This window comes from Paracoccus sp. MA (genome assembly GCF_020990385.1).
In the GTDB taxonomy this organism is placed as follows: domain Bacteria; phylum Pseudomonadota; class Alphaproteobacteria; order Rhodobacterales; family Rhodobacteraceae; genus Paracoccus.
This window is the reverse complement of sequence record NZ_CP087598.1, coordinates 729,300-839,575: the sequence shown is the minus strand read 5'-3', so window position 1 is coordinate 839,575 and position 110,276 is coordinate 729,300. Positions and strand designations below refer to the sequence as shown.

The 110,276-nt window shown below is 68.3% G+C and carries 114 protein-coding genes (2 of these 114 cut by a window edge); 30 read left to right on the top strand and 84 right to left on the bottom strand.

Annotation, left to right across the window (positions count from 1 at the left end; genetic code table 11):
- The 5 genes in view from tmk to LOS78_RS11240 are tightly spaced (at most 13 nt apart) and all read left to right on the top strand, a layout consistent with a single transcriptional unit that may run on beyond the window.
- Nucleotides 1–428: the 3' portion of a dTMP kinase gene (gene tmk, locus LOS78_RS11260; protein WP_230378276.1), read on the top strand. 187 nt of this gene lie to the left of the window's left edge; the window shows 428 of its 615 coding nt (coding positions 188–615); its start codon lies off the left edge, out of view; the stop codon is at nt 426–428.
- Complete coding sequence (locus LOS78_RS11255; RefSeq protein ID WP_230378275.1) at nt 425–1,507, top strand: DNA polymerase III subunit delta'; 1,083 nt, start codon at nt 425–427, stop codon at nt 1,505–1,507. The genes tmk and LOS78_RS11255 overlap by 4 nt, the downstream gene beginning before the upstream one ends.
- A gap of 13 nt (nt 1,508–1,520) precedes the next feature.
- A complete protein-coding gene (locus LOS78_RS11250; protein WP_230378274.1) occupies nt 1,521–2,318 on the top strand; it encodes a TatD family hydrolase in 798 nt (265 codons plus the stop codon).
- Entirely contained in the window at nt 2,315–3,115 is an 801-nt protein-coding gene (locus LOS78_RS11245) for an MBL fold metallo-hydrolase (protein WP_028712034.1), read from the top strand. Before LOS78_RS11250 ends, LOS78_RS11245 begins: the two co-directional genes overlap by 4 nt.
- Nucleotides 3,112–4,056: an AEC family transporter gene (locus tag LOS78_RS11240; protein WP_230378273.1), complete on the top strand. Its 945-nt coding sequence runs from the start codon at nt 3,112–3,114 to the stop codon at nt 4,054–4,056. Before LOS78_RS11245 ends, LOS78_RS11240 begins: the two co-directional genes overlap by 4 nt.
- A gap of 35 nt (nt 4,057–4,091) precedes the next feature.
- Here LOS78_RS11240 and LOS78_RS11235 read toward each other — a convergent pair whose 3' ends face one another.
- The 18 genes from LOS78_RS11235 to LOS78_RS11150 form a co-directional block, all read right to left on the bottom strand.
- On the bottom strand, nt 4,092–5,045 hold the full coding sequence (locus LOS78_RS11235; protein WP_230378272.1) for an ABC transporter permease: 954 nt from the start codon (nt 5,043–5,045) through the stop codon (nt 4,092–4,094).
- A 5-nt stretch (nt 5,046–5,050) separates the two neighbouring features.
- A complete protein-coding gene (locus LOS78_RS11230; RefSeq protein ID WP_036698793.1) occupies nt 5,051–6,352 on the bottom strand; it encodes an ABC transporter permease in 1,302 nt (433 codons plus the stop codon).
- Between the two features lie 73 nt (nt 6,353–6,425).
- Nucleotides 6,426–7,505 (bottom strand): ABC transporter substrate-binding protein, encoded by a 1,080-nt coding sequence (locus LOS78_RS11225; protein WP_028712030.1) that lies wholly within the window; start codon nt 7,503–7,505, stop codon nt 6,426–6,428.
- Nucleotides 7,506–7,603: 98 nt separating this feature from the next.
- Nucleotides 7,604–8,686 carry an ABC transporter substrate-binding protein gene (locus LOS78_RS11220; protein WP_230378271.1) on the bottom strand — a complete coding sequence of 361 codons (1,083 nt, stop codon included), beginning with the start codon at nt 8,684–8,686 and terminating at the stop codon, nt 7,604–7,606.
- Nucleotides 8,687–8,718: 32 nt separating this feature from the next.
- Nucleotides 8,719–9,822, bottom strand: a complete 1,104-nt coding sequence (locus tag LOS78_RS11215; RefSeq protein ID WP_028712028.1) for an ABC transporter ATP-binding protein — start codon at nt 9,820–9,822, stop codon at nt 8,719–8,721.
- Between the two features lie 155 nt (nt 9,823–9,977).
- Nucleotides 9,978–10,367: an acyl-CoA thioesterase gene (locus LOS78_RS11210; RefSeq protein WP_028712027.1), complete on the bottom strand. Its 390-nt coding sequence runs from the start codon at nt 10,365–10,367 to the stop codon at nt 9,978–9,980.
- A 100-nt stretch (nt 10,368–10,467) separates the two neighbouring features.
- Nucleotides 10,468–11,694, bottom strand: a complete 1,227-nt coding sequence (locus LOS78_RS11205) for an FAD-binding oxidoreductase (protein WP_230378270.1) — start codon at nt 11,692–11,694, stop codon at nt 10,468–10,470.
- Entirely contained in the window at nt 11,691–12,257 is a 567-nt protein-coding gene (locus LOS78_RS11200) for a DUF421 domain-containing protein (RefSeq protein WP_230378269.1), read from the bottom strand. The genes LOS78_RS11205 and LOS78_RS11200 overlap by 4 nt, the downstream gene beginning before the upstream one ends.
- A gap of 85 nt (nt 12,258–12,342) precedes the next feature.
- Nucleotides 12,343–13,068, bottom strand: coding sequence for an SDR family oxidoreductase (locus LOS78_RS11195; RefSeq protein ID WP_230378511.1), 726 nt, complete (start codon nt 13,066–13,068; stop codon nt 12,343–12,345).
- A 40-nt stretch (nt 13,069–13,108) separates the two neighbouring features.
- The gene (locus LOS78_RS11190; protein WP_230378268.1) at nt 13,109–14,731 is read right to left on the bottom strand and encodes an FGGY-family carbohydrate kinase; all 1,623 of its coding nucleotides are present in this window, start codon (nt 14,729–14,731) and stop codon (nt 13,109–13,111) included.
- A gap of 28 nt (nt 14,732–14,759) precedes the next feature.
- Nucleotides 14,760–15,491: an SDR family oxidoreductase gene (locus tag LOS78_RS11185; protein ID WP_230378267.1), complete on the bottom strand. Its 732-nt coding sequence runs from the start codon at nt 15,489–15,491 to the stop codon at nt 14,760–14,762.
- 36 nt (nt 15,492–15,527) lie between these two features.
- Nucleotides 15,528–16,505, bottom strand: a complete 978-nt coding sequence (locus tag LOS78_RS11180) for an ABC transporter permease (protein WP_028717295.1) — start codon at nt 16,503–16,505, stop codon at nt 15,528–15,530.
- Nucleotides 16,495–17,997, bottom strand: coding sequence for a sugar ABC transporter ATP-binding protein (locus LOS78_RS11175; RefSeq protein ID WP_230378266.1), 1,503 nt, complete (start codon nt 17,995–17,997; stop codon nt 16,495–16,497). Before LOS78_RS11175 ends, LOS78_RS11180 begins: the two co-directional genes overlap by 11 nt.
- Before the next feature lie 70 nt (nt 17,998–18,067).
- A complete protein-coding gene (locus tag LOS78_RS11170) occupies nt 18,068–18,973 on the bottom strand; it encodes an ABC transporter substrate-binding protein (RefSeq protein WP_230378265.1) in 906 nt (301 codons plus the stop codon).
- A gap of 99 nt (nt 18,974–19,072) precedes the next feature.
- Nucleotides 19,073–19,957 (bottom strand): AraC family transcriptional regulator, encoded by an 885-nt coding sequence (locus tag LOS78_RS11165; protein ID WP_028712019.1) that lies wholly within the window; start codon nt 19,955–19,957, stop codon nt 19,073–19,075.
- 247 nt (nt 19,958–20,204) lie between these two features.
- Nucleotides 20,205–21,665: a xylulokinase gene (xylB, locus tag LOS78_RS11160; protein WP_230378264.1), complete on the bottom strand. Its 1,461-nt coding sequence runs from the start codon at nt 21,663–21,665 to the stop codon at nt 20,205–20,207.
- Between the two features lie 5 nt (nt 21,666–21,670).
- Nucleotides 21,671–22,708, bottom strand: coding sequence for an NAD(P)-dependent alcohol dehydrogenase (locus tag LOS78_RS11155; protein ID WP_230378263.1), 1,038 nt, complete (start codon nt 22,706–22,708; stop codon nt 21,671–21,673).
- Nucleotides 22,709–22,910: 202 nt separating this feature from the next.
- The gene (locus LOS78_RS11150; protein ID WP_230378262.1) at nt 22,911–23,375 is read right to left on the bottom strand and encodes a GatB/YqeY domain-containing protein; all 465 of its coding nucleotides are present in this window, start codon (nt 23,373–23,375) and stop codon (nt 22,911–22,913) included.
- A gap of 168 nt (nt 23,376–23,543) precedes the next feature.
- Between LOS78_RS11150 and carA the strand changes: the two genes are divergently transcribed.
- Nucleotides 23,544–24,692 carry a glutamine-hydrolyzing carbamoyl-phosphate synthase small subunit gene (gene carA, locus LOS78_RS11145; protein WP_028712015.1) on the top strand — a complete coding sequence of 383 codons (1,149 nt, stop codon included), beginning with the start codon at nt 23,544–23,546 and terminating at the stop codon, nt 24,690–24,692.
- An 88-nt stretch (nt 24,693–24,780) separates the two neighbouring features.
- On the top strand, nt 24,781–26,859 hold the full coding sequence (locus LOS78_RS11140; RefSeq protein WP_230378261.1) for a glycosyltransferase family 2 protein: 2,079 nt from the start codon (nt 24,781–24,783) through the stop codon (nt 26,857–26,859).
- Between the two features lie 135 nt (nt 26,860–26,994).
- Here LOS78_RS11140 and LOS78_RS11135 read toward each other — a convergent pair whose 3' ends face one another.
- On the bottom strand, nt 26,995–29,802 hold the full coding sequence (locus tag LOS78_RS11135) for a glutamine-synthetase adenylyltransferase (protein ID WP_230378260.1): 2,808 nt from the start codon (nt 29,800–29,802) through the stop codon (nt 26,995–26,997).
- Nucleotides 29,803–30,030: 228 nt separating this feature from the next.
- Here LOS78_RS11135 and LOS78_RS11130 point away from each other — a divergent pair, with 228 nt between their 5' ends.
- From LOS78_RS11130 to ilvN, 3 genes are all read left to right on the top strand, one after another.
- On the top strand, nt 30,031–30,876 hold the full coding sequence (locus tag LOS78_RS11130) for an arginyltransferase (protein WP_028712012.1): 846 nt from the start codon (nt 30,031–30,033) through the stop codon (nt 30,874–30,876).
- 170 nt (nt 30,877–31,046) lie between these two features.
- Nucleotides 31,047–32,801: an acetolactate synthase 3 large subunit gene (locus LOS78_RS11125; RefSeq protein ID WP_230378259.1), complete on the top strand. Its 1,755-nt coding sequence runs from the start codon at nt 31,047–31,049 to the stop codon at nt 32,799–32,801.
- A gap of 15 nt (nt 32,802–32,816) precedes the next feature.
- A complete protein-coding gene (gene ilvN, locus LOS78_RS11120; protein ID WP_028712010.1) occupies nt 32,817–33,377 on the top strand; it encodes an acetolactate synthase small subunit in 561 nt (186 codons plus the stop codon).
- 6 nt (nt 33,378–33,383) lie between these two features.
- On the opposite strand, the gene LOS78_RS11115 is transcribed toward ilvN, so the two are convergent.
- Both LOS78_RS11115 and LOS78_RS11110 read right to left on the bottom strand, forming a co-directional pair.
- Nucleotides 33,384–33,725, bottom strand: a complete 342-nt coding sequence (locus LOS78_RS11115; RefSeq protein WP_230378258.1) for a hypothetical protein — start codon at nt 33,723–33,725, stop codon at nt 33,384–33,386.
- Between the two features lie 252 nt (nt 33,726–33,977).
- Nucleotides 33,978–34,727 carry a M48 family metalloprotease gene (locus tag LOS78_RS11110; protein ID WP_028712008.1) on the bottom strand — a complete coding sequence of 250 codons (750 nt, stop codon included), beginning with the start codon at nt 34,725–34,727 and terminating at the stop codon, nt 33,978–33,980.
- Between the two features lie 124 nt (nt 34,728–34,851).
- On the opposite strand from LOS78_RS11110, the gene LOS78_RS11105 reads away from it, so the two are divergent.
- Nucleotides 34,852–35,103 (top strand): hypothetical protein, encoded by a 252-nt coding sequence (locus LOS78_RS11105; RefSeq protein WP_028712007.1) that lies wholly within the window; start codon nt 34,852–34,854, stop codon nt 35,101–35,103.
- Here LOS78_RS11105 and LOS78_RS11100 read toward each other — a convergent pair.
- Complete coding sequence (locus tag LOS78_RS11100; protein WP_028712006.1) at nt 35,082–35,348, bottom strand: DUF167 domain-containing protein; 267 nt, start codon at nt 35,346–35,348, stop codon at nt 35,082–35,084. The genes LOS78_RS11105 and LOS78_RS11100 overlap by 22 nt on opposite strands.
- A gap of 104 nt (nt 35,349–35,452) precedes the next feature.
- On the opposite strand from LOS78_RS11100, the gene LOS78_RS11095 reads away from it, so the two are divergent.
- Both LOS78_RS11095 and LOS78_RS11090 read left to right on the top strand, forming a co-directional pair.
- Complete coding sequence (locus LOS78_RS11095; RefSeq protein ID WP_028712005.1) at nt 35,453–36,019, top strand: nitroreductase; 567 nt, start codon at nt 35,453–35,455, stop codon at nt 36,017–36,019.
- On the top strand, nt 36,020–36,721 hold the full coding sequence (locus tag LOS78_RS11090; protein ID WP_028712004.1) for an EI24 domain-containing protein: 702 nt from the start codon (nt 36,020–36,022) through the stop codon (nt 36,719–36,721).
- On the opposite strand, the gene LOS78_RS11085 is transcribed toward LOS78_RS11090, so the two are convergent.
- Together LOS78_RS11085 and mce are read right to left on the bottom strand one after the other, a co-directional pair.
- Nucleotides 36,687–36,947 carry a DUF1467 family protein gene (locus LOS78_RS11085; RefSeq protein WP_028712003.1) on the bottom strand — a complete coding sequence of 87 codons (261 nt, stop codon included), beginning with the start codon at nt 36,945–36,947 and terminating at the stop codon, nt 36,687–36,689. The genes LOS78_RS11090 and LOS78_RS11085 overlap by 35 nt on opposite strands.
- A complete protein-coding gene (mce, locus tag LOS78_RS11080; RefSeq protein WP_028712002.1) occupies nt 36,947–37,351 on the bottom strand; it encodes a methylmalonyl-CoA epimerase in 405 nt (134 codons plus the stop codon). The genes LOS78_RS11085 and mce overlap by 1 nt, the downstream gene beginning before the upstream one ends.
- A 137-nt stretch (nt 37,352–37,488) precedes the next feature.
- On the opposite strand from mce, the gene LOS78_RS11075 reads away from it, so the two are divergent.
- A complete protein-coding gene (locus LOS78_RS11075) occupies nt 37,489–38,217 on the top strand; it encodes a response regulator (RefSeq protein ID WP_028712001.1) in 729 nt (242 codons plus the stop codon).
- Nucleotides 38,218–38,221: 4 nt separating this feature from the next.
- Here LOS78_RS11075 and LOS78_RS11070 read toward each other — a convergent pair whose 3' ends face one another.
- From LOS78_RS11070 to LOS78_RS11035, 8 genes are all read right to left on the bottom strand, one after another.
- Nucleotides 38,222–39,049 carry a GNAT family N-acetyltransferase gene (locus LOS78_RS11070; RefSeq protein ID WP_230378257.1) on the bottom strand — a complete coding sequence of 276 codons (828 nt, stop codon included), beginning with the start codon at nt 39,047–39,049 and terminating at the stop codon, nt 38,222–38,224.
- Nucleotides 39,050–39,637: 588 nt separating this feature from the next.
- Nucleotides 39,638–40,822 carry a DUF1501 domain-containing protein gene (locus tag LOS78_RS11065; protein WP_230378256.1) on the bottom strand — a complete coding sequence of 395 codons (1,185 nt, stop codon included), beginning with the start codon at nt 40,820–40,822 and terminating at the stop codon, nt 39,638–39,640.
- A gap of 9 nt (nt 40,823–40,831) precedes the next feature.
- Complete coding sequence (locus tag LOS78_RS11060; protein WP_230378255.1) at nt 40,832–42,199, bottom strand: DUF1800 family protein; 1,368 nt, start codon at nt 42,197–42,199, stop codon at nt 40,832–40,834.
- A 128-nt stretch (nt 42,200–42,327) separates the two neighbouring features.
- Nucleotides 42,328–44,103, bottom strand: coding sequence for an aspartate--tRNA ligase (gene aspS / locus LOS78_RS11055; RefSeq protein WP_028711998.1), 1,776 nt, complete (start codon nt 44,101–44,103; stop codon nt 42,328–42,330).
- Between the two features lie 60 nt (nt 44,104–44,163).
- Nucleotides 44,164–44,820 carry a type II CAAX prenyl endopeptidase Rce1 family protein gene (locus LOS78_RS11050; RefSeq protein WP_230378254.1) on the bottom strand — a complete coding sequence of 219 codons (657 nt, stop codon included), beginning with the start codon at nt 44,818–44,820 and terminating at the stop codon, nt 44,164–44,166.
- A complete protein-coding gene (locus tag LOS78_RS11045; RefSeq protein WP_036696951.1) occupies nt 44,796–45,581 on the bottom strand; it encodes a GH25 family lysozyme in 786 nt (261 codons plus the stop codon). The genes LOS78_RS11050 and LOS78_RS11045 overlap by 25 nt, the downstream gene beginning before the upstream one ends.
- A 143-nt stretch (nt 45,582–45,724) precedes the next feature.
- Nucleotides 45,725–46,072, bottom strand: coding sequence for a hypothetical protein (locus tag LOS78_RS11040; protein ID WP_230378253.1), 348 nt, complete (start codon nt 46,070–46,072; stop codon nt 45,725–45,727).
- Nucleotides 46,069–46,671, bottom strand: a complete 603-nt coding sequence (locus tag LOS78_RS11035) for a hypothetical protein (RefSeq protein ID WP_230378252.1) — start codon at nt 46,669–46,671, stop codon at nt 46,069–46,071. The genes LOS78_RS11040 and LOS78_RS11035 overlap by 4 nt, the downstream gene beginning before the upstream one ends.
- A 110-nt stretch (nt 46,672–46,781) precedes the next feature.
- Here LOS78_RS11035 and LOS78_RS11030 point away from each other — a divergent pair, with 110 nt between their 5' ends.
- A complete protein-coding gene (locus LOS78_RS11030; protein WP_230378251.1) occupies nt 46,782–47,654 on the top strand; it encodes a calcium-binding protein in 873 nt (290 codons plus the stop codon).
- 163 nt (nt 47,655–47,817) lie between these two features.
- Here the strand turns inward: LOS78_RS11030 and LOS78_RS11025 are convergent, their stop codons facing one another.
- On the bottom strand, nt 47,818–49,197 hold the full coding sequence (locus tag LOS78_RS11025) for an FAD-binding oxidoreductase (protein WP_230378250.1): 1,380 nt from the start codon (nt 49,195–49,197) through the stop codon (nt 47,818–47,820).
- A 66-nt stretch (nt 49,198–49,263) separates the two neighbouring features.
- Nucleotides 49,264–50,232, bottom strand: a complete 969-nt coding sequence (locus LOS78_RS11020; RefSeq protein ID WP_230378249.1) for a DUF808 domain-containing protein — start codon at nt 50,230–50,232, stop codon at nt 49,264–49,266.
- A 156-nt stretch (nt 50,233–50,388) separates the two neighbouring features.
- Between LOS78_RS11020 and cobS the strand changes: the two genes are divergently transcribed.
- From cobS to LOS78_RS10995, 5 genes are all read left to right on the top strand, one after another.
- Nucleotides 50,389–51,363 (top strand): cobaltochelatase subunit CobS, encoded by a 975-nt coding sequence (gene cobS / locus LOS78_RS11015; protein WP_028711993.1) that lies wholly within the window; start codon nt 50,389–50,391, stop codon nt 51,361–51,363.
- On the top strand, nt 51,363–51,905 hold the full coding sequence (locus LOS78_RS11010; protein ID WP_230378248.1) for a hypothetical protein: 543 nt from the start codon (nt 51,363–51,365) through the stop codon (nt 51,903–51,905). The genes cobS and LOS78_RS11010 overlap by 1 nt, the downstream gene beginning before the upstream one ends.
- A complete protein-coding gene (gene cobT, locus LOS78_RS11005; protein ID WP_230378247.1) occupies nt 51,902–53,764 on the top strand; it encodes a cobaltochelatase subunit CobT in 1,863 nt (620 codons plus the stop codon). The genes LOS78_RS11010 and cobT overlap by 4 nt, the downstream gene beginning before the upstream one ends.
- Nucleotides 53,765–53,861: 97 nt before the next feature.
- Nucleotides 53,862–55,115: an exopolysaccharide biosynthesis GT4 family glycosyltransferase EpsE gene (epsE, locus tag LOS78_RS11000; protein ID WP_230378246.1), complete on the top strand. Its 1,254-nt coding sequence runs from the start codon at nt 53,862–53,864 to the stop codon at nt 55,113–55,115.
- Nucleotides 55,116–55,142: 27 nt separating this feature from the next.
- A complete protein-coding gene (locus LOS78_RS10995) occupies nt 55,143–56,960 on the top strand; it encodes an aminopeptidase P family protein (protein ID WP_230378245.1) in 1,818 nt (605 codons plus the stop codon).
- Nucleotides 56,961–57,150: 190 nt separating this feature from the next.
- On the opposite strand, the gene LOS78_RS10990 is transcribed toward LOS78_RS10995, so the two are convergent.
- The 6 genes from LOS78_RS10990 to LOS78_RS10965 all read right to left on the bottom strand — a co-directional run bounded on the left by LOS78_RS10990 (nt 57,151) and on the right by LOS78_RS10965 (nt 62,167).
- Entirely contained in the window at nt 57,151–58,197 is a 1,047-nt protein-coding gene (locus LOS78_RS10990; RefSeq protein ID WP_028711987.1) for a DUF475 domain-containing protein, read from the bottom strand.
- A gap of 112 nt (nt 58,198–58,309) precedes the next feature.
- Nucleotides 58,310–59,536, bottom strand: a complete 1,227-nt coding sequence (locus tag LOS78_RS10985) for a glycerate kinase (RefSeq protein ID WP_230378244.1) — start codon at nt 59,534–59,536, stop codon at nt 58,310–58,312.
- A complete protein-coding gene (locus LOS78_RS10980; RefSeq protein ID WP_230378243.1) occupies nt 59,536–60,486 on the bottom strand; it encodes a D-glycerate dehydrogenase in 951 nt (316 codons plus the stop codon). Before LOS78_RS10980 ends, LOS78_RS10985 begins: the two co-directional genes overlap by 1 nt.
- The gene (locus LOS78_RS10975; RefSeq protein ID WP_230378242.1) at nt 60,486–60,827 is read right to left on the bottom strand and encodes a tRNA-binding protein; all 342 of its coding nucleotides are present in this window, start codon (nt 60,825–60,827) and stop codon (nt 60,486–60,488) included. The genes LOS78_RS10980 and LOS78_RS10975 overlap by 1 nt, the downstream gene beginning before the upstream one ends.
- A complete protein-coding gene (gene proC / locus LOS78_RS10970; RefSeq protein ID WP_230378241.1) occupies nt 60,824–61,627 on the bottom strand; it encodes a pyrroline-5-carboxylate reductase in 804 nt (267 codons plus the stop codon). Before proC ends, LOS78_RS10975 begins: the two co-directional genes overlap by 4 nt.
- A gap of 39 nt (nt 61,628–61,666) precedes the next feature.
- Nucleotides 61,667–62,167: a YbjN domain-containing protein gene (locus tag LOS78_RS10965; RefSeq protein WP_028711982.1), complete on the bottom strand. Its 501-nt coding sequence runs from the start codon at nt 62,165–62,167 to the stop codon at nt 61,667–61,669.
- A gap of 237 nt (nt 62,168–62,404) precedes the next feature.
- Between LOS78_RS10965 and cobD the strand changes: the two genes are divergently transcribed.
- Nucleotides 62,405–63,367, top strand: a complete 963-nt coding sequence (cobD, locus tag LOS78_RS10960) for a threonine-phosphate decarboxylase CobD (protein ID WP_230378240.1) — start codon at nt 62,405–62,407, stop codon at nt 63,365–63,367.
- On the opposite strand, the gene LOS78_RS10955 is transcribed toward cobD, so the two are convergent.
- Genes LOS78_RS10955 through LOS78_RS10945 form a run of 3 tightly spaced genes read right to left on the bottom strand, consistent with a single transcriptional unit; the run spans nt 63,351 to nt 65,167 of the window.
- Complete coding sequence (locus tag LOS78_RS10955; protein WP_230378239.1) at nt 63,351–64,394, bottom strand: 5-(carboxyamino)imidazole ribonucleotide synthase; 1,044 nt, start codon at nt 64,392–64,394, stop codon at nt 63,351–63,353. The genes cobD and LOS78_RS10955 overlap by 17 nt on opposite strands.
- A complete protein-coding gene (purE, locus tag LOS78_RS10950; RefSeq protein ID WP_230378238.1) occupies nt 64,387–64,896 on the bottom strand; it encodes a 5-(carboxyamino)imidazole ribonucleotide mutase in 510 nt (169 codons plus the stop codon). Before purE ends, LOS78_RS10955 begins: the two co-directional genes overlap by 8 nt.
- A gap of 52 nt (nt 64,897–64,948) precedes the next feature.
- Nucleotides 64,949–65,167: a YdcH family protein gene (locus LOS78_RS10945; protein WP_028711978.1), complete on the bottom strand. Its 219-nt coding sequence runs from the start codon at nt 65,165–65,167 to the stop codon at nt 64,949–64,951.
- A gap of 185 nt (nt 65,168–65,352) precedes the next feature.
- On the opposite strand from LOS78_RS10945, the gene LOS78_RS10940 reads away from it, so the two are divergent.
- Complete coding sequence (locus LOS78_RS10940; RefSeq protein ID WP_028711977.1) at nt 65,353–65,763, top strand: Hsp20 family protein; 411 nt, start codon at nt 65,353–65,355, stop codon at nt 65,761–65,763.
- 13 nt (nt 65,764–65,776) lie between these two features.
- Nucleotides 65,777–66,004, top strand: coding sequence for a DUF1150 domain-containing protein (locus tag LOS78_RS10935; RefSeq protein ID WP_028711976.1), 228 nt, complete (start codon nt 65,777–65,779; stop codon nt 66,002–66,004).
- A 258-nt stretch (nt 66,005–66,262) separates the two neighbouring features.
- Here LOS78_RS10935 and LOS78_RS10930 read toward each other — a convergent pair whose 3' ends face one another.
- Entirely contained in the window at nt 66,263–67,081 is an 819-nt protein-coding gene (locus LOS78_RS10930; RefSeq protein WP_230378237.1) for a transcription antiterminator BlgG, read from the bottom strand.
- A 36-nt stretch (nt 67,082–67,117) separates the two neighbouring features.
- Entirely contained in the window at nt 67,118–68,134 is a 1,017-nt protein-coding gene (gene trxB / locus LOS78_RS10925) for a thioredoxin-disulfide reductase (protein WP_230378236.1), read from the bottom strand.
- Nucleotides 68,135–68,296: 162 nt separating this feature from the next.
- Here trxB and LOS78_RS10920 point away from each other — a divergent pair, with 162 nt between their 5' ends.
- The gene (locus LOS78_RS10920; RefSeq protein ID WP_028711973.1) at nt 68,297–68,797 is read left to right on the top strand and encodes an Lrp/AsnC family transcriptional regulator; all 501 of its coding nucleotides are present in this window, start codon (nt 68,297–68,299) and stop codon (nt 68,795–68,797) included.
- Between the two features lie 40 nt (nt 68,798–68,837).
- Here the strand turns inward: LOS78_RS10920 and LOS78_RS10915 are convergent, their stop codons facing one another.
- The 4 genes from LOS78_RS10915 to lgt form a co-directional block, all read right to left on the bottom strand.
- Nucleotides 68,838–69,203, bottom strand: coding sequence for a DUF6331 family protein (locus tag LOS78_RS10915; protein ID WP_230378235.1), 366 nt, complete (start codon nt 69,201–69,203; stop codon nt 68,838–68,840).
- Between the two features lie 120 nt (nt 69,204–69,323).
- Nucleotides 69,324–70,088 carry a peptidoglycan editing factor PgeF gene (gene pgeF, locus LOS78_RS10910; RefSeq protein WP_230378234.1) on the bottom strand — a complete coding sequence of 255 codons (765 nt, stop codon included), beginning with the start codon at nt 70,086–70,088 and terminating at the stop codon, nt 69,324–69,326.
- The gene (locus LOS78_RS10905; protein ID WP_230378233.1) at nt 70,072–71,154 is read right to left on the bottom strand and encodes a class I SAM-dependent methyltransferase; all 1,083 of its coding nucleotides are present in this window, start codon (nt 71,152–71,154) and stop codon (nt 70,072–70,074) included. Before LOS78_RS10905 ends, pgeF begins: the two co-directional genes overlap by 17 nt.
- On the bottom strand, nt 71,151–72,041 hold the full coding sequence (gene lgt, locus LOS78_RS10900; RefSeq protein ID WP_230378232.1) for a prolipoprotein diacylglyceryl transferase: 891 nt from the start codon (nt 72,039–72,041) through the stop codon (nt 71,151–71,153). Before lgt ends, LOS78_RS10905 begins: the two co-directional genes overlap by 4 nt.
- Nucleotides 72,042–72,167: 126 nt before the next feature.
- On the opposite strand from lgt, the gene LOS78_RS10895 reads away from it, so the two are divergent.
- Nucleotides 72,168–72,476: an accessory factor UbiK family protein gene (locus LOS78_RS10895; protein WP_230378231.1), complete on the top strand. Its 309-nt coding sequence runs from the start codon at nt 72,168–72,170 to the stop codon at nt 72,474–72,476.
- Here the strand turns inward: LOS78_RS10895 and LOS78_RS10890 are convergent.
- Nucleotides 72,467–72,772 (bottom strand): DUF6476 family protein, encoded by a 306-nt coding sequence (locus LOS78_RS10890; protein ID WP_230378230.1) that lies wholly within the window; start codon nt 72,770–72,772, stop codon nt 72,467–72,469. The two genes, LOS78_RS10895 and LOS78_RS10890, sit on opposite strands and share 10 nt — an antisense overlap.
- On the opposite strand from LOS78_RS10890, the gene LOS78_RS10885 reads away from it, so the two are divergent.
- The 3 genes from LOS78_RS10885 to LOS78_RS10875 all read left to right on the top strand — a co-directional run bounded on the left by LOS78_RS10885 (nt 72,771) and on the right by LOS78_RS10875 (nt 76,166).
- Nucleotides 72,771–73,796, top strand: coding sequence for a pseudouridine synthase (locus LOS78_RS10885; RefSeq protein ID WP_230378229.1), 1,026 nt, complete (start codon nt 72,771–72,773; stop codon nt 73,794–73,796). The two genes, LOS78_RS10890 and LOS78_RS10885, sit on opposite strands and share 2 nt — an antisense overlap.
- 66 nt (nt 73,797–73,862) lie before the next feature.
- On the top strand, nt 73,863–74,768 hold the full coding sequence (gene rpoH / locus LOS78_RS10880; RefSeq protein WP_028711965.1) for an RNA polymerase sigma factor RpoH: 906 nt from the start codon (nt 73,863–73,865) through the stop codon (nt 74,766–74,768).
- Nucleotides 74,769–75,146: 378 nt separating this feature from the next.
- Nucleotides 75,147–76,166 carry a hypothetical protein gene (locus LOS78_RS10875; RefSeq protein ID WP_028711964.1) on the top strand — a complete coding sequence of 340 codons (1,020 nt, stop codon included), beginning with the start codon at nt 75,147–75,149 and terminating at the stop codon, nt 76,164–76,166.
- A gap of 7 nt (nt 76,167–76,173) precedes the next feature.
- Here the strand turns inward: LOS78_RS10875 and LOS78_RS10870 are convergent, their stop codons facing one another.
- The 6 genes from LOS78_RS10870 to LOS78_RS10845 form a co-directional block, all read right to left on the bottom strand.
- Nucleotides 76,174–77,265, bottom strand: coding sequence for an SPOR domain-containing protein (locus tag LOS78_RS10870; RefSeq protein WP_230378228.1), 1,092 nt, complete (start codon nt 77,263–77,265; stop codon nt 76,174–76,176).
- A 71-nt stretch (nt 77,266–77,336) separates the two neighbouring features.
- Entirely contained in the window at nt 77,337–77,972 is a 636-nt protein-coding gene (gene upp, locus LOS78_RS10865; protein ID WP_028711962.1) for a uracil phosphoribosyltransferase, read from the bottom strand.
- Complete coding sequence (locus tag LOS78_RS10860) at nt 77,969–78,937, bottom strand: adenosine deaminase (RefSeq protein WP_230378227.1); 969 nt, start codon at nt 78,935–78,937, stop codon at nt 77,969–77,971. The genes upp and LOS78_RS10860 overlap by 4 nt, the downstream gene beginning before the upstream one ends.
- Nucleotides 78,934–80,118 (bottom strand): phosphopentomutase, encoded by a 1,185-nt coding sequence (locus LOS78_RS10855; protein ID WP_230378226.1) that lies wholly within the window; start codon nt 80,116–80,118, stop codon nt 78,934–78,936. The genes LOS78_RS10860 and LOS78_RS10855 overlap by 4 nt, the downstream gene beginning before the upstream one ends.
- Nucleotides 80,115–81,395, bottom strand: a complete 1,281-nt coding sequence (locus LOS78_RS10850) for a thymidine phosphorylase (RefSeq protein WP_230378225.1) — start codon at nt 81,393–81,395, stop codon at nt 80,115–80,117. The genes LOS78_RS10855 and LOS78_RS10850 overlap by 4 nt, the downstream gene beginning before the upstream one ends.
- On the bottom strand, nt 81,392–81,787 hold the full coding sequence (locus LOS78_RS10845; RefSeq protein ID WP_011748510.1) for a cytidine deaminase: 396 nt from the start codon (nt 81,785–81,787) through the stop codon (nt 81,392–81,394). The genes LOS78_RS10850 and LOS78_RS10845 overlap by 4 nt, the downstream gene beginning before the upstream one ends.
- Before the next feature lie 160 nt (nt 81,788–81,947).
- On the opposite strand from LOS78_RS10845, the gene LOS78_RS10840 reads away from it, so the two are divergent.
- Both LOS78_RS10840 and LOS78_RS10835 read left to right on the top strand, forming a co-directional pair.
- Entirely contained in the window at nt 81,948–84,227 is a 2,280-nt protein-coding gene (locus LOS78_RS10840) for an NADP-dependent malic enzyme (protein WP_230378224.1), read from the top strand.
- A gap of 252 nt (nt 84,228–84,479) precedes the next feature.
- Complete coding sequence (locus LOS78_RS10835; protein ID WP_230378223.1) at nt 84,480–86,384, top strand: propionyl-CoA synthetase; 1,905 nt, start codon at nt 84,480–84,482, stop codon at nt 86,382–86,384.
- 185 nt (nt 86,385–86,569) lie between these two features.
- Here the strand turns inward: LOS78_RS10835 and aroA are convergent, their stop codons facing one another.
- From aroA to LOS78_RS10695, 28 genes are all read right to left on the bottom strand, one after another.
- Entirely contained in the window at nt 86,570–87,901 is a 1,332-nt protein-coding gene (gene aroA / locus LOS78_RS10830; protein ID WP_230378222.1) for a 3-phosphoshikimate 1-carboxyvinyltransferase, read from the bottom strand.
- A 78-nt stretch (nt 87,902–87,979) separates the two neighbouring features.
- A complete protein-coding gene (trmB, locus tag LOS78_RS10825) occupies nt 87,980–88,681 on the bottom strand; it encodes a tRNA (guanosine(46)-N7)-methyltransferase TrmB (protein WP_230378221.1) in 702 nt (233 codons plus the stop codon).
- A gap of 37 nt (nt 88,682–88,718) precedes the next feature.
- The gene (locus LOS78_RS10820) at nt 88,719–90,395 is read right to left on the bottom strand and encodes a ribonuclease J (protein WP_028711954.1); all 1,677 of its coding nucleotides are present in this window, start codon (nt 90,393–90,395) and stop codon (nt 88,719–88,721) included.
- On the bottom strand, nt 90,388–91,167 hold the full coding sequence (locus tag LOS78_RS10815; protein WP_028711953.1) for a type III pantothenate kinase: 780 nt from the start codon (nt 91,165–91,167) through the stop codon (nt 90,388–90,390). The genes LOS78_RS10820 and LOS78_RS10815 overlap by 8 nt, the downstream gene beginning before the upstream one ends.
- Before the next feature lie 3 nt (nt 91,168–91,170).
- On the bottom strand, nt 91,171–91,929 hold the full coding sequence (locus LOS78_RS10810; protein ID WP_028716145.1) for a biotin--[acetyl-CoA-carboxylase] ligase: 759 nt from the start codon (nt 91,927–91,929) through the stop codon (nt 91,171–91,173).
- On the bottom strand, nt 91,922–93,421 hold the full coding sequence (gene nuoN / locus LOS78_RS10805; protein ID WP_028711951.1) for an NADH-quinone oxidoreductase subunit NuoN: 1,500 nt from the start codon (nt 93,419–93,421) through the stop codon (nt 91,922–91,924). The genes LOS78_RS10810 and nuoN overlap by 8 nt, the downstream gene beginning before the upstream one ends.
- Nucleotides 93,422–93,430: 9 nt before the next feature.
- On the bottom strand, nt 93,431–94,972 hold the full coding sequence (locus tag LOS78_RS10800; RefSeq protein ID WP_028716144.1) for an NADH-quinone oxidoreductase subunit M: 1,542 nt from the start codon (nt 94,970–94,972) through the stop codon (nt 93,431–93,433).
- A gap of 1 nt (nt 94,973) precedes the next feature.
- Nucleotides 94,974–97,079 carry an NADH-quinone oxidoreductase subunit L gene (gene nuoL, locus LOS78_RS10795; protein WP_230378220.1) on the bottom strand — a complete coding sequence of 702 codons (2,106 nt, stop codon included), beginning with the start codon at nt 97,077–97,079 and terminating at the stop codon, nt 94,974–94,976.
- 6 nt (nt 97,080–97,085) lie between these two features.
- The gene (nuoK, locus tag LOS78_RS10790; protein ID WP_010392916.1) at nt 97,086–97,391 is read right to left on the bottom strand and encodes an NADH-quinone oxidoreductase subunit NuoK; all 306 of its coding nucleotides are present in this window, start codon (nt 97,389–97,391) and stop codon (nt 97,086–97,088) included.
- Between the two features lie 99 nt (nt 97,392–97,490).
- Nucleotides 97,491–98,093 (bottom strand): NADH-quinone oxidoreductase subunit J, encoded by a 603-nt coding sequence (locus LOS78_RS10785; RefSeq protein ID WP_028711948.1) that lies wholly within the window; start codon nt 98,091–98,093, stop codon nt 97,491–97,493.
- On the bottom strand, nt 98,090–98,494 hold the full coding sequence (locus LOS78_RS10780) for a carboxymuconolactone decarboxylase family protein (RefSeq protein WP_028711947.1): 405 nt from the start codon (nt 98,492–98,494) through the stop codon (nt 98,090–98,092). Before LOS78_RS10780 ends, LOS78_RS10785 begins: the two co-directional genes overlap by 4 nt.
- Complete coding sequence (locus LOS78_RS10775) at nt 98,491–98,883, bottom strand: carboxymuconolactone decarboxylase family protein (protein WP_028711946.1); 393 nt, start codon at nt 98,881–98,883, stop codon at nt 98,491–98,493. The genes LOS78_RS10780 and LOS78_RS10775 overlap by 4 nt, the downstream gene beginning before the upstream one ends.
- Nucleotides 98,880–99,371, bottom strand: a complete 492-nt coding sequence (nuoI, locus tag LOS78_RS10770) for an NADH-quinone oxidoreductase subunit NuoI (protein ID WP_028711945.1) — start codon at nt 99,369–99,371, stop codon at nt 98,880–98,882. The genes LOS78_RS10775 and nuoI overlap by 4 nt, the downstream gene beginning before the upstream one ends.
- On the bottom strand, nt 99,371–99,553 hold the full coding sequence (locus LOS78_RS10765) for a hypothetical protein (protein WP_028711944.1): 183 nt from the start codon (nt 99,551–99,553) through the stop codon (nt 99,371–99,373). The genes nuoI and LOS78_RS10765 overlap by 1 nt, the downstream gene beginning before the upstream one ends.
- Before the next feature lie 3 nt (nt 99,554–99,556).
- On the bottom strand, nt 99,557–100,594 hold the full coding sequence (nuoH, locus tag LOS78_RS10760; RefSeq protein WP_028711943.1) for an NADH-quinone oxidoreductase subunit NuoH: 1,038 nt from the start codon (nt 100,592–100,594) through the stop codon (nt 99,557–99,559).
- A gap of 18 nt (nt 100,595–100,612) precedes the next feature.
- Nucleotides 100,613–101,380 carry a hypothetical protein gene (locus LOS78_RS10755; RefSeq protein ID WP_028711942.1) on the bottom strand — a complete coding sequence of 256 codons (768 nt, stop codon included), beginning with the start codon at nt 101,378–101,380 and terminating at the stop codon, nt 100,613–100,615.
- A gap of 5 nt (nt 101,381–101,385) precedes the next feature.
- Entirely contained in the window at nt 101,386–103,401 is a 2,016-nt protein-coding gene (gene nuoG, locus LOS78_RS10750) for an NADH-quinone oxidoreductase subunit NuoG (RefSeq protein WP_230378219.1), read from the bottom strand.
- 109 nt (nt 103,402–103,510) lie between these two features.
- Complete coding sequence (locus LOS78_RS10745; protein ID WP_028711940.1) at nt 103,511–103,972, bottom strand: hypothetical protein; 462 nt, start codon at nt 103,970–103,972, stop codon at nt 103,511–103,513.
- Nucleotides 103,969–104,370, bottom strand: a complete 402-nt coding sequence (locus tag LOS78_RS10740; RefSeq protein ID WP_028711939.1) for a DUF5333 domain-containing protein — start codon at nt 104,368–104,370, stop codon at nt 103,969–103,971. Before LOS78_RS10740 ends, LOS78_RS10745 begins: the two co-directional genes overlap by 4 nt.
- Nucleotides 104,371–104,564: 194 nt before the next feature.
- Nucleotides 104,565–104,975 (bottom strand): hypothetical protein, encoded by a 411-nt coding sequence (locus tag LOS78_RS10735; RefSeq protein ID WP_028711938.1) that lies wholly within the window; start codon nt 104,973–104,975, stop codon nt 104,565–104,567.
- A 17-nt stretch (nt 104,976–104,992) separates the two neighbouring features.
- Complete coding sequence (nuoF, locus tag LOS78_RS10730; RefSeq protein ID WP_028711937.1) at nt 104,993–106,288, bottom strand: NADH-quinone oxidoreductase subunit NuoF; 1,296 nt, start codon at nt 106,286–106,288, stop codon at nt 104,993–104,995.
- Nucleotides 106,289–106,292: 4 nt separating this feature from the next.
- The gene (locus LOS78_RS10725) at nt 106,293–106,490 is read right to left on the bottom strand and encodes a DUF5337 domain-containing protein (protein WP_371824721.1); all 198 of its coding nucleotides are present in this window, start codon (nt 106,488–106,490) and stop codon (nt 106,293–106,295) included.
- A gap of 65 nt (nt 106,491–106,555) precedes the next feature.
- Nucleotides 106,556–107,215, bottom strand: coding sequence for a hypothetical protein (locus LOS78_RS10720; RefSeq protein ID WP_230378217.1), 660 nt, complete (start codon nt 107,213–107,215; stop codon nt 106,556–106,558).
- A gap of 30 nt (nt 107,216–107,245) precedes the next feature.
- Nucleotides 107,246–107,965 carry an NADH-quinone oxidoreductase subunit NuoE gene (nuoE, locus tag LOS78_RS10715; protein ID WP_230378216.1) on the bottom strand — a complete coding sequence of 240 codons (720 nt, stop codon included), beginning with the start codon at nt 107,963–107,965 and terminating at the stop codon, nt 107,246–107,248.
- A complete protein-coding gene (locus LOS78_RS10710) occupies nt 107,965–109,203 on the bottom strand; it encodes an NADH-quinone oxidoreductase subunit D (protein WP_230378215.1) in 1,239 nt (412 codons plus the stop codon). The genes nuoE and LOS78_RS10710 overlap by 1 nt, the downstream gene beginning before the upstream one ends.
- A gap of 2 nt (nt 109,204–109,205) precedes the next feature.
- Entirely contained in the window at nt 109,206–109,637 is a 432-nt protein-coding gene (locus tag LOS78_RS10705; RefSeq protein ID WP_230378214.1) for a thioesterase family protein, read from the bottom strand.
- On the bottom strand, nt 109,634–110,257 hold the full coding sequence (locus tag LOS78_RS10700) for an NADH-quinone oxidoreductase subunit C (protein ID WP_230378213.1): 624 nt from the start codon (nt 110,255–110,257) through the stop codon (nt 109,634–109,636). Before LOS78_RS10700 ends, LOS78_RS10705 begins: the two co-directional genes overlap by 4 nt.
- A gap of 3 nt (nt 110,258–110,260) precedes the next feature.
- Nucleotides 110,261–110,276, bottom strand: the end of a protein-coding gene (locus LOS78_RS10695; RefSeq protein ID WP_028711930.1) for an NADH-quinone oxidoreductase subunit B family protein. It continues 509 nt past the right edge of the window; only the last 16 of its 525 coding nucleotides appear in the window; the start codon falls outside the window, past its right edge; it ends in the stop codon at nt 110,261–110,263.

The window sequence follows — 110,276 nt, the reverse complement described above, 5'->3', positions numbered from 1 at the left end:
AACTGCTGCTGTTCACCGCCGCCCGCCGCGACCATGTCGAGCGGCTGATCCGACCGGCCCTTGCGCGCGGCGCCTGGATCGTCACCGACCGCTTCGCCGATTCCAGCCGCGTCTATCAGGGCCTTGCCCGGGCCGACCTGCGCCATCTGGTCGAGGAGCTGCACCGCCTGACCATCGGCATCGAGCCGGACCGGACCTTCATCATCGACATCGACCCGGAGGTCGCCCTCGCCCGCGGCCAGGCGCGCGGCGGCATCGAGGATCGGTTCGAGACGTTGGGCCTCGCCTTCCAGCGCCGGCTGCGCGAGGGGTTCCTGGCGCTCGCCGCCGAGGCCCCGGGGCGCATTCATGTGATCGATGGCAGCGGCAGCGAGGATGAGGTCGCCGCCCGCGTGCTTGCCGCCCTGTCCGTCGATGGCCCGGCATGACCGACGAGCCGCTTCCCGAACCCGACCGGGTGCCCGGCGCGCCGCACCCGCGCGAGGCGGCGCGGGTCGTCGGCCAGGACGCGGCGGTGGCGGATTTCCTCGCCGCCGCCCGGGCGCACCGGCTGCACCACGCCTGGCTGATCTCGGGCCCGCGCGGCACCGGCAAGGCCACGCTGGCCTGGGGCATCGCGAAATGGCTGCTGAGCGGGGCCGCGTCGCCCGATCTGACCGCCTCGTCCGACGATCCGGCGGTGCGCCGCATCCGCGCGCTTTCCGAGCCGCGGCTGCACCTGGTCCGGCGCCCGGTCGATGAAAAGACCCTGCGCCTGCGGGCCGAGATCACCGTGGACGAGATTCGCCGCCTTCAGGGGTTCTTCCACATGAGCGCTGCCGAGGGCGGGCGCCGCATCGCCATCATCGACGCCGCCGACGAGATGAACCAGGCCGCCGCCAATGCGCTGCTGAAACTGCTGGAGGAGCCGCCCCATGAGGCCACGATCCTGCTGGTCGCGCACCAGCCTGCCCGGCTGTTGCCGACCATCCGCTCGCGCTGCCGCGAATTGCGGCTGCATCCGCTGGGTCCCGCAGACATGGCCCGGGTGCTGCAGGATCTGGGGCTCGATCACGATGCGGCGCGGCTCTCCGCGCTGTCCGGCGGCTCGATCGGCGAGGCGCTGCGGCTGGCCGGCCAGGACGGGCTGGCGGTCTATCAGCGCATCACCGGCCTTTTCGCCGATCATCCGCGCATGGATCGCCGCGCCGCCGCCGCCCTGGCCGAGCTCGCCGCCGGGCGCGCGGGCGCCGAGGACGATCCCTTCGACCTGGTCGTCACCCTGCTCGACCGTTTCCTGACCCGCGCCGCGCGCACCGGGCTGCTGGGCGCGCCCCTGCCCGAGGCGGCAGAAGGCGAGGCCGAGGTGCTTGGCCGCATCGCCCCCGACCCGGCCGCGGCCCGGCTTTGGGCCGGCGCCCAGGCCGAGCTTTCCGCGCGGGCCCGCGCCGGGCGGGCGGTCAACCTTGACCCTTCCGCGCTGGTGATGGATATGCTGATCGGGCTTGCGAACCAGCCCGCCGTCTGACGGAACCCTGCCGATGTCCGAACCCGACCTTCCCCTCCTGGTGGACAGCCATTGCCACCTGGACTTCCCCGATTTCGAGGGCGAGCAGGCCGAGCTGGTCGCGCGCGCCCGCGCCGCGGGCGTCACCCGCATGGTCACGATCTGCACCCGGTTGCGCAACGAACCGGCCGTGCGCGCCATCGCCGAAGCCCATCCCGGCGTGTTCTATGCCGCAGGCACCCATCCGATGTATGCCGCCGAGGAGCCGCTGGCTACGGTCGAGGAACTGGTCCTCCTGTCGCGCCATCCGCGTTTCGTCGGCATCGGCGAGACCGGGCTCGACTACCACTACACCGCCGACAGCGCCGCCATGCAGGCCGAAAGCCTGCGCATCCATATCGAGGCGGCGCGCCGCACCGGCCTGCCGCTGATCGTCCATTCCCGCGATGCGGACGAGGACATGGCCCGCATCCTGACCGAGGAGCATCGCGCCGGCGCCTTCACCGGGGTCATGCATTGCTATACCAGCGGGCGGGACCTCGCGCGGGCGGCGCTGGACCTGGGTTTCTACCTGTCCATGTCCGGCATCGCCGCCTTCCCGCGCTCGACCGAGATCCGCGAGATCTTTGCCGCCGCGCCGGCCGACCGCATCCTGGTCGAGACCGACGCCCCCTATCTTGCCCCGCCGCCCCATCGCGGCAAGCGCAACGAGCCGGCCTATGTCGCCCATACCGCCCGGGTCGGCGCCGGGCTGCTGGGCATGACAGAAGACGCGTTCGCCAGCCTCACCACGCAGAATTTCGAACGGCTGTTTCGCAAGGCCGCGGCATGATCCGGGCCACCATCCTGGGCTGTGGCTCTTCGGGCGGCGTGCCCCGGCTGGGCAACCGCTGGGGCGAATGCGATCCGGCGAACCCGCGCAACCGCCGCCGGCGCTGCTCGCTTCTGGTCGAGCGCCACGGCCATGACGGGGTGACGCGGCTGCTGATCGACACCGGGCCCGACCTGGTGCCGCAGCTGCTGGATGCCGAGGTCGGTGAGCTGGACGCGGTCGTCTATACGCATGCCCATGCCGACCATATCCACGGCATCGACGACCTGCGGCAGATCGTCTTCAACATGCGCCGCCGGATGCCGGTCTGGGCCGACCTGCCGACCGCGGCGGCGCTGAAGACCCGCTTCGGCTATATCTTCGAGACGCCGCCCGGTTCGTCCTATCCGCCGATCTGCGACCTGCAGCCGATCCGCGGCCCTTTCGCCATCGACGGCGCGGGCGGCAGCATCGAGCTGGCGCCTTTCGAGGTCAACCACGGCGACATGAATGCGCTCGGCTTCCGCATCGGCGGGATCGAGCAGAGCCTGGTCTACCTGCCCGACGTGCTGGCGATCCCCGAGGAAGCCTGGAGCACGATCACGGGCTGCGAGGTGTTCATCTGCGACGCGCTGCGCCGCATCCCGCATCCCAGCCATGCCCATCTGGCGCTGACGCTGGAATGGATCGCGCGTTCGGGCTGCGCGCGGGGCGTGATCACCAACATGCATGTGGACCTGGATTACGACGCCGTCATGCGCGAGACGCCCGAGAATGTCGTTCCCGCCCATGACGGCATGCGGATCGAACTGATATGACCGCGCTTTTCGACGTCATCCTGCCGGTCTTTCTGGTGGTTGGCTTCGGTTATCTGGTCTGCTGGCGCAGATGGCTGACCGAGCTGGCGGTCGACGGCGTCATGCGCTTTGCGCAGAACTTCGCCCTGCCGGTGCTGCTGTTCGGCGCCATTGCCCGGCTGGACCTGGGGGCGAACTACAACCCGCTGCTGCTCTTGGCCTTCTACAGCGGCGCGCTTCTGTCCTTTGCGCTGGGGACCGGCCTGTCGGTCTATTGGCTGAAGCGGCCCGCCGAGGACGCCATCGCCATCGGCTTCGTCTGCCTGTTCTCGAACTCGCTGCTTCTGGGGGTGCCGATCACCGAGCGCGCCTATGGGCCCGAGGCGGTGCTGGGCAACTTCACCATCATCTCGGTGCATTCGCCGCTGCTTTACACCTTCGGCATCACCGCGATGGAATTCGCCCGGGCCCGGGGCCAGAACCTGTCCGTGGGCGGGGTGGCGCTGCGGGCGCTGTCGGGCGTGCTGCACACGCCGCTGGTCATCGGCATCCTCGGCGGCTTTGCCATGAACCTGCTGACCCAGGCCGGGCTGGTCATGCCCGAGGGCTTCTGGGCGGCGGTCAGGATGATGTCCAGCGCCGCGCTGCCGGCGGCGCTGTTCGGGCTGGGCGGCGTGCTCTATCGCTACCGCCCCGAGGGCGAGGCGCGGGCCATCGCGATGTGCTGCTGCATCTCGCTGCTGCTGCATCCGGCCGTGACCTTCGGGCTGGGCCGGATCTTCGCGCTGAGCATGGCCGAGATGCGCTCGGCCGTGGTGACGGCCGCCATGCCGCCGGGGGTCAACGCCTATCTCTTCGCCGCGCTTTACGGGGTGGCCAAGCGCGTCTCGGCCTCGGCGGTGCTGGTGGCGACGGGCCTGTCGATGCTGACGGTCTGGTTCTGGCTGGCCGCCCTGCCCTGATGCGCAAACGCCGCCCCGAAGGGCGGCGTCCGGCATCACCTCGGCGTCACGCCGCGCAGCCGTTCGGATCTTCGCCGCAGCAGCTCGACGGTGGTGAGCAGCGCGATGGAGAAGATCACCAGCAGCGTCGCCACGGCGAGGATGGCGGGCGAGATCTGCTCGCGGATGCCGTTCCACATCTGGCGCGGGATGGTCTGCTGGTCCGGCCCGGCGATGAACAGCACCGCCACCACCTCGTCGAAGGAGGTCACGAAGGCGAACAGCGCCCCCGAGATCACCCCCGGCAGGATCAGCGGCATGGTGATGCGGAAGAAGGTGGTGCGCGGATTCGCCCCCAGGCTGGCCGCCGCACGGTTCAGCGACTGGTCGAAGCCGATCAGCGTCGCCGTCACCGTGATGATGACGAAGGGGATGCCCAGCGTGGCATGGGCCAGGATCACGCCCAGATAGGTGCCGGCCAGCTTGCCGCAGCCGGGGTTCAGCCCGATCCAGGTCAGCGGCTCGCAGGGGTTCGAGTAGAAGAAGAACATCCCCGTCGCGGTGATGATGATCGGCACGATCATGGGCGAGATCAGCATCGCCATGATCGCGCGGCGATAGGGCATCTCGGGCCGCGACAGCCCCAGCGCCGCCAGCGTGCCCAGCACGGTGGCGAGGATGGTCGAGAAGAAGCCGATGATGATCGAGCTTTTCGCCGCGTTCACCCATTTCGCGTTCCGCCAGGCATCCGCCCACCAGTTCAGGTCGCGCGGCGCGTCCGGCCGCGCCATGCCGAAGGTCAGCAGGCTGTCATACCAGCGCAGCGAATAGCCGTCGGGGTCGAAGGACAGCATCCGGTCGGTGAAGGTGAAATAGGGCTCGGCGTTGAAGCTTAGCGGGATGATCACCACGATGGGCGCGATCAGGAAGAAGAAGATCGCGCCGCAGATCACCAGATAGGTGTAGTGCCAGACCTTTTCCAGCGGCGATGCGTAGGTTGGAAGCGCCATGGCCGTTATCCCAGTTTCAGGTTGTCGATGCCGACGAGCCGGTCATAGACCCAGTAGAGGATCAGAACCCCGCCCAGAAGCAGCGCCGCCAGCGCGGCCGCCATGGACCAGTTCAGCGTCTGCGTCATGTGCATCGCGATCATGTTGGAGATCAGCTGGCCCGACGAGCCGCCGACCAGCGCGGGGGTGATGTAATAGCCCACCGCCAGGATGAAGACCAGAAGCGCCCCCGCCCCCAGCCCCGGCAGGGTCTGCGGGAAATAGATGCGGCGGAAGGCGGTCCAGCTGGTCGCGCCCAGGCTGCGCGCGGCGCGCACGTAGCTGGGATTGATGGTGCGCATCACCGAATAGAGCGGCAGGATCATGAAGGGCAGCAGGATATGGGTCATGGCGATGATCGTGCCGGTCTGGTTGAAGATCATCTGCAACCGCTGGTTGTTGCCGATCACCCCCAGCCAGACCAGCACGTCGTTGACCACGCCCTGCTGCTGCAACAGCACGATCCAGGCCGTGGTCCTGACGAGAAGCGAGGTCCAGAACGGCAGCAGCACCAGGATCATCAGCAGGTTCGACTGCCGCATCGGCAGGGTGGCCAGCAGATGCGCGATCGGAAAGCCCAGCAGGAAGGTGGTGAAGGTGATGACCAGAGACAGCCAGAAGGTGCGCAGGAACAGCTTGCCGTAGATCTGCTGCTGCGCCGGGGCGGCGGTGATGTTGCCCTGCTCGTCCCGGGTGCGGTCCACCGCCGCGAGGTAGAAGTTGGTGGTATAGGGCGAGGAAGCCTCGCGCATCACCGACCACAGCCGCGGGTTGCCCCATCTGGCGTCCATGTCCAGGATCGCCTCGCGATAGGGCGGCTCGATGCCGCCGCGCGCCTGCCGCCCGGCCGAAGTGAACAACGAACGCGTGCCCGGCATGTCGTAATTGATGCGAGTGCCGACCACGCCCACGGTGCGCGCCTGGGCGGCGGCGGTCAGGTCGGCGGCCAGCGCCGCCCAGGCGGCATCGTCGGGCTCGGTGCCGCGCGGGTTGTCGTGGAACCAGGCGGTCAGCTGCGGCATGTTGGCCGAAAAGCCTTCGTTCTTGACCGACCGCTGCAGCATCTGCCCGATCGGCATCACGAAGGTGATCAGGACGAACAGCAAAAGCGGCAGCACCAGCAGGAAGGCGCGCCGCCGCGCCCGGCGCGAGCTGCGCGCAAGCGCAGACTTCAGCGGACGGCCGTCGGCGGTTCTCAGCGTTCCGCCTTCGTCGAGGCCGCCGGCCTCGGTCACGATCGCGGCATGGGGGTCAAGGGCTTTGGCCATCTGGGTCCTTCGTCAGGCAATCCTTGGTCGGAAGCCGCGGCCCGAACCAGCGGGCCGCGGCACGATTCAGAGGTCAGTTGGCGAGCCAGCCGTTGAAACGCTCGGCCAGCTCGGCCGAGTGGTCGGCCCAGAATTCCGGGTCGTCCATGACCGCGGTCTGCATGTATTCGGGATTGGTCGGCATATGCGGCCCCATCTCGGTCTTGCCGTCCTGATACAGCCCGACCAGCGCCGCCGAGCTTTGCCGCGACGGGCCATAGGCGATGTATTTCGCCTGATTGGCCAGCTGTTCGGTGGCGGTGGCGAATTTCAGGTATTCCAGCGCCGCCTCGGGATTGGGCGAGCCCTTGGGAATGACGAACATGTCCATGTCCATGTATTGCCCGTCCCAGATGATCTCGAAGGGCTTGCCCTCGCCGACCATGGCGTCGAAGAAGCGGCCGTTATAGCCGGTCGCCATCACCACCTCGCCATCGGCCAGCAGCTGCACCGGCTGGGCGCCGGCCTCCCACCAGACCACGTCGCGCTTGATGGTGTCGAGCTTGGCGAAGGCGCGGTCGACGCCTTCGGGCGTGCCCAGCACCTCATAGATCTGGTCGGGCGCCACGCCGTCGGCGATCAGCGCCAGATACAGGGTGCGCTTGGGGTTCTTGGGCAGGCCGCGCTTGCCCGGGAACTTGGCGGTGTCGAAGAAATCCGCCGCGGTGGAGGGTTTCTCGCCTTCGAATTTCGTGGTGTCGAAGGCGATGACCGTGCCCCAGAAGATGTTGGCCACGGCGCATTCCTGCAATGCGCCGGGGATGAAGTCCTCGGTGGCGGGCGTGCCGTCCGGCGCGGCCGGCAGGATGGCGGGGTCGATCTCGACCAGCGCGCCCTCGTCGCAAAGCCGGATCGCGTCCGAGACCTCGATATCGAAGACGTCGCCGGTGACGTTGCCCGCCTCGACCTGCGCCTTCAGCGGCGTGGCCGGGTTGTCGGCGGCCAGCATGTTCACCTTGATGCCGGTCTGTTCGGCGAACGGAATGTTATAGGCCTCGACCTGCGATCTTTCATAGGCGCCGCCCCAGGAGACGACGTTGACCTCCTTGTTCTGGGCATGGGCCGCCAGACCGAGGCTGCACAGCGCCGAGGTCAGGATCAGAGTGGTTTTCATGATTTACTCCCGTTGGTGTTTCGGCTCTCTGGCCGTTCTTTGGCCCGTTCGGGCTTTCGGCGGGCCGCGGCGGGACGATGCCCGCCGCGGCAATCGCATCAGTTCGACGCCAGCCAGGCGTTGAACCGCTCTTGCAGCTCGGCGTCGTGATCGACCCAGAAGTCGAGATTCGAGGCCAGCGCGTTTTCGAGGTTCTCGGCATAGGTGGGCAGGTTCGGCCCCATCGGCACCTCGGTGCCCTCGATATTGCCGACCAGCGCGGCGGCCGAGACGCGCGGCGGACCATAGCTGATGAACTCGGCGGCGCGGGCCTGCTGCTCGGGCGCGGTCGAGAAGGCGATGAACTCCTTCGCGGCCTCGGGGTTGGGTGCGCCCTTCGGCATCACCCAGCCCTCCATCTCGTAGATCTGGCCGTCCCAGACGATATTGAAGGGCTTGCCCTCCTGCTGGGCGGCGTTGAAGATCCGGCCGTTGAAGGCGAAGGCCATCGAGACCTCGCCATCGGCCAGCAGCTGCGGCGGCTGGGCGCCGGCTTCCCACCAGATCACGTTGTTCTTGATGCTGTCGAGCTTGGCGAAGGCGCGGTCGACGCCCTCGGGCGTGCCCAGCACCTCATAGACCTTATCGGGCGCGACGCCGTCGGCCATCAGGGCGAATTCCAGGTTGAACTTGGCGCCCTTGCGCATGGTGCGCTTGCCGGGGAACTTGGCCGTGTCGAAGAAATCCGCCGCGCCGGCCGGCTTGGCATCCGGGAACTTCGTGTCGTCATAGGCCAGGATCATCGAATAGACGTCCGTGCCGACGAAGCAGTCGGTGATCGCGCCCTCGATGAAATCCTCGGCGGCCGGGGTGCCGTCGGCGGCGGGGGTCAGGATCGCCGGATCGATCTCTTCCAGCAGGCCCTCGTCGCAAAGCCGCACGGCATCGGCATATTCGACCGAGGCCACGTCGATCGAGACATTGCCCGCCTCGACCTGCGCCTTGACCGGGGTCGCGGGGTTGTCGGCATCCGAGACCTGGACCTTGATGCCGGTCTTGGCCTCGAAGGGCTGGGCATAGGCCTCGACATGGCTCATGCCGTAGGCGCCGCCCCAGGACAGCAGGTTGACCTGCTTGTCCTGCGCCTGGGCCGCAGCCGCGACGGCGATCAGCGCAGTGGTCAGTATCAGCGTGCGTTTCATCATAACTCCCTGGTTTCTTGCTCGATGCACACTCAGACCGGATCGAGGGCGCGGGCGTCCTCGGGATGCCAGCCGATCCGTATCGTCTCGCCGGGCGACAGTTTCACCTGGCCCAGCGTATTGCGGTATTTCATCACGAAATCGTCCTGGCCGGCGACATGCAGCCGCGCCCGCAGGATGTCGCCCATATAGATCACGTCGCGCACCTGCGCCTCGATGGTATGGGCGCCGGCCGGCATGAGGTCCGGCTTGAACTCGACCCGCTCGGGCCGGATCGAGACGGTGGTCGGCCGGCCGCTTTCGCGGATGTTCACGGCGGTGGCGTCGATCAGCTCGCCATTGCCCAGCCGCACCAGCGCCTTGTCGCCCTGAAGCTGCTCGATGGTGCCGCGCAGGGCGTTGTTCTCGCCGATGAAGCCGGCGACGAAGCTGTTCTCGGGCTGCTCATACAGCACAGGCGGCGGCGCGAGCTGCTGGATGCGGCCGTCGTTGAATACGGCGATGCGGTCCGACATGGTCAGCGCCTCGCCCTGGTCGTGGGTGACATAGACCACGGTGATGCCCAGCCGGTCGTGCAGCGCCTTGATCTCGAACTGCATGTGCTCGCGCAGCTGCTTGTCGAGCGCGCCCAGCGGCTCGTCCATCAGGACCAGCTTGGGGTCGAAGACCAGCGCGCGGGCCAGCGCGATCCGCTGCTGCTGGCCGCCCGAAAGCTGGGCCGGGCGGCGGTTCTTGAACTGGCCCATCTGCACCATGTCCAGCGCGCGGGTGATGCGGCTCTCGCGCTCTTCCTTGGACATGCCGCGCACTTCCAGCGGAAAGGACAGGTTCTCGCCCACGCTCATATGCGGAAACAGCGCGTAGTTCTGGAACACCATGCCGATGCCGCGCCGGTGGGGCGGGACGTCGTTGATGTTCCTGCCATCCAGGCGAATCTCGCCATGCGTCGCGGTCTCGAAGCCGGCGAGCATCATCAGGCAGGTGGTCTTGCCCGAACCGGACGGGCCAAGCATGGTCAGAAATTCGCCCTTGCCGATGGTCAGGTTCAGATCCTTGACGACAAGCGTCTGACCATCATAGCTTTTCTGGACGTGATCGAAGACAACGAAAGCGTCGTTGCCGGGGTCAGCTGTCACGATGCGGGCTCCCTGTTTCTGTTGGTTCTTCGTTCCGCCCCCCGACAGTAATCGGCGCCTGTCAGGGAATGCAACTCACTTGTCAGGGCGGCGGGCAGGACGCAGGCGACGAAGTCGGTGTCGCATTGCGTCACTGCCCTTTCGCCCGGCAAATCTCAGCTTTCTGGTGGGAGTTCGCGCGACCGTCCGTTCGCATCCAGCGCCACGAAGACGAAGGTGGCCTGCGTGACCTTCTGCATCTCCACCCCCTCGCGCGAGCGCCGCCAGGCCTCGACATGCAGCTGCATCGAGCTGCGCCCCTCGCGCAGGATGCGGGCGAAGACAGAGACCTCGTCGCCGACCTTGACCGGCTGGTGAAAGGTGAAGCTGTCCACAGCCACCGTGGCGCAGCGCCCCCGCGCCCGCCGGGCGGCGACATTGCCCGCTGCAAGGTCCATCTGCGACATCAGCCAGCCGCCGAAGATATCCCCCGCCGGGTTGGTGTCCGCCGGCATGGCGGTGGTGCGGATCGCGGGCTCGCCCCGCGGATAGTCGTCCTGCGTCATGCGCGTCCCTCGTGCTTGCGTGCTGCTTGCCGGGCCGCGAAGCGCCCGCCCGCCCGCGCAAGCTGACCCCCGCCGCGCGCGCCGTCAATGCCCGGCGGAGTCAGCGAAAGCGATAGAGGTCGGCATCGGGATCGGCGTGCCCGTCGATGCGCCGCGTGGTCACTTCGGCGGCAATGACGGAATAGGTGATGCCGTTGCCGCCGAAGCCCATCACCGCATGGCAGCGCCGGCAGCCCGGCACCGCGTCGAAGATCGGCAGCCCGTCGTCGCTGTCGCCGAAGGCCGCGGCCCAGCGATAGGCCGGGCGGCCGATGCGGATGCCGCAGGTCTCGCGCAGCTTGCGGGCGATCTCGGCGGCGTTGCGGCGCAGCTTCTCCGGGTCCTGATAGGCGTCGGGGCTGGCCTCGTCCTCGCCGCCGGCGATGATCCGGCCGGTGGGCGTGGTGCGGAAATACAGGTAGGGATCGGCGGCCTCCCAGACCAGAAAATCCCGCAGCCAGGCCGGGTGGCGCACCCCCTCGGCCGAGGCGAGGGCCCAGGTCGAGATGATGCGGTGATGCGCCGAGACGAGCTGCGGCAGGAATTCGTAGCCGGTGCAGAACACCGCATGGCCCGCCACCACCACCCGCCCGGTCGAGAAACCCAGCGCCACGCCGTCCGCCAGTTCGGCGAAATCCGTGACCTCGAAGGGCGAGACGATCTCGGCCCCGCGCTCTTGCGCCACCCGCAGCAGCCCCGCCGTCAATTGCGCCGGATTGGCCGAGGCCGAGGCCGCCGAGACGATGGCGCCGGTGCGGTCGATGCCGAATTCCCCGAGCAGGCGCTGGCGGGGGATGAACTCGGCCGCGATGCCGGTCTCGCGGCGCAGCGCCGCCTCGGTCTCCAGCGCGCGAAAGCCCATCTCGTCCCCGGCAAGATAGAGCGCCCGCTTGCGCTGCATCTGGCAGTCGAGGCCCAGGCGGCGCGACAGGCGCAGCAGTTCCTCGACCGCCTTGACCGAGCGTCGCCAGGCCCGTGCCGCCCTGTCCGGGCCGATCTGGCGCATGAGCCGGCTCAGCGGCACGTCGATCTCGTGCTGGATCATCGCCGTCGAGGCGAGCGACGAGCCCCGCACCGGCTGGCGGCGATCCACCAGCAGCACCCGCCGCTTGCGCCGGGTCAGCCTCTCGGCCAGCAGCGCCGCGGAAATGCCGGTGCCGACGATCACCACGTCCCAGCGCCGCTGCGAGGGCGCCGCCCGATGCTCTGCCGAGATATGCGGCGTCTCGGCCCAGAAGGGCTGCGCCGTGCGGAGCCGCCGCTTGAGGGTGCGCCGCGTGCCGGTCATGTCTTGTCGGCCCAGGCCATCTCGCCCGGCGGAAGGGCGGGCGGCCGATAGAGTCCCGCCGCGCCGTCCCGGTCCCGCTTCAGCACCGAAAGCGTGCCGTCCGCCTCGAGAATGGCGAACTTGACATCGGCAAGGTCGGCCACGCCCTTCTCGCGCAGCTTGGCGTAAAGCTCGCCCATGCCGATGCCCTGCCGGCGCAGGCGGTCGTGATGGACGCGGCCCTCGGTGACGACGATGCGGGGCCGGCCCTCGAAGAACCGCGACAGCAGGTCCGAGGACAGGATCGCCTCGTCCACCAGCTTGTTGAAGGCCGCGACCAGGAAGATGGCGAACATGGCGGGCAGCAGGGGCACGTCGGGATAGAACAGCGAATCGCCCACCGCCGAGCCGATGGCGATGACCAGCAGGAACTCGACGATGGAAAGCTGCGCCACCGTGCGCCCGCCCAGCCAGCGCATCAGCGCCAGCGTGTAGAAATAGATGATGACGGTGCGGAAGAAGACCTCCCAGGCGAAGCCCAGCTGCTGATCGCCCAGAAGGATGCGGTGAAGGTCTTCAAGCATGACTATCCCCCGGCCCGCGCCGGTTCTGGCGCCAGAAGACAAGCCGCGACGGCCGGCCCCGGTTCCACGCCCCGGCCTGAAGCGGTCAGACGGCGAGGAAACCCCCATCCAGCGGCAGCACCGCGCCGGTGACCATGCGGCTGTCCTCCGAGAGCAGCAGCGCGATGCCTTGCGCGACCTCCTCGGCCTCGGCGAAGCGATTGAGCGGGTGGCGCACCATCATCGGTTGGCTTTTCGCCGGGTCCGACCAGGCCTCGGCGGCCAGTTCGGTCAGGGTGATGGTGGGCGCGACCGCGTTGACGCGGACGCCATGCGGGCCCAGCTCCTTGGCCAGCACGCGGGTCGCGCCCTCCAGACCCGCCTTCGAGGCGGCATAGCACAGGTGATCCTGAAAGCCGCGATGGCCGGCGATCGAGGTGATGTTGACGATGGCGCCGCCGCCCCCCGCCGCCACGCGGGCGCGGGCGAATTCCTGGCAGCAGATCAGCGCCGCGCGCAGGTTGATGCCCAGCACCGCCTCATAGCCGGCCTCGGTCATGTCGAGCACGCTTTCCAGCACGTTGATGCCGGCGCTGTTGATCAGGTAGTCGGCCGTCCCCGCCTCGGCCATGGCGGCACGGGTGGCGGCCGGGTCGGCCAGGTCGACGCGGATGCCGCGCGCGCCGCTCTCGGCCGCGAGGCTGTCGAGGTCGGACTGGGTGCGGCTGAGCGCCACGACCTTCGCGCCGCGTTCGGCCATCAGGCGGACGCAGGCGCGGCCGATCCCTTTGCCCGCGCCGGTGATGATGACGGTCTTGCCCGAGAATTGCATGGTTCCTCGCATGTTCGGTTCGGCGGCAGCGCCGCCCTGTTCAGTTCGGCGACAGCGCCGCCATGGCGGTGCGGATCTGCCGCGCCGTGGATTGCAGCGCCAGAAAGGCGGCGTGGCGCGCGTCCTGCCGCGCCCGGCTGGCGGGATCGGGGGCGCAGCGCGTGGCGATGCGCGACATGGCGGGCATGGCCGTCAGCAGGTCGGGGAACAGCCCCGCCGCCACCGCGCCCAGCATGGCCGAGCCGAGCAGCACCGGCTCGGGGCATTCCGTCACCTCGACCGGCAGCCCGGTGGCATCGGCCAGAAGCTGCCGGGTCAGCGGATGCGCACCGGCGCCGCCGCTGACGCTGATCGTCTGAACCGGGGCGCCGTTCTGCGCCTGGGTCTCGATGATCTGCCGCAGCCCGTAGCCCAGGCCGCAGATCCCGGCGACGTAAAGCGCGACCAGCGAATCCGGCCCGGTCTCCATCCCCTGCCCCATGATGACGGCGCGGGCATGAGGATCGGCGAAGGGCGCGCGGTTGCCCAGGAATTCGGGCACCACATGCAGCTCGTCCGCCAGCCGCACGGCGGCGCTGGCATCGCCCGCCAGCTCCAGCGCCCGGTCGGCCAGCCATTGCGGCAGCGATTTGCCCGCCGCCTCGGCCAGCGCCGTCGCCTCGGCCGTGGCGGGATGCAGCTGCACCAGCTGGTCGATGGCGGCGCCGGCGGCGGATTGCCCGCCCTCGTTCAGCCACTTGCCGGGCACCATGGCGGAGTAATAGGGGCCCCAGACGCCCGGCACGAAGGCCGGCTCACGCGTGGTGGTCATGGTGCAGGAGGAGGTGCCGAAGACATAGCCCAGGCAGGCCGTCGCATCGCCCCCGGCCGCGACTGTGCCGACGCCGCCGGCATGGGCGTCGATCAGCCCCGCCGCCACGGCGATGCCGGGGCGCAGGCCCATGGCCCCGGCCGCGGCCTCGGTCAGCCCCTGCCCCAGCGGCGTGCCGGGATCGACGACGCGGGCACCGATGCGGGCGAAACCGTCATCGGCCAGATCGCCCAGCCCGATCTGGCGGAAATAATCCGCGTCCCAGCGCCCTTCATGCGCCAGATAGGTCCATTTGCAGGTGACGGTGCAGGCGGACCGCTCCAGCGCCCCGGTCGTCTTCCAGGTCAGGAAGTCGGTCAGGTCGAAGAAATGCGCCGCCGCCGCATAGACCTCGGGCCGGTTCTCACTGAGCCACAGAAGCTTCGGCGTCTCCATCTCGGGCGAGATGCGGGTGCCGACATATTTCAGCACGTCATGGCCTTGCGCATTGATGCGCTCGGCCTGCTCGACGGCGCGGTGGTCCATCCAGACGATGATGTCGCGCTCGGGGTGGGCGGGATCGCCCACCGGCAGCGTCGCATCCCCCGCCCCGCGGACGACAAGGGAGCAGGTGGCATCGAAGCCGATGCCCGTGACGCGCGCCGGGTCGATCCCGGCGCGGGTCACGCATTCCCGGACGGAGTCGCAGACCGCGCGCCAGACTTGCTCGCTGGACTGTTCGGCGATCACGCCGCGCTCGCGATGCATCTCGATGGGGCGCTTGGCGGTGGCAAGCAGGCGGCCCGCGCGGTCGAAGACCCCGGCCCGGGCCGAGCCGGTGCCCACGTCGATGCCGATCAGATACTGGTCCATGGCGCTTCTCCGTTCCGGGTGCCGGGCGTCAGACGCGGTCGAAATTGGTCGGCAGCACCAGCATGTCGCGGATGGTGACGGTGCGCTTGCGGGTCAGCATGTATTCGACCGCATCCGCGACCTCTTCCGCGTCGATCAGGCTGCCGGATTCCTTCGCCTTGCGCAGGTTCTCCTCGGGCCAGTCGGCCAGCAGCGCCGAGACCACCGGGCCGGGCGAGACCTGCATGACCCGCACCCCGTGCGGGATCATCTGCCGGCGCATGGTCTGCACGAAACAGGTCATCGCCCATTTCGAGGCGGCATAGACCGGCTCCCACCAGGTCGGGAAATGCCCGGCGATCGAGCAGGTGACGACGATGTCGCCGGTCTTGCGCGCGCTCATGTGCGGCACGACCGCATGGACGTTCTTCATCACCGCGTTCACGTTCAGGTTCAGCATCCGGTCGATCGCCTCGGGCGTCGTCTCGGTCAGGTCGCCGCCGATATAGGTGCCGGCATTGCAATAGAGGATGTCGATGTGATCGACCTTGGCCAGCACCTCGGGGATCATGGCGGCGCAGCTGTCGCTGTCCAGCAGGTCCGTCACCTGCGGGATCGCGCGCTCGCCCAGCTTGCCGGCCAGTTCGGCCAGCGCGGCCTGGTTGCGGTCCGCCATGACCACGGTGGCGCCGCGATCCAGCAGCCGCTCGGTGGTGGCCAGCCCGATCCCCGAGGCCGCGCCGGTGATGACGGCGATCTTGCCGTCCAGCGATTCAGACATTCCGTTCTCCTGTCTTTCGAATGGGTTGGGCGAGGCTCAGCGCCATTCGCGCCCGATATAGATGGCCAGCAGGATGATCGCGCCCTTGATGACGTCCTGCAGATAGGGGTTGATGCCCATCAGGTTCAGGCCGTTGTTCAGGATGCCCAGCAGCACCGCGCCGATCAGCGTGCCCAGGATCAGCCCGCGCCCGCCCGAGATGGCGGTGCCGCCCAGAACCACGGCGGCGATGGCGTCAAGCTCGAAGCCCTGGCCGGCATTGGGCTGGCCGCTCATCAGCCGCCCGGTCAGGATCACCGCGGCCAGCGCCGAGGTCAGGCCCGAGATGCCGTAGACCGCCAGCTTGACGCGCTGGGTCTTGACGCCGGAAAGCCGCGCCGCGGTCTCGTTGCCGCCAAGCGCATAGACATGGCGGCCGAAGGCAGTGCGCTGCAAGAGCACCCAGGCCACGGCATAGATCACCACCATGATGATGACCGGCACCGGCACCACGCCGATGCGCCCCACCCCGAACCAGGAAATCCAGCTGGGGATGCCGCTGATCGGATAGCCGCCGGAATAGATCAGGCCCAGCCCGCGCGCCATGCCCATGGTGGCCAGCGTCACGATGATCGCCGGCATCCGGCCCCAGGCGACCAGCACGCCGTTCGCCAGCCCGATGCCCAAGCCGATCAGCAGCCCGACAAGCAGCGCCGCCGGCGCGGGCAGGCCCATGTTGACCATCATCCCCGCGCTCAGCGTGCCGACCAGCGCCATGACCGCGCCGACCGACAGGTCGATGCCGCCGGTCAGGATCACGAAGGTCATGCCGACCGCAAGGATGCCGACGACCGACACCTGCCGCAGCACGTTCAGGATATTGTTCAGGCTGAAGAAATTGTCACTGGCCAGCCCCATCAGGATCGAGACGACGATCAGCCCGATCAGCGGCAGCGCCAGGGGCGAATGCAGCAGGCGGCCAAACGAGAAGCCGCCGGTTTTCCCGGCCGCGCCGGTGTTTGCGTCATGCGACATGTTCAACTCTCCCGGTCGTAGCATGGGTCATGATGGTTTCGGAATCGATCTGCTCGCCCTCGACCGTGGCCACGATCCCGCCCGAGCGGAACACGCAGACCCGGTCGGACATGCCGATCACCTCGGGCAGTTCGGACGAGATCATGATGATGGCGCCGCCCTTCTCGGTGAAGGCGCGCATCAGCGCATAGATTTCCGCCTTGGCGCCGACATCGATGCCGCGCGTCGGCTCGTCGAAGATCAGCACCTGCATGTCGTGGTTCAGCCAGCGGGCGATGACGACCTTCTGCTGGTTACCGCCCGACAGGGTGTCGACGCGGGCATGCGGCCCCTGCGCCTTGACGCGAACCTGCGCCATGGCGGCCTGCGTCGCGGCCAGTTCCTTCTTGAGGTCGATGAACCAGTGGTTCTTGCGATACTTGCCGTAATTGTTCAGCGAGACGTTCTGCAGGATCGAGAAGCTGGTGATCAGCCCCTGCTCCTTGCGGCTTTCGGGCAAGAGGCCGATGCCATGCGCCAGCCCCTCGTCCGGGCCGCGGAAGCGTTTCTCGATCCCGTCCACCCTGACCTTGCAGCACTGGGCCGGGTATGCGCCCAGCATGGCCAGCACCGTTTCCGTGCGGCCCGAGCCGACCAGCCCGGCAAAGCCCAGGATCTCGCCCTTGCGCAGGGCGAAGCGCGAGACGGGGCCGCCCTTCTTCAACTGCACCTCCTCGACCTCGACCACCACCGGGGCCGAAGGGTTGGCAGCGGGCTTGGGCGGGAAGTTGTTCTCGATCCGCCGGCCGACCATCATCTCGACCAGTCGATCGTTATCGACCTCGGAAACCGCGCAGGAGCCGATGAATTCGCCGTCGCGCAGGACTGTGATGCGGTCGCAGATCTCGAAGATCTCTTCGAGGTGATGCGAGATGAAGATGATCGCCACGCCCTGCCTGCGCAGCTCGCGCATGACCTTGAACAGGTGCTCGACCTCGGAGGGGGTCAGGGTCGCGGTCGGCTCGTCCAGCACCAGGATGCGGGCATCGAGCGACAGCGCCTTGGCGATCTCGACGAATTGCTGCTCGGCGACCGAGAGGCGGTGCACCGGCACGTCCAGGGCCACGTCGACGGCCAGTTGGCGCATGATCTCGGCGGCGCGCTTGCGCATCGCCTTGCGGTCCAGCATCCCCAGCGGTCCGCGCATCTCGCGCGCCAGGAACATGTTCTCGACCGCGTCCAGATAGGGGATCAGGCTGAATTCCTGGAACACGATGCCGATGCCGGCGGCGATGGCCTGGTCGTAATCGGCGAAATGGCGCTCGGTCCCCTCGATGCGGATCGTGCCCTCGCTGGGCTGGATGATGCCGCAAAGGATCTTCATCAGCGTGGACTTGCCGGCGCCGTTCTCGCCCAGAAGCGCATGGACCTCGCCGGCGCGGACCTGCATGTCGACGCCGTGCAGGACCTCGATCTTGCCGAAGCTTTTTCGGATTCCGTTCAGTTCCAGCATGATGCCCTCCTGAATGGCTGGGAAATGCCCCGCCCCCGCGACATGCGGGGGCGGGCGCGGGGAGGAACCCTTACCAGCTGAACTCGGCAGCGTTCTCGGCGTCAACGACCATGACGTCGATCGGCACTTCCTTCGGCACCACGCGGGCGCCCCATTTCTGCGCCAGCGCCATGGCCAGGCCGACGCGGACCTGATCGCGCGGGAATTGCGCGGTGGTCTCGATGAACGGGCCGCCCGCAGCGATGGCCTGCACCGCTTCCGGCGCACCGTCCACCGAAGTCAGCTTGATGTCCTTGCCCGAGCCCTGGATCGCGGCCAGCGCGCCCATGGCCCCGCCGTCGTTGACCGAGAAGATGCCGGCCAGGTTCGGATGCGACTGGATCATGTTCTCGACCACGCCCAGCGCGACCGAGCGGTCCTGGCGGCCGTTCTGGGTGGTGACCAGGGTGATCTCGGGGAATTCTTCCAGCGCCGCCTTGCAGCCCTCGACCCGCTGCAGGATCGGCACGACCGGGATGCCGTCGAGGATCGCGACCTCGCCCTGGCCACCCAGCGCATCGCCCAGATACTTGCAGGACATGTAGCCGGCATCGCGGTTCTTCGAGCCGACGAAGGTGTCCACCGGGCCGTTGGCGTTCGCATCGACCGCGACCACGGTGACGTCGGCGGCCTTGGCGGCATGGACGGCGGCCTCGATCCCGGCGCTGTCGGTCGGGTTCAGCAGCAGGATGTCGATGTTCTGCTGCAGCATGTCCTCGACATCCGAGATCTGCTTGGCGACGTCATGGCCGGCATCGGTCACCACCACATCCGCGCCGAGGCTGGCTGCGGCTTCCTTCAGCGCCTCCTGCATGGACACGAAATAGGGGTTGTTCAGCTCCTGGAAGGTCATGCCGATCTTGAGCTTGTCCTGCGCCAGAGCCGGGGCCGCCAGCAGCGCCAGCGCGGCCGAGGCGGTAAGAAGTTTCGATTTCATCAGGGTTCCCTCCCATCTGGATGAAAGCAGGCAAAGCCTGCGCGTCTCCGGGCGGCGCCGCGCCGCCCGAATTGGTGAATTTCGCTTTTCGGGTCCTTGTCAGTCCGCCATGACCAGCGCCTTCTGGGCCGCGAATGTCGCGCGGAACTGCGAGGGCGACATTCCCTTGAGCTTCAGGAAATGCCGGTTGAAGTTCGACAGGTTCGAAAACCCGACCTCGTAGCAGATCTCGGCCACCTTGATGTCGGGATCGGTCAGCAGCATCTGGCAGGCCAGGTCGACGCGCAGCTGGTTGCGATAGCGCACCAGCGTGGTGCCGGTATGGCGCTTGAAGGCGCGGGAAAAGGCGCTTTGGCTTTGCCCGACCATCTCGGCCAGCTCGCCCTCCTCGACCTGCTCGGTCAGGTGCTCGCGCAGATAGGCCAGCGCGCGGTTGATGCCGCCGTCATGGGTGCGGGTCAGGTCCAGCTCGAAGCTGAGGCTGGCCAGCACCTCGTATTCCGAGGCATTGGCCAGGATGTCCAGGATCTCCCAGAACAGCGCCAGGCGGCGGATGCCCTGCGCCTCGATCAGCCGCTCGACCAGCGGGCGGACGCGGGCGCTGGTCGCGTCGTCGAAAAGCAGGCCGCGGCGCGAGCGGTCCAGAAGCGGGCGCAGCGCCTCCATCTCGGGCATGGCGGCGCAGGCATCCTCAATGAAGGGCTCGGGGAACTGGATCACCAGCGAGCGCAGCGGCACGATCTCGCCCGGCGGGATGTCGCTGATCCAGTTCTGCGGCAGGTTCGGGCCGGTCATGATCAGCTGGCCGGGCCGGAAGCTGCCGACATGGTCGCCGATATAGAAGGTGCCCGAGGTGGCGACGACCAGATGGATCTCGTATTCGGGATGATAGTGCCAGCGCACCGTGCGGAACGGATAGCCATGCATCCACGCGGCGAAGGATTCGCCCTTGCGGATGTGGACCAGTTCCAGATCGGGTTGCATCGCCTTCCTCCCCTGCCCGTCGCCAAGCCTGAGTGGACCGCCGCGGACGTTCAGCAACCATAGGCTTCAAGCCGTGCCGCGATCCACATCAGCGCGGGAAAAATACCGATACTTTTTTGACCGAAATCGCGCGGGAATTGAAGAACCGGGCGGCAGGCGGCGGCGCCGGCTCATGCTGCATGGCAGAAGTTCCATGCCGCGTTGCAGCGACATGGGCCTGCTTTCCGAAGAAAACCCTTTGTTGTCGCTATTGGACGGCAGGGGTGGTCAGATCCCGCAAACGCGGATAAGCGGCATGATGAGCCTCATACTTTTTCGCATAGGCATCCGCCAATCCGGCATCAGGCACAATCTCCGCGCGAACAGCGGGCTTGGCGAAGATGCGCTCGGAAATGTCGCCGGTGGCGCAGGCCGCGGCCAGCTTGGCGGCCCCGAAGGCCGCGCCGAAATCGCCGTCCTCGGGCTCCAGCAGCGTCAGGCCGGTGGCCGAGGCCATGATTCGCAGCCAGGCCCGCGAGCGCGCGCCGCCGCCCACCGCATAGGCGGCCTCGATCGGCGTGCCGGCCTTGCGCAGCGCCTGGACGCAATCGGCAAAGGCCATGGCCACGCCCTCCATCGCCGCCTGCGCCAGATCGGCCAGCCCGGTGGCGCGGCGCAGGCCCAGGAAAGCGCCGGTCGCGTCGGGATCGTTCAGCGGCGTGCGCTCGCCCGACAGGTAAGGCAGGAACAGCACCGGCGAGGGCGCGGTCACCTCGCCGACCAGCGCGGCGAGGTCGGGCACCGCCTTGCCGGTGATCTCGGACAGCCAGGTCATGCTGTCGGTCGCCGACAGGATCACCCCCATCTGGTGCCAGGTGTCCGGCACGGCATGGCAGAAGGTATGCACCGCGTCGCCGGTGTTCGGCGCATAGGTTTCGGTCGCGGCGAACAGCACGCCCGAGGTGCCCAGCGACAGGAAGCCCGTGCCGGGGGTCATCACCCCCATGCCGCAGGCCGTGGCGGCATTGTCGCCGCCGCCACCCGCCACCGGCACCCGCGGGATGCCCCAGCGGTCGGCCAGATCGGCGCGCAGAAGGCCGGAAACATCGCTGCCCTCGACCAGCCGCGGCATCTGGGCGCGCGTCAGCCCGGTCGCGGCCAGCAGCACATCCGACCAGTCGCGCCTGCCCACGTCCAGCCACAACGTCCCTGCCGCATCCGACATCTCGGCGACATGCTCGCCGGTCAGCCACAGCCGCAGGTAATCCTTGGGCAGCAGCACCTTGGCGGTCCGCTCGAAGATCGCGGGCTCGTTCTGCGCCACCCACAGCAGCTTCGGCGCCGTAAAGCCCGCCATGACCAGGTTGCCGGCGATGCCGTGGAAATCCGCCCGCGCCGTCAGTTCGGCGCATTGCGGGCCCGAACGGCCGTCGTTCCACAGGATGCAGGGCCGCAGCACCCGGTCCGAAGCGTCGAGCAGCGTCGCCCCGTGCATGTGTCCCGACAGGCCGATGGCCCGAAGCTGCGCCATTTCCCGCGGATGCTCGCGCAGCAGCGTGTCGATGGCGGCCTCGGCCCCGGCGATCCAGTCGGCCGGCGCCTGCTCGGACCAGCCGGGATGCGGGCGGCTGACGGTCAGCGCCGCATGGGCGACGCCGACGGTCGCGAAGCTCTCGTCCACCAGCATCGCCTTGATGCCCGAGGTGCCCAGGTCCAGTCCCAGATACATGGCGCTTACTCCGGCATGACGATCTGCAGCTTCACGTCGGTCTCGCGCGCCTCGACGGCACGGTCGAAACCGGCGATGCTGTCCGCGAAGGGAATCGAGGCCGAGATCAGCGGCTTCAGATCCACCTTGCCCGAGGCGATCAGCGCGATGGCGCGGTCATAGACATTGGCATAGCGGAACACGGTCTCGACCCGCAGCTCCTTGGCCTGCAGCCCGACGATGTCCACCGGCACCGGATCGACCGGCATGCCGACCAGCACGACGGCGCCGCCCGGACGTGCAAGCTGGTGCATCGACAGGATCGCCGGCGCGGCGCCCGAGCATTCGAAGACGATGTCGGCGCCCCAGTCGTCGGTCGCCTCGGCCACCGCCTCGGCCAGCGGGCGGTTGCGGATGTTGACCGTCTCGATGCCGTCATAGGCGCCGATGATGTCCAGCTTGGGCTGGGCGAGATCGGCGACGATCACCCTGGCGCAGCCGCCGGCCAGCGCGGCCAGCGCCACCATCATGCCGATGGGGCCGGCCCCGGTCACGACAGCGATGTCGCCCGGCTGGATCCGCGCCCGCAAGGCCGCCTGCATGCCGATGGCGAAGGGCTCGACCATCGCGCCCTCGGCAAAGCTGACATTGTCGGGCAGCTTGTAGGTGAAGGCGGCGGGATGGATCACCTCGGGCGTCAGGCAGCCATGCACAGGCGGCGTCGCCCAGAAGGTCACGGCGGGATCGACGTTGTAGATCCCCAGCTTGGCGGCGCGCGAGGTCGGGTCGGGAATCCCCGGCTCCATGCAGACCCGGTCGCCGGGCTTCAGATGCGTGACCTCGGCCCCTGCCTCGATCACCGTGCCGGACGCCTCGTGCCCCAGCACCATCGGCTCGCGGACCACGAAATGCCCGATCTTGCCATGGGTGTAATAATGCACGTCCGAGCCGCAGATCCCGACCGTATGCGTCCTGATCCGCACGTCCCTGGGGCCGAGTGTGGCGGGGATGTCGAAATCCCGCAGCGACAGCTTGCCCTTTTCTTCCAGCACCAATGCCTTCATCGCCCGTCCTCCTGATGGCCGCGCCGCGCCGGCGCCCTCGACTCGCGTCTTTGGCGGCGAGTCGGGGCGACTGTAAACAAAAACCCGCGCTACGCGCGAGCTTTTGCCCATCGGAAGAATAATTGTATCAGTCTCGGGCCGCGAAAGCTATGCGCGGGAAGGCTGCGGCGATGCTCGGACCCGGCGAGGCCCGAGAATCAGCTCACTTCATCAGCCGGTCCTTGACCATCGGCCCGACGGCGCCGAAATCCATCTGCCCGGCATGGCGGCTGCGCAGCTCGGCCATGACCCGGCCCATGTCGCGGATCGACTCGGCGCCCAGCTCGGCGATGGCCTTGTCGATGGCGGCGCGGGTTTCCTCATCGTCCAGCTGGCGCGGCAGATAGGACTGGATCACCTTGATCTCCTCCTGCTCGCGCTCGGCCAGCTCCAGCCGGCCGCCCTCTTCATAGGCTTTGGCCGATTCCTGGCGCTGCTTGACCATCTTGGACAGGATGGCGGTCAGGTCGGCCTCGCTCAGCCCGGCCTCGTCGCCGCTTTCGGTGCGGGCGGCGATCTCGCGGTCCTTGATGGCAGCCGAGATCAGCCGCAGCGTCGAGAGCCGCGCCGCTTCCTTGGCTTTCATCGCTTCCTTGGTGTCGGCCAGAATACGCTCGCGCAGTCCCATGTGATCCTCGCTGAATGAATTCCGCCGGGTGGTGCCCGGCTTCGCCCTCGCCGTCAAGCCGTGCCCTCAACCCCGGCCACCCGTCAAAGTTCCGCGCGCCGCCGGTTCCCGCCTTGACGCCCGCCCGCCCTTTACCTAGGTTCCCGCCGATTTACCCGGAGAGTGACGATGCCCCAGAAACCGACCGCATGTCTTGCGCTTGCCGACGGCACCGTGTTCCACGGCCAGGGCTTCGGCGCGGTCGGGGAAGTGGTGGCCGAACTGGTCTTCAACACCGCGATGACCGGCTATCAGGAGATCATGACCGATCCCTCCTATGCCAGCCAGATCGTGACCTTCACCTTCCCGCATATCGGCAATACCGGCGTGACCGAGCAGGACGACGAGGCGCCCGAGCCCGTCGCCTCGGGCATCGTGGTGAAATGGGACCCGACCGAGCCCTCGAACTGGCGCGCCAGCGCGGATCTGGTGGACTGGATGGCGCGGCGCGGCCGCATCGGCATCGGCGGCGTCGACACCCGCCGCCTGACCCGCGCAATCCGCCAGCAGGGTTCGCCGCATGTGGTGCTGGCCCATGATCCCGAGGGCAATTTCGACATCGCCGCCATGGTCGCCAAGGCGCGCGACTGGCAGGGCATCGTCGGCCTGGACCTCGCGAAAGAAGTCAGCTGCCGGCAAAGCTATCGCTGGGACGAGGGGCTTTGGTCCTGGCCCGGAACCTTCGGCCGGTCTGAGGAAAAGAAGCCTTTCCGCGTCGTCGCCGTCGATTACGGCGCGAAGCGCAACATCCTGCGCTCGCTGGCGCAGAGCGGCGCCGAGGTGACGGTCCTGCCCGCCACCGCCACCGCCGAGGAGGTGCTGGCGCATGATCCCGAGGGCGTGTTCCTGTCGAACGGCCCCGGCGACCCGGCCGCGACCGGCGAATATGCCGTGCCGATGATCCGCGAGCTGCTGGGCCGCGACCTGCCGATCTTCGGCATCTGCCTGGGCCACCAGATGCTGGCGCTGGCGCTTGGCGCCAGCACCATCAAGATGAACCACGGCCATCACGGCGCCAACCACCCGGTCAAGGACGTGGAAACCGGCAAGGTCGAAATCACCTCGATGAACCACGGTTTCGCCGTCGATGCCCAGACCCTGCCCGAGGGCGTGATCGAGACCCATGTCAGCCTGTTCGACGGCTCGAATTGCGGGCTGCGGGTGGCGGACCGGCCGGTCTTCTCGGTGCAGTACCACCCCGAGGCGAGCCCCGGCCCGCAGGACAGCGCCTATCTGTTCGAGCGTTTCACCGAGGCCATGCGCGCCCGCCGCGCCTGATCCCGGCAAAAGCCGGCGCGGTTAACCCGTTTTTAACCCTCTGCATGGCAGAGATCGGGTCGGAATGACCTGGACCGGGAATCGCGCTATGGCCCGCACCGCTCTCATCAAGCCCCTTTCGACCGGGCCGGCCCCGGCCGTCCCCGCCGCGCCTGCAGCGACGGTGGTCGCGCCGCGCGACCTGCGCCCGCTTGGCCAGATCCTGATCGAGGACGGCGCGGTCGATCCGCGCGATCTGCTCAAGGCGGTGGTCATGCGCCGCCGCCAGCAGGCGCGGCTGGGCGAGATCCTGCTGGCGAACGGCTGGGTGCAGGAAGAGGCGCTGACCCGCGCCCTGTCCCGGCAATGGCGCAGCAGCGTGCTGGACCTCAAGGCGCTGCCGCCCGATCCGCGCCTTGTGGACGCCATGGGCGCGCAGCTCTGCCTGGCCGAGGGGGTGGTGCCCTGGCGGCGGGTCGGCGGTGTGACCTTCATCGCCACCGCCCGGCCCGAGGATTTCGAGACGCTGCGCCCCCGCCTGCCCGCCGGCTTCGGGGCCGTGCGTATGCTGCTTTGTTCCGAGAACGCCGCGCGCGAGGCGATCCTGGCCCTGCGCCGCACCGCGCTGATCCGCCAGGCCGAGACACGGGTGCCCGCGCAGGAAAGCTGCCGCACCCGCAACGAGCGCCGCTTCGGCCGAATCGCCGTGGCCGTGATCGCGGCGGCGGCGCTGGGGCTGCTGCTGGCGCCGCTGGCGGTGATCGTGCTGCTGACCGGCTGGGCGGTGCTGACGCTGATCGCCTCGGCCACGCTGAAGCTGTTCTCCTTCGGCGCCATCCTGCGCCAGCACCGGCGCGACCGCATGCAGGCCCAGGCGATGGCCCGCGCCGCCGCCCCGCGCCCCGAGATGACGGCGCCGCTGCCGGTGATCTCGGTCATGGTGCCGCTGTTCGCCGAGGCCGACATCGCCGACAAGCTGATCGGCCGGCTGTCGCGGCTGGACTACCCGCGCGAGCTGATGGACATCCTGATCGTGGTCGAGGAAACCGACCGGGTGACCTGCGAGGCGCTGGAGGACGCCCGGCTGCCGCGCTGGCTGCGCGTGGTCAAGGTGCCGGACGGCCCGATCCGCACCAAGCCGCGGGCGTTGAACTATGCGCTGAACTTCTGCCGCGGCTCGATCATCGGCGTCTGGGATGCCGAGGACCGGCCCGAGCCCGACCAGTTGCACAAGGTCGCGCGCGGCTTCCATTTCGCGCCCCCCGACGTGGCCTGCCTGCAGGGGGTGCTGGACTATTACAACCCGCGCAGCAACTGGCTGGCCCGCGCCTTCACCATCGAATATGCCTCGTGGTTTCGCGGCACGCTGGCCGGGGCGGCGGCGCTGGATCTGGTGGTGCCGCTTGGGGGAACGACGCTGTTCTTCCGCCGCGACGCGCTGGAGGCGGTCGGCGCCTGGGATGCCTGGAACGTCACCGAGGACGCCGACCTCGGCGTGCGCCTGACCCGGCGCGGCTATCGCACCCGGATGCTCGACACCGTGACCCATGAAGAGGCGAATTGCCGGCTGGTCCCCTGGGTCAAGCAGCGGTCGCGCTGGCTCAAGGGCTTCGCCATGACCTGGGGCGTGCATATGCGCGACCCGGTGGCGCTGTGGCGCGACCTGGGCGCACGGCGCTTCATCGGCTTGCAGGTGCAGCTTTTCGCCTCGGTCTCGCAATATCTGCTGGCGCCGGTGCTGTGGAGCTTCTGGCTGCTCAGCCTCGGCCTGCCGCATCCGATGCGCGGCGTGCTGGCGGGCCTGCTGGGCGGTAATGCCATAGCCCTGCTGTTCACGCTGTTCGTGGCGTCGGAACTGCTGAACATCGCCATCGGCTGCTGGGCGGTGCGCGGGCGCCGGCATCGGCATCTGCTGCCCTGGGTACCGACGCTGCACCTGTATTTCCCGCTCGGCTGCCTGGCCGCCTGGAAGGCGATCTACGAGGTGGTGGCGAAGCCCTTCTACTGGGACAAGACCCAGCACGGCATCTTCGACGCCGGCCAGGACGAGACGCCCGAGACCGGGCCCGTGGCGAAACCGGGCCGGCTGATTCCGCTGCAGAACGGGGCCGAAGCCGATTCGGCCGCGCAACCTTCCGACGGGGGGCGGCCGCAACGACTGGTGCCCGTGCTGGGCGAGGTGGGCTAGGCTTAACCGCACAAAGGACCGGCCGCGGCAAAGCCGGTGCGCCATCTTCGGCAAGGACTCGTGCCTCAAGGACCTCCAGGCCGCAGGAGCCCAGATCGATTGCAGGCGGCCCGCTCCGGGCCGGCTGCCCCGGGGCTATCCCGCAGCGGCCCGCGCCTCCACCCCGGCCAGAATGCCGTCGATGACGCCGCCCGCCGTCTCGACCGTCTCGGCCAGCCGGGCGGCGAGATGCTCAAGCGTATCGCAGCCGGTCTCGCGCAGCAGGAAGGCCTGCCCGCCCTTGCCGAGATTGTCCATGTCCAGCGGCTTCTCGGTCAGCAGCCGGCCGGCGCATTGCAGGTTCCACAGGAAGCGCCGGGCCGCGGCAAGCCTTTCCGCCTCCTCGCGCCGGACCAGACCGGCGCGAGGACCGGCCCGCAGCTGCGCCTGCGCCGCGCGCGCCGCCGAGCCGGCGCGCAGCGCGAAACATTGCGCCAGCAACTCGATGTCCTGCAACCGGCCGCGACCGATCTTGGCCTCCCAGGCGCCGTCCGGGGCCTTGGCGGCGAAGATGCGGGCCCGCATCCCGGCCAGGTCCGGCAGGACGCGCGGATCGCCGCCGCGGCTCTGCAGCACCTCGACGCGCAGCGCCTCGACCTCCTCGGCCAGCGCGGCGGCATCGGCGCCGCAGATACCGATCACCCGGGCACGGGTCAGGGCCAGATGCTCCCAGGTCCAGGCCTCGGTCATCTGGTAGTCGCGAAAGCTTTGAACCGAGGTCGCGACCGGCCCCTGCCGCCCCGAGGGACGCAGCCGCATGTCCACCTCGTAAAGCCGCCCGGCCGAGGTCGGCGCCGAGATCGCGGTGATCATCGCCTGGGTCAGCCGCGCGTAATAGGCCCGCGTCGCCAGGGGCTTCGGCCCCTCCGAACTGTCCTGCCCGGCGGCGTCATAGATCACGATCAGGTCGAGATCCGACGCGGCATTGAGCTGCCGCGCCCCCAGCGAGCCCATGCCCAGCGCCACCGCCCCCCGGCCCGGGGGCGGGCCGTGCCGGCGCGCGAATTCCGCCGCGACGACCGGGAACAGCGCCGCCACAGCCGCATCGGCGATGTCGGCATATTGGCCGCCCGCCTCCTCGGCGCCGATCAGGCTGCGCAGGTGATGCACGCCGATGCGGAACTGCCATTCATGCGCCCAGCGCCGTGCCGCATCCAGCGCCTGTTCATAGCCGCCGTTCGGGGCCGTCAGCGCCGAGGCCAGCAGCTGGTCGAGCTGGCGGCCCAGCCCGGCCGCGCCCGGCCAGGGCGAGAAGAAACTGCCGCCCAGCACCGCGTCCAGCACCTCGGGGTGGCGGGCCAGATAGGCGGCAAGCCCGGGCGCGGTGCCGCAGATGTCGACGATCAGCTCGATCAGCTGCGGATTGGCCTCGAAGAGCGAGAAAAGCTGCACCCCGGCCGGCAGCCCGGCCAGGAAGGCGTCGAAGCGCGCCAGCGCCTCGCCGGCATGGGCGGCGGCGGTCAGGCGGGTCAGCAGATCGGGCTCGATCCGGGCAAAAACCTCGCGGCCGCGGGCCGAGCGCAGGGCCGGGTAGCTGCGCCAGCGTTCCACCATCGCCTCGGCCTCGGGCGAAAGCTTCGGGCGCGCCCGCTGCTCGCCGGGGGCGAAGAAATCGCCGGTCAGCGCCTCGACCCGCGCCAGGCGGCCGGCCAGGCGCGCGGACCAGGCGGCGGTATCGGCCTCGCCCATCATCCGGGCGATGGTCTCCAGCCCCTCGGCCGAATTCGGCAGCGCATGGGTCTGGGCGTCGTTCACCATCTGGATGCGATGCTCGATCTCGCGATGCTCGCGGTAATGCGCGGTCAGCTCCTCGGCCACGTCGGGGGGCACCCAGCCCTTTTCGGCCAGCCGCGCCAGCCCCTCGACCGTGCCGCGCACCCGCAGGTCCGGGTCGCGGCCGCCGGCGATCAGCTGGCGGGTCTGGGTGAAGAACTCGATCTCGCGGATGCCGCCCTGCCCCAGCTTCATGTTGTGGCCGGGCACCTCGATGCGGCCGTGCAGGCCCTTGTGCTCGCGAATGCGCAGCCGCATGTCATGCGCGTCCTGGATGGTGGCGAAATCCAGGTGCCGCCGCCAGACGAAGGGCCGCAGCTCGCGCAGGAATCGCGCGCCCGCCGCCAGGTCGCCGGCGCAGGGCCGCGCCTTGATATAGGCGCTGCGTTCCCAGGTGCGGCCCTCGGCCTCGTAATAGGCCAGCGCCGCCGAGATCGAGATGCAGACCGGCGTCACCGCGGCATCGGGCCGCAGCCGCAGGTCGGTGCGGAAGACATAGCCCTGGTCGGTATTGTCCGAGATGGTCGCCGCCGCCTTGCGGGTGGCGCGGATCAGGCTGGCGCGGGCCTCGTGCTGGTCGTCGCGGGCATAGGCGCTGTCGTCGTAAAGCACGATCAGGTCGATGTCCGAGGAATAGTTCAGCTCTCCGGCGCCCATCTTGCCCATGGCGAGCGCGACGATGCCGCCGGCATCGGCCTCGGTCTCGGGCAGTTTGCCGCGCGCCCGCTCGGCGGCGACATGGACGCGCAGCGCCAGGTCCGCGGCGCGATCCGCCAGGTCGGTCAGCGCCCCCGTCACCTGCTCCAGCCGCCAGACGCCGCCCAGATCGGCCAGCGCCGTCCACAGCGCCACCCGCCGCTTGGCCCGGCGCAGCGCCGGGCCGAGGGCGTCGGCGGAAAGCGTCTCGAACCCCGCGGTTTCGCGGGCGACGACATCCTCATGCGCCAGCGCCCCGGGCAGCCAGTCGGCATCGCGCTCGACCAGCCCCGCCAGATAGGGGCTGCAGCCGGCGGCGCCCCGGATCAGGTCGCCAAGGCGGGGATCGGCGATGCCGGTCGCCTGCAGCGCCGAAAGGCCGCGGGCGGGATCGACGGGAATGGGCAGGCGAGTGATGCGGGCGGCGAAATCCATGTCCAGAGCCTAGCCGCCGCCTGCGCCGCGTCAATGCCGCGCTGCTGCACCGGAGCGTTCAATTCTTGCGGTTTTCCCTGCTTGGCGCGGGGAGGAACTGTTGCTAGGCTCTGCCCGAGTGCAACTGACAGCAGAGCCCAAGCCGCCGCCGATGCGCGCCGACATGAGAGTGACCCGACCGCATGCGCCCCAGGGCGCGGCGCGCCCCAGATCCCGGGGGCGCGGCTGATGCGGCACAGCCTGCCTCATGCGCCGCAATTCTACGTGACGGCGCCGCAGCCCTGCCCCTATCTGCATGGCCGGGCCGAGCGCAAGCTCTTCACCGCGCTGGCCGGCGATTCGGCCAACGAGCTGAACAACGCCCTGTCGCGCCAGGGTTTCCGCCGCTCGCAGAACGTGCTCTATCGCCCCAGCTGCGAAAGCTGCGTCGCCTGCATGTCGGCCCGCATCCGGGTGGCCGAGTTCAGCCCCTCGCGCACGCAGCGCCGGGTGGCGCGCAAGAATGCGCATCTGCGCCGGCTGGCCACCAGCGCCTGGGCGACCGAGGAACAATATGAACTGTTCCGCGCCTATCTGGACGAGCGCCATGCCGATGGCGGCATGGCCGACATGGACATCTTCGAATTCGCCGCGATGATCGAGGAAACGCCGGTCCGCACCCGCGTCATCGAATATCGCACGCATCAGGGCGACAGCAGCGAAACCCCGCCCCCGCCCGGCAGCGACCGGCTGGTGGCGGTCTGCCTGACCGATGTGCTGGATGACGGGCTGAGCCTGGTCTACAGCTTCTACGACCCAGCGCTGGAGAGCATGAGCCTGGGCACCCACATCATCCTGGACCATATCGAGCTGGCGCGCAGCGCCGGCCTGCCCTTCGTCTATCTGGGCTATTGGGTGCCCGGCAGCCGGAAGATGGATTACAAGGCCAAGTTCTCGGCGCTGGAGATCTACAAGGGCGGGGTCTGGCAGCCGATCGGCGACCCCGCGCAGCACACCTCAGACATCCATCCGCTGTCCATCGACCCGATCGTCGAGCAGGTCGCGCGCATCAACCTTCCCTCCAGCCGGAGATGATTACCGAAACAGGGCAAACTCGGTAAGAATATTTCAAGAATTCGCGGCCACGCGTCATTTTCTTGGACAATCGCCATTGACCCCGCCGCGCCGCGCCCATAGTTTTCCGCGACGCAGCAGGGGGGCCGTTTCCGCCTGCCGCGTGTTTGGTTCAGAAATGGAGAATGGGCATGTCCCGACAGATGACGGGTGCAAGGATGGTTATCGAAGCTCTGCGCGATCAGGGCGTCGATACGGTATTCGGCTATCCGGGCGGGGCGGTACTTCCCATCTATGACGAGATCTTCCAGCAGAACGACATCAAGCACATCCTGGTCCGCCACGAGCAGGGCGCCGTCCACATGGCCGAAGGCTATGCCCGCTCGACCGGCAAGCCGGGTGTCGTCCTGGTCACCTCGGGACCTGGGGCGACCAATGCCGTCACCGGCCTGACCGATGCGCTGATGGATTCGATCCCGCTGGTCGTGCTGACCGGGCAGGTCCCGACCTTCCTGATCGGCACCGACGGCTTTCAGGAGGCCGACACCATCGGCATCACCCGCCCCTGCACCAAGCACAACTGGCTGGTGAAAGAGACCGACGAACTGGCGGCGACGATCCACAAGGCCTTCCACATCGCCACCTCAGGCCGGCCCGGGCCGGTGCTGATCGACATCCCGAAGGACGTGCAATTCGCCACCGGCGACTATGTCGGCCCGAAGCAGATCGAGACGCCCAGCTACCAGCCGGCGAAAAAGGGCGATCCGGCCACCATCACCCGGCTGGTCGAGCTGATGGAGACGGCCGAGCGGCCGATCTTCTATACCGGCGGCGGGGTGATCAATTCCGGCACCGGCGCCAGCCAGCTGCTGCGCGAGCTGGCCGAGGCGACGGGCTTTCCGGTCACCTCGACCCTGATGGGGCTGGGCGCCTATCCGGCCTCGGGCAAGGCCTGGATCGGCATGCTGGGCATGCATGGCCTCTACGAGGCCAATATGGCGATGCATGACTGCGACCTGATGATCGCGGTCGGTGCGCGCTTCGACGACCGCATCACCGGGCGGGTGGCGGATTTCAGCCCCGGCTCGGTCAAGGCGCAGATCGACATCGACCCCAGCTCGATCAACAAGGTAATCCATGTCGACCTGCCCATCGTCGGCGATGTCGGCCATGTGCTCGAGGACATGCTGAAGATCTGGAAATCCCGCGGCCGCAAGACCAATGCCGAGGGCCTGCGGAAATGGTGGGCGCAGATCGAGCAGTGGAAGACGCGGAACTGCCTTGCCTATCGCAATTCGGACAAGGTCATCAAACCGCAATACGCCCTGCAGCGGCTGCAGGCGCTGACGGCGGGACGCAACCCCTATGTCACCACCGAGGTCGGCCAGCACCAGATGTGGGCCGCGCAGTTCCTGCATTTCGAGGACCCGAACCACTGGATGACCTCGGGCGGGCTGGGGACCATGGGCTATGGCCTGCCGGCCTCGATCGGCGTGCAGGTCGCGCATCCCGAGGCGCTGGTGATCAACGTCGCCGGCGAGGCGTCCTGGCTGATGAACATGCAGGAAATGAGCACGGCGGTGCAGTTCCGCGCGCCCGTCAAGCAGTTCATCCTGAACAACGAACGCCTGGGCATGGTCCGGCAATGGCAGCAATTGCTGCATGGCGAACGCTACAGCCAGAGCTGGTCGGAAAGCCTGCCGGATTTCGTGAAGCTGGCCGAGGCCTTCGGCTGCGGCGGGCGCACGGTTGCCGACCCGGCCGACCTGGACGCGGCGATCCAGGAGATGATCGACTATGACGGCCCCTTCATCCTGGACGTTCTGGTCGAGAAGCACGAGAACTGCTTCCCGATGATCCCCTCGGGCAAGCCGCATAACGAGATGCTCTTGGGCGAGGCCTCGACGGAAGGCGCCATCACCGGCGCCGGCGCGGCCCTGGTCTGAGTTTAGGAGAAGAACATGGCGGCACTGAACATCCAGAAGGGCGCATCCAGCCATTCGGCCTATGACCTGCGCGACCCCAACGCCCAGACCATCGAAAGCCACACCCTCGCGGTGCTGGTCGAGAACGAGCCGGGGGTGCTGGCGCGGGTCATCGGGCTGTTTTCCGGGCGGGGCTACAACATCGACAGCCTGACCGTGGCCGAGGTGGACCATCTGGGCCACCGCTCGCGCATCACCATCGTGACCCGCGGCACGCCGGCGGTGATCGAGCAGATCAAGGCGCAGCTGGGCCGCATCGTGCCGGTCCACGACGTGCACGACCTGACCGTCGAGGGTCCCTGCGTCGAGCGCGAGCTGGGCCTGTTCAAGGTCACGAGCAAGGGCGACAAGCGGGTCGAGGCGCTGCGGATCGCCGAGATCTTCCGCGCCAGCGTGGTCGATTCGACGCTGGAGAGCTTCGTCTTCGAGATCACCGGCACGCCCGAGAAACTGGACGCCTTCGCCGAGCTGATGCGCCCCCTGGGCCTGTCGGATCAGGCGCGCACCGGCGTCGCGGCCCTGGCGCGCGGCGCCTGACCGGACCTAGCGGGCGGCCGCAAGCTTCAGCGGCCGCTCCAGCGTTTCCGATTCGCGATTCGAGATCACCCGCAGGACAGGCCGGTTCCGGTCGGGCTTCTCGCCCATGCCCCGCAACAGGTCCGGAAGCTCCGACCGCCGGTTGCCGGCCACGAGGCTGACGGCGCGGGCATGGCGCAGATCGGCCAGAAGCTCGACCTCAAGCTCGACCAGATCGCCCGCCTCGGGCCATTCGGATGATATTGCCAGATTTTCGGTTCCTTGCAGATAGGCCAGGGCACCATGATCTTCGCACCAGATCACAGCCTTCTCCTTGGCCGGACTGCTCCACAGAATGACGCCGATCATGAAAGCTCCTAAACCAAATCCGCCCGATAATAAGGGAGGCAGCACAACCCAGAACGGAAACTATCGGCAGTTTCTCGCCTATGAAAGCAAAATTTGGCGGAACCGTTCAGTTTGACGTCGGGTCATGCAGACAAATCGATCCTTTTCCCCGCAGCGGTGGCGCAACTGCATGGTATTAGCCGGGATTTCCTGGACAAATCGGGGATTTCTAGAGGCAAAACAAGACCGATGCAGCAATGCAACAGCGTCGGACTATCGCACCCGGCCTGCCCGGTAGTCGGCCACGGCGCGGGCGACCTGCCCCATTCTTGCGCTGCGCGGAGGGTGAGTGCCCAGAATTTTATCACCCGGATCGGGGATGCGGGCAAAAAACAGCGCACCGTGCTCGGGGTCGAATCCGGCATTCAGCGCAATGATCGCGCCCAGATAATCCGCCTCGAGTTCCCATTCCTTGGAATAGTAGCGGGCCCCGAACTGGGCACCGAAATCCTGGGCGCTGCGAATCGCCTCGGGATTGCCGCCATAGGCGCTGGCCAGCCCGCCCAGGATCACCGCTCCCATGGTGGCGGCGCTGGTCTTGCGGTTGATATGGCCCAGGATGTGGTGGCTGGCCTCATGCCCGACGACGAAGGCCAGTTCGTCGGCGTTGCGCGCCTCGCCGATCAGCGACAGGGTGAAGCCGATGATCGGCCGGCCGCTGGCATCGACGGTCTGGAAGGCGTTCGGTTCCAGCCCCTGGCGGTCATCGACGACGAACTGGAAATCGCAATTGATCGGCTGCGTGCGGCGGACCAGGCATTCGCGCTCGACCGCCGGCTCCATGCGGCTGATCACCGAAATGAAGGCGCGGGCCGAGGCGGGTGCATTGGCCGGCGTATCCGGCGCCGGGGTGATGGTAACGTCCGGCGCGCCGGGCTGCGGTCCGCCCGGCTGCGGCACGGGCGCGACACAGCCCGCCAGGACCAGCACGATCGCCGCCGCCGCTTGCCACATCCTTGCCATCGCCTGCCCCTGCATCAGTTGTTCGCGCCACTCTAGCCGTCCCTTTCGGCCCGCGCCAAGCCCCGGGCTTGCCCCGGCCGCAATATCACGCGATTGTTGAGAAAAGCTGAACGGGAGAACTGCCATGTTCACCATCGAGCACGATTTCGACGCCACCGTCATCACCCTGATCGACGAACTCCCCGAGGCCGAAGCCGGGACGCGGCCGCTGAACGAGGACGTGGTCATCCAGAGCTTCGACGACCGGGTGGTGATCGAACAGTTCGACCCCGACACCGGCGAGCTGGCGCAGATCGTCATGACCATCGAGCAGCTCGAGGAGTTGCGGGCGGCGCTGAACCTGCCCGAGGGCAACTACCGGCTGGAGCGCGGCTGATCGAGCCGGAACAGCTTGTCGCGGGCGGTGGCGCCGCGCACCAGCACCAGCCGCGACTTGGCCACCCCCAGCGCCTTGGCCAGCAGCTTGACCACGGCGGCATTGGCCTTGCCGTCCTCGGGCACCGTGGTGACGGTGACGCGGATCGTCTCTCCGTCCAGGATCACCGCGTTGCGCGAGGCGCGCGGGGTGACGCGCACGGCGATTTCGGCGCCGGGCCGGGCAAGATGGCTCAGGTCGGTCATGCCCCCTTGAAGCCGGGCGCGGCGAAAAAGGCAATGCCGGCTGGCGCTGCCGGGCCTGCAGGGCTATCTGGGACCAGGACATGCGCGAACCCGACGAGGACCGAATGGAACATGCCGACCCCGCCACCCTGGCCTTCCTGCGCCGCCGCCGCTCGCATCCGCCGAAGCTGCTCGGCGGGCCGGCCCCCTCGCGCGCCGAGCTGATGGACCTGCTGGAGCTGGCGGCCCGCGTCCCCGACCACGGCAAGCTGGAGCCCTGGCGCTTCGTGGTGCTGGAACGCGCCACGCTGGACCGGCTGGCCCCGGTGCTGGCCGAGCATGTCGCCGAGGGGGGCGGCGACGACGCGGCGGTGGAGAAGGCCCGCTCGGCCTTCGCCTCGCCGGTGATCGTCGCGGTGGTCTCGGCCCCGGTCGACAACCCCAAGATCCCGGAATGGGAGCAGTTCCTTTCGGCCGGGGCGGTCTGCCTGGAGCTGCTGAATGCGGCGCTGGCGGCGGGCTATGGCGCAGCCTGGCTGACCGGCCCGGCCGCCGAGCCGGGTTTCGCCCGCGCGCATCTGGGCATCGGCGAGGACGAGCGCATCGTCGGCCTGATCCATATCGGCCAGCGCGGCGCCACCCCGCCCGAGCGGCCGCGCCCCGATGTCGCGGCCAAGACGACGTTCCTCTAGATGGTGATCCGCGCGCTGGTCCTGGCCTGGGGCGACCTGCTGCGGCCGCGCATCTTCGGCGTGGTGGCGCTTGGCGTGGCGCTGACGCTGGTGTTGTTCGCGGCGCTGCAGGCCGGGGCCTTCTGGGCCATCCGCGCCTTCGCGCCCGAGACGCTGACCCTGCCCTGGATCGGCGCTGTCCCCCTGGCCCCGGCCCTGTCCTGGAGCTCGCTGCTGCTGTTTCCGCTGATGAGCATCTTCCTGATGATCCCGGTGGCGGCGGGCTTTTCGGGCCTGTTCGCCGAGCAGGTCGCCGAGGCGGTCGAGGAAACGCATTACCCCTCCGCCAAGGGCCTGCCGGTCGATTTCTGGGACGGGCTCTGGGAATCGCTGGCCGTCATGGGCGCGGTGATCCTGGTCACGCTGGCGACGCTGGTGCTGACGCCCTTCCTCGGCCCGCTGGCTTCGGTGCTGTTCTATGGCGGCAACGGCTGGCTGCTGGGACGCGAATTCTTCCAGATGGCGGCGCGCCGCCACCTGCACGAACCGCAAGCGACCGCCCTGCGCCGCGGCCTGACGGCGCAGGCCACCACGCTGGGGGTGCTGATCGCGGCTCTCCTGACCGTGCCGGTGCTGAACGTGGTCGTTCCGGTGCTGGCGGCGGCGGGCTTCACCCACCTTTACCATATCAGCGCGTCCAGGCGTCCAGATCGGCGCGGGTGATGATGCCGCCGATGATGACATAGGCGATCGCGCCCCAGATCAGCGCGGCGATCAGCGTCGCCCACAGCATCTTCTTCTTCAGCTTCGGCTCGTGCGGGGCGCCGGCCGGGGTGCCCGGCGTCACCTGCCCGACATCCGCCTGCGACTGCTGGCCGATCGGCAGCAGCACGAACAGCACCAGAAACCACAGCACGGCATAAAGCACGATGCCCCCGGTCAGACTCATCAGACCTGCTCCAGCTCGATCAGGCAGCCGTTGAAATCTTTGGGATGCAGGAACAGCACCGGCTTGCCGTGGGCGCCGATCTTGGGCTCGCCATCGCCCAGCACGCGCGCGCCTTCGGCTTTCAGCTTGTCGCGGGCGGCCAGAATGTCCTCGACCTCGAAGCACATGTGGTGGATGCCGCCCGAGGGGTTCTTGTCCAGAAAGCCCCTGATCGGGCTGTTCTCGCCCAGCGGATAGAGCAGTTCGATCTTGGTGTTCGGCAGTTCGATGAAGACGACGGTGACGCCGTGGTCGGGCTCGTCCTGCGGCGCGCCGACCCTGGCGCCAAGGCTGTTTTCATATTGCGCGGCCGCCGCCTTCAGGTCGGGCACGGCGATGGCGACATGGTTCAGGCGTCCGATCATCACTTCCTCCGTCGTTTGCGCCCTTCTAGGACCACAAGGCGGCGGGGGAAAGGAAAAGAAAGCGCCGTTAACCGCTTCTTAGGGAAATCGCGCAATCCTCGGGGACAGACGGTGATTCCCAGTTAGGATTTTGCGAGATGGAACAGGAAAGGATCGGTGCGGAAGAATTCCCCACCTGGCGGGCCACCCTGCCCGACCGACCGCTGACCGGCCTGACGGTGCTGGTGGTCGAGGATTCGCGCGTCGCCTCCGAGGCGGTGCGCCTGCTGTGCCTGCGCTCCGGCGCGCGCATCCGTCGGGCCGACAGCATCCGTTCGGCCCTGCGGCATCTGCAGACCTATCGCCCCGGCGCGGTGATCGTCGACATGGGCCTGCCCGACGGCGACGGCGCGGACATGATCGCCACCATCGCCCGGGCGCTGCCGCGGGTGCCGGTGATCCTCGGCATCTCGGGCGATCCGGCGAATCGGGATGCGGTGATGCGGGCCGGGGCGGACGGTTTCCTGACGAAGCCCATCGAAAGCCTCGCCGCATTCCAGGAGGCGATCCTGGCCGCCCTGCCGCCCGAGGCGCGCCCTCCGGGCCTGCGCGTGCTGCCCGACGACATGATCGCCGCCGATCCCGAGGCGCTGCGCGACGACCTGGCCCATGTCGCCGATGTGCTGTCCCAGGCGGACGACACGGCGGCCATCGACTATATCGCGCGCTTCCTGGCGGGGGTTGCGCGCTCGGCGCATGACCGGACGCTTGAGGATGCGGCGACGGCGCTGGCCCGCGACCATGCCCGGGGGCAGGCCCTGGCCACCGATCTGGCGCGCATCAGCGGGCTGGTGCAGGACAGGCTGGCCGCGGCGCGGATTTCCTGAGCCGTCAGCCTGCGGTCAGCGCCGAGAGGCTTTGCCGCTGCCGGCCCTCGGCATCGAAATTTCCGGGCGCAAGCCATGCCCGATGCGCGCCGGCAAGCCGCGGCCAGTCGCGGTCGATGATGGCGAACCAGGCCGTGTCGCGGTTGCGCCCCTTATAGATCATGTGCTGGCGGAAGATCCCCTCGAAGGTGAAGCCATAGCGCAATGCGGCCCGGCGCGAAGGGGCGTTCAGCGCATCGCATTTCCACTCGACCCGGCGGTAGCCCGCATCGAAGGCCCAGCCGATCATCAGCGAGATCGCCTCGGTCGCGGCGGGGGTGCGCTGCATCGCGGGCGCGATCTCGATATGGCCGATCTCGATCACGCCATTGGCGGGATCGATGCGCAGGAAGGCGGCCAGCCCGCCCACCCTGCCCGAGACGCGGTCGCGCAAGGCATAGAAATACGGATCCCTCTTGGCGGCCATCTCGGCCTGCCAGTCGCGATAGGCGGCAAGATCGACGAAGGGCCCATAGCCCAGATAGTCCCAGACCCAGTCCTGGCCCTGATTGGCTGCGAACAGATCCCCGGCATGGCACCGGTGGTCCAGCCGCTCCAGCAGCACATGGCCGCCTTCGATCCGCGCCGGACCGGGCAGCGGCGGCGGAGTGAAGCCGACGACCTCCGGGCCGGTCGGACGGGAGCCGGGGCGAACCGCACCGGGTTCGGGACTGGCGGGCGGCGCGATGCCGGGGGGCTTGGCGTCGCTGCCGCTGCCGCCGCGGCGATCAGGGGCGCCGCCGTCGCCAGCGGTGCTGGGCGAAGGAGGGCGGGCGGCGGGGTCGTCGGACATGGGCGGGACTCCGTCAGGATCCCGGCCAGCATCCGCGGATCGCCGCCGAGGTCAAGGCCGCCAGAGGCGCGGCTGCCAGACATGCCCTTGGCCAACAACTCCGCAGGCCCGGGGCGCTACGAAGGAATGCCGCCGCGAACACGCCCCTTCGACAACAATGAGCTGGTTGCTGGTTGCTGGTTGCTGGTTGCTGGTTGCTGGTTGCTGGTTGCTGGTTGCTGGTTGCTAAGAGCATTCCAACCGCGCGAATGCCGTCAAGACTTGGCGCCCCCCGGGTCATCGGCGAGGAAAGACCGAGCAAGGCGCCCGCTCCAGCATGGCGCTTCAGGTCGGGACACCGGGAAATCCGGGGCCCGAGACGGGCGTGGCTGAATTGCCGCAACCGTGGCCTCCGGATGGCGGACCGGCAGCCGGATCATCTTCCGGCGATGCGCGGGACCGCGCGCCCGGATCGTCAGGAAGGCCCTGGCGGAAAGTTCGCCAGCCCCGCGCCCGCCCTAGGCCGCCAGCCAGGTGCCAACGCAGACGCCCCGCGCCACTCGGCAGGCTCGCCGAGCCCTTGCCGTCAGGCACGCTGTGGCGAGAAGCTCAGGCCAGCATCCCGGGATCGTCGCCAAGCTCGAGGCCCGGGAAGATCGTGCGCTCCAGCCGGTCGCGCTCGATCCCGAACAGCCCGTGCATGGCCCAGCCGGCATAGGCGCGGATGTCGCGCATGGGCATCAGGTCGCGCTCGGCGTAAAGCTGGCCCTCGCCCAGCCCCGGCCAGTCGCCATAGCCACGCCCGCCGCGGATCGCGCCCCCCGCCATCAGCAGGGCGCCGCCGGTGCCGTGATCGGTGCCGCCCGAGCCGTTCTCGCGCACCGTGCGGCCGAATTCGGTCATGGCCAGCACCGTGGTCCGGCCCCAGTTCGGCCCCAGCCCCTCGCGCAGCTTCAGGATCGCCGCGGCCAGCCGGTCCAGCGCCCGGCCAAGCACCGCCGGCTGGTTGGCATGGCTGTCCCAGCCGGGGATCGAGAAGGCGGCGATGCGGCTTTCGCCATTCAGCCGGCTGGCCGCAAAGGCCGCCAGCGCCTGCGCATCGGCGGTCGGCCCCTGCATCTTGCCGACATCATCCAAGGTCTCGGCACCGATCTGCACCGCGTCCCGCGCCGCGTCGCGAAACAGCGGGTCGTCGTGATAGACATGCTCCAGCAGCGTCTGCGCCTGCGCCGACAGGGTCAGCGCGGCGCGGGGCGCCCAGCTCAGATGCGCCGCCTCGCCCGCCAGGATCCGCATCTGCTCGACGCCCACGGAATAGGCGGTCTCGGCCTTGGCGCCGGGCGTGGCCTGCAAGAGCCGGTTCAGCCAGCCGCCGATGCGGCGGTCCACCGGCAGGTCGTTGCCGGTCCCGGCCTCCAGCACGTCCTGGCCGTCGAAATGGCTGCGCTTGTCGCGATAAGGGGTCGAGACCGCATGCGCGAAGGCCAGCTCGCCCGCCTGCCACAAGGGCAGGAGCGGCTCGAGCCGCGGATGCAGCGCATAAAAGCCGTCGAGGTCCAGCGCGCCGTTTTCCGGCCCCACCGAGAGGTCGCGACGCAGCTTGCGCAGCATCGGGTCGCCATAGGGCTGGATCGCGTCCAGCCCGTCCATGGCGCCGCGCAGGATGATGACCACCAGCCGGTTCTCGCCCGGCAGCGCCGCGAAGGTCATCGAGTTCAGGAAGGGATGCGCCGCGGCCGAGCAGCCGATCAGCGCCGCGCTTTTCAGAAACAGGCGTCGGTCCAGTGTCAGCATCCGTCGCTCCTATCGCCGGTTGAAATCGCCCGAGGCGAGGATCAGCGCCACGCCTTCGGCCGCGCTTTCCGCCTTGGGCACCGCCCAGGCCAGTTCCGCCGATTGCGTGCCGCCGAAGGCCGAGACCAGCATCTCGCGCGGGTCGGGCAGTTCGTCCAGCAGCATGCGGGGAATGCGCAGCGACCAGTTGATGCGCGCGGCCAGGGTCTGCGGCGCGATCCAGGCCCCGGCCTCTTCCGGCCAGCCGTCCGGTCCCTTGGGCTGGCCCCAGGGCTGGCCCATGGCCTCGATCGGCGTCCAGAGCGCCCGGCGCAGGACCGGAATGTCGAGCCCCGCGACCTGTTCGCCGCGGATGCCCAGGGCCCGCAACCCGGCCACGGCGAGGTCGAAGGGCTGGCGCACCTTCTGCCGCAGGGACGAGGCAAGCTCGGGATGGCTGACCAGCACGCGATAGACCTGGGGCAGATCGCCGCCGGTGTTGCGCCAGACCGCCGCCATGGCGTCGACCAGATCCTCGGACGGCGTGTCCGAGACGAAATGCACCGCCAGCTTGCGCGACAGGTGCCGCGCCGTGTCGGGGTGACGGGCGATGTCGCGAAAGGCGGCGCGGATGTCCTCGAGCCCGCCGCGCCGGCCACCGCCATAGGACTTGCCCAGCACGGTTTCGGCACCCGGCTCCGCCCAGACGGCCTTGAAGTCGAAGCCCTCCTTGTAGGAAAAGCTCAGCCCGGTCAGCAGCTCGGCCAGCTCGCGCACGTCCTTCTGGTCGTAGCCGGCGCCCACGCCCAGCGAATGCAGCTCCAGCGCCTCGCGGGCGAGGTTTTCGTTCAGGCCCAGATGGCGCGCCGGCCGGTTCCTGACAAAGGGCGAATTCGGGCCCCGGCTCGAGATCTGGTCCAGATAGATCAGCATCATCGGATGGGTGTCGGCGGCGAAGAACATGTCCTCGAACCGGCCGTTCACATGCGGGCGGATCGCCTCGTCCACGAAGGCCATGGCCAGCCCGTTGGCGACCTTGTTGAGCGGGCGCACGGTGAAATGGTCGCTCCAGAACTGCACCAGCCTTTCGCCGAAGCCGACCGGATCGTCGACGGCGCGCGCCACCCGGCGCTGCAGGTCCTGGAAGGGCAGCCGCATCAGCCCGTGGTTGGCCTGCTGGAACTCTTTCTCCTGCGCCTCGCCCTCGCGCCGAAGCGGGGCGGCGGCGCGGAAGCGGTTGGCCATGTCCATCGCGCTTTCGGTGGTCATCGCCTGCGGTCCGGGGCCAGCCTGCGCGGCGCTGGCCAGCACCGCTTCGGCATCGGCGGGCGCGGGCATCCGCGGCGACAGGCCAAAACCCAGGCGGATCGCCGCCAGCTCGGGAAATCCAAAGCTCATGCAATCATCCTTGCGGACATCCTCGCGGGGGGAAATCGCCCCCATGCGCAAGGTATGGCATGATCGCGGCCGAAGGTCAGTTCACGCTTTCTTCAGATGCGGCGCTGCGGCAAGGCGCCGCCGAACCGTCACTCGCGTGGCAGCACGCGCAGGCGCAATTCGCGCAGCTGCTCGTTCGTCGGCTCGCTGGGGGCGCCCATCATCAGGTCCTCGGCGCGCTGGTTCATCGGGAACATGATGACCTCGCGGATGTTCGCCTCGTCGGCCAGCAGCATCACGATGCGGTCGATCCCCGCCGCGCAGCCGCCATGCGGCGGCGCGCCGTAGCGGAAAGCCTTGACCATGCCGCCGAAACGCTTCTCGACCTCGTCGCGGCCATAGCCGGCCAGTTCGAAGGCCCGGAACATGATTTCCGGCCGGTGGTTGCGGATGGCGCCCGAGACCAGCTCATAGCCGTTGCAGGCCAGGTCGTATTGATAGCCCTTGACCGCAAGCGGGTCGCCCTCCAGCGCCTCGAGCCCGCCTTGCGGCATGCTGAACGGGTTGTGGCTGAAGTCGATGCGGCCGTCCTCGCCCTTCTCATACATGGGAAAATCGACGATCCAGGCGAATTTGAACTGGTTCTCGTCGGTCAGGCCCAGCTCGCGGCCGATCTCGTTGCGGGCGCGGCCGGCGACGGCCTCGAAAGCCTCGGGCTTGCCGCCCAGGAAGAAGGCGGCGTCACCCTCGCCCAGGCCCAGCTGCAGGCGGATCGCCTCGGTCTTGTCATGGCCGAGCGCCTTGGCGATGGGGCCGGCGGCCTCGGTCGAGCCGTCCTCGGCCTTGCGCCAGAAGATATAGCCCATGCCGGGCAGGCCCTGCTGTTGCGCGAAGGCGTTCATGCGGTCGGCGAACTTGCGCGAGCCGCCGGTGGGCGCCGGAATGGCGCGGACCTCGGTGCCCTCCTGCTCCAGCAGCTTCGCGAAGATGCCGAAGCCCGAGCCGCGGAAATGGTCGCTGACCACCTGCATCTCGATCGGGTTGCGCAGGTCGGGCTTGTCGGAGCCGTATTTCAGCATCGCCTCGGCATAGGGAATGCGGGGCCAGGTCGCATCGACGGGGCGGCCACCGCCGAATTCCTCGAACAGGCCCTGGATCACCGGCTGGATGGCGCGGAACACGTCCTCCTGCTCGACGAAGGACATCTCCATGTCGAGCTGGTAGAAATCGGTGGGCGAGCGGTCGGCGCGCGGGTCCTCGTCGCGGAAGCAGGGCGCGATCTGGAAATACTTGTCGAAGCCCGCGACCATGATCAGCTGCTTGAACTGCTGCGGCGCCTGCGGCAGGGCGTAGAACTTGCCCGGATGCAGCCGCGAGGGCACCAGGAAGTCGCGCGCCCCTTCGGGCGAGCTGGCGGTGATGATCGGGGTCTGGAACTCGGTGAAGCCCTGCTGCCACATGGCGTCCCGCAGCCATTTCACCACGCGCGAGCGCAGCATGATGTTGTTGTGCAGGCTTTCGCGGCGCAGGTCGAGGAAGCGATAGGCCAGCCGCGTCTCCTCGGGATAGTCTTGGTCGCCGAAGACCGGCAGGGGCAGGTCGTCCGAGGCGCCCAGAACCTCCATCGCGGTGGCATAGACCTCGATCTCGCCGGTGGGCAGCTTGGGGTTGACCAGGCTCGGGTCGCGCAGCTTCACCCGGCCGTCGATGCGGATCACCGTCTCGGCGCGCAGCTTTTCCAGCGCCGCAAAGGCGGGGCTGTCGCTGTCGGCGATCACCTGGGTGATGCCGTAATGGTCGCGCAGGTCGATGAACAGCACGCCGCCATGGTCGCGGACCCGGTGGACCCAGCCGGACAGACGGACTTCGGACCCGGCGGCAGCGGCGGTCAACTCGCCGCAGGTATGGCTGCGATAGGCGCTCATCGTTTTTCCCCTTGCGTATCGGCCACGCATGAACCGCGCCGCGCGGGGGAAGTCAAGCAATCAGAACGGCCGCACCACGTTGCCGGTGTAGAAATAGACCCCCATCCCCACCGCGAAAAGCACGTTGCCCGCCACCGCATGCAAGACCCAGGCCGAGGGGAAGCCCCGCTCCAGATAGGCGCGGGCAAAGACCCAGCCGCCGACGAAGGTCAGGGCCGCGACCACCCAGGACCAATACATCAGATGCGCGAAGGAAAACACCGCCGCGTTCAGCGCGATCGCCCCCTGTCCCGCCGGCAGCAACACGGCATAGCGGTGGAAGAACAGCGGGCGGAAGATCAGCTCTTGCGGCAGGGCCGAGAGAACGGGGTAGAAGACCCAGATCACCAGCAGGAATTCTGGCCGGTTGCGCACGATCTGGAAGATCGAATTGGGGCTGCTGAACCACAGGATCGCCAGCCCCGCCAGCAGGGTGGCCGTGGCGATGGCCAGGACCTCGTTCCAGGGAAGCCGGCTCCAGCCGCGCACCAGGCTGTGCCAGTGAAAGCCGCCGGTGCGCCACAACAGGCCCAGCCCGGCAAGGCTGAAGACCGCCAGCGCCTCGAACAGCAGGTGGCCCGGCAGGAACAGCGCGATGACCAGCGGCGCCCCCAGATAGAGCGCCGCGAATTCGGCCCAGAGCAGGCCGCGCTCTATTGCAGCCGTCGGTTCAGCCATATCCGCCACTGGGCGGGCGAGCCCGCAAACACGTTCAGGTCCACGTTCCCCCTGATTCCCGGCACGATTCCGGTCCCGGTATATTGCCAGAAACTGTAGGGCTGGCCAGGATAGACGATGCGCGGATGGCCGGCAACCGAGCGCAGCCAGAACTCCTCGGGCCAGGAGCCGAGGTTGTTGTCGCGGTAGAAGTCCACCGTGGTGTAGATGATCGGCCGCTGGCCATAGTGCCGGTGCAGGATGTCCTTGAAGATCCTGGCCTCGCGCAGCACCTCGTGGCTGGGCGGGCGATGCGGGCAGGTCTTGGAGGCGGTCCATTCCAGGTCCAGCACCGGCGGCATGGCGCCGCGCTCCTTGGGCACGTTGGCGATGAACCAGGCGGCCTGCTGCGCCCCCGAGCGGCAGAAATAGAAGTAATGATAGGCGCCGCGCGGGATGCGGGCCTGTCCCGCCTCGTACCAGTAGCGGCGGAAGTTCGGATCGGCGTGGTCGCCGCCCTCGGTCGCCTTGATGAAGGCAAAGCTGATGCCGGCATTGCGCACCCGGTGCCAGTCGATGTCGCCCTGCCAGCGCGAGACATCGATGCCGTGGACCAGGTGATCATAGGGATGGCCGCCGACCCAGGGATGCGGCGCGCTGTCGCCGAATTGCGGCCCCCGTCCCTGCCCCGCCATCACCGCCGGCCCGCTGGATGGCCCGCGCGCGCAGGCGGCCAGCGCGACCAGCGCCAGCACCGTCAAGATCTTGCCCAGAAGTTTCATGTCTGCCCTCTGCCCCGCGCCGTTCCGACGCTCTGCCCTGGCGCCTGTGTTCGGCGCTTCCCGCCCTTATCGCAAAGGCGCAGGGCTCTGTCACGATGGCGTGACAGTCACGAGTTTGTCAGCGGCGGCGGCGGAGGCGGCTGTCAAAGGCGCACGATCCCGCCCGATACCTCGCTGCGGAGACCGCGGCTGGCAAGTGCGGCACGGTCGTCGGCCTGCCTGATCAGGTCGTTGTGCAGTTGCGGGATGCCGCCGTCGATATTGGCCACATTATATTCCTCGGCCGAATAGGCCGTGCCCTCGGCGTCGTAAAGCGTGATCGACCCGTCCCGGGCCACGTCCATGATCTTGCCCAGCGTGCCGTGGGTGATGCTGAAGCCCTGGAAGCCGCCGTCATAGGCCGGAACGGTCACGCTGGTCGAATCGAAGCTGAACAGGTTCGCCAGCGAGGCGGCCATGCTTTCCATCCTGTCGCGGTAGAACGACATCATGTCTGTGCCCTTCGCCATGGCGACCTGCCAGTCGCCGCCGGCGGTTCCGCCCCCCGGGCCCGCACCGTAAAGCTGGCCGGAGGCGTCAGATACTTGTCGGGATCGGAGGCGATCTCGCGCGTGTCCGAGACGACGTATTTCACGTTTTCCACCAACGCGCTCGCGAAATGATAGGCATTGGCCATGGCATCACGCCGCGACGGGAAATCCGCATCGCGCTGCGGCGCCTGGGTGCCCGCAGCTACGCCCTCGGAAGCCACGAAATCGCCCTCGAACTGTATACGCGCGTCCGTGTTTTGGCTCTGCCACAACCTTCGCGAACCCACGAGATCGGCAATCTCGCTGTCGAACGGGCTTTTTGACCCGTCCCGGATCGCCTGGTAAGCCTCGCGCGATGCCTTGCAAAATGCCATCGTGTCGTCATCCGGCATGTCATAGGCGGACACATACCTGTCGCCAGCATGGCCCGCTTCCTCGATAGATGACGTCTCGCACGCCGATGATGGCTCAACGGCAACAGCACTCTGCACCACAGGTCCAGAGATCGCGGCACTTAATTTCAAAACAGACAGGGCTATGTTGGCCGACGAAAGTTGCATGAAAACGATTCCGTTCAATTTTAGACGTTGCTCTCTCTTGTATCGTAGCTAAGCTCTATCGGTGAGCAATCTAAAGTTGTTTATATTTTTACCGAATGCGGGAGATCAGTATGGCAAATTTTTACGGAACAAGCGGAAACGACAGCATCACCGGCAGCGGGAGCAATGATTATATTTTCGGCGGCGATGGAAACGACACAATATATGGGCTGGACGGTGCCGATCTTATCATGGGCGGGAGCGGCAACGACTGGATCGCAGGTGGCAATGGTCGGGACACGATTTACGGCGACGCAGGAGATGACATCATAAGGGTAACGGATGCGAGCGATTATTCCACATCCGCGGGCGACGTCATTGACGGAGGCGCCGGATGGGATGTAATCAGTGCAACGACCACCACGAGCAGTGGAACGACCTGCGTCATAAGACTTGGAAAAGTTTCATACGTGGAAGAATTGCAGAATACGTCAAGCAAGAATCTGATCATCGAGGGCAGCGGGCTGATCGACGTCTCGACAATTCAGAAGTATTCCTCATCGGTAAGTTCGTTCGTGCAAATCTGGGGCAGTTCGGGGAATGATACAATCAATGGATTTGATTTTGTTTCATATTCCGACACGATTATCGGCGGCGGCGGAAACGATCAGATCAACGGCATGGCCGGGAATGATTATCTGCTTGGCATGGCCGGAGACGATACCTTGTCAGGTGATGCCGGCAATGACGTCTTGACGGGATACACCGGCAACGACACGTTCCTTTTCAAATATAATGCCAACGAGGGCAGCGACCGAATTCAAGATTACACCGACGGCAGCGACAAGATTCGGTTTACCGGCGCCGGCGGCGCGGGGTTTGGCGATCTGGTGCTCACCGACATTGGCGCGGATTGCCGGATCGATCTGGCGAGCGGGGGCTCGATCCTGCTGGTGGGCGTCAACTCGGCCGCGCTGGACGCGGGCGATTTCATCTTTGGCTGAGTGCAGGCCATGGGCCAATGCAGCGCACGGCAGGGCGGATGGCCCAGCCGCGGCACGAGATCGGCCGGCGCCCTTGGGGCTGGCCGGCGCTGCAAGCAGGCGGCCGCCCGGCTGGATGCGCTAGCCGCATCGCGGTTTCGTTTCGCGAGAGGGCGCGGCGGCCTCAATCCACCCCCGGCACCAGCTTGCCCGGGTTCATGATGCCCTGCGGATCCAGCGCCCGCTTGATCGCCGCCATCACGCCGATGGCCGCGCCGTGCTGGGCGGGCATCAGGGGCTTCTTGCCGATGCCCACGCCATGCTCGCCGGTGATGGTGCCGCCCACCGCGATGGCGCGCTCGGCCATGCGCAGCGCCACGCGCTTGGCGGCGGCCAGCTCGGCCTCGTCGCCGGGCATCACCAGGATCTGGGCGTGGAAGTTGCCGTCGCCGACATGGCCGACGATGGGGCCCAGCAGGCCCTCGGCGCGGATGTCCTCGGCTGCCGCGGCCACCGCGGCGGGCAGGTGCGACATGGGCACGCAGACATCCGTCACCACCGCCGTCGCCCCCGGCCGCAAGGCCAGGCAGGAGCGATAGGCGTTGTGGCGCATCTTCCACAGCGCGGCGCGGGCCTCGGGCGTGGTCGCCCAGTCGAAGCCGGTGCCGCCGAACTCGCCCGCCAGCGCGCCGAAGGCCTCGGCATCGCCCTTGACCGAGGCAGGGGCGCCGTGGAACTCGACCATCAGATGCGGGCCCTCGTGCATCTGCGTGCCCGAGGCGCGGTTGAACGCGCGCACCACGTCGGCGTCGATGAACTCGATCCGCGCCATGGGGATGCCCGACTGGATCGTCGCGGTGACGCATTCCACCGCCTGTTCCAGCGTCGGAAAGCCGCAGACCGCCGAGGCGACCTCCTCGGGCTGGCCGTGCAGCTTCAGGGTCAGCTCGGTGATGATGCCGAGCGTGCCCTCGGAGCCGACGAAAAGCCCGGTCAGGTCATAGCCGGCGCTGGATTTCGCCGCCCGCGTGCCGGTGCGGATCACCCGCCCGTCGGCCAGCACCACCTCCAAGGCCAGCACATTGTCGCGCATGGTGCCGTAGCGCACCGCCGTGGTGCCCGAGGCCCGCGTCGCCGCCATGCCGCCCAGCGAGGCGTTGGCGCCGGGATCGACCGGGAAGAACAGGCCGGTGGCGCGCAATTCGGTATTCAGCGCCTCGCGCGTGCAGCCGGGCTGGACGCTGACCTGCATGTCCTCGGCCCGGATCTCCAGCACCCGGTCCATCTTCGACAGGTCGATGACCAGCCCGCCCTGCGGCGCCAGCGCCTGCCCTTCAAGCGAGGTGCCGGTGCCCCAGCCGATCATCGGCACGCGATGATCGTGGCAGATGGCGGCGATGCGCGAGACCTCCTCGGTCGAGACCGGCCAGGCCACGGCATCGGGCGGCGGGGCGCGGTGGAAGGTCTCGGACTGGGCGTGCAGGTCGCGGTCGGCGCCGCTGGTGGACAGGCGCGCGCCCAGAAGCGCACAAAGCGCGTCGAGGGCCGGGGCGGGAATCGGCATGGACATCTCCTGCGGCATTGGTATGGCAGTTGATAGTCGCGGCAGCCGGCCAAGGGCAAGCCGCGGTCAGGACTTTGCGCCCACCGCGCCCTTCATCGCCTCGATGGCGGGGGTGACGGCGTAATGCGCCACCGGAATCAGCATCATGCCCCAGACCAGCCCGAAGATGCCGTCGAAGAAGGCGGTGGTGGCCCAGGCGGCGAAGCCGGGCGCGGCGGGCAGGGCCCGGGCGGCGGCCTCGGCCATGTGGTGGATCCATTCATAGGGCTGGTGCTGGCCCAGCACGTGCAACCCGTGGATGACGATCTGGCCGCCGACCCAGATCATCGCCGCGGTGCCGACCACGGTCAGCACCTTCATGAAGCCCGGCATGACATGCACGATGCCGCGCCCCAGCGCCGCGCCGGGGCCGCCGCGCTCGTGCAGGTGCAGGCCGAAATCGTCGGCCTTCACGATGAGCGCCACGAAGCCGTAGACCGCGACGGTGATGCCCACCGCCACCACGGCCAGGATCAGCGCCTTCATCCAGATCGCGTCACCGTTCGGGATCGCGGCCAGCGCGATGGTCATGATCTCGGCCGAGAGGATGAAGTCGGTCTTGATCGCGCCGCGCACCCGCTCCTCTTCCAGCCCGGCGGCGCCTTCCTCGGTGACGGTCAGATGCGGCTCGTTGACCTGCTGGTGGCTGAGCGCATGCAGGACCTTCTCGGCCCCCTCGAAGCACAGGTAGGAGCCGCCCAGCATCAACAGGGGCGTGATCGCCCAGGGCGCAAAGGCCGACAGGATCAGCGCGATGGGCAGCAGGATCACCAGCTTGTTGAAAAGCGAGCCGCGGGCGATCTTCATCACGATCGGCACCTCGCGCGCGGCGGAAAAGCCGTGCACGTATTTCGGCGTCACCGCGGCGTCGTCGATCACGGCGCCCGCCGCCTTGGCGCCGGCCTTGACCGCCTGCCCGGCCACATCGTCGACCGAAGCCGCCGCGATCTTGGCGATCCCCGCCACGTCGTCCAAGAGCGCCAGCAATCCGCTCATGCCAATCCGTCCTGTCCCAGGTTTCCGCGCGGCACTCTAGGCGGCGGCGCACCCATGCGCAATTCGCAGCCGCGGCAATGGTTCCCGCGCCCCGCCCGGCTTGCACCTGCGCGGGGAATCATTCATCAAGCATGGAACAATCGAAAGGGCCGCCCCATGCTGGATCAGAACGCGAAACCGACCGAGGAAATCGACCTGCGCGAGGTCTTCGGCCTCGACAGCGACATGAAGGTCAAGGGCTTTGCCGAGCGGTCCGACCGGGTGCCGGACATCGATCCGACCTACAAGTTCGACCCCGACACCACGCTGGCGATCCTGGCGGGCTTTGCCTACAACCGCCGGGTGATGATCCAGGGCTATCACGGCACCGGCAAATCCACCCATATCGAGCAGGTGGCGGCGCGGCTGAACTGGCCCTGTGTGCGGGTGAACCTGGACAGCCACGTCAGCCGCATCGACCTGATCGGCAAGGACGCGATCAAGCTGGTCGAGGGCAAGCAGGTCACGGTCTTCCACGAGGGCATCCTGCCCTGGGCGCTGCGCAACCCGACCGCCATCGTCTTCGACGAATACGACGCCGGCCGCGCCGACGTGATGTTCGTGATCCAGCGCGTGCTGGAGGCCGACGGCAAGCTGACGCTGCTGGACCAGAACGAGGTCATCACGCCGAATCCCTATTTCCGCCTGTTCGCGACGGCGAACACCGTCGGCCTGGGCGACACGACCGGGCTTTACCACGGCACGCAGCAGATCAACCAGGGCCAGATGGACCGCTGGTCGCTGGTCTCGACGCTGAACTACCTGAGCCACGACGCCGAGGCCGCCATCGTGCTGGCCAAGAACCCGACCTACAACACGGAAAAGGGTCGCAAGATCATCAGCCAGATGGTGACGCTGGCCGACCTGACGCGGACCGCCTTCATGCAGGGCGACCTGTCCACGGTGATGAGCCCGCGCACGGTGATTGCCTGGGCGCAGAACGCCCGCATCTTCGGCGACAACGTGGGCTACGCCTTCCGCCTGACCTTCCTGAACAAATGCGACGAACTGGAGCGGCAGACGGTGGCCGAGTTCTATCAGCGGCTCTTCGACGAGGAACTGCCGGAAAGCGCGGCGGTCAAGGCGGGGTGATGAACGCGATAGACGCCACAACAGTGACCGGAGCCGCGGGTGAGCACCTGGTCATGTCGCGGCTTCTATCACGGGGCTACATTGCCGCTCTGGCTCCACAAGGCGTCCCAAACTTTGATATCGTTGTCACATCGGTGGAAGGCACCCAGCTATGCGCCTTTCAAGTCAAGACCCGATGGGCCAAGGGAAGTGATGGCGGCTGGCACATGCGGCAAAAGCACGAGAATCTGCAGAATCCATGCATATTCTATTGTTTCGTGGACCTTGGCAAAGACGCCTCGGTCGTGCCGGTCGTGCATGTGGTTCCTAGCCAGATCGTTGCCGAGGTGATCCGCAGCAGCCACCAGACTTGGCTTTCCAATCCGGGAACGCGAGGTCAAAAGCGCAACGACTCCAGCATCCGGCGCCTCTTGCCGGATTACACCAGATTGATGGGGCCAGATACGCCTTATAAGGCGGGTTGGCTCAACCGTTATCGCGAAAACTGGGATCAGATAGCCACCATCACGCGACCGGCGCCTCAAGTCGAGGAACAATTATGAAAAAATCCGACAACCCCGCCGATCCGTTCAAGAAGGCCCTGACCGAGGCCACCCGCGCGCTGGCCGAGGATCACGAGCTGAACGTGACCTTCACCGCCGACCCGTCCGGCGTGGCGGGCGACACCATGCGCCTGCCGCAGGTCAGCCGCCGCATGACCCGCGACGAGGTGCTGCTGGCGCGCGGCACCGCCGATGCCCTGGCGATGAAGCTGCGCCACCACGACGCCGCGACCCATGCGAAATACGCCCCCGCCGGGCCCATGGCGCGCGACCTTTACGAGGCGATGGAGACCGCGCGCTGCGAGGCTCTGGGGGCGCGCGACATGCCCGGGGCGCTGTCGAACATCGACGCCAAGCTGGGCCAGGAGGCCGAGCGCAAGGGCTATGGCCAGATCAAGGCTCCGGCCGATGCGCCGCTGGCCGTCGCGGCGGGCTATATCGTGCGGCAGGCGGCGACGGGCCGCGCCCTGCCCTCGGCCGCGCAGCATGTCGCGGACCTGTGGCGGCCTTTCGTCGAGGAACAGGCCGGCGCCGATCTGGAAGGCGTGGGCCAGGTGATCGCCGACCAGGCCGCCTTCGCGCGTCTGGCCCGCAAGGTGATCGCCGATCTGGGCTATGGCGACCAGCTGGGCGAGGACCCGGACGAGCCGCAGGAGGACGAGGCCGACGAGAACGCCGAGCAGGACGAGGAGGCCGGCGACAACCAGTCCCGCGACCAGAACCAGGACGAGGACGCCGAGGCCAGCCCCGAACGCACCCAGGACCAGACCCAGGACGAACGCCAGGCCCAGGTCAGCATGGACGACCAGTCCGACGAGGAACTGGTGGACGAGGCCGAGATGTCCGAGGCCGAGACGCCCCCCGACCTGCCGCCGCAGGTCAGCGAGGCAAGCCCCGACTACAAGGTCTATACCCAGGACTTCGACGAGGAGATCCGCGCCGAAGACCTCGCCGATCCGGCCGAGCTGGAGCGGCTGCGCGCCTATCTGGACAAGCAGCTGGAGCCCCTGCGCGGCGCGGTCAGCCGGCTGGCGAACAAGCTGCAGCGCCGCCTGCAGGCGCAGCAGAACCGCAGCTGGGAATTCGACAAGGAAGAGGGCGTGCTGGATGCCGGGCGCCTCGCCCGCGTGGTGGCGAACCCGACGACGCCCTTGTCCTTCAAGGTCGAAAAGGACACCGAGTTCCGCGACACCGTGGTCACGCTGCTGCTGGACAACTCGGGCTCGATGCGCGGCCGGCCGATCTCCATCGCCGCGATCTGCGCCGATGTGCTGGCCCGCACGCTGGAGCGTTCGCAGGTCAAGGTCGAGATCCTGGGTTTCACCACCCGGGCCTGGAAGGGCGGGCAGAGCCGCGAGAAATGGCTGGCCGCCGGCCGGCCGGCGCAGCCGGGACGGCTGAATGACCTGCGCCATATCATCTACAAGGCCGCCGATGCCCCCTGGCGGCGGGTGCGCCCGAATCTGGGCCTGATGATGAAAGAAGGGCTGCTCAAGGAAAACATCGACGGCGAGGCGCTGGAATGGGCGCATCGGCGGCTGGCCCGGCGGCCCGAGGCGCGGCGCATCCTGATGGTGATCTCGGACGGGGCGCCGGTGGACGATTCGACCCTTTCGGTCAACCCGGCGAATTTCCTGGAAAAGCACCTGCGCGACGTGATCGCGATGATCGAGCGCAAGAAGCAGGTGGAACTGCTGGCCATCGGCATCGGCCATGACGTGACCCGCTATTACCAGCGCGCGGTGACGATCACCGATGCCGAGCAGCTGGCCGGCGCCATCACCGAACAGCTTGCCGCGCTGTTCGAGGCCGATCCCAGGAAGCGCGCCCGCGCCATGAACCAGCGCCGGGCGGGATAGCCTGTCCATTCCGGCTGCTTGATCTGCCCCGCATCCCGTGCGACCAATTTCGCCGGACCGGGGCCGCTTTCAGCCTCGCAGGCCAAGGGGCTTTGACGTGTTGAAGATCGGCTTTTTCATTCCCGAGTTTCCGGGCCAGACGCATATCTTCCTGTGGCGCGAACGACAGGCGCTGGCCGAACTGGGGATCGAGGCCGATCTGGTTTCGACCCGGCCTCCGCCGCGCGCCGTCGCCTCGCACGCCTGGGCGGCCGAGGCGCAGGCCCGGACCCGCTACCTGATGCCGCTGGGCGCCGAGGGCTTCGGCATCGTCGCGGAATTCCTGCGCTCGGGACCGGCCGGCTGGGCGCGCGGCCTGGGCGCGGCGCTGAGCGCCGAGGCGCAGGGCATCAAGGGCCGGCTGCGCATGCTGGCGCTGCTGGCCATGGGCGCGCGGCTGAAGCGCATCGCCCGCCAGCAGGGCTGGAACCATGTCCATGTCCACAGCTGCGCCGACAGCGCCAATATCGCCATGTTCGCGGAACGGCTGGGCGGGCCCGGCTACAGCCTGACCCTGCACGGGCCGACGCTGGAGGGCTATGGCCCGAACCAGCGGCAGAAATGGCGCCATGCGCGCTTCGCCACCATCATCTCGCAATTGCTGACGCGCGTGGCCGAGCGCGAGATCGGCACCGACCGCCCCGCCGTCATCAATGTCGCGCCGATGGGGGTGGACCTCGACCAGATCCGCCGCCGGACGCCCTGGCAGCCCCCTGCCCCCGGCGAGGCCCTGCGGATCTTCAGCTGCGGCCGGCTGAACGCGGTCAAGGGCCATGACCACCTGATCGAGACGGTCGCCCTGCTGCGCGCCCGCGGCATCGACGCCCGGCTGGAGATCGCCGGCGAGGACGAGCAGGGCGGCTCGGGCTATCACCGCCAGCTCGACGCGCTGATCGCTGGGAAGGGGCTCGGCGACGCGGTCACGCTGCTGGGCGCGGTCAGCGAGGATCGGGTGCGCGAGGGGCTGGAGCGCGCGCATGTCTTTGCGCTGGCCAGCCTGAACGAGGGCATCTCGGTCGCGATCATGGAGGCGATGGCGATGGAGATGCCGGTGGTCGTCACCGATGTCGGCGGCAATCACGAGCTGATCACCTCGGGCCGCGACGCGATCCTGGTGCCGCCCGAGCGGCCCGAGATCATGGCCGAGGAGATCGCCCGGCTGCACGCCGATCCCGAGGAAGCGCGGCGGCTGGCGCAGGCCTCCCGCGCCCGCGTCGCCGCCGAGTTCCACCACCGCCGCAGCGCCGAGGCGGTGGCCGACGGCCTCGCGCGCACCCTGCCCGGCGCAAGCGCGGCGCTGGCCCGCGCCTGAGAACCAGAACAAGACCCGGAGGCGAGCATGTTCCAGAATTACGACAGCCATTCCGACCCCGCCGCGCATCCGCCCCGGCTGGCCGCGCTGCGCCGCGAACTGGCGGCGCGCGAGCTCGACGGCTTTCTGGTGCCGCGCGCCGACGCGCATCAGGGCGAATATGTCGCCTCCCGCGACGCACGGCTGGCCTGGCTGACCGGCTTCACCGGCAGCGCCGGTTTCTGCATCGTCACCCCCGACCGCACCGGGGTGTTCATCGACGGCCGCTATCGCGTGCAGGTCAAGGCCGAGGTGGACCCGGCGCATTTCACGCCGGTGCCCTGGCCGGAAACCAGGCCCGCCGACTGGCTGCGCGAGGCCCTGCCCGAGGGCGGGCGCATCGGCTACGACCCCTGGCTGCACACGCGGCGCGAGATCCGCGAGATGGAAAAGGGCCTGGCCGGTTCGGGCATCGCGCTGATCGCGCTCGACACGAACCCGGTCGATGCGATCTGGCCCGACCAGCCCGAGGCGCCGGTGGGCGCGGTGCGGCTCTGGCCCGATGCGATCGCCGGCGAGACCGCGGCCGAGAAGGGCACCCGCATCGCCCAGGCGCTACGCGAGGCCGGGCAGCAGGCGGCGGTGCTGACGCTGCCCGATTCGATCTCGTGGCTTCTGAACATCCGCGGCGCCGACGTGCCGAAGAACCCGGTGGTGCAATGCTTCGCCATCATCGAGGAGAACGGCCATGTCGCCGTTTTCACCAACCCGGCCAAGTTCGGCGCCGAGGTGCGGGCGGCGCTTGGCAACGCGGTCTCGGTGCTGCCGCTGGACGCGCTGACCCCGGCGCTGACCAACCTTGCCGGCCCGGTGCGGGTCGATCCCGCCAGCGCGCCCGACCGGGTCTTCGCGCTGATCGAAAGCATGAACACCCCCATCGCCGAGGCCCCCGACCCGGTGATCCTGCCGAAAGCCTGCAAGAACCCGGCCGAGATCGCCGGCATGCGCGCCGCGCATCTGCAGGACGGCGCGGCGGTGACGGAACTCTTGTGCTGGCTCGACAGCCGCGCGCCGCATCTGGACGCCGAGCCGCTGACCGAGATCGACGTGGCGCAAAGGCTCGAGGAATTGCGCGTCGCGCGCGGCATCCTCGACATCAGCTTCGACACCATCGCGGCCACCGGCCCGCATGCCGCGATCCCGCATTACCATGTCGACCGGCAAAGCAACCTGCGCATCCTGCCCAACCATGTGCTGCTGGTCGATTCCGGCGGGCAATACAAGGACGGCACCACCGACATCACCCGCACCCTGCCGATGGGCCCGGTCGATCCGGCGGTGCGCCGGCCCTATACGCGGGTGCTGCAAGGCATGATCGCGGTGTCGCTGGTGCAGTTCCCGAAGGGCGTCGCCGGCTGCCATATCGACGCCCTGGCCCGCGCGCCGCTCTGGTCCGAGGGCATGGATTACGACCACGGCACCGGGCACGGTGTCGGCGCCGGGCTGTCGGTGCACGAGGGGCCGGTCAGGATCTCGCGCATCTCGGACATCCCCCTGCAGCCCGGCATGATCCTGTCGAACGAGCCCGGCTATTACCGCGAGGGCGCCTTCGGCATCCGCATCGAGAACCTGATCGTGGTCGAGAAGCGCGAAAGCCCGGATGGCCGCGAGATGCTGGGCTTCGAGACCCTGACCCTCGCCCCGATCGACCGGCGGCTGATCGAGCCGGGACTGCTCGCCCCGGCCGAGATCGCCTGGCTCGACGCCTATCACGCCCGCGTCTGGGAAAAGATATCGCCGCTGGTCGAGGGTGAGGTGCGCGACTGGCTCTTTCTGGCGACGCGACCGCTGGGCGGCAGCGCCTGACTGCTACCCTTTCCGCTTTCCCAATACCCATGCGACAGTGCAGCCGCCGCCGCGCGGCCCGATGAGGCACCGCGGCACGGCTTCTCTGTTTCCTAAATACCCCCGCGACGCCGCCTCCGGGCACGGCCGCAGGGGTATTTAGGAAACAGAGAAGACAAGAAGCGCCGCGCCCGGCCGTCCGCGGGCCGGGCTAGCCATGCGGGTGGCGGCGGCGCCAGGCCAGCGAGCTGAAGAAGGCCATGGCGATGAAGCAGGCACCCAGCAGGCCGGTGACGACTTCCGGAATCGGGCGCAGGGTCTGCACGAACATCAGCACCGACAGCACGAAGATCGACCAGAAGGCGCCATGCTCGAGATAGCGGAAGGCGGCAAGCGTGCCGCGCTCGACCAGCATCACCGTCATCGAGCGCACATACATCGCGCCGATGCCCAGGCCGATGGCGATCAGGAACAGGTTCTGCGTCAGCGCGAAGGCGCCGATCACGCCGTCGAAGCTGAAGGAGGCGTCCAGCACTTCCAGATAAAGGAAGGCGCCGAAGCCGCCGCGCGCCATGTCTGCGGGCTGCGGCGCGCCGCCCCAGCGGTCGAGCACATGGCCCAGCATGTCCACCAGCAGGTAGGTGATCACCCCCCAGATCGCGGCGATGATGAAGGCGTGTTCCTTTTCCGCCGGCAGCTGGCCGACGATCACCAGCATGCAGATCAGCACGAAGCCGACCTCCATGCCGCGGATCTCGCCCAGCTTGCGCAGCGCCGCCTCGACGCCCTTGATCCAGTCCACGTCCTTGGCCTCGTCGAAGAAATAGTTCAGCGCCACCAGCATCAGGAAGGCGCCGCCGAAGGCCGCGATGGGCAGATGCGCCTCGTGGATGATGCGGGAATATTCCTGCGGCTGGGTGGCGGCGAGGCGCACCGCCTCCCATGGCGCGAGCCGCGCGGCGATCACCACCACCAGCAGCGGGAAGATCACCCGCATGCCGAAGACCGCGATGAGGATGCCCCAGGTCAGGAAGCGGCGCTGCCATTTCGGCGTCATCTGCTTGAGCTTGTTGGCGTTGACGATGGCGTTGTCGAAGGAAAGCGAGATCTCCAGCACCGCCAGGATGCCGGCGATCAGGAAGAAGGCCAGCGCGCCCGAGCCGGTGCCGTGATATTCCCAGCCGAGGAAGGCGGCCAGCGCCAGCCCGGCGCCGGTGACGATGAAGGGCCAGGTCATGTAGCTGAGGGTCGATCTCATGGGCTTCCCCTTCCTGCGGCTTGTGCCTTCCGGTCTTAGGCGCTGCCCGGGGGGCGGGCAAGGCGGGCGGGTGCAGGGCGGCCTTGCGCACGGGCCCGACCGCGCCGCCCCTTCAGGCGCGCACCAGCACTGCCAGGTCGGCGACATTGGTGCCGGTGGCGTCGGTCACCACCAGCGCGTCGCCGGCGGCCAGCGCCGGGGTGGAATCGTTGCGGGCCAGCGCCGCGACGGGGTCGATGCCGCCCGCCCGGATCGCCTGCGGCGTGGCGGGACCGACCAGCCCGCCCGCCGCCTCGCCCGGTCCGTCGCGCCCGTCGCTGCCGACCGCGGCGAAGGCCCAGTCGAAACCCGCCGGCTGCGTCTCGGCCAGCAGCGCCAGGCGCAGGGCCAGTTCCTGGTTGCGCCCGCCCATGCCGTCGCCGGCCAGCTTCACCGTGGTCTCGCCCCCGAAAGCCAGCGCCTGGCCGGGATGCAGCCCTGGCGCCAGCGCCCAGATCGCCTTCGCGCAATCCTGCACGTCGCCCTGAAGCGGCAGCGGCGCGGGATCGGCCCCCGCCTCGACCATGGCCGCCACCGACAGCGCGTTCGAGCCGATAAGGATGTTCCTGGCCGGGGGCAAGGCGCGGCGATCCTCGGGACGCATGAGCGCCGCCCGTGCCGCCTCGGGCATCCGCTCCCAGATGCCCAGCGCGCGCGCCAGATCGGCCGCCTGCGCCCGGCTGCCCACCGGTGCGACCGTCGGCCCCGAAGCGATCACCCGCAGGTCGTCCCCCGGCACATCGGACAGGATCAGCGCCGTCACCGGCGCCCGCGACAGCCGCAGCCAGCCGCCGCCCTTGAGCCGCGACAGGCCCTGCCGGATCAGGTTCACCTGCGCGATATCCGCGCCCGAGGCCAGAAGCAGCCGGTTCACCGCCTGCTTGTCGGCCAGCGTCATGCCCTCGGCCGGCGCCGGCAGCATGGCCGAGCCGCCGCCCGAGATCAGCGCCAGCACCCGGTCCTGCGGCCCGGCGGCCGATAGCATGGCGATCACCGCCTCGGCCGCCGCCGCGCCATCGGCATCGGGCTGCGGATGGCCGGCGCGCATGACCCGCGCGCCGGGCAGGGCCGCGTCGTTGCCGGCATTGGTCACCACCAGCGCCTCGGCCCCCGGCAGCGCCTGCAGCGCCGCCCGGGCCATGGCGCGGGCGGCCTTGCCGACGGCGATCACCTGCCAGCGCCCGCCAGGTTCCGGCGGATCGGCCAGCACCTCGGCCATGCCGCGCGCCACCGCCGCGGCGGGATCGGCGGCGGCGATGCCGGCGCGGATCAGCGCCATGGCGCGGTCGCGCGGCGCCATCAGTTCACCCGGTCCGGCAGGGCGTGCCCCTCGGCAAAGGCGACCAGATTGTTCATCGCCCGCATGGCCATGGCGGTGCGCACCTCCTCGGCGGCGGTGCCCAGATGCGGCAGCAGGGTGACGTTCTCCATGGCGCAGAGCGCGGGCGCGACACGGGGCTCGAACTCGTAGACATCCAGCCCCGCCCCGGCGATCCGGCCCTGCGCCAGCGCCTCGACCAGCGCCGCCTCTTCGACCACGTCGCCGCGGGCGATGTTGATCAGGTAGGAGCGCGGCCCCAGCCGCTCCAGCGCGCGGGCGCCGATCATGTGGCGGGTCTCGGCGCCGCCGGGCACGGCGACGACGGCGAAATCCGACTGCGCCAGCAGCTCGTCCAGATCCGCCACCTGCCGGGCCGGGAAGTCCAGCGACGACACCATCGAGCGGTTGTGAAAGATCACATCCATGCCGAAGCCGTAATGGCAGCGCCGGGCGATGGCCTTGCCGATGCGGCCCATGCCGATGATGCCGACCGTGCAGCCGGTGACATGCCGGCCCAGCAGCTGCGTCGGCGCCCAGCCGGTCCAGTCGCCGCGGCGCAGCAGCCGCTCGCCCTCGCCGGCGCGGCGCGCGGTCATCAGGATCAGGGTCAGCGCGATGTCGGCGGTGGCCTCGGTCACGGCATCCGGGGTGTTGGTCACGGCGATGCCGGCCGCCGCGGCCGCTGCGACGTCGATATGGTTGTAGCCGGCGCCGAAATTGGCCAGCAGGCGGCAGCGCGGCCGGCCCTGGAAGGCCTCGGCGGCGAAGCGGTCGCCCAGCGTCGGCATGATCGCGTCGTAATCGGCCAGCGCCCGCGCCGCCTCGTCGACGCTGAGCCCGTCCTTGCGGTCCAGGATCTCGGTCTCGAACCGGGCCGAGAGCGCATGTTCCGCCGCCTGAGTCATGCGGCGCGTCACCAGAAGCTTCATCAATACATCCTTCCGCCAAGGGGCACCGGCTGGTCCGGGCCGATCAGCACGACCTCGCCTTCCTCGTCCGGCAGGCCCAGCACCAGGACCTCGGACATGAAGGGGCCGATCTGGCGCGGCGGGAAATTCACCACCGCCAGCACCTGCCGGCCGATCAGCCCGTCCGGCGCGTAATGCCGGGTGATCTGGGCCGAGCTTTTGCGCTCGCCGATCTCCGGCCCGAAATCCAGCCACAGCTTGAAGGCCGGCCGCCGCGCCTCGGGGAAAGGCTCGGCCCGGGTGATGCGGCCGACGCGGATCTCGACCTTTTCGAAATCCGCCCAGGCGATCGGCTCGCTCATTTCCCCAGCTCCCGCCCCCGCGCGGCGGCGGCCGCTATGGTGCGGCGCATCAGCGGCGGCAGTCCGGTCCCGGGATCCATCAGTTCCTTCAACCCCGCCGCCGTGGTGCCGCCGGGCGAGGTCACCGCCTCGCGCAGCTTCGCTGGGTCCTCGTCCTCATGCACGGCCAGCGCGCCGGCCCCGGCCACGGTGGCCCGCGCCAGTTCCAGCGCCAGCCCGGCGGGCAGACCCTCTGCCTCGCCTGCCGCCGCCATGGCCTCGATCATGTGAAAGACATAGGCGGGACCCGAGCCGGACAGCGCCGTCACCGCATCCATCTGGCCCTCGCTCTCCAACCGCACGACGCGGCCGACGGCGAACATCAGCGCCTCGGCCAGCGCAAGCTCGGCCTCGCCGGCCCTGGCATTGCCGATGATGGCGGTGATGCCCTGGCCGATGGCCGCCGGGGTGTTGGGCATGCTGCGGACGATGGGTGCGGCCGGAAAGGCCGCCTCATAGGCGCCCAGCGTCACCCCCGCCGCGACCGAGACCACCAGCGTCCCCGCCCCGACCGACAGCCGCGGCAGCACATCCGCCATCATCTGCGGCTTGACGGCGATCACCAGCACCGCCGGATCGTCCGGCAATTCGCCGTTGACCGAAATACCCAGATCCGACAGTTCCGCCCGGGGATGCGGGTCGATCACATGCGCCGCGCTGGCCGCCAGCCCGTTCTTCAGCCAGCCGTCCAGCAATGCCCCGCCCATGCGGCCGCAGCCGACCAGCACCAGCCCGCGCGCGTTCACCTTGGAAAAATCCATAGTCCTGCCCTTGCCTTGCCCCGCCGGAGCGCGGGAAATTCAGGCGCGACCGTAGGCCTCGGACAGGGCGATGTCCATGGCGGCATCGGGCGTCGCGTCGCCCCAGCAGGCCAGCTGGAAGCAGGGATAGAACCGCTCGCAAGCCAGGATGGCATTGCCGATCATCTGGTCGATCTGCTCGGGGCTGGCGATGGCCTCGCCCGACAGCACCAGCCCGTAGCGCCAGACCATCAGCTTCTGCGGCGACCAGAAGGTGAAGCCGCCGTCCCAGACCTGATCGTTGGCCAGGTTCAGCACCTCGTAAAGCGCCGGCAGCTTCTCGGCCGGAGGGTCCATGTCGAAGGTGCAGATCAGCCGCAGCACTTCCTCGCGCGGCGACCAGGCCAGCGTGATCGAATAGCTGCGCCATTGCCCCTCGACCGCCATGGCGATCTGGTCCTCGGCCAGACGGTCGAAGTCCCATTCGTGATGCGCCGCGACGGTTTCCACGATGTCGATGGGATGGATGTCATCGCTATGGATGAAGTCCAGCTGTGCCATGTCCTGTCCCCCTGCCTGTCTGCGAGCGGAGCAAGGTCGAACCTCAACCCTCGGCCCCAACTCTTGGTGGCCCCGACTACACCCGGCGTAGTTTCCGGAATGTGCCTACAACATATCGTGTGCCGGTTCCACGAGGGTGTAAAGCGAAAATTCCGTTACCGGCGCGCGACAGCCAGCCTCCGCCGCTTGACCCCGGGCTTTCCTGCAGGTTCAAGGACGCCCGAGGGAGGAGCAGAGATGCGCGACCACGGCGGCGATATCGACAAGGCGGCCAGCCGCTTCGGGCGGGCGGACTGGATCGACCTGTCCACGGGAATCAACCGCCGGCCCTGGCCTGCCGGGCCGCTTTCGCCCCATGCCCTGACCGCCCTGCCGACCCGCACCGATACCGCCCGGCTCTGCGCCGCGGCCGCCGCCCGATTCGGCTGTCCGCCGGACCAGGTGCTGCCGCTGGCCGGCGCCTCGGCGGCGATCCAGCTGCTGCCGCATGTGCTGGCGGGCCGGCGCGCGGCGGTGCTGTCTCCGACCTATAACGAACACGCCGCCAGCCTGCGCGCCGCCGGCTGGGCGGTGGCCGAGCCGAGTGACCCGGCGGCGCTGGACGGCGCCGATCTGGCGGTGATCGTGAACCCGAACAACCCCGACGGGCGCGAATTCACGCCCGCGCAGATCGCCGCCGTCGCCGCCACGGTCGGGCATCTGGTCGTCGACGAAAGCTTCGCCGATCCGCGCCCCGACCTGTCGGTGGCGACAGCGCGGCCCGATAACGTGACGGCGCTGCGCAGCTTTGGCAAGTTCTGGGGCCTGGCCGGGCTGCGGCTGGGCTTCGCCATCGCCGCCCCCGATCTGCTGGCGCGGCTGGCCGAGCGCGCCGGCCCCTGGTCGGTCAGCGGCCCGGCGCTGGAGATCGGCGCGCAGGCGCTGGCCGATGCGGGCTGGATCGACGACACCGTGGTCTGGCTGTCCGAGGCGGCGCTGCATCTCGACCAGATCATCACCCCGCATTGGCCTCTGGTCGGAGGCACGCATCTGTTCCGGCTCTACGACACGCCCGACGCGCCCGGCGCGCGCGACCTGCTGGCCCGCGCCGGCATCTGGAGCCGCGTCTTTCCCTGGCATCCGCGCTGGATCCGCCTGGGCATCCCCGGCAATCGCGAGGAATTCGACCGCGTGGCAGGCGCCTTTACCGCAGCCGGTTGACATGGCCCATCTTGCGGCCCGGGCGCGCCTCGCCCTTCCCGTAAAGATGGACCTGGCAGCGCGGCTGCTTCAGCAGCTCGGGCAGGCGCAGCACGTCATCGCCGATCAGGTTCTCCATCTCGACATCCGCGTAACGCTGGCCGTCGCCCAAAGGCAGGCCGGCCACGGCGCGGATATGCTGTTCGAACTGGTCCACGGCGCAGCCGGCCTGCGTCCAGTGGCCGGAATTGTGCACCCGCGGCGCGATCTCGTTCACCACCAGCCCCTGCGCGGTCACGAACAGCTCGACCCCCATGACGCCGATATAGTCCAGCGCATTGACGATGCGCGCCGCGATCAGCACCGCATCGGTCAGCAGGCCGGCCGGCAACCCGCAAGGCACGGTGGTGGTGCGCAGGATGCCCTCGCGATGCACGTTCAGGCCCGGATCATAGGCCGCGACCTGCCCGTCCGCGCCGCGCGCGACGATGACGCTGATCTCGGCCGAGAACTCCACGAACCCCTCCAGCACCGAGGGCGCGCCGGTCCAGTCGCGCTGCCCGGTATCGGAAAAGCGGATCTGCCCCTTGCCGTCATAGCCCAGCCTCCGGGTCTTGAGGATCGCGGGCGCGCCCAGTTCCCCCAGCGCCGCGGGCAGGTCGGATTCGGTCTCGACATTGCGATAGGGCGCGGTGCGCAAGCCGATGCCGGTCAGGAAGTCCTTTTCGCTCAGCCGGTCCTGCGAGATTGCCAGGGCGCGGCGGTTCGGCCGGATCGGACGGATCGATTCCAGCAGGTCCAGCGCCGCCGTCGGCACGTTCTCGAATTCATAGGTGATGACATCGACCGATTCGGCGAAGGCGCGCAGCGCCGCCTCGTCCTCATAGGGCGCGGTGGTCAGCCGATGCGCCACGTCGCCCGCCGGCGCGGCGCCCGGCTCGTAGACATGGCAGCGATAGCCCAGCCGGCTGGCCGCGACCGAGAGCATGCGGCCCAGCTGCCCGCCGCCCAGGATGCCGATGGTGGCGCCGGGTTCCAGTTCACTCATCCTTGGGCTCCTCGGGGATGGAATCGCTAAGCGCCTGGCGCCAGGCCTCCAGCCGCGCCGCCAGCGCGGGGTCGGAAATCGCCAGGATTCCCGCCGCCATCAGCCCGGCATTGGCGGCACCCGCCGCGCCGATGGCCATGGTCGCGACCGGATAGCCCTTGGGCATCTGCAGGATGGAATAAAGCGAATCGACGCCCGACAGCGCCTTGGTCTGCACCGGCACGCCGATCACCGGCACCCGGGTCTTGCTGGCCATCATGCCCGGCAGATGCGCGGCGCCGCCGGCCCCGGCGATGATTACCTTGAGCCCTCGCGCCACCGCCGTCTTGCCATAGTCCCACAGCCGGTCCGGCGTGCGATGCGCGGAAACGATCCGGGCCTCGTAGGCGATCCCCAGCGCGTCCAGGATGGCGGCGGCCTCGCGCATGGTCGGCCAGTCGGACTGGCTGCCCATGATGATGCCGACGGGCGTGCCGGCGGGTGTTTCGGCGGCTTTTTCCATGGCTCGACCCCCTTTTGCGCCCCGCCCTACAGCGCCGGGCGGGATCATGCAATCAGGCGATGATGTCGGGGGTCAGCTCGTCCTCGAGCCGGGCGATGCGGTCCTTCAGCGCCAGCTTCTGCTTTTTCAGGCGCTGCAGGGTCAGCGAATGGGTCAGGCTCTGCTCGGAGAGCGCGGCGATGGCCTCGTCCAGGTCCCGGTGCTCGCGCCGCAGGACCTCCAGCCGGGCACGGGTGATCTCTTCATGGGACATTTCGTATTGGGCGTTCATGTCGGGCCTCGGGCTGGACTCCTGCGGTTATAACCCACCGTTAACGCGCTGTTAATGGGTTTGCTGATCTGCGGTTAATGCTGCGCCTGCATCTTGCGCCGGGGCGTCTCCGTTCACATATTGGTCTTGCCGGATCGCCATTCCGGGGTCCGGCCGACAGTCGCTTTGATGCAAAGGGCTTGGGAATGACCAAGATCAGTCTGGCCGCTCATCCGTTCCTGCTGGGGTTCGACCAGCTGGAGCGTCTGGCCGAACGCGCCGCCAAGGGCGCCGAGGGCTATCCGCCCTACAATATCGAACACCAGGGGCCGAACGGCTTTCGCATCACGCTGGCCGTGGCGGGTTTTTCCGAAGATGACCTGTCGATCACCCTGGAGGATCGCCAGCTGGTGATTCGCGGCCGTCAGGCCGAGGCGGATGACGAGCGGGTGTTCCTGCATCGGGGCATCGCCGCCCGCGCCTTCCAGCGCAGCTTCGTGCTGGCGGACGGGGTCGAGGTGGTGTCGGCGGGCCTGGAAAACGGGCTTCTGAACATCGACCTGCGCCGCTCCGTGCCCGACAGCATCGTGCAGACCATACCGATCAGCCGCAAGTGAAAGGGGATCGCAAATGAACGAGAAATTCGATTTCGGCCCGGAGAACACGGGCAACATCGTCTATATCCGCCGCGTCGCCATGGACAGCCTGCCCGACGAGGTGCGCCGCCAGGTGCCCGGTGCCGATGCGCTTTACGCCGTGCACGGCGCGGACGGAGAGCGGCTGGCCCTGGTCAAGGACCGCAGCCTGGCCTTCCTGCTGGCCCGCCAGAACGAGTTGACCCCGGTCAGCGTGCACTGACCTGCCAGGGCGGCAGGCCGTCGCCAACCCCCAATCCGCGCGCCAACCCCGCCGGCCCGCCGAAGCCCCAAGCCCAGGCGGACGGGGCCAGGCTGGCGGATCGGCGCGCGGTTTCCGCACAGGCCGCGCCTTGTTTCATGACGGCGCGCGGCATTCTTGCCAGCGTTGCGTGAGCCGGCCCTCGGCTGCAGGAAAAGCCGAGCGCCTTCGCGCCCCCCGCCCTCTCACCGTGGGGCGGTCTGGCCGAAGGCCCGCGTCTCAGGAAGCGGCGTCTTCGCCGGCCTCCGGCCCGACCAGCGTCAGGCCCAATTCCTCGCAATGATCGCGCAGCAGCGCCAGCGCCGCCGGATCACGGGGCGCGAGCAGATGCGTCGCGCCGTGATTGCGGCGGATCAGCGCCTGCCAGAGCGCCTCGCGCGCGCCGGCATGTCGGGTGGGCGCACCGGCAGTCGCCAGCAATTCGGCTTCGATCCGGCGCGCGGCATGCCCGGCGGCGGCCTCATCCGCCGGATCGCAGGCCAGCACGCGCGGACAGCCCCGCTGACGGAAATCCGCCCGCAGGCCGTTCGGTCCGCGGCCAATATCCCCAGCGGCATCCAGCCCCTTGACCGGCCCGCCCAGATAGACCGGCCCGACCTCCCGTTGCAGCCATGCGACGCCCGGATGGGCCGGATCGGCGGTGCCGAACAGGCTTTCGGCCTCGCGTGTCTTGTCCGGGTGCCATTTGTCGGTCAGGGACAGGATGGCCATGACCGCGCCCTGGGGATCGCAGAGCGCGATATCCTCGCCCGGCTCGACCGTCCCGGCGAAATCCGCGCCGACATCCAGCACCACCGGCACCGGCCACAGGGTGCCCGAGGCCAGCCGCATCCGGTCCAGCACCGCATCGTGATCCGCCCGGGTCAGGAAACCGCGCAGCGGAGCGAAGCCGCCGCTCACCAGCAATTGCAGATCGGCCAGTTGCCGCCCGGTCAGCCGGCAGGCCGGCATGCGCCCGGCCTCGGCGCGCAGCTTCTGGCCGGCCTCGGGGCTGACATGCAGCGCCCGGATCGGGGTATGGTGCGGCAGCGGGGTCATCGGCGGGCTCGCGCTGGAAAGGGCTGCGGCCCGGCCTCAGGCCGGGATCTCGGCCGCATGGGGGTTCGGTTCGCCGGCCATGTCGTGCTCGGCCAGGTAGCGTTCGGCGTCCAGCGCCGCCATGCAGCCCATGCCGGCGCTGGTCACCGCCTGGCGATAGATGTGGTCGGTCAGGTCGCCGGCGGCGAAAACGCCGGGGATCGAGGTCCGGGTGCTGCCCGGCTCGACCTTGACATAGCCGCCGTGATGCAGCTCCAGCTGGTCCTTGACCAGTTCCGAGGCCGGCGCATGGCCGATGGCGACAAAGACGCCGTCCGCCGGCACCACCTGTTCGGTCCCCTGCCGGACATGGCGCAGGCGCACGCCGGTCACGCCCAGCGGCTGGTCGTCGCCCTGCACCTCGACCAGTTCGTGATCCCACAGGATCGCGACCTTGGGATTGCGGAACAGCCGCTCCTGCAGGATCTTTTCCGCCCGCAGGCTGCCGCGGCGATGGACCAGCGTGACCTTGCTGGCGAAATTGGTCAGGAACAGCGCCTCCTCGACCGCGGTGTTGCCGCCGCCGACCACCACGACCTCGCGGTTGCGATAGAAGAATCCGTCGCAGGTGGCGCAGGCCGAGACGCCGAATCCCTTGAACTTCTCCTCGCTGGGCAGGCCCAGCCAGCGCGCCTGTGCGCCGGTGGCCAGGATCACCGCATCCGCCGTGATGCGCGCGCCCGAATCGAGTTCCGCGACAAAGGGCCGCTGCTTCAGGTCCAGCCTGGTCACCGTATCGACAAAGACGCGGGCGCCCATGGCGCGGGCATGCGCCTCCATCCTGACCATCAGGTCGGGGCCCTGGATCTCGGTCTCGCCGGGCCAGTTCTCGACCTCGGTGGTGATGGTCAGCTGGCCGCCCGGCTGCATACCCTGGATCAGCACCGGCGACAGCATCGCGCGCGCGGCATAGACGGCGGCGGTATAGCCGGCCGGGCCCGAGCCCACGATCAGCACGCGGCTATGCGCGGGCAGGCTGGCATCGGCGGCAATCTCGGCAGGGGCATGGGACATGGCAGGGACCTTTCGCTTGGCGAAGCCTTAGCTAATCACCGCCGGCCCGGCATGCAATCCATAAGGCCCCCTCGCGCAGCGGTGGAAAGAATGTTGCGCAATCCGGCCCCGCGGGATAGTTTCCGGCATGTTTTTTGCCGGATAGGCAAGCCAGGGGACCAGATGACCGCCGCCAGACTTGACGAAATCGACCGCAAAATTCTGGCAGAGCTGCAAGCCGATGGCCGCATGACCAATGTCGAGCTGGCCCGCCGCGTCGGCATTTCCGCCCCGCCCTGCCTGCGCCGCGTCCGCGCGCTGGAGGAGATGGGCTATATCCGCGGCTATCACGCCGATATCGACGCCCGCGAGCTGGGATTCGAGGTGCAGGTCTTTGCCATGGTCCGGCTGGTCAGCCAGTCCGAGCGCGACCTGTCGGCCTTCGAGGCGCTGGCCTGCGAATGGCCGCTGGTGCGCGAGTGCCACATGCTGAACGGCGAGATCGACTTCATCCTGAAATGCGTCTCGCCCGACCTGACCAGCTTCCAGCGGTTCCTGACCGAGAAGCTGACGGCGGCGCCGAACGTGGCCTCGGTCAAGACCTCGCTGGTGATCCGCTGCGCCAAGGACGAGCCGGGCGTGCCCTTCAGCGTGGTCGAGGAACGGGCGGCGGCGCTGGGGTGAAGGCTGCGGGGATGGCGGAAGCTTGGCCCATTGCGGCCGGTCAGGAGGAAGGCTCGGTTTCTTGGGCTGCCTTTTCCACAATCGAAACGAGATGCGCAGCCTTAACCACGCCATCGGCGATTGCGGCTGATAACTGAGCCAGTTCCTGCCCGGTGAACAGCTGGTTCATTTCAGCGATGACGGTTGTGCCGCCTTCTGCCAGAAGGCGGTCGCTTTCTGCGTCAAGCTCCTGCAATTGCGCAAAAATTTTCTCTATCTCCCCAGGCTCGATCCTTCCCGTGTAGCGGATCAGGAAGGATGCAATATGGATTGGAGAAAAGTCGAAGGCTTCCCGTCCGCAACACGACGCTTCGCATATAGTCTCGCAATGTTTGATCAATTCCAGCAAGGGATGATCCAAGGTCATTCGCGGGCCTTTCATTGACAAGCACAGGCTGCATATACACCAACCGTCCGTTTCGTCCGCATCCCGCAAACCGACCAGACATCGCGCCCCAGGCCCTGCGCACCTTGCGCCGGCCCGTCGCTAGAGCGCGATCGCCGAGATCAGCCGCCCGTAATCCGCCTGGTTCTGATGCGTGCTGCGGCGATAGGAGAAGAACCGCTCCGGGTCGGAATAGGTGCAGTGCCCGGTCCATTCCGCCTCTACCCCGGCCTCGCGCAGCCGCATCAGGCCGAAGGAGGGCAGGTCGAACATCGGCCGCCCGTTCGGCCCGCCGGCGAAGAAGCGGTGGTAATCCGGGTCCTCGACCAGGAACGCGTCCATGAAATCCTCGCCGACCTCATAGGCGCGCTGGCTGATCGTCGGGCCGATCACCGCGCGGATGCGGCTGGCGCCCAGGTCGTTCATCGCCCCCACCGTCGCCTCGATCACCCCGGACAGCGCGCCGCGCCAGCCGGCATGGACGGCGCCGATCACCCCGGCCTGGGGGTCGGCCAGCAGGATCGGCTGGCAATCCGCGGTCAGCACCGCCAGGGCCGCGCCCGGCCGGTCGGTGACGATGCCGTCGGCGCGGATCTGCGCGAAATCGGCCGGTTCGTCGCCGGCACGCAGCACCGCGACCTCGGCGGAATGGACCTGATGCACGGTTGTCAGCCGGCCCGGCGGCACGCCCATCGCCTCGGCCACGCGGGCGCGGTTGATGCTCACGATCTCGCCCTGGTCGCTGGAGCCGTAGCCGCAGTTCAGCCCCGCGAACAGGCCCGAGGAGGCGCCGCCGCGCCGGGTGAAGAAGCCGTGCCGCACCGAGGCGAGCAGCGGATGGGTCAGGATCTCAAGCGTCGTCTGCATCGTCGTCCAGGGGCTCGAATCCGGCAGGCACGGGCGCATGGCGAGCCCAGAAGGCCAGCACCTTGAACAGGTGACCCATTTCGCCGGGCGCGGTCAAGCGATGAAGCGCAGCCATGGCGCCGCCGTCCCCGGCCGCCGCCAGACGCTGGGCGCGCTGCGCGATCCCCAGCCGCAGCAGCCATTCGCCCTGCGTCGCCATGCACGAGACGCGGGCCCCGGCCGCCCGCGCCGCCCGGGCCAGGGGCGCGAAATCGACATGCGCGGTCAGGTCGGCTTCGCCCGGATGCGCCAGCGGGTCCTCGGGGCGGTGCCGGCGCAGGGCCTGGAAGGTGTCGCCCTGCCCGTCCCAGCCGCCATAGTCGATGACGAGGGCGCAGCCGCCATGCGCCGCGATCCGCCCGGCAAGCGCCGAGACGATCGGCCCGGCCTCGGGACAGAACTCGCGGATCACCCCTTGCGGCGCGGGCCGCAGGATGGGCTCCGGCGCAGCGCCCTGCCCGTCCACCGCAGCCAGCCCCAGCGCCAGCCCCTCCTCCGGGCCCAAGGTCACCACCCGCTCGGCCCAGCCCTGCCCGCCCATCCGGAACTGCCGGATCGGCAGCGCGTCGAAGAACTCGTTCGCGACCAGGAACAGCGGCGCCTGCGGCAGCTGCGCCGCATCGTCCAGATGGCTGATGTCGCCCAGCGTCTCGCGCTGCACCCGGCGCAGATGCGGCGATGCCTCGACCAGGACCACCTGCGCCGCCTCGCGCATGCCGGGCACCCCACGGATCGCGCGCAGGATATCGGCCATCAGCGTGCCGCGGCCGGGTCCCAGCTCGGCCAGGGTGAAGGGCGCGGGGCTGCCCTGGTCCAGCCAGGCCTGCGCCAGCGCCAGCCCGACCATCTCGCCGAACATCTGGCTGATCTCGGGCGCGGTGGTGAAATCGCCGCCGGCGCCGAAAGGATCGCGGGTCGCGTAATAGCCATGCTCGGGATGCAGCAGGCACAGCCGCATGTAGTCGTCCAGCCGCATCGGCCCGGACAGCCGGATGCGCGCGGCGATGATCCGCGCCAGCGGCGTCATGCGGCGCCCGGCGCGATGGCCGGCCGTGCGCGGGCACGGATCAGGAAGGCCAGCCCGACCAGAACCATGGGCAGCGACAGCAGCTGCCCCATGGTCACGCCCCAGACCGGCCCGCCCAGCACATGGCCCAGCGGATTGTCGGGGGTGATGAATTGCGCATCGGCCTGGCGGAAGAACTCGACCACGAAGCGCGACAGGCCGTAGCCCATCACGAAGACCCCCAGCGCCTGCCCCGGCCGGCGCAGCCCGCCGGCGCGCACCAGCAGCACCAGCACCAGCGCCAGCAGCACCCCTTCCAGCCCGGCCTCGTAGAGCTGGCTTGGATGCCGGGCGCAGGGGCCGGTGACGCCGGGACACATCTGCGCCGCCTCGCCCGGGAAGATCACGCCCCAGGGCGCATCGGTCGGCCGGCCCCACAGCTCGGCATTGATGAAATTCGCCAGCCGGCCCAGCCCCAGCCCGACCGGCGTCGCCACCGACAGCGCATCGGCCAGGCGCAGCGCCGGGATGCCGTGCCGCCGGCAGAACCACCAGGAAGCCAGCACCACGCCGAGGAATCCGCCGTGAAAGGACATGCCGCCCTGCCAGATCACCGGGATCTGCCCGGGATTGGCCAGGTAGTAGCCCGGCTCGTAGAACAGCACGAAGCCCAGACGCCCGCCCAGCACCACGCCGACGATCACCCAGGTCAGCAATTCCTCGACCTGCTCGGGGCGCATCGGCGCGGCGTCGCCCCAAAGCCGCGGGCGCCGCATCAATGCCACGATGATGCGCCAGCCGATCAGCAGCCCGGCCAGATAGGCCAAGGCATACCAGCGCAGCGAGAAATCCATGCCGAAAAGATGGATGGTGAAGATCTCGGGCGAGATGTCGGGAAAGGGGATCATGGGCTCCTCGTTTCGGCGCGGGCAGGCTACGCGGGGGCGGCCCGGTGTCAACCGCCGCCGTCAGGCAATTGAACAGCGGCCCCGGCAGGGCCATATAGGGGCCGACGCTGAACCGAAAGGCCCGCCATGACCGCGAACAACCGCTTTCTCGACGATCTCTCGAAATTGATGACCAATGCCATGGGCGTGGCCCAGGGCGCCAAGGACGAGGCGCAGATCGCCTTCAACAGCTGGATCGACCGCTGGCTGGCCGACCGCGACTTCGTCACCCGCGAGGAATTCGAGGCCGTGCGCGAGATGGCGATCAAGGCCCGGACCGAGAATGCCGAGCTGCGCGCCCGCCTGGATGCGCTTGAGGGCAAGGGCGTCGTCTCGGTCACTCCGACCGGCCCGCTTGGCGGCGGCACGGCAGAGACCGGCGGCGATCAGGGCTGAACGGTTTCGCGCAGCCGGCCCTGCTTGTCGTAAAGCAGCACCTCGCCCGTCTCGGTCACCACCACCAGCCAGTCGCGGGCGAAGGTGACGGCGGCGGGTCTCGCGCCTTCGGGCAATACGACCTGCCCGGGCAGTTCCGGCAGCGGCGGCTGCGACAGGCGCAGCCACAGCAGCGCCGCGATCACCAGAACGCCCAAGCCCATCACCGCCGCCAGCGCGGTCACCAGAAAGCGCAGCCAGCGCAGCATCGGCAGCGCTTCCTCTGGCCCGCCGTCCAGCCTATCATCCCGTGCCATGGCCGAAATCCTTATCACCATTCCCGAAGGTCTGTCCGAGCGCCTTGATAAGGCGCTTGCCCTTGCCGCGCCAGAGCAGGCGTCGCTGTCGCGCTCGCGCCTGGCCAAGCTGATCGCCGAGGGCGCGGTCACCGGGCCCTCGGGGCGCGTGACCGACGGCAAGGCCCGGGCCGAGACCGGCGATTACCTGGTCGAAATCGGCGAGCCCGAGGCCCTGGACGCACGGCCCGAGCCGATCCCGCTGAGCATCGCCTATGAGGACGCGGAGCTGATCGTCGTGGACAAGCCCGCCGGCATGGTGGTGCATCCCGCGCCCGGCGCACCCTCGGGGACGCTGGTCAACGCGCTGCTCGCGCATTGCGCGGGAAGCCTGTCGGGGATCGGCGGCACCGCCCGGCCCGGCATCGTGCACCGGATCGACAAGGAGACCTCGGGCCTGCTGGTGGTGGCAAAGACCGACCGCGCGCATCAGGGGCTGGCCCGGCAATTCGCCGATCACAGCGCGCGGCGGCGTTATCTGGCCATCGCGCATGGCATGATCGACCCGGCCGATGCGCGGCTGCGCGGCCTGCCGGGCCTGGGGTTCGAGCCGGGCGGCGTGCTGCGCATCGCCACGCTGATCGGCCGCCACCCCGGCGACCGGCAGCGCCAGGCGGTCAGCTTCCGGAACGGCCGCCACGCCGTGACCCGCGCCCGGGTGATCGAGACCTTCGGCACGCCCCCCGCCGCCATGCTGGTCGAATGCCGGCTGGAAACCGGCCGCACCCATCAAATCCGCGTGCACATGGCCCATGCGGGATTGGGCCTGGTGGGCGACCCGGTCTATGGTGGCGCAAGGCGGGCCTCGGCCAGGGCGCTGGGGGCGGATGCCGCCGCAGCCGTCGCCGCCTTTCCCCGTCAGGCCCTGCACGCGGCCGAGCTGGGCTTCGAACATCCGGTCAGCGGCCAGACGCTGTCCTTCGCCAGCCCGCTGCCGCCCGACATGGCCGGACTGCTGGCCAGATTGCGCGACGCACCGGGCTGACGGAACCCGGGCCCCGCCGATAGCGTTCACAATTACCCGCCAAAGCGCGGGACAGGGAATTTTCAGATGGCGAACTACACCAACCTTCCGGCACCCAGCCCCGAACAGGGCCTCAACCGCTACCTGCAGGAGATCCGCAAGTTTCCCCTGCTGGAACCGGAGGAGGAATACATGCTGGCCAAGGCCTGGGTGGACCATCAGGACGCCGAGGCGGCCCAGAAGCTGGTGACGAGCCACCTGCGGCTCGCCGCCAAGATCGCGATGGGCTATCGCGGCTACGGCCTGCCGCAGGCCGAGGTGATCTCCGAGGCGAATGTCGGCCTGATGCAGGCGGTGAAACGCTTCGATCCGGAAAAGGGCTTCCGACTCGCCACCTATGCCATGTGGTGGATCCGCGCCTCGATCCAGGAATACATCCTGCGGTCCTGGTCGCTGGTGAAGATGGGCACCACCTCGGCGCAGAAGAAGCTGTTCTTCAACCTGCGCAAGGCCAAGTCCAAGCTGGGCGCGCTGGAGGAAGGCGACCTGCGCCCGGAAAACGTCACCCAGATCGCCCATGACCTGAACGTGACCGAGCAGGAGGTCATCGACATGAACCGCCGCCTGTCCAGCGGCGACGCCTCGCTGAATGCGACGGTGGGCTCGGGCGACGGGGAATCGACGGCGCAATGGCAGGACTGGCTGGAGGACGAGGACGCCAACCAGGCCGAGGCATTCGCCGAGGCCGACGAGTTGTCGGCGCGGCGCGAGATGCTGATTGCCGCCATGGACGTGCTGAACGACCGCGAAAAGGACATCCTGATGGAGCGCCGCCTGCGCGACGACCCCATGACGCTGGAGGATCTTTCGACGCGCTACGACGTCTCGCGCGAGCGCATCCGCCAGATCGAGGTCCGCGCCTTCGAGAAGCTGCAGAACCGCATCCGCGAACTGGCGCGCGAGCGCGGCATGACGGTGCCCGAAACCGCCTGAGCCGCATTTGCAGCCCGCCGGGCCGTTCCCTCGCCTGCGGACCCGCGGCCAGCCATGGCCCGGCCCGGCATGGCGCCCGTGCCGGCGCGGGGCGCGGGCGGGGCTGGGGCCGGGAAACCCTCTGCCCGGTTGCCCGGGCCTGCCATTGCGCCCCGCAGCGCAGGCCGGCACACTTGCGGCGAAGACGGTCCCCCACGGCGCAAGCCCGGGCCTGCGCGGGCCGGGAAGGCGCCGCGGTTTTCCGGGCCGCGCGCCCGCGCCCGCACGGACCGTCCCGGGGGCTTGCGCAAGGCGAATTATCGTGACAGCGGGCAGAGTTGACCGGCGCCCGGCTTGGCTTATGGTCGGGACAGGACAGCAGGGGCCGATGGCGCGGACATGACGGCGCTGAACCAATATCAACGGCTGGAAGCCGCAGGAATCTGGCGCGAGACGCCCCAATCGCAGTTGCGCGACGTCATCGTCTCGTTCGGCGACGCGACATTGGTGCTGACCGATCCGCGCTCCGAGGTGCCGCTGGCGCATTGGTCGCTGCCGGCGGTGACGCGGCTCAATCCCGGCAAGCTGCCGGCGCGCTACGCCCCGGGGGGCGCCGATGCCGGCGAAGAGCTGGAAATCGACGACGAGCTGATGATCTCGGCCATCTCCAAGGTGCATCAGGTGATCGAGGCCAGCAAGCCGCATCCCGGCCGGCTGCGCGGCGGGCTGATGCTGGGCGCGGCGGCGGTCATGGCGCTGCTGGCGGTGTTCTGGGTGCCGCCGGCCCTGGTGCGCCATGCCGCAGACATCGCCCCCCCGGCGCAGCGGGCCGAGATCGGGCGCATGGTTCTGGCCGAGATCGCCAAGACCACCGGCAGCCCCTGCTCGCGCCCGGCGGGCGACATGGTGCGGCAGAAGCTGGCGATGCGGCTGATCGGCCCGGATGCGCAGATCGCCGTGCTGCCGGCGACGCTGCGCGGCGCCATCCGCCTGCCCGGCCCGATCACCGTCATCGGCGAGGATCTGATCGAGGGGCAGATGACTCCCGAGGTGGCGGCCGGCCATATCCTGGCCGCGCAGGCCGCGGCGGTGCGCGACGACCCGATGCTGGCGGCGCTGCGCCATGCCGGGCCGCGCGCCACCTTCCACCTGCTGACCGCAGGCACGCTGCCGGCGAAATCCCTGGCCGGCTATGGCGAGAAGCTGCTGGCCGACCCGGTGCCGCGCCCGGAGGACGAGCCGCTGCTGGCCTATTTCACCCGCGCCGGTATTTCGAGCGAGCCCTACGCCCGCTCGCTGGACCCGACCGGAGAGGCGGTGCTGGGCCTGATCGAGGCCGACCCCTTCCGCACCGCCGAGCCCCGGCCGGTGCTGAACGACCGCGAATGGATCGCCCTGCAGGAGATCTGCGACCAGTGACGGCGGCTTAGCGGGGAAAGGCATCGGGAAACCCCGCCTTGCGGATGCCGTCCAGCGCGCGGACGATGCTTTCGCGATCCGGGAAAGGGCCGGCCATGATGACCTGCACCTCGCGCCCGCCGACCCGGTCGGTGCCGCGCAGCACCGGATAGCCCATCTGGGCGATGCGCCGGGCGGCACGTTCGGCATTCTCGGGATTGGCGAAGGTGCCCAGCTGCACATAGCGCGCCCCGGCGGGGATCATGCCGCCCGAAGGGGATGGCCGGCTGGCCTGCGCGGCGGGTTTGGCCCGGGGCGCCGCCCCGGCGCCTGCCGCGGGCTTGGCGACGGGCGCCGGCTGTTTCCCGGCGGCCGGCGCAGAGGCGGACGGAGCAGGACGGGCAGCGTCGGGCTGGGGGCGGGCCGGGGCCGACGAGGCCGAGGGCGGGACAGCAGCAGCCATTGCGGGCGGCCGCGTGTTGCCGGCCGGGGAAAGGCTGCCGATCGGCCGCAGAAAGCTGAGCCGCGACAGGTCCGATTCCGGCAGCGAAGCGCAATAGCCCTGCGACGGATCGCGGCCCAGCCGCGCGGGATCCGCCTCTCCGTCATAGCCCAGCAGCTCGCAAAGCCGGCGGTTCGGCCGCAGCGCGCCGCCCATGCCCTGACGCACCGCCGGCGCCGCCGTCAGCGCCGCGCGCAGGGCATCGGCCGGACCCGAGGGGGCCGGCTCGGCGCCCAGATCGGGCCGGCGCTCCATCGGCTGCGGATCGCTGGCCAGTTCCCCCGGCTGCAGGTTGGTCAGAACCTGCAGCGACAGCGCCTCCGCCAGCAGCTCGGCGCGGCTGCGCCCGGCATTCGGGTCCAGCGCACGCAGCCGCGGCTTGCCGCCCAGCCCGCGCGCCGACAGCGTCGGGGGATAGCCGCAGATCGGCGTGCCGTCGCGGGCGAGCCGCGCGGTCCAGCCGCCCGCATCATCGCGCAGGAACACGCAGCCGCGGCTGTCGATATATTGCCGCGAGGGGAAATCGGCCGGCGGATCCTCGGCCGGGCGCGGCGCCTGCGCCAGAGCCAGCCCCGGCAGCAGCGCCAGCGCCAGCATGATCCGCAGAATCATCCGCATCATCCCATCCCCGAATCGCTCTCTTGATCCGGTGATAGGGCGAAAGCCCTGAAGAGCCGGTTAACGCAGCCTCATTTCGTGCCGAACATGCGGTCGCCGGCATCGCCCAGGCCCGGCACGATATAGCCGTGATCGTCCAGCCGCTCGTCCAGCGCGGCGGTGACGATCGGCACGTCGGGATGGGCCTCGCGCATGCGCGCCACCCCCTCGGGCGAGGCGAGCAGGCACAAAAAGCGCAAGTTGCGCGCGCCCTCGGCCTTGAGCAGGTCGATGGCCGCGACCGACGAGTTCCCCGTCGCCAGCATCGGATCGACGACAATGGTCATGCGCGCATCCAACTCTCTGGGAACCTTGGAGTAATATTGCACCGGCTGCAGCGTCTCGGGGTCGCGGTAAAGCCCGATGAAACCGACGCGGGCGGCCGGGATCAGCTCAAGGATGCCGTCCATCAGCCCGTTGCCGGCCCGCAGGATCGAGATCAGCGCCAGCTTCTTGCCTTCCAGCGTCGGCGCCTCCATCTCGCAAAGCGGGGTCTCGATGCGGGTGGTGGTCATCTCCAGCTCGCGCGTGACCTCATAGGCCAGAAGCAGGCTGATTTCCCGCAGCAGGCGGCGGAAGCCGGCGGTCGAGGTCGTCTTGTCGCGCATCAGGGTCAGCTTGTGCTGCACCAGCGGGTGATCGACGACGGTCAGATGCGCTTGGGTCATGTCAGGTCCTTTCGCAGGCGGGTTCGGGTGGTCTGGTCGCAGAATGCCGCATCGGCGGCCCAAAGGTTCATCTGCCGGAATTCCGCCTCGGCCCAGCCGAAGGCATCGGCAAGGCGTTGATATTCCTGCGACAGGCTGGTGTGGAAGAAGGGCGGATCGTCGGTCGAGACGGTGACGCGCACGCCCGCCTCGGCCAGCCGCGCGATGGGATGGGCGGCCCAGTCCCGCACCAGTCCAAGCGCGATGTTCGAGCCCGGGCAGACCTCCAGCGTGATCTCGCGCTCGGCCAGGTCGCGGAGCAGCTGCGCATCCTCGACGGCGCGGATGCCGTGGCCGATGCGGCTGACGCCCAGCGCCAGCGCGTCGCGGATCGACTCGGGCCCGCGCCACTCGCCGGCATGGGCGGTCAGGCCCAGCCCGGCCTCGCGCGCGCAGTCGAAGGCCCAGGCGAAATCGCCAAGCTCGCCGGCATCCTCGGCGCCGCCGATGCCGAGCCCGGCAACCCAGCCGCCCGAGGTCTCGGCGGCGCAGATCGCGGTGCGCTTGGCGCGCTCGGCGCCGAAATGGCGGATGCAGGTCAGCACGGCGCGGCTGGCGATGCCGCCGCGCTCGGCCTCGGCCGCGGCCTCCTCCATGGCAGCGAGATAGTCGCGCCAGGCCGGCAGGTCCGCGCCGCCGCAGAACTCGGGCGAAACGAAAAGCTCGGCATAGATCACGCCCTGCTCGGCGCATTCCGCCAACACCTCGGACAGCAGCCGGGCATAGTCGCGCGGCGTGGTCAGAACCGAGGTCGCCGCCTCATAGACCCGCAGGAAGTCCTTGAAATCGCGATAGGCATAGGCGCCCTTCTCGTCGAAGATGCCGCCGATGTCGCGATGTTTCTCGGCCGCGAGCGTCCGGATGAAACCGGGCGGCGCCGCGCCTTCCAGATGCAGGTGCAGCTCGATCTTCTTCAGCGATTTCACAGGAACGACCTCCCCGGCCCGACCGGCGGCAGGCCGAGATGCGCGGCGACCGAGGCGGCGATATCGGCGAAACCGACCTGGCCGATGCCGCGCGCGCCATAACCCCAGCCCAGCACCGGCACGCGTTCGCGGGTGTGGTCGGTGCCGTGCCAGCTCGGGTCGTTGCCGTGGTCGGCGGTGAAGATCGCCAGATCCCCCGGCCGCAGGCGCGAAAGCAGCGCCCCCGCCACCCCGTCGAACCATTCCAGAGCCGCCGCATAGCCCGCCACGTCGCGGCGATGGCCGTAGAGGCTGTCGAATTCGACGAAATTGGCGAAGGTCAGGCTGCCCGGCTCGGCCGCGTCGGCAAGCGCCAGCAGATGGCCGGCCAGATCGGCATCGGACCTGCCCTTGTGCAGCCTGCCGATGCCGCGATGCGAGAAGATGTCGCCGATCTTGCCCACGGCATGGGTCGCCCGCCCCGCCTCTTGCGCCACGTCCAGAAGCGTCGGCGCCGGGGGGGCGATGGCATAGTCGCGGCGGTTGGGGGTGCGGGCGAAACTGCCCTCGGCGCCCAGGAAGGGCCGGGCGATGACGCGGCCCACGCGCATCGGGTGGACCAGGGCGGCCACCTTCTCGCAGAGCCGGTAAAGCCGGTCGAGGCCGAAGCCTTCCTCATGCGCGGCGATCTGCAAGACGCTGTCGGCCGAGGTGTAGCAGATCGGCCAGCCGCTGCGCAGATGCTCGGCCCCCAGCCGGGCGATGATCTCGGTCCCCGAGGCATGTTCGTTGCCGAGGATGCCCATGGTCCCCGCGGCTTCGGCGATGCGTTCGGTCAGCTCGGCGGGAAAGGCCGGGCGGGTGTTCGGGAAATAATGCCAGTCCCAGGGCACGGGAACGCCCGCGATCTCCCAATGGCCGGACGGGGTGTCCTTGCCGCGCGAAACCTCGGTCGCAGCACCCCAGAGCCCCTGCGGCCGGGCGCCAAGGCCCGGGGCCGCCTCGCCGCTGGCCAGCCGGATCGCGGCGCCCAGGCCCAGCGCGTCCAGATGCGGCATGTGCAGCGGCCGCGCCCGGGCGATATGGGCGACGGTATTGGCGCCGGTATCGGGCCGGCCGTCGTTGAAATAGGCGCCCGCGTCGGGCGCCCCGCCGATGCCCACCGAATCCATCACGATCAGGAAGGCGCGTCTGTCGGTCATGTTACCTCGCTGCGGATCAATGGGCCGGGCTCCGGCCCATCGCCCAGCAGATAGGCGGCCGCCACGGTGGCGGCTGCTGCCTCGGCCGCCGCCTCGGAGGCGGCATGGACCAGCGCCAGGGGACGACCCGGACCCGCCTCCTCGCCGATGCGGAGCAGTTCCGCAAGCCCCACCCGCGGGTCGATCCGGTCGCCCGCATGCAGCCGCCCGCCGCCAAGTGCAACCACGGCATGACCCAGTGCCTCGGTATCGATGGCCGCGACGCGGCCATGGCCGGGCACGGCGCGCACCACCGGCGCGGAGGGCAGGTGGTGGTCGGGATGCTCCAGCAGGTCGGCGGGCCCGCCCTGCGCCGCGACCATGCGGGCGAAACGCTCGGCCGCGGCGCCGCTCTCCAGCGCCCGCAAGGCGCGATCGGACAGGCCCCCAAGGTCGAGGCAAGCCGAGGACAGCGCCAGCGACAGCTCGCGCAGCGCGCCCTGTCCGCCCTTCAGGACCGCAATGGCCTCGCGCAGCTCCAGCGCATTGCCGGCGGCGCGGGCCAGCGGCTGGTCCATGTCGGTGACATAGGCGCGGGTGCGGCAACCGGCGCCCGTCGCGGTCTCGACCAGCGCGCGGGCCAGTCCCAGCGCCGCATCCGGTCCGCGCAGAAAGGCGCCGCTGCCCTGCTTGACGTCCAGCACCAGCGCATCGAGCCCCGCCGCCAGCTTCTTCGACAGGATCGAGGCGGTGATGAGGTCGACCGAGCCCACCGTCGCGCTTTCATCGCGGATCGCGTAAAGCCGCGCATCGGCCGGCGCAAGGTCGCGCCCGGCCGCGACGATGGCGCAGCCGACCCCGGCCACCACGCGGCGGAAATCGTCCTCGGACAGCGCGGTGCGGAGGCCGGGGATCGCCTCCAGCTTGTCCAGCGTGCCGCCGGTATGGCCGAGCCCCCGCCCCGAGATCATCGGGACATAGGCACCGCAGCTGGCCACCAGCGGAGCCAGGATCAGGCTGACCGCATCGCCGATGCCGCCGGTCGAATGCTTGTCCACCACCGGCCCCGGCAGGTCCCAGCGCAGCACATGGCCGGAATCGCGCATCGCCCGGGTCAGCGCCACCCGGCCGGATTCGTCCAGCCCGCGCAGCAGCACCGCCATGGCGAAGGCTGCGGCCTGCGCATCGCTGACCGAACCATCGGCCAGGCCGCGCGCGACCAGCGCCGCGCCCGCCGCGTCCAGCCCGCGCCCGTCGCGGACGGCGGCGATCACCGGACGCGGATCGGCAGGGCTCATTCGGTGCCCGACATGTGGCTGATGCCGAAGCGCCCCGGCAGCAGCTCGCCGATGGTGGTGGCCAGCTCGTGGCCCCGGGTCGTGGCCAGCAGCACCGGCGTCTCGGGGCGGCCGAACTCGGCCAGCTTCTGGCGGCAGCCGCCGCAGGGCGGCACCGGGCCCTGCGAGTCGGCGATGACGGCGACCTCGACGATCTCGGTCTCGCCCGCCGCGACCATGGCGGCGATGGCGCCGGCTTCGGCGCAGGTGCCCTCGGGATAGGCCACGTTCTCGACATTGCAGCCGGCATAGATCCGCCCCGAGGCCCCGCGCACCGCCGCGCCGACCTTGAAATTGGAATAGGGCGCATAGGCCCTTTCGCGCACCTCGCGCGCCGCATCCAGAAGCGCCATTGCCCCACCTTTCGCCTGCCACCCGACCGGATTGCGAGTTTGCGCGCCCGCCCATCGCGATGCAAGTCCGGCGCATCCCCGCCCCCGGCCGCGATGCCCCCTGTTCTCCGCCGAAAAAATAGTTTAACGCTGAACCATCTTGAGAGGAGAGGGTCTGGCGATGGAAGAACGCAGACAGGACAACGCCCGGCAGGCGGCATTGGATTATCACGAATTCCCGCGCCCGGGTAAGCTTGAGGTGCGCGCGACCAAGCCCCTTGCCAATGGCCGCGACCTGAGCCGCGCCTATTCGCCCGGCGTGGCGGAAGCCTGCCTGGAGATCAAGGCCGAACCCGCCACCGCCGCCCGCTATACCGCGCGCGGCAATCTGGTCGCCGTGGTCTCGAACGGCACCGCGGTGCTGGGGCTGGGCAATATCGGCGCGCTGGCCTCGAAGCCGGTGATGGAAGGCAAGGCGGTCCTGTTCAAGAAATTCGCCAATATCGACTGTTTCGATATCGAGCTGAACCAGCCCGACCCCGAGAAGCTGGCCGAGATCGTCTGCGCGATGGAGCCGACCTTCGGCGCCATCAACCTCGAGGACATCAAGGCCCCGGACTGCTTCATCGTCGAGAAGCTGTGCCGCGAGCGCATGAACATCCCGGTCTTTCACGACGACCAGCACGGCACCGCCATCGTCGTCGGCGCGGCGGCGACCAACGCGCTGCACATCGCCCACAAGCGGTTCGAGGACATCAAGGTCGTCTCGACGGGCGGCGGCGCGGCCGGCATCGCCTGCCTCAACATGCTGCTGAAGCTGGGCGTGAAGCGCGAGAACGTCTGGCTTTGCGACATCGCCGGCCTGGTCCATGAGGGCCGGACCGAGGAGATGACCCCGCAAAAGGCGGAATACGCGCAGAAATCCGACCTGCGCACGCTGGAGCAGGTGATCGAGGGCGCGGACCTGTTCCTGGGCCTGTCCGGCCCCGGCGTGCTCAAGCCCCATATGGTGGCCAAGATGGCCAAGCGCCCGATCATCTTCGCGCTGGCCAACCCAACGCCCGAGATCCTGCCCGAGGATGCGCGCGCCGTGGCGCCCGACGCCATCATCGCCACCGGCCGCAGCGACTATCCGAACCAGGTCAACAACGTCCTGTGCTTCCCCTTCATCTTTCGCGGCGCGCTGGACGTGGGCGCGACCACGATCAACGACGAGATGCAGCTGGCCTGCATCGAAGGCATCGCCGCGCTGGCCCGCGCCACCACCAGCGCCGAGGCGGCGATGGCCTATCGCGGCGAAAAGCTGAGCTTCGGCGCCGACTACCTGATCCCCAAGCCCTTCGATCCGCGGCTGATCGGCGTGGTCTCCACCGCCGTGGCCAAGGCCGCGATGGAGACCGGCGTCGCCACCCGGCCCCTGGACGACATCGCCGCCTACAAGCGCAAGCTGGACGGTTCGGTCTTCCGCTCGGCGCTGATGATGCGCCCGGTCTTCGAGGCCGCCGCCACCGCCAACCGCCGCATCGTCTTTGCCGAGGGCGAGGACGAGCGGGTGCTGCGCGCCGCCAATGCCATGCTCGAGGAAACCACCGATGCGCCCATCCTGATCGGCCGGCCCGAAGTGATCGAGATGCGCGCCGAGCGCGCCGGCCTGCCGATCCGCCCCGGCCGCGATTTCGAGATCGTGAACCCCGAAAACGACCCGCGCTATCGCGACTATTGGGGCACCTATCACGAGCTGATGGCCCGCCAGGGCGTCACGCCCGACATCGCCCGCGCCATCATGCGCACCAACACCACCGCCATCGGCGCGGTCATGGTACACCGGGGCGAGGCCGACAGCCTGATCTGCGGCACCTTCGGCCAATACAGCTGGCACCTGAACTATGTCACCCAGGTCCTGGCCCGCGACGGTCTGCGCCCGCATGGCGCGCTGTCGCTGATGATCCTGGAAGACGGGCCGCTGTTCATCGCCGACACGCAGGTCACCCATTCCCCCACCCCCGAGCAGGTGGCCGAGGCCGCCATCGGCGCCGCCCGCCATGTGCGCCGCTTCGGCGTAACGCCCAAGGTCGCGCTGTGCAGCCATTCGCAATTCGGCAACCTGGACACCGATTCCGGCCGCAAGATGCGCGCGGCGATGGAGATCCTGCATGCGCGTGGCGTCGATTTCATCTTCGACGGCGAAATGCACGTGGATTCGGCCCTGGACCCGGCGATCCGCGAGCGGCTGCTGCCGCATTCCCGGATCGAGGGCGCGGCCAACGTGCTGGTCTTCTCGGGCACCGACTCGGCCTCGGGGGTGCGCAACGCGCTGAAGCTCAAGGCCAACGGGCTCGAGGTCGGGCCCATCCTGATGGGCATGGGCAACCGCGCCCATATCGTCACCCCCTCGATCACCACCCGCGGCCTGCTGAACATGAGCGCGATCGCCGGCACGCCGGTCGATCACTATCGCTAGACGGCAGGGGAAGCTGCGCCCGGGCTCGCGGTGATTCTGCCGCGGCCCTGCGCGGCCGGCCTGATTTTGCAAAATGCCGCGGGGTTTTCAGCCCGACGCAAAGTCGCCGGCGATTTGCAAACTAATTCCCGCGAATGGCGCGGTATTCTGCAAAACTTTTTGTCGCACCCGCAGTTGTGGGCGTTAACATCCTTGCGCCCTGCCTTTCGGCGCGCATAACTCCGGCCCATTCATCCGGGGAGGAGTTGTTTCATGGGATATCGGGAGATCTATTCTGCCTGGCAGGCGGACCCTGAGGGTTTCTGGATGCGGGCAGCCGATGCCATCGACTGGGAGCGCAAGCCCTCGAAGGCGCTGTTCGACGACAAGGCCCCGATCTACGAATGGTTCTCGGACGGGATGGTGAATACCTGCTGGAACGCGGTGGACCGCCATGTGCTGGCCGGGCGCGGCGACCAGATCGCCATCCAGCATGAAAGCCCGATCACCCTTTCGACCAAGGGCATCACCTACAAGCAGCTGCAGGACCGCGTCGCCTCGCTGGCCGGGGCGCTGCGCATGCGCGGCGTCGAAAAGGGCGACCGCGTCATCATCTACATGCCGATGATCCCCGAGGCGCTGGAGGCGATGCTGGCCTGCGCCCGGCTCGGCGCCATCCATTCCGTGGTCTTCGGCGGCTTCGCCGCGAACGAATTGGCGGTGCGCATCGACGACTGCCAGCCCAAGGCGATCATCGCCGCCTCCTGCGGGCTCGAGCCGAACCGGGTGGTGCATTACAAGCCGCTCTTGGACGCCGCCATCGACATGGCCCAGCACAAGCCCGAATTCTGCGTGATCTTCCAGCGCGAGCAAGAGGTCGCCAAGCTGGTCGAGGGCCGCGATTTCAACTGGCACGGCTTCCAATACGGCGTGAAGCCCGCCGAATGCGTGCCGGTCGAGGGCAACCACCCGGCCTATATCCTCTACACTTCGGGCACCACCGGCCAGCCCAAGGGCGTGGTGCGCCACACCGCCGGCCATCTGGTGGCGCTGCAATGGTCGATGACGAATATCTACAACATCGCGGCCGGCGACCGCTTCTGGGCCGCCTCGGACGTGGGCTGGGTCGTCGGCCACAGCTATATCTGCTACGGGCCGCTGATCGCCGGCGCGACCACCGTGGTCTTCGAGGGCAAGCCCGTGGGCACGCCGCATCCGGGCGTGTTCTGGCGCATCATCCAGAACCACCGCATCAAGAGCTTCTTCACCGCACCGACCGCCCTGCGCGCCATCCGCCGCGAGGATCCGCAGGGGGAGTGGATCAAGCGCTACAAGCTGCACGACCTGCAAGCCCTGTTCCTGGCCGGCGAGCGCGCCGACCCCGACACGGTGAAATGGGCGCAGGAGCACCTGGGCGTGCCGGTGGTGGACCATTGGTGGCAGACCGAGACCGGCTGGGCCATCGCCGCCAATCCCATCGGCATCGAGACCCTGCCGACCAAGCTGGGCAGCCCTTCGGTGCCGATGCCCGGCTATGACGTGCAGGTGCTGGACGAGGCCGGCCATCCGGTGCCCGCAGGGACCTTGGGCGCCATCGCGGTCAAGCTGCCGCTGCCGCCCGGCACGCTGCCGGGGCTGTGGAATGCCGAAACCCGCTTCCGCAAATCCTATCTCGAGCATTTCCCCGGCTATTACGAGACGGGCGACGCCGGCTATATCGACGATGACGGCTATCTCTACATCATGGCGCGCACCGACGACGTGATCAACGTCGCCGGACACCGGCTGTCGACCGGCGCCATGGAAGAGGTGCTGGCCAGCCATCCCGCCGTCGCCGAATGCGCGGTGATCGGCGTGGCGGACAGTCTCAAGGGCCAGGCGCCGGTCGGGTTCCTGTGCCTGAAGGCCGGGATCGCGACGCCGCATGAGCAGGTGGCGCGCGAGGTGGTCAAGCTGGTGCGCGACAAGATCGGCCCGGTCGCGGCTTTCAAGTCGGCCTGCGTGGTGGACCGGCTGCCCAAGACCCGCTCGGGCAAGATCCTGCGCGCCACCATGGCCAAGATCGCCGACGGCGAACCGTTCAAGACCCCCGCCACCATCGACGACCCGGCGATCCTGGACGAGATCCGCGAGGCGCTGGCCGGGCTCGGCTATCCCGAGGCTGCCAAGGCGGGCTAGGCCGCTCCCGGCGGCCACGGCCGCATGGGTATTTAAGCAACAGAGAAAGACCACAGGCGGCGCCCCATCCGGCGCCGCTCTCCTTTTTTCTTTCTTGTCGCAGTATCCCCGGGGGTTGGCCATTGGTCCGCCATCGGTCCGAGGACCAATGGACAACGGGGCAGACAGCCCCCGGCCGCGACGGATCAGTCGATCCGGGCGCCGAGTTTTTGCATCAGCGGCAGGAAATCCGGGAAGGACGTGGCGATCGGGCCTCCGTCATCCACGCTGATCGGCTGCTCCGAGGCGAGGCCGGCGACCAGGAAGGACATGGCGATGCGGTGGTCGAGATGGCTGGCGCAGGTAGCGCCGCCTTTCAGCCCGCCCTTGCCGTGGACGGTCATGGTGTCGGGCGTATCCTCGACCTCGGCGCCATTGGCGCGCAGGCCGACCGCCATCGCGTCGATGCGGTCGCTTTCCTTGACGCGAAGCTCGTGGACACCCTGCATCATCGTCTTGCCCTCGGCAAAGCAGGCGATGACCGACAGGATGGGGAATTCGTCGATCATGCTGGCGGCGCGTTCCACGGGCACGGTCACGCCTTTCAGCGGGCCGTGGCGGACGACCAGGTCGGCGACCGGCTCGCCCCCCTCCTCGCGCTGGTTCTCGAAGCGGATGTCGGCGCCCATTTCCAGCAGCGTGACATAAAGCCCGTCGCGGGTCGGGTTGCGGCTGACGCCCGGCACGCGGATCTCGGATCCCGGCACGATCAGCGCCGCCGCCACCGGGAAGGCGGCGCTGGAGGGATCGCGCGGCACCGCCACCGGCTGCGGCTTCAGCTCCGGCCGACCCTTAAGGGTGATGACATGGCCCTCGTCGGTCGTCTCGGTGCGGATGCTGGCGCCGAAGCCGGCGAGCATGCGCTCGGTATGGTCGCGGGTCGGTTCGGATTCGATCACCACCGTCTCGCCCGGCGCGTTCAGGCCCGCCAGCAGCACGGCCGACTTGATCTGCGCCGAGGCCACGGGAGTCTTGTAGCGCACCGGCACCGGATCGGCCGCGCCCTTGATCGTCACCGGCAGCCGCTTGCCCTCGCGCGCCGTGACCTCGCAGCCGAACAGTTCCAGCGGGTCGGTAACCCGGCCCATCGGGCGGCGCGACAGGCTGGCATCGCCGGTGAAGGTGGCGGTAATGGGCGTCGTGGCCATGGCGCCCATGATCAGCCGCACGCCGGTGCCGGAATTGCCGCAGTCGATCACGCCCTCGGGCTCGGCAAAGCCGCCGACGCCGACGCCGTTGACCTTCCATTCGCCCTCGCCCAGCCGCTCGACCCGGGCGCCGAAGGCTCGCATCGCCGATGCCGTGTCCAGCACGTCCTGGCCTTCCAGCAGGCCGGTGATATGCGTCTCGCCCACCGACAGCGCACCGAGGATCAGGGCGCGGTGGCTGATCGACTTGTCGCCCGGCACCTTGGCCTCGCCCGACAGGGGACCCGAGCGGCGGGCGGTCATCGGAAGCGGTTCGGCGGAATGTGACATGAAGGCCCCCTCGTGCTTGTCGCGCAAGGTGATAGCGGTCACGGGCGGGGGTTGCAATCGGTGGCGATCAACGCCGCTTCAGCCCCCGCGGCGGAAGGTGACGTAATGCGGCGCCCGGCCCTCGCGCAGCGCCTTCTGCTCATAGCGGGTGCTGGGCCAGTCGTCCCAAGGCTCCGGGCCTTCCCCGATCAGCTGGAACCCGGCCTGCGGCACCTCCTCCAGCGTCTGGCGGACGTAATCGGGGATGTCGGTGGCGACGCGGAATTCGGCGCCCGGCTTCATGACGCGGGCGAGCGGGATCAGATGCTCGGGCGTCACGAAGCGGCGGCGGTGATGGCGCGCCTTGGGCCAGGGGTCGGGATAGTTCAGGAACGCCTTGCTGATCGAGGCGTCGGGCAGCACGTCCATCAGGTCGCGCGCATCGCCGGGATGCACACTGACATTCTGCACGCCGGCATTGCGGATCTTGCCCAAGAGCATGGCGACACCGTTGATGAAGGGCTCGCAGCCGATGATGCCGATCTCGGGATAGCGTGCCGCCATGTGCACCATATGCTCGCCGCCGCCGAAGCCGACCTCCAGCCAGACCGGCCGGTCGTCGCCGAAGATCGCCGCCGGGTCGATGGGCTTCCTCTCGGGGTTCTCGGCGAAGGTGATGCCGCGCGGGCGCAGCTCGCCCAGATCTTCGGAAAGATAGCCCTTTTGCGACTGGCGCAGGGTCTTGCCGTGGCGGCGGCCGTAGAAATTGCGACGCGGAGGGTTCGGATCGAATTCACTCATGCCCGCGCCCATGCCTCGGGCGCGGGGCAAGGTCAAGTCATTCCGCAGCCAGGCGCGAGATCACCACCGTCACCTCGGGCTTCTTGCCGATCTCCTCCATCGACACTTGCCGGGTGATCTTGCGGATCGCCTCCTCCAGCCGGTCGTCGTCCATCACCGTGCGGTCGTCGGCGCGTTCCAGGAACTCGGCCAGCTCGGCCTCGATATTGCGGGCCAGCGGCACGCCGGCGCGACCCTTCTCGGGCAGGCCCGAGAGTTCCACCCAGGCGTCGGGCAGCGGCGTATCGTCCTCGTCGATGATGACCGAGACCATGGCATGGCCGTTCAGCGCCATGCGGATGCGGTCGCGCACCACCCCGTCCATGGCGCCGATCAGCACCGTGCCGTCGAGATAAATCCGCCCGGTGTCGATCTGGTCCACCACCCGCGGCGCCTCGCCCGACAGGTCCAGCATGGTGCCGTTGGTCGCCACCACGGAATGAATGCCCCGCGCCTCGGCCAGCTTGGCATGTTCGCGCAGATGCATGTGCTCGCCATGCATCGGGATGACGATCTGCGGCTTCAGCAGGTCGTGCACCGCCTCGATATCCGGACGGTTGGCATGGCCCGAGACGTGATAGAGCCCGTCATCGGCGTCATGCAGGTCCACGCCCATTTCCGAGAGCGCATTCATGATGCGGATCACCCCGCGCTCATTGCCGGGGATGGTGCGCGAACTGAACAGGAAACTGTCCCCGTCCTTCAGCTGGATGCCCAGATAGCGGCCGCGCGAGAGCTGGGCGCTGGCGGCGCGGCGCTCGCCCTGGCTGCCGGTGACGATCAGCATCACCTTGTCGCGCGGCAGCTCCGAGGCTTCCTCGGGGCTGATGACCGGGGGGAAACTGGTCAGGATGCCGGTCTCGACCGCGACGGTCACCATGCGGCGCATGGCCCGGCCCAGAAGGCAGATCTTGCGGCCGGCGGCGATGCCGGCCTCGGCCAGCGTCTTGAGCCGGGCGATGTTGCTGGCGAAGGTCGTCGCCACCACCAGCTGCCGCTGCGCCATGACGAAATCCAGCAGCGGATTGGCCAGCACCGCCTCGGACCGGCCGGGATGGGGCGAGAAGACATTGGTGGAATCGCAGGTCAGGACCTTGATCCCCTGCCCCTCGTTGGCGATGTCGTGCCACAGGATCGGGTCGAAGGCCTCGCCCACCACCGGGGTGCCGTCCAGCTTGAAGTCGCCGGTATGCACGATCCGCCCCGCCGGCGTGTCGATGATCAGCGCCGAGCTTTCCGGGATCGAATGGCTGATCGGGACGAATTGCACCCGGAACGGGCCCACCGTCACCGCATCGGGACGCGGCGCGTGGATATGCAGCTGATCGACCGGCTGGCCGGCCTCCTCCAGCTTCAGCCGCGCCAGCGCGCCGGTGAAGCGGCGGCAATGCACCGGCTTTTGCAGCTTGGGCCAGAGCAGGCCAAGCGCGCCGACGTGATCCTCGTGCCCATGGGTGATGAAGATGGCGTCGATGCGGTCGCGATTGGCTTCCAGCCAGGCGACATCGGCCATGATCAGGTCGATGCCGGGCGAAGAATCCATGTCGCCGAAGGTCACGCCCAGATCGACGACGATCAGCCGTTCGCGCCCCGGCTGGCCATAGCCGTAGACATAGGCGTTCATGCCGATTTCGCCCGCGCCGCCCAGCGGCAGATAGATCAGGCGCTCAGCCATTGCCCATCTCCTTGTTGTAATCGTGGATCAGGCGCAGGCCGTGCATGGTCAGATCGTCCTCGATCGCGTCAAACAAATCAAATCCCTGGTCGAACAGCGGCGCCAGCCCGCCCGTAGCGATAACCTTCATCGGCCGGCCGCGTTCCTCGCGGATCTTGTCCACCACGCCCTGCACCAGGCCGATATAGCCCCAGAAGATGCCCGACTGGATGCAGGACACCGTATTGGTGCCGATCACCTTGGCCGGCATGGTCACATCGACATGCGGCAGGCTGGCCGCGCCCATATGCAGCGCCTCCAGCGACAGGTTCACCCCCGGCGCAATGACGCCGCCGACATAGGCGCCGTCGGTATCCACCACGTCGAAGGTGGTCGCGGTGCCGAAATCGACCACGATCAGGTCAGGCCCGTGCCGCTGGAACGCCCCCCAGGTGTTCACCAGCCGGTCGGGACCGACCACGGTGCCGAAATCCACCCGCGGCGCCACCGGCAGCAGGCAGTCGGGCTTGCCGACCACCAGCGGGCGGGTGTCGAAATAGCGGTTGCAGAGCACGCGCAGGTTGAACACCACCCGCGGCGCGGTCGAGCTGATGATGCAGGCATCAATGCTCAGCTCCAGCTTCTGCAGCGAGATCAGCGTGGACAGCCAGACGAAATATTCGTCCGCCGTGCGGCGATGGTCGGTCGAGATGCGCCAGAGGCCCACGAATTTCTCGCCGTCCCAGACCGAGAAGACCGTGTTGGTGTTGCCGGTGTCGATGCAAAGCAGCATGGGCTAGGCTCCGAAATAGACGTCGGCGGCGGGAATGACCTGCCGCCCCGCCGGGCCGCGCAGGATCAGCGCGCCGCTGTCGTCGATCCCCTCGAAGATGCCGTGGCTCTCGGTCGCGCCGGTGCGGGCGGTGATCGGCTCGCCCAGCCGGGCGGCGCGGGCCAGCCAGGCGTTGCGGATCGGCGCAAAGCCATAGATGTCCAGCTGCGCCTGCCAGCGCGCGAAGGCCGGCGCCAGCAGGTCCAGGAAATCCTCGGGATCGACGACATGGCCGGTCTCGCCCAGGACCGAGACCGGGGGCGTCGCGCCCGGCTCGACCGCCGCCGCATCCGGCGCGGCGGCCAGGTTGACGCCGATGCCGACCGCGACGGCCTGCACGCCCGGACCCGAGCCCGCGCTTTCCAGCAAGATGCCCGCCACCTTGCCGCCGTTCAGCAGCACGTCGTTCGGCCATTTGATCGCCAGCCGGACCGAGGGGCCGCAGGCATCGCCAAGCGCGTCGTAAAGCGCCAGCGCCGCCACGAAGGACAGCTGCGCGGCGGCCAGCGCCCCGCCCTGCGGCCGGACCACCAGCGTCCCGGCGAAATTCCCGGCCGGCATCACCCAGTCCCGACCGCGACGGCCGCGGCCCGCGAATTGCTCGCGGGCCATCACCCAGGCCGGCCCCGAAAGGCCGGGCGCCAGCCGCAACGCCTCGGCATTGGTGCTGTCGGCGCGGGCCAGCACATGGCGGGCCACGCCTTCGGGCCAGGCGTCACTCACCTTGCGCGGGCTCGGCTTGCGCGGATTCGGCCGGCTGTTCGGCCGCGGCGACCGGGCCGACCAGAGTCTCGGCGGCGCGGCCGGCGGCGGCATCGACGCCGAACATGCTGATCGCACCCACCAGCATGGCCAGCGCCGGCAGCATCAGCGCCAGATATTGCACCGCACCCATGCGCGAGGTCATGCCTTCGGTCTCGGCGCCGAAATACATGTAATAGACGATGCGCAGGTAATAGAAGGCGCCGATGACCGAGGCGATCACGCCCAGCACCGCCAGCCAGCCCATGCCGGCATCGACCGCCGCCGTCAGCACGCCGAACTTGGCGAAGAAGCCCAGCGTCGGCGGCACGCCGGCAAGGCTGAACATCAGCACCAGCATGGCCAGCGCCTTGACCGGATCGGTCCAGGCGAACCGGTTCAGCGCGGTCAGATCGGTGACCGGCACGCCGTCGCGCTCCATCGACAGGATGAAGGCGAAGGTGCCGATGTTCATCACCGCATAGATGGTCATGTAAAGCAGCATGGTCTGCACGCCGATGGCGGTGCCGGCGGCAAGGCCGACCAGCGCGAAGCCCATATGCGCGATCGAGGAATAGGCCATCAGCCGCTTGATGTTGGTCTGGCCGATCCCGGCGATCGAGCCCAGGAACATCGACATCACCGCCAGCGCCGCGACGATCTGGCTCCAGTCGCCGATGACATGGCCGAAGGCGTCGAAGACCAGCCGCGCGATCAGCGCCATGGCCGCGACCTTGGGCGCGGTGGCGAAGAAGGCGGTCACCGGCGTCGGCGAGCCCTCATAGACGTCCGGGGTCCACATGTGGAAGGGCACGGCCGAGACCTTGAACGACAGGCCCACCAGCATGAACACCAGCCCGAACAGCACGCCCAGCGACAGGTGGCCGCCCTGGATGGTCGAGATGATGCCCTCGAATCCGGTGGTCCCGGCAAAGCCGTAGACCAGCGAGGCGCCATAGAGCAGCAGGCCCGAGGAAAGCGAACCGAGGACGAAATATTTCAGCCCCGCCTCGGACGAGCGCACCGAGTCGCGGCGCATGGCGGCGACGACGTAAAGCGCCAGCGATTGCAGCTCCAGCCCCATGTAGAGGGTCAAGAGGTCGCCGGCCGAGACCATGAACATCATGCCCAGCACCGCCAGCGCGACGATGATCGGGAACTCGAAGCGCAGCATGTTGCGGCGCTGCATGTAATCGGCGCTCATCGCCAGCACCCCGGCGGCGGCGACCAGCGTCACCACCTTGGCAAAGCGCGAGAAGCCATCGTCGATGAACATGCCGTGGAAGGCGGTGCCGTCGACATGGTTGCCCAGGCCCACCATGGCCGCGACGATCAGGAAGGCCGCGACCGTGACCCAGAGCAGCGTGCGCGCCAGCCTGTCCTTGCCGAGATAGGCCCCTGCCATCAGCGCGGCGAGGGCGTAACCGGCCAGCACCACCTCGGGCAGAATGGTCGAGAAATCGAGCGAGGTCATATCCGTCCCCTAGTGGCTGGCTTGGGCCGTGGCGACGGGCGCCGCCGGCTGGCTCTGGTTGTAGTCTTGGACGAGTGCTGCGACCGCCGGGCCGGTCACGTCGGTGACGAGCCGCGGATAGACGCCCAGGATCAGCGTCATGGCGATCAGCGGAACGAATACCCAGCGCTCGCGCGGGGTCATGTCGGTGATCGACTTCAGGCTTTCCTTGATCAGCTGGCCCAGCGTCACCCGGCGATAGAGCCAGAGCGCATAGGCCGCCGACAGGATCACCCCCGAGGTCGCGACCAGCGCCACCCAGGTATCGACGCGGAAGACCCCCATCAGCGTCAGGAACTCGCCCACGAAGCCCGAGGTGCCCGGCAGGCCCACATTCGCCATGGTGAAGAACATGAAGACCGCCGCATAGGCCGGCATCCGGTTCACCAGCCCGCCATAGGCGTCGATCTCGCGCGTGTGCATGCGGTCGTAGATCACGCCGACGCACAGGAACAGCGCGCCCGAGATGAAGCCGTGCGACAGCATCTGGAAGATCGCGCCGTCGACGCCGATCTGGTTCGCGGCAAAGACGCCCATGGTCACGTAGCCCATATGGGCGACCGAGGAATAGGCGATGACCTTCTTCATGTCCGACTGCGCCAGCGCCACCAGCGAGGTGTAGACGATGGCGATGGCCGACAACCAGAAGACATAGGGCTGGGCCACGCCGCTGGCGACCGGGAACATCGGCAGGCTGAAGCGCAGGAAGCCGTAGCCGCCCATCTTCAGCAGCACCGCCGCCAGCAGGACCGAGCCGGCGGTCGGCGCCTGGACGTGCGCGTCGGGCAGCCAGGTATGGACCGGCCACATCGGCATCTTCACGGCGAAGCTGGCGAAGAAGGCCAGGAACAGCAGCATCTGCATGCCGCCGACCACCGTCATGCCCAGCAGGCGGAAGTTGTCCGACGGGAAGTCGAAGGTCAGCAGCGTCGGAATGTCGGTGGTGCCCGCCATGCGATACATGGCGATCATCGCCACCAGCATCAGCACCGAGCCGAGGAAGGTGTAGAGGAAGAACTTGAAGGACGCATAGATGCGGTCCTTGCCGCCCCAGATGCCGATGATCAGGAACATCGGGATCAGCCCCGCCTCGAAGAACAGGTAGAACAGCACCAGGTCGAGCGCGGTGAAGACGCCGATCATCAGCCCTTCCAGCACCAGGAAGGCGATCATGTATTCCTTGACCTTGTCCTCGACCGCCCAGGTCGAAAGGATGGTCAGCGGCATCATGAAGGTGGTCAGCAGCACGAACAGCACCGAGATGCCGTCCACGCCCATCTTGTAGCGCAGCCCCATGATCCAGGCGTGATCCTCGACGAACTGGAAGCCCGTGTTCGCCGGGTCGAAGCGGAACAGCACGAAAAGCGAGATCACGAAGGTCGCGCTGGTGGTCAGCAGCGCCAGCCATTTGGCGTTGCGGGCCGCCGCCTCGTCCTGGCCGCGCAGGAACAGCGCCATGATGATCGCGGCGACGATCGGCAGGAAGGTGATGATGGAAAGAAGGTTCGTCATGTCAGTGCGCGCCCCGCATCATCACCCAGATCAGCAAGCCCACGATGCCCAGAACCATCGCGAAGGCGTAGTGGAACAGATAGCCCGATTGCACCCGGACCGCTGCGCGGGTCAGCCGCGGGATCAACCCCATGGCCACCCCGTTGATGGTGCCGTCGATGACGGCGCCGTCCCCGCCCTTCCACAGCGCACGGCCAAGCCATTTCGCCGGGCGGACGAAGATGAAGTCGTAGATCTCGTCGAAATACCATTTGTTGAGCAGGAACTGATACAGCGCCGGCTGCTGCGCCGCCAGCCGCCGCGGCAGCGACGGATTGGCGATGTAGAAGGTCCAGGCGGTGATCAGCCCCAGCACCATCGCGATGAAGGGCGAGACCTTGACCCAGGCCGGCGCATGATGCGCCTCGTCCATGATGTGGTTGTCGGGATGCATGTAGATCGCACCGCCGACCGGGGCCGCGACCTCGGCATGGGCGGCCTCGTCAGTCGGCTCGCCCTCGGCGGTATCGGCCACGGCGTGCTCCACCGGAGCCTCGGCGGTCGCGTGCTCCGCTTCCCCGCCCTCGGCCACTTCGTGATGCGCGCCGGCGATGTGGAAATATTCCGTCACCTTGTGATGGTCGCCGAAGAAGGGACCATACCAGACCATGCCGGCAAAGACCGCGCCGATGGCCAGCACGCCCAGCGGGATGGTCATCACCGGCGGGCTTTCATGCGCATGGTCATGGGCATGATGGTCGCCGCGCGGCTTGCCGTAGAAGGTCAGGAAGATCAGCCGCCAGCTGTAGAAGCTGGTGAAGCAGGCGGCGATCACCAGCAGCCAGAAGGCATAGCCGCTGCCGGCATAGGCGCTTTCGATGATCGCGTCCTTGGACAGGAAGCCGGCGAAGCCCAGATGGGTCAGCGGGATGCCGACGCCGGTGATGGCGAAGGTGCCGATCATCATCGCCCAGAAGGTCAGCGGGATCTTTTTCCGCAGCCCGCCATAGTTCCGCATGTCCTGCTCGTGATGCATGGCATGGATCACCGAGCCGGCGCCCAGGAACAGCATGGCCTTGAAGAAGGCATGGGTCAGCAGGTGGAACATGGCCGCCGAATAGACGCCGACGCCCGCCGCCACGAACATGTAGCCCAGCTGCGAACAGGTCGAATAGGCGATGACGCGCTTGATGTCGTTCTGCACCAGGCCCACGGTCGCGGCGAAGAAGGCGGTGGTGGCGCCGATGATGACGATGAAGTTCTTGGCATCCGGCGCGAATTCGTAAAGCGGCGACATGCGGCAGACCAGGAACACGCCCGCCGTCACCATGGTCGCGGCGTGGATCAGCGCCGAGACCGGAGTCGGGCCTTCCATCGCGTCCGGCAGCCAGGTGTGCAGCAAGAGCTGCGCCGATTTGCCCATGGCGCCGACGAAGAGCAGGAAGCCCAGCAGGTTCGCGGCGTTCCAGTCGCGCCACAGGAAATGCATCTCGGTCTGCGCAAGCTGCGGCACCTGGCGGAAGATCTCGTCGAACTGGACCGAGCCGGTCAGCCAGTAAAGGCCGAAGATGCCCAGCAGGAAGCCGAAATCGCCGACCCGGTTGACGATGAACGCCTTGATCGCCGCGGCATTGGCGCTGGCCTTCTTGTAGTAGAAGCCGATCAGCAGATAGGAGGCGACGCCCACGCCCTCCCAGCCGAAGAACATCTGCAACAGGTTGTCCGCCGTCACCAGCATCAGCATGGCGAAGGTGAAGAACGAGAGATAGGCGAAGAAGCGCGCCTTGTAATGCTCGTCATGCGTCCAGTTGTCGTCATGGGCCATGTAGCCCAGCGAATACATGTGCACGAGCGCCGAGACGGTGGTCACGACGATCAGCATGATCGCGGTCAGCCGGTCCAGCCGGATCGCCCATTCGGCATGGAAATCGCCGGTCACGACCCAGTCGAGCACCGGAATGTGCCGCGGCACGCCGTCGAAGGACAGGAACAGATACCAGCTGATCAGGCAGCTGAGGAACAGCACGCCCGTGGTCAGGTATTGCGCGGCCTTCTCGCCGATGGCGCGCCAGCCCAGCCCGGCGATCAGCGACGCGATGAGCGGCGCGAAGAGGACGAATTTTTCCATGCTCGCTTACCCCTTCATCACGTTGACGTCTTCCACCGCGATGGTGCCGCGGTTGCGGAAGAAGACCACCAGGATCGCCAGGCCGATGGCCGCCTCGGCGGCGGCGACGGTCAGCACGAACATGGTGAAGACCTGCCCGGCCAGATCGCCCAAATGCGTCGAGAAGGCGACGAAGTTGATGTTCACCGCCAGGAGCATCAGCTCGATCGACATCAGGATGACGATGACGTTCTTTCGGTTCACGAAGATCCCGAAAATGCCGGTGACGAACAGTATCGCCCCCACAACAAGATAATGAGTCAATCCGATCATCGTCCTGGTCCCTCCGGGTCGTTCACCCGTTGAAATATCCGTTTGCTACTAGGACCGCCGTGGCGATCCCGATGGCTATCGCGGTCCAGCTTGCCGCGTTCAAAGCCCCTGTCCCGGCTTGACGTCCTTCAGCTCCATGGTCTTGGCCGGGTCGCGCCACATCTGTTCCAGCACATTCTGGCGCTTGACGTCGCGGCGGTGGCGCATCGTCAGCACGATCGCCCCGATCATCGCGACCAGCAGCACCAGACCGGCCAGCTGGAACATCAGCACATAGCGGTCGTAAAGCACGAGGCCCAGGCCGAAGGTGTTCTCGACCGTCGCGTCCACCGGCGCGGCGCGCAGGCTCTCGGCGCTGTCCGAGGGCGTCCAGCCGGAAAAGGCGATGCCCAGCTGCGCCAGCAGCACGACGCCGATCAGCAGCGCCAGCGGCAGGTAGCGCGCCAGCTCGCCCTTGAGCTCGGCGAAATCCACGTCCAGCATCATGACGACGAACAGGAACAGCACCGCCACGGCGCCGACATAGACCACGACCAGCAGCATGGCGACGAATTCCGCGCCCTGCAGCACGAACAGGCCCGCCGAGGCGAGGAAGGCCAGGATCAGCCACAGCACCGAATGCACCGGATTGCGGCCGATCACGACCATGAAGCCCGCAACGCAGGCGCTGATCGCGAACAGGTAGAAAGCGAAGGTCATCATTCGTCGTCCTCCTCGGCATAGACGCTCTGGGCGATTTCCAGCGCCTTCTGCATCGCAGGCAGCCCGCCGAACATGCTCATCTGAAAGATCGTCTCGGCGATCTCGCGTTTGGTGGCGCCGGCCGCCAGCGCCTGACGGATGGTCATGCGCAGCTGCGGCTCGGCCAGCGCGCCCTGAACGGTGATCGCGCCGATGGTGAGAAGCAGGCGCGTCTTGGCGTCCAGCCCCTCGCGGTTGAAGGTCTTGCCGAACCACATTTCCAGCATGTCGGCGGGAATCGTCGGCACCAGCTTTTCCATGGCGCGCATGTCGAAATGTTCCAGCGCCGGGTTGAAGACGCGCGCCATCTCCTGGCCGGATTGCAGCATCTGCTGGAACAGCTTCTGGAAGGCATCGGTCATGGACTTGTTCCCTCCGCTTCGAAAACCTCGATGGCGGCATTCAGCGCGTTGATCGCCGCCGGCATTCCGCCATAGAGATGCATCTGGAAGATCGCCTCGCAGATCTCTCGCGCGCTTGCGCCTGCGCGCAGGGCCGAGGCCACGTTCACCTTGAGCTGCGGCCGGGTCTGCCCGCCCATCGCCGCCAATGCGCCGACCGTGACCAGCAGACGGGTCTTCAGATCCAGCCCCTCGCGGGCATAGACCTCGCCCATCCCGTGACCCACGACCGTTTCGGCCACCGCATCGGGCAGCCAATGGCCATAGCGGTCGCGCAGGGCCGCCTCCATCCCCGGATTGAGATGCTCGGCCAGGGCGCGGCCGCGCTGATATGCGGCGACGGGAGTCATCTGTAGGGCGCATCCAGCTGCAGGTTGCGGGCGATCTCGGCCTCCCAGCGTTCGCCGTTCGCAAGCAGTTTCTGCTTGTCGTAGAACAGCTCCTCGCGGGTCTCGGTGGAATATTCGAAATTCGGCCCCTCGACGATGGCATCGACCGGGCAGGCCTCCTGGCAGAAGCCGCAATAGATGCATTTCGTCATGTCGATGTCGTAGCGCGTGGTGCGGCGCGAGCCGTCCTCGCGCGGTTCGGCGTCGATGGTGATGGCCTGGGCTGGGCAGACCGCCTCGCAGAGCTTGCAGGCGATGCAGCGTTCCTCGCCGTTCGGATAGCGGCGCAGCGCGTGCTCGCCGCGGAAGCGCGGCGAAAGCGGGCCCTTTTCGTGGGGATAGTTCAGCGTCGGCTTGGGCGAGACGAAATAGCGCATGCCCAGGCCGAAGCCCTTGATGAAGTCCCACATCAGGAAATACTTGGTCGCCCGCGCGAAATCGAAGGCCATCAGAAACGCTCCCCTTCCCGCGGCGCCGCGAAGCGGTCGAACGCGGCGACATAGTCGCGGATGCGGGCGCTGTCCTGCGCCTGTTCCGCACTGTCCAGATTATTGGCGAGGAAATGCGCCAGCTCTACCTTGTCGGTCTCACTGGCTTTGGCAAATGCCTCGGCTAGCTTGTTGGAATACATGGCTTATCCTCCGACTGCGAAACGGGCCCAGAAGCTACCCAGCACTTCGTAGCGGGCCAGGATCGCCACCAGCACCACCCAGCCCAGCGACAGGGGCAGGAACACCTTCCAGCCGATGCGCATCAGCTGATCGTAGCGGTAGCGCGGCACGATCGCCTTGACCATGGCGAACATGTAGAACCAGAACCACATCTTGATGACCATCCACCACCAGCCGTCCGCGATGAAGGGCACCGGCGACAGCCAGCCGCCGAAGAACAGCAGCGACAGAAGCGCGCACATCAGATACATGGCGATGTATTCGCCCGCCATGAACAGCAGGTAGGGCGTGGACGAATATTCGGTCATGAAGCCCGCCACCAGTTCCGATTCGGCCTCGACCAGGTCGAAGGGCGGGCGGTTGCATTCGGCCAGCGCCGAGACGAAGAACAGCACCACCATCGGCAGATGCGGCAGCCAGAACCAGTTCAGCAGGCCGTAATCGCCGCGCTGCGCCTCGACGATGGCGGTCAGGTTCATCGAGCCGGCCGAGATGATGACGCCGATGATGATCAGCCCCAGCGAGACCTCGTAGGAGATCATCTGCGCCGCCGAGCGCAGCGAGGCAAGGAACGGGTATTTCGAGTTCGAGGCCCAGCCGCCCATGATGACGCCGTAAACCTCCAGCGAGGAGGCGGCGAAGATGAACAGGATGCCGACATTGATGTTCGCCATCACCCAGCCCTCGTCGAAGGGGATGACCACAAAGGCGAACAGCGCCAGCATCATCGACAGGAAGGGCGCCAGGAAATAGACGAACTTGTCCGCCCCGGCCGGGACGACGATTTCCTTGACGACGTATTTCAGCGCATCGGCGAAGGTCTGCAGCAGCCCCCAGGGGCCCACCACGTTCGGACCGCGGCGCATCTGCACCGCCGCCCAGATCTTGCGGTCGCCATAGACCATGAAGATCAGCGAGCCCATGACAAAGGCGATGACCGCCAGACCCTGCAAGAGCAGGCTGAGCGCGAAACCGTAGGGCGAGGCCCAGAATTCAGCCATGATCTTTCGTCCCTCTCATCACGCCGCGGGAATGCCGCGTGCCTTGCATTCCTGCAAGGTCTCATTCGTTGTCATCACCGTCAGGCCCATCGGTTTCTTCTCGGACAGGGTAAAGACCGAGCCGACGACCATCTTGCCGTTGCGCTTGTCCCTGAGCGTGCGGATGTGCCGGGCATAGGGCGCCCCCTTCGCATCGGCCCAGCTGGCCAGCGCGCATGTGGCATAGGCGAAGGCGGTGTCGGCGTCCACCCCGGCGCGCAGGTTTGCCGTCACTTCCACCAGCCCGTCCGCCCCCTTGCGCGAACTGGCCAGGCCCGAGACCTGGGCGCCCTGGAAATCCTTGGGATCGGCCTCGAAGCTCTTGGGCAGGTTCAGCCGCAGCGGACGGGTGCGGGCCGCGAAATCGGCCAGCGCCTTTTCCTGCGCCGTCGGCTGGCGCTGCCGCACCGGGGCCATGTCCGGCATTCCCGACAGGTCCAGATCCAGATTCGCATTCAGCGCCATCAGCTCGGCCTCGGTCACCGCGAAGGCATCGCGGCCCTCGGGGCTATCCAGCGCCATCTCGCTGACCGATCCGTCGGGTTCCAGAATCAGGATCTCGCCCGACTTGGTCGAGATCCGGCCCTTGGTCAGCACCTTCTTGTCCGGCGCGCCGGCATCGCTTTGCAGCACCGCGACGCCCAGCTGGGCCGGCTTGGGCCGCGGGCGCGCGTCCTTGCTTTCGCCGCAACCCGCCAGCAGGGCGAGAAGGCCGATCCCGGTCAGAAGGGCAAGGCGGGGCCGCATCCCCGTCACTCCGCCGCCAGGGCCGGAGCCCTGCGGGCCGCGGCCATGGCCGAAAGCTCTCCCATCAGCGGCGAGGAGCGCGCGATGGGATTGGTCAGATAGAAATCCTTGATCGCATTGCGGAAATCGGCCTGGCCCAGGTCAAGACGGTCCAGCGGCTGCCATTCGTTCTGCGGCACCTGGTCGATCTGGGCCAGATGCGGCACCGCCGCGACCAGTTCGCGGCGCAGCCCGGCCAGGCTGTCCCAGGGCTGGGTCGCGCCCAGTTCGGCCGAAAGCGCACGCAGGATCGCCCAGTTCTCCTTGCCCTCGCCCGGCGCGAAATTGGCGCGCATGGCGAGTTGCGGACGGCCCTCGGTGTTCACGAACAGGCCGCTTTCCTCGGTATAGCAGGCGCCGGGCAGGATGATGTCGGCGCGATGCGCACCGCGGTCGCCATGGCTGCCCTGATAGATCACCACCGGACCGGCAGCGATGTCGACCTCGTCGGCACCGAGGTTGTAGACCACCTCCGCGCCGTCGATGGCGGCAAGCAGGCCGCCCTCGGTCACCGCGCCCACGTCCATGGCACCGACGCGGCCGGCGGCGCTGTGCAAAACCAGCAGCCGGGCGTCGCCCAGCTCGCAAAGCTTCATCGCATTGGCCAGCACCGCCTCGCCATCGGCTTCGCGCAGCGCGCCCTGCCCGACGATCACCAGCCCCGGAGTGCCGTCCGGACCCGGCGCCTCATTGACCAGATCAAGCAGGGCGTGCCGGTCGGTGCCGAGATGCAGATAGTCATAGGTCAGATCGACTGCCTCGCCGATCAGAGCCACTTGCGCGCCATGCGCCCAGGCCTTGCGGATGCGGGCGTTCAGCACCGGCGCCTCGTCGCGGGGATTGGTGCCGATCAGCAGGATGCGCTTGGCGTGGTCGATATCCTCGATCCGCGCCGTGCCGACATAGGCCGAGCGGTTGCCGGCCGGCAGCCGCGCGCCGTCGGTGCGGCATTCCACCTTGCCGCCCAGCCCCTCGACCAGCTGCTTGAGGCTGAAGGCCGCCTCGACCGGCACCAGATCGCCGACCAGCCCGGCAATCTTCTTGCCCTTCATCGCGCGGGCGGCGGCCTCCAGCGCCTCGGGCCAGGAGGCCGGGCGCAGCCTGCCGTTCTCGCGGATATAGGGGCGGTCGAGGCGCTGGCGGCGCAGCCCGTCCCAGACGAAGCGGGTCTTGTCGCTGATCCACTCCTCGTTCACGTCGTCATGGTTGCGCGGCAGGATGCGCATGACCTCGCGGCCCTTGGTATCGACGCGGATATTGCTGCCCAGAGCGTCCATCACGTCGATGGATTCGGTCTTGGTCAGTTCCCAGGGCCGGGCGGTGAAGGCATAGGGCTTGGAAACCAGCGCGCCGACCGGGCACAGGTCGATGATATTGCCCTGCAGGTTCGAGTTCAGCGTCTCGTTCAGATAGCTGGTGATCTCGCTGTCCTCGCCGCGGCCGGTCTGGCCCATCTGGGTGATGCCGGCGACCTCGGTGGTGAAGCGCACGCAGCGGGTGCAGGAGATGCAGCGCGTCATATGCGTCTCGACCAGCGGGCCCAGGTTCAGGTCCTCGCTGGCGCGCTTCGGCTCGCGATAGCGGCTGAAATCGACGCCATAGGCCACGGCCTGGTCCTGCAGGTCGCATTCTCCGCCCTGGTCGCAGATCGGGCAGTCGAGCGGGTGGTTGATGAGCAGGAACTCCATCACCCCCTCGCGGGCCTTCTTGACCATGGGCGAGTTGGTGCGGATCTCGGAGAGCGCGCCGTCCGGCCCCGGGCGCAGGTCCTTGACCTGCATGGCACAAGAGGCGGCGGGCTTGGGCGGGCCGCCCACCACCTCGACCAGGCACATGCGGCAGTTGCCGGCGATCGACAGCCGCTCGTGATAGCAGAAGCGCGGCACCTCGATCCCGGCCTGCTCGCAGGCCTGGATCAGGGTCAGGTTCGGATCGACCTCGATAATCACATCGTCGATCTTGATCTTGCGAAGATCTGCCATCTTGTCTTCCCTTATCCCGCGCGACGAAGTCGGCTGCCGGCACGATTTCCGGCAGGTTCCGCGCGATGCAAATGCTGGCCGAAGGCTGGCCCGGTTGTCTTCTGTGCCGTCATTCCTGCACCCTCACGAAGGCACGGGGAAAGATGGTCGGCACCATCCTGTCTTCTTCGCCGTCGCGCTGGACCATGATGCCGGCAGCGTCCTGCCCGGCGTGAAAGGTCACCGTCGCGCGAACGGCCCCGGCGGTATTATAGCGCACCCTGCGGTTCACGTCGGTCGTATAGCGGCTGCCATCCGGGCGCCAGCAAAGGATCTGCGCCCCGGCCGCATTGCCGGTGATGCGCAGCAGCGGCGCCCCCGTCATCCCGCGGCTGAGCTTGGTGCGCACGCCCGGCCCGGTCGCGTCGCATTGCATGTCGCCCGGCGCGAACATCGAGAATTGCAGGTAGAACTTTTGCGCCGTCGGTTGCAGCGGGTCCGAAGGCTCGCCCGCGAAGGCATCCGCCGCGATCATCGAGGCGGCGGCGGCGGCCATCAGTCCCAGCCCGATCCAGTTGAGCCATTTTCTCATTTCGCCACCAGCAGGCTGCCAATAACCGTGTTCTTCTGGATCTCCTGCCGGCCGATGCGGCAGAAGCTCTCGGGGTCCTCCGCCCTGGCTCCGTTGCGGACCAGATAGTCCTCGGCCACGGCATAGATGCGCTTCTTGTCCTCCCTGCTGTCGAGGAAGGCGTCGATCTGCGACCGCGAATAGCCCTTCTGCTCGGCATAGCGCTTGAGCTTGCGGGCCTCGCCATAGGCATAGAGGATGCGGCCGTTGATGCTGGGACAGGTGCGGCGGATGCGGTCGGCGATGCGGGCCGCGATCAGCCGGTCGTTGATGTATTTCTCCTGGCTCAGCGGCTCCAGCGCCTGGGCCGGCGTCGCCAGCATGGCCGCGCCGATCAGGGCGGCAGGGATGAGTTTCATGGCAATAGCCTCCTTGTCATGGCCCTGAGCCATAACATGGGGTCGCCCCGCCAGCCGGCCATCTCGCGTCACTTGGCCGTGATCGGCCGCAGCGACATCGCCGTCCCGCCGATTCTTGCCGCGCACAGCCTCGACCGCCCCGGAGAGATCATCCGGGACGGGCGGGACATGTGCTTGGCAAAACAGATCCATGACTATTGCACGCGCTTGAAGCTGAACATCCGATAGAAATTGCCGTAGGTGACCTTGACGCCCTGCTCGGCATGGCCCTTGCTGAACCAGGTCTCGCCAGCGAGCATCCGCGCGCCCTGCGGACCCAGCGCAAGCTGGTTCCAGTTCGATTCGTAGACCGCGCCATCGGCCATGGTGCAGCGGATCGTTCCTTCATCGGCATAGCCGCGCGCTTTCAGGACAACCCCGCGATTGATCACGGTCTTTTCCTGCCACGACTTGCCCCGCGACCCGACCAGCTTGCAGTCGGTCGAGCCGGGCACCCCGTTCAGGAAGAAATTGAACCCCGTCTCCGAAGAGGGCGCAGGACCGTTGCAAGCGGCAAGCCCGGCCAGCGCCACCATCGCCACGATCAGATGCGTCTTGCGTTTCATGGATGGGCCCTGCGCCTCTACTCTGCCGCCATCGCGCCCATGCGGCCGGTGCGCTTGGCCTTGATGCGGTCCTCGATCTCCTCGCGGAAGTTGCGGATCAGGCCCTGGATCGGCCAGGCGGCCGCGTCGCCCAGGGCGCAGATGGTGTGGCCCTCGACCTGTTTGGTCACGTCGAAGAGCATGTCGATCTCCTCGACCTCGGCATCGCCGCGCACCAGCCGCTCCATGACCCGCATCATCCAGCCGGTGCCCTCGCGGCAGGGGGTGCACTGGCCGCAGCTTTCGTGCTTGAAGAACTTGGACAGCCGCCAGATCGCCTTCACCACGTCGGTGGACTGGTCCATGACGATCATGCAGGCGGTGCCGAAGCTGGATTTCAGCTCGCGCATGCCGTCGTAATCCATGATGGCGTTTTCGCATTGCTCGGCGGTCAGTACCGGGCAGGAGGCGCCGCCGGGGATCACCGCCTTGAGGTTCTTCCAGCCGCCGCGGATGCCGCCGCCATGCTTCTCGATCAGCTCGCGCATGGGGATCGACATGGCCTCCTCGACCACGCAGGGGGTGTTGACGTGGCCGGTCAGGCCGAACAGCTTCACGCCCGCATTGTTCGGGCGGCCGAAGCTGGCGAACCATTCCGCGCCGCGGCGCAGGATGGTCGGCACCACGGCGATCGATTCGACGTTGTTCACCGTGGTCGGGCAGCCATAGAGGCCGGCGCCCGCCGGGAAGGGCGGCTTCATGCGCGGCATGCCCTTCTTGCCCTCAAGCGATTCCAGCAGCGCGGTTTCCTCGCCGCAGATATAGGCGCCGGCGCCGTGGTGCAGGTAAAGGTCGAAATCCCAGCCCGACCCGGCGGCGTTGCGGCCCAGCAGGCCCGCGTCATAGCATTCGTCGATGGCGGCCTGCAGCGCCTCGCGCTCGCGGATGAACTCGCCGCGGATGTAGATATAGGCGGCATGGGCGCCCATGGCGAAGCTGGCGATCAGCGCGCCCTCGATCAGCGTATGCGGGTCGTGGCGCATGATCTCGCGGTCCTTGCAGGTCGCGGGCTCGGATTCGTCGGCATTGATGACCAGGTAAGAGGGGCGGCCGTCCGATTCCTTGGGCATGAAGGACCATTTCATCCCGGTCGGAAAACCGGCGCCGCCACGGCCGCGCAGGCCCGAGGCCTTCATCTCGTCGATGATCTTGTCGCGGCCGCGCTGGATGATGGCGGCGGTGCCGTCCCAGCAGCCGCGCGATTTCGCGCCGGCCAGGCTGCGGTCGCCCATGCCGTAGATGTTCGTAAAGATCCGGTCCTGATCGTTCAGCATCGTCTTATCCTTGTCCCTGCGAGGACGCATTGCGCCGCCGCCAGATCCGCCAGGTCACCAACAGCGACCAGATCAAGGCCCCAATCGCCGCCAGATCGGCGAGAAAGGCGTATTTCGCGGGCCAGTCCTGCTGGCCCCCCAGCCATTGCACCCCCAGCCACAGCGCCATGGTGACGGCGATCACCACCGCCACAAGCCGCATCTGCCGGGCATCCGCCGCAGCGGTCCTGCCCGCTTGCGACGCCGGTTGTCCTGTCGGGCGGGCCATCAGACGACCTCGCCCTTGTCGATGCGGCGGGAATGGGCGGTCTCGCCCCCCGCCGCCAGAAGCTTCGCCTGGCCGACCCAGTCGTCGGCCTCGATCCGCCCGCCCATCCGGCCCAGCCGCCGCGCGAAATCGGCGACGGCGGCGGCATCCCAGGCGGCGATCTGCTCATAGCGCGTCACGCCCTGCGCGTTCAGCCAGTCCGAGATCTTGGGGCCGATGCCCTTGATCCGCTTCAGATCGTCGGCGCCCGGCGCGGTCCCGGCGGGCTGTGCCGGCGCCGCGGGCGCAGGGTCAGGCCGCGATGCCGCGGCGGGCATGGCCCCGGCGACGATGGGCACCTGCCTGCCCGACATCTGCGTGCCCGAGGTGAAGGGCTCCGGTCCCAGCGAGCCGCCGACCAGCAATGTCTCGGGCTGGCGGTCCACCGCCGCGCGCTGCCAGTCCGTGCCGGTCAGGCCGTCTCCCTCGGCGAAGAGCTCGGGCCGTTCGTGGCAGACCAGCCAGACCATCAGCGCCCCGAACAGCACGAAGGTGACAGCGCCGAGGAACAGCCCGGCCAGCCAGTGCAGATCGCCGATGCCCGAGGTGAACAACAGCACCACGACCCCGGCGATTGCCGCCGAGATCCAGCAGTTCCTGTTGCATTCCGCCCGTTCCATCGTGACCCGACCGCTCCTGTCCCGTAACGATTAAGCGCCGTTCTGCGTCGCAAGCCAAGGCGTGGTGACCGGAACCTCGGTCCCGTCGATGCGCTTGACCGTGTCGCCAAGCCGCACCGCCAGCGCCACGCTGCCGTTATACTGCTCGCCGCCCTTCAGGTCGGCCAGCGCGGTCGGACCGCTCAGGGCCTCGGCCGAGAAGCGGCCGTTCTGCGGGCCCGGCACCGGCACCTCGCCCGCGGCGAAACGGTCGATCAGCGCCGAAAGCTTCTCGGCGGTCAGGTCCTCGTAGAAATCCTTGCCGATCTGGGCCATGGGCGCGTTGGTGCAGGCCCCGAGGCATTCGACCTCCTCCCACGAGAACCGGCCATCGGCCGAAAGCGTGTGCGGCGCCGGCGCGATCTTTTCCTTGCAGACCCGGATCAGGTCCTCGGCGCCGCAGATCATGCAGGTCGTGGTGCCGCAGATCTGGATATGGGCGACGGTGCCGACCGGATAGAGCTGGAACATGAAATAGAAGGTCGCGACCTCCAGCGCCCGGATATAGGGCATGCCCAGCAGGTCGGCGCAATATTCGATGGCGGGACGGCTCAGCCAGCCCTCCTGTTCCTGGGCACGCCACAGGACCGGGATGATCGCCGATTGCTGGCGGCCCTCCGGGTATTTGGTCATCTGGGCGCGGGCCCATTCCAGGTTCGCGGGGGTGAACTCGAAAGAGTCCGGCTGGATGGGGGACAGACGGCGCAGCATCAGCGGTCAACCTCTCCGAAAACGATGTCGAGCGTGGCGATGATCGCCGGAACGTCGGCCAGCATGTGGCCGCGCGACATCCAGTCGATCGACTGCAGATGCGCGAAACCGGGCGCGCGCAGCTTGGCGCGCCAGGGCTTGTTGGTGCCGTCGGCGACCAGATAGACGCCGAACTCGCCCTTGGGGGCCTCGACGGCGGCATAGACCTCGCCCGCCGGGACCCGGAAGCCCTCGGTGTAAAGCTTGAAGTGATGGATCAGGGCTTCCATGTCGCGCTTCATGTCGGCGCGCTTCGGCGGCGTCAGCTTGCCGCGGGCCAGCACGTCGCCGGCCGGCTCGGCGCGCAGCTTCTGCACCGCCTGCTGCATGATCTTGCAGGATTCGCGCATCTCGGCCATGCGGCACAGATAGCGGTCATAGCAGTCGCCATTCCTGCCCACGGGGATCTGGAAGTCGAATTCGTCATAGCATTCATAGGGCTGCGCCCGCCGCAGGTCCCAGGCCAGGCCCGAGCCGCGCACCATGACGCCGCTATAGCCCCAGTCCAGCGCGTCCTCCTCGGTCACGATGCCGATATCGACCAGCCGCTGCTTGAAGATGCGGTTCTCGGTCAGCAGCGTGTCGAGGTCGTCGACCAGCTTCGGAAAACGCTCGCACCATTCCTCGATATCGTCCAGCAGGGCGGGCGGCAGGTCCTGATGCACGCCGCCGGGACGGAAATAGGCGGCATGCAGCCGCGCCCCGCAGGCGCGTTCGTAGAACACCATCAGTTCTTCGCGCGCCTCGAAGCCCCAGAGCGGCGGCGTCAGCGCGCCCACGTCCAGGGCGCCGGTGGTGATGCCCATCAGGTGGTTCAGGATGCGGCCGATTTCGGAGTAAAGCACCCGGATCAGGCTGGCCCGGCGCGGAATCGTGGTGCCGGTCAGCCGCTCGATGGCCAGGCACCAGGCATGTTCCTGATTCATCGGCGCCACGTAGTCGAGCCGGTCCAGATAGGGCAGGTTCTGCAGGTAGGTGCGGCTTTCCATCAGCTTCTCGGTGCCGCGATGCAGCAGGCCGATATGCGGGTCGGCGCGCTCGACGATCTCGCCGTCCAGCTCCAGCACCATGCGCAGCACGCCATGGGCAGCCGGGTGCTGCGGACCGAAATTGATGTTGAAGTTGCGGATGCTCTGCTCGCCGGTCAGGGCGTCCATCGAGCCGTCGTCATAGCTGTTCTTGCGGATGTCGCCGTCCATGGTCATCCCTCCAGCCCGGCCTTGGCGCGCTTCGCCTCGAGCCGGTCGTTGAATTTCGCGGTGTTGATCAGCGCGCGGCGGTGCCGGCCCGCGCCGATGCGGTCGATCCCGTCATGGGCCACGACCTTGAACCAGATGAAGCGGCCGTCGATCTCCTCGACCTCGGTCTCGACCGTCACCGCCTGTCCGGGCAGGGTCGGGGCGCTGTGGTCCACATCGACATGGACGCCCAGCGAATCCTCGCCTTCCTCGTAATAGGGGCGCAGCTGTTCGACGCAGGCCCATTCCATCAGCCCGACCATCTTGGCCGTGGCGAAGACCGCCGGCATCCGCGGAAAGGCGCCCCGGTCCGAGAACAGCGCGCGCACGGTATCGCCCTCGGCCACCGTCATGCTGAAGCGGGCGCGGGCGCCGGGGGTCAGGCCGGGTTTCACTTCTTCGCCTCCGGCGCCTTCTCGTCGCCCGGAAGCACGTATTTCGCGCCCTCCCACGGGGACAGGAAGTCGAACTGGCGGTATTCCTGCACCAGGTTCACCGGCTCGTAGACCACGCGCTTGTCGATGTCGCTCCAGCGCACCTCGACATAGCCGGTGGTCGGGAAATCCTTGCGCAGCGGATGGCCGCGGAAACCGTAATCGGTCAGGATGCGGCGCAGGTCCGGATGGCCCGAGAACAGGATGCCGAACAGGTCGAAGACCTCGCGCTCATACCAGCCGGCCCCGGGAAAGACGCCGGTCAGGCTGGGGACCAGCTCGTCCTCGCGCACCTGGACCTTCACCCGGATGCGCTGGTTCTGATACATCGACAGCAGATGATAGACCACGTCGAAGCGCACCGGCCGCGCCGGGTTGTCCACCGCCGTGATGTCGATCAGCGTCGAGAAGCGGCAGTTCGGATCGTTGCGCAGGAACTCGATCAGGCCAATCACGCCCGACAGCGTGGCATTCACCGTCAGTTCGCCAAAGGCGATCTGGGTCGAGATCACGTCGCTTTCCCGGCGCAGGGAGATGTGCTCGGTCAGTTCCAGCAGGGCTTCGTCAGAGACGTCGGACATGGCTCACCTCACCAGCGTG

Bases quoted from the DNA above. Each gene is read 5' to 3' on its own strand.
- LOS78_RS11185 (WP_230378267.1), bottom strand. From the start codon at position 15,491: ATGTCTGAATCGCTGGACGGCAAGATCGCCGTCATCACCGGCGCGGCC.
- LOS78_RS11150 (WP_230378262.1), bottom strand. From the start codon at position 23,375: ATGGGACTGCGCGAGCGTATTCTGGCCGACACCAAGGAAGCGATGAAA.
- LOS78_RS11200 (WP_230378269.1), bottom strand. From the start codon at position 12,257: ATGCTTGAAGACCTTCACCGCATCCTTCTGGGCGATCAGCAGCTGGGC.
- LOS78_RS10975 (WP_230378242.1), bottom strand. From the start codon at position 60,827: ATGAGCGAGCCGATCGCCTGGGCGGATTTCGAAAAGGTCGAGATCCGC.
- nuoF (WP_028711937.1), bottom strand. From the start codon at position 106,288: ATGCTGAACGATCAGGACCGGATCTTTACGAACATCTACGGCATGGGC.
- LOS78_RS11090 (WP_028712004.1), top strand. From the start codon at position 36,020: ATGGTGATCCGCGCGCTGGTCCTGGCCTGGGGCGACCTGCTGCGGCCG.
- upp (WP_028711962.1), bottom strand. From the start codon at position 77,972: ATGACCCAAGCGCATCTGACCGTCGTCGATCACCCGCTGGTGCAGCAC.
- LOS78_RS10700 (WP_230378213.1), bottom strand. From the start codon at position 110,257: ATGTCCGACGTCTCTGACGAAGCCCTGCTGGAACTGACCGAGCACATC.
- LOS78_RS11245 (WP_028712034.1), top strand. From the start codon at position 2,315: ATGATCCGGGCCACCATCCTGGGCTGTGGCTCTTCGGGCGGCGTGCCC.
- nuoH (WP_028711943.1), bottom strand. From the start codon at position 100,594: ATGGCTGAATTCTGGGCCTCGCCCTACGGTTTCGCGCTCAGCCTGCTC.
- lgt (WP_230378232.1), bottom strand. From the start codon at position 72,041: ATGATCCCCTTTCCCGACATCTCGCCCGAGATCTTCACCATCCATCTT.
- LOS78_RS10815 (WP_028711953.1), bottom strand. From the start codon at position 91,167: ATGCTGCTTTGCATCGACACCGGCAACACCAACACGGTCTTCTCGGTC.
- LOS78_RS10965 (WP_028711982.1), bottom strand. From the start codon at position 62,167: ATGGCACAGCTGGACTTCATCCATAGCGATGACATCCATCCCATCGAC.
- LOS78_RS11250 (WP_230378274.1), top strand. From the start codon at position 1,521: ATGTCCGAACCCGACCTTCCCCTCCTGGTGGACAGCCATTGCCACCTG.
- LOS78_RS10785 (WP_028711948.1), bottom strand. From the start codon at position 98,093: ATGATGACCTTCGCTTTCTACCTGTTCGCGATCAGCGCCTGCGTTGCG.
- LOS78_RS11220 (WP_230378271.1), bottom strand. From the start codon at position 8,686: ATGAAACGCACGCTGATACTGACCACTGCGCTGATCGCCGTCGCGGCT.
- LOS78_RS11050 (WP_230378254.1), bottom strand. From the start codon at position 44,820: ATGGCTGAACCGACGGCTGCAATAGAGCGCGGCCTGCTCTGGGCCGAA.
- cobD (WP_230378240.1), top strand. From the start codon at position 62,405: ATGCGCGACCACGGCGGCGATATCGACAAGGCGGCCAGCCGCTTCGGG.
- nuoL (WP_230378220.1), bottom strand. From the start codon at position 97,079: ATGGAAAAATTCGTCCTCTTCGCGCCGCTCATCGCGTCGCTGATCGCC.
- LOS78_RS11065 (WP_230378256.1), bottom strand. From the start codon at position 40,822: ATGCTGACACTGGACCGACGCCTGTTTCTGAAAAGCGCGGCGCTGATC.
- LOS78_RS10885 (WP_230378229.1), top strand. From the start codon at position 72,771: ATGGCCGAAATCCTTATCACCATTCCCGAAGGTCTGTCCGAGCGCCTT.
- LOS78_RS11225 (WP_028712030.1), bottom strand. From the start codon at position 7,505: ATGAAAACCACTCTGATCCTGACCTCGGCGCTGTGCAGCCTCGGTCTG.
- LOS78_RS11210 (WP_028712027.1), bottom strand. From the start codon at position 10,367: ATGACGCAGGACGACTATCCGCGGGGCGAGCCCGCGATCCGCACCACC.
- carA (WP_028712015.1), top strand. From the start codon at position 23,544: ATGCCCCAGAAACCGACCGCATGTCTTGCGCTTGCCGACGGCACCGTG.
- LOS78_RS11070 (WP_230378257.1), bottom strand. From the start codon at position 39,049: ATGTCCGACGACCCCGCCGCCCGCCCTCCTTCGCCCAGCACCGCTGGC.
- LOS78_RS11240 (WP_230378273.1), top strand. From the start codon at position 3,112: ATGACCGCGCTTTTCGACGTCATCCTGCCGGTCTTTCTGGTGGTTGGC.
- LOS78_RS11040 (WP_230378253.1), bottom strand. From the start codon at position 46,072: ATGATGTCGTTCTACCGCGACAGGATGGAAAGCATGGCCGCCTCGCTG.
- LOS78_RS11020 (WP_230378249.1), bottom strand. From the start codon at position 50,232: ATGAGCGGATTGCTGGCGCTCTTGGACGACGTGGCGGGGATCGCCAAG.
- LOS78_RS10980 (WP_230378243.1), bottom strand. From the start codon at position 60,486: ATGAAGCTTCTGGTGACGCGCCGCATGACTCAGGCGGCGGAACATGCG.
- ilvN (WP_028712010.1), top strand. From the start codon at position 32,817: ATGGCGGCACTGAACATCCAGAAGGGCGCATCCAGCCATTCGGCCTAT.
- LOS78_RS10870 (WP_230378228.1), bottom strand. From the start codon at position 77,265: ATGCGGATGATTCTGCGGATCATGCTGGCGCTGGCGCTGCTGCCGGGG.
- LOS78_RS11165 (WP_028712019.1), bottom strand. From the start codon at position 19,957: ATGCAACCCGATCTGGAACTGGTCCACATCCGCAAGGGCGAATCCTTC.
- LOS78_RS10850 (WP_230378225.1), bottom strand. From the start codon at position 81,395: ATGAGCCCTGCCGATCCGCGTCCGGTGATCGCCGCCGTCCGCGACGGG.
- LOS78_RS11130 (WP_028712012.1), top strand. From the start codon at position 30,031: ATGCGGCACAGCCTGCCTCATGCGCCGCAATTCTACGTGACGGCGCCG.
- LOS78_RS10990 (WP_028711987.1), bottom strand. From the start codon at position 58,197: ATGAGATCGACCCTCAGCTACATGACCTGGCCCTTCATCGTCACCGGC.
- LOS78_RS11010 (WP_230378248.1), top strand. From the start codon at position 51,363: ATGAACGCGATAGACGCCACAACAGTGACCGGAGCCGCGGGTGAGCAC.
- xylB (WP_230378264.1), bottom strand. From the start codon at position 21,665: ATGTATCTGGGACTGGACCTGGGCACCTCGGGCATCAAGGCGATGCTG.
- LOS78_RS11230 (WP_036698793.1), bottom strand. From the start codon at position 6,352: ATGGCCAAAGCCCTTGACCCCCATGCCGCGATCGTGACCGAGGCCGGC.
- LOS78_RS10915 (WP_230378235.1), bottom strand. From the start codon at position 69,203: ATGACCTTGGATCATCCCTTGCTGGAATTGATCAAACATTGCGAGACT.
- LOS78_RS11105 (WP_028712007.1), top strand. From the start codon at position 34,852: ATGTTCACCATCGAGCACGATTTCGACGCCACCGTCATCACCCTGATC.
- trmB (WP_230378221.1), bottom strand. From the start codon at position 88,681: ATGAGTGAATTCGATCCGAACCCTCCGCGTCGCAATTTCTACGGCCGC.
- LOS78_RS10985 (WP_230378244.1), bottom strand. From the start codon at position 59,536: ATGGCGCCGCGCGACCGCGCCATGGCGCTGATCCGCGCCGGCATCGCC.
- LOS78_RS11025 (WP_230378250.1), bottom strand. From the start codon at position 49,197: ATGCCGATTCCCGCCCCGGCCCTCGACGCGCTTTGTGCGCTTCTGGGC.
- LOS78_RS11110 (WP_028712008.1), bottom strand. From the start codon at position 34,727: ATGGCAAGGATGTGGCAAGCGGCGGCGGCGATCGTGCTGGTCCTGGCG.
- LOS78_RS10835 (WP_230378223.1), top strand. From the start codon at position 84,480: ATGGGATATCGGGAGATCTATTCTGCCTGGCAGGCGGACCCTGAGGGT.
- LOS78_RS10920 (WP_028711973.1), top strand. From the start codon at position 68,297: ATGACCGCCGCCAGACTTGACGAAATCGACCGCAAAATTCTGGCAGAG.
- pgeF (WP_230378234.1), bottom strand. From the start codon at position 70,088: ATGCAGACGACGCTTGAGATCCTGACCCATCCGCTGCTCGCCTCGGTG.
- LOS78_RS11085 (WP_028712003.1), bottom strand. From the start codon at position 36,947: ATGAGTCTGACCGGGGGCATCGTGCTTTATGCCGTGCTGTGGTTTCTG.
- LOS78_RS10855 (WP_230378226.1), bottom strand. From the start codon at position 80,118: ATGACCGACAGACGCGCCTTCCTGATCGTGATGGATTCGGTGGGCATC.
- LOS78_RS11155 (WP_230378263.1), bottom strand. From the start codon at position 22,708: ATGAAGGCATTGGTGCTGGAAGAAAAGGGCAAGCTGTCGCTGCGGGAT.
- proC (WP_230378241.1), bottom strand. From the start codon at position 61,627: ATGGATTTTTCCAAGGTGAACGCGCGCGGGCTGGTGCTGGTCGGCTGC.
- LOS78_RS11170 (WP_230378265.1), bottom strand. From the start codon at position 18,973: ATGAAATCGAAACTTCTTACCGCCTCGGCCGCGCTGGCGCTGCTGGCG.
- LOS78_RS11235 (WP_230378272.1), bottom strand. From the start codon at position 5,045: ATGGCGCTTCCAACCTACGCATCGCCGCTGGAAAAGGTCTGGCACTAC.
- LOS78_RS10735 (WP_028711938.1), bottom strand. From the start codon at position 104,975: ATGAAACGCAAGACGCATCTGATCGTGGCGATGGTGGCGCTGGCCGGG.
- trxB (WP_230378236.1), bottom strand. From the start codon at position 68,134: ATGTCCCATGCCCCTGCCGAGATTGCCGCCGATGCCAGCCTGCCCGCG.
- LOS78_RS11100 (WP_028712006.1), bottom strand. From the start codon at position 35,348: ATGACCGACCTGAGCCATCTTGCCCGGCCCGGCGCCGAAATCGCCGTG.
- LOS78_RS11095 (WP_028712005.1), top strand. From the start codon at position 35,453: ATGGAACATGCCGACCCCGCCACCCTGGCCTTCCTGCGCCGCCGCCGC.
- LOS78_RS10775 (WP_028711946.1), bottom strand. From the start codon at position 98,883: ATGACTCCCGTCGCCGCATATCAGCGCGGCCGCGCCCTGGCCGAGCAT.
- LOS78_RS10745 (WP_028711940.1), bottom strand. From the start codon at position 103,972: ATGAGAAAATGGCTCAACTGGATCGGGCTGGGACTGATGGCCGCCGCC.
- LOS78_RS11060 (WP_230378255.1), bottom strand. From the start codon at position 42,199: ATGAGCTTTGGATTTCCCGAGCTGGCGGCGATCCGCCTGGGTTTTGGC.
- LOS78_RS10890 (WP_230378230.1), bottom strand. From the start codon at position 72,772: ATGGCACGGGATGATAGGCTGGACGGCGGGCCAGAGGAAGCGCTGCCG.
- LOS78_RS11205 (WP_230378270.1), bottom strand. From the start codon at position 11,694: ATGACCGGCACGCGGCGCACCCTCAAGCGGCGGCTCCGCACGGCGCAG.
- nuoG (WP_230378219.1), bottom strand. From the start codon at position 103,401: ATGGCAGATCTTCGCAAGATCAAGATCGACGATGTGATTATCGAGGTC.
- LOS78_RS11140 (WP_230378261.1), top strand. From the start codon at position 24,781: ATGGCCCGCACCGCTCTCATCAAGCCCCTTTCGACCGGGCCGGCCCCG.
- LOS78_RS10935 (WP_028711976.1), top strand. From the start codon at position 65,777: ATGAACGAGAAATTCGATTTCGGCCCGGAGAACACGGGCAACATCGTC.
- LOS78_RS10945 (WP_028711978.1), bottom strand. From the start codon at position 65,167: ATGAACGCCCAATACGAAATGTCCCATGAAGAGATCACCCGTGCCCGG.
- LOS78_RS10800 (WP_028716144.1), bottom strand. From the start codon at position 94,972: ATGACGAACCTTCTTTCCATCATCACCTTCCTGCCGATCGTCGCCGCG.
- LOS78_RS11075 (WP_028712001.1), top strand. From the start codon at position 37,489: ATGGAACAGGAAAGGATCGGTGCGGAAGAATTCCCCACCTGGCGGGCC.
- nuoK (WP_010392916.1), bottom strand. From the start codon at position 97,391: ATGATCGGATTGACTCATTATCTTGTTGTGGGGGCGATACTGTTCGTC.
- cobT (WP_230378247.1), top strand. From the start codon at position 51,902: ATGAAAAAATCCGACAACCCCGCCGATCCGTTCAAGAAGGCCCTGACC.
- LOS78_RS10820 (WP_028711954.1), bottom strand. From the start codon at position 90,395: ATGGCTGAGCGCCTGATCTATCTGCCGCTGGGCGGCGCGGGCGAAATC.
- nuoI (WP_028711945.1), bottom strand. From the start codon at position 99,371: ATGGCCTTCGATTTCGCGCGGGCGACCAAGTATTTCCTGATGTGGGAC.
- nuoE (WP_230378216.1), bottom strand. From the start codon at position 107,965: ATGCTGCGCCGTCTGTCCCCCATCCAGCCGGACTCTTTCGAGTTCACC.
- LOS78_RS11195 (WP_230378511.1), bottom strand. From the start codon at position 13,068: ATGCAATTCTCGGGCAAGACCGTCATCATCACCGGCGCGGGCAAAGGG.
- mce (WP_028712002.1), bottom strand. From the start codon at position 37,351: ATGATCGGACGCCTGAACCATGTCGCCATCGCCGTGCCCGACCTGAAG.
- aspS (WP_028711998.1), bottom strand. From the start codon at position 44,103: ATGAGCGCCTATCGCAGCCATACCTGCGGCGAGTTGACCGCCGCTGCC.
- LOS78_RS10905 (WP_230378233.1), bottom strand. From the start codon at position 71,154: ATGACGCCGCTGGCGCGGATCATCGCCGCGCGCATCCGGCTGTCCGGG.
- LOS78_RS11045 (WP_036696951.1), bottom strand. From the start codon at position 45,581: ATGAAACTTCTGGGCAAGATCTTGACGGTGCTGGCGCTGGTCGCGCTG.
- LOS78_RS11255 (WP_230378275.1), top strand. From the start codon at position 425: ATGACCGACGAGCCGCTTCCCGAACCCGACCGGGTGCCCGGCGCGCCG.
- LOS78_RS10725 (WP_371824721.1), bottom strand. From the start codon at position 106,490: ATGCGGCTTGTGGCGGTGGTGATCGCCGTCACCATGGCGCTGTGGCTG.
- LOS78_RS10995 (WP_230378245.1), top strand. From the start codon at position 55,143: ATGTTCCAGAATTACGACAGCCATTCCGACCCCGCCGCGCATCCGCCC.
- LOS78_RS11135 (WP_230378260.1), bottom strand. From the start codon at position 29,802: ATGGATTTCGCCGCCCGCATCACTCGCCTGCCCATTCCCGTCGATCCC.
- LOS78_RS10955 (WP_230378239.1), bottom strand. From the start codon at position 64,394: ATGAGTGAACTGGAACCCGGCGCCACCATCGGCATCCTGGGCGGCGGG.
- LOS78_RS11180 (WP_028717295.1), bottom strand. From the start codon at position 16,505: ATGTCGCATGACGCAAACACCGGCGCGGCCGGGAAAACCGGCGGCTTC.
- LOS78_RS10940 (WP_028711977.1), top strand. From the start codon at position 65,353: ATGACCAAGATCAGTCTGGCCGCTCATCCGTTCCTGCTGGGGTTCGAC.
- LOS78_RS10895 (WP_230378231.1), top strand. From the start codon at position 72,168: ATGACCGCGAACAACCGCTTTCTCGACGATCTCTCGAAATTGATGACC.
- LOS78_RS10875 (WP_028711964.1), top strand. From the start codon at position 75,147: ATGACGGCGCTGAACCAATATCAACGGCTGGAAGCCGCAGGAATCTGG.
- aroA (WP_230378222.1), bottom strand. From the start codon at position 87,901: ATGTCACATTCCGCCGAACCGCTTCCGATGACCGCCCGCCGCTCGGGT.
- LOS78_RS10840 (WP_230378224.1), top strand. From the start codon at position 81,948: ATGGAAGAACGCAGACAGGACAACGCCCGGCAGGCGGCATTGGATTAT.
- LOS78_RS10765 (WP_028711944.1), bottom strand. From the start codon at position 99,553: ATGTATTCCAACAAGCTAGCCGAGGCATTTGCCAAAGCCAGTGAGACC.
- LOS78_RS10780 (WP_028711947.1), bottom strand. From the start codon at position 98,494: ATGACCGATGCCTTCCAGAAGCTGTTCCAGCAGATGCTGCAATCCGGC.
- LOS78_RS10740 (WP_028711939.1), bottom strand. From the start codon at position 104,370: ATGAAACTCATCCCTGCCGCCCTGATCGGCGCGGCCATGCTGGCGACG.
- LOS78_RS10845 (WP_011748510.1), bottom strand. From the start codon at position 81,787: ATGGCGCTTCTGGATGCGGCGCGCGAGGTGCGCGAAAGGGCCTATGCG.
- purE (WP_230378238.1), bottom strand. From the start codon at position 64,896: ATGGAAAAAGCCGCCGAAACACCCGCCGGCACGCCCGTCGGCATCATC.
- LOS78_RS10930 (WP_230378237.1), bottom strand. From the start codon at position 67,081: ATGACCCCGCTGCCGCACCATACCCCGATCCGGGCGCTGCATGTCAGC.
- LOS78_RS11175 (WP_230378266.1), bottom strand. From the start codon at position 17,997: ATGCTGGAACTGAACGGAATCCGAAAAAGCTTCGGCAAGATCGAGGTC.
- cobS (WP_028711993.1), top strand. From the start codon at position 50,389: ATGCTGGATCAGAACGCGAAACCGACCGAGGAAATCGACCTGCGCGAG.
- LOS78_RS11190 (WP_230378268.1), bottom strand. From the start codon at position 14,731: ATGGACCAGTATCTGATCGGCATCGACGTGGGCACCGGCTCGGCCCGG.
- LOS78_RS11035 (WP_230378252.1), bottom strand. From the start codon at position 46,671: ATGCAACTTTCGTCGGCCAACATAGCCCTGTCTGTTTTGAAATTAAGT.
- LOS78_RS11030 (WP_230378251.1), top strand. From the start codon at position 46,782: ATGGCAAATTTTTACGGAACAAGCGGAAACGACAGCATCACCGGCAGC.
- rpoH (WP_028711965.1), top strand. From the start codon at position 73,863: ATGGCGAACTACACCAACCTTCCGGCACCCAGCCCCGAACAGGGCCTC.
- LOS78_RS11125 (WP_230378259.1), top strand. From the start codon at position 31,047: ATGTCCCGACAGATGACGGGTGCAAGGATGGTTATCGAAGCTCTGCGC.
- nuoN (WP_028711951.1), bottom strand. From the start codon at position 93,421: ATGACCTCGCTCGATTTCTCGACCATTCTGCCCGAGGTGGTGCTGGCC.
- LOS78_RS10710 (WP_230378215.1), bottom strand. From the start codon at position 109,203: ATGGACGGCGACATCCGCAAGAACAGCTATGACGACGGCTCGATGGAC.
- LOS78_RS10755 (WP_028711942.1), bottom strand. From the start codon at position 101,380: ATGCGGCCCCGCCTTGCCCTTCTGACCGGGATCGGCCTTCTCGCCCTG.
- LOS78_RS10720 (WP_230378217.1), bottom strand. From the start codon at position 107,215: ATGGAACGGGCGGAATGCAACAGGAACTGCTGGATCTCGGCGGCAATC.
- LOS78_RS11115 (WP_230378258.1), bottom strand. From the start codon at position 33,725: ATGATCGGCGTCATTCTGTGGAGCAGTCCGGCCAAGGAGAAGGCTGTG.